The following is a 96970-nucleotide window of genomic DNA, read 5'->3' as shown; positions in this document are numbered from 1 at the left end:
ACGCTTCCTTTGTACTCACCCGAGAGACTCTCTCAGGCTTTCCTCCGGGCGCTTCCCTTCGGTCTTGCGTTTCCGACTCTATCAGATCTTTCCGATCCGATTTCCTCGGTGCTTTCCAGGTTCTCGCTCTCGCGTTTCCCTTTCCGGCGTTTCCGACTCTATCAGATCCTTTCGGGCCTGATTCCCAGTCAGAGTGGGGTGTCTTCCCGGCCGTTGGGCCGTTCCGACGAGTGAGACTTTAGCGGAATCCCGGCTCCCGACCTAATCGGGGGCCCGCGCCCTTTCGAACGCGGATTCCTCATTTCGCAAACACGCATGGAAACGAGCCGACGACGAATCGTCGTTCGTTTGAATGGTTCCTGCGGAATGGCTGTCCGGGGCCGACCGGAGTCGGTGCTCACGTCGGACAACTCGGAGAACACTACGTATGCCAGCCAGGCATGTCAACTCAGCGCCTCAGGGCGTACCCTTGTGGACATGTCCAAGCATGCGTTCACCCAGCAGTGGTGGGCCGCCTGACCGGCGGCCGTACTTACGCATGCACTCAACGGCCGCCGCCTCGGCGGCCGTTCGCGTATCTCCCTCCTGGAGCAACCGGAGCCGGCCGGCGGGCAGCGGCGGCCGACGATCAGGAGGTGGAGAGATGACGCGGATCTTCAGCGGGGTCAAGCCGACGGGGCATCTGACGCTGGGGAACTATCTGGGGGCCGTCCGGCAGTGGGCGGAAGTCGACCAGCACCGGGCCGATGCGCTGTTCTGCATCGTCGATCTGCACGCCCTCACGGTGGAGCACGATCCAGGCCGGGTGCGCAGGCTCAGTCGGCAGGCGGCGACGCTGCTGCTGGCGGCCGGGCTGGATCCGGAGCGGTGCACCGTGTTCGTGCAGAGTCATGTGGACGAGCACGCGCGCCTGTCGTATCTGCTCGAGTGCGTCGCGACCGACGGTGAGATGCGGCGCATGATCCAGTACAAGGAGAAGGTCGCGCGGGAGCAGGCACGTGGCAGGAGTGTGCGGCTGTCGCTGCTGACGTATCCCGTGCTGATGGCGGCGGACATCCTGGCGTACGGGGCCGATGAGGTGCCGGTCGGGGACGACCAGCGGCAGCACGTCGAGCTGACGCGGGACCTGGCGATGCGGTTCAACCAGCGGTACGGCCATACGTTCGTGACGCCTCGCGCGACGTATCCCGTGGTGGCGGCGCGGGTCATGGATCTGCAGGAGCCGACGTCGAAGATGGGCAAGTCCCACGACGCGGGGGCCGGGATCGTCTATCTGCTCGACGAGCCGGACGTGGTGCGGAAGAAGATCATGCGGGCGGTGACCGACAGCGGGCAGGAGGTCGCCTACGACCGGGAGTCCAAACCCGGTGTCTCCAATCTGCTGGAGATCCTGGCGGCTTGTGCGGGCGGGGAGCCCGAGGAGCTGGGCAGTGCGTACACGTCGTACGGGGCCCTGAAGAAGGACACCGCCGATGCCGTCGTCGAGCTGCTCAGGCCGCTGCAGAAGCGGCACCGGGAGCTGGTCGCGGATCGTGCGTATCTGGAGGGCGTGCTGAAGGGCGGGGCGGAGAAGGCCAGGGGGATGGCCCGGCCGACGGTGGACGCGGCCTATCGGGCGATCGGGCTGCTGCCGCCTTCCTGACCGGCAGGGCCGGCCGTCCCCCTGGGGTCGGCCGGCCCTGCCGCCGGTAGGCGAAGCAGTTGCCCGACGCGGTGGCGGGCAGCGCGTCAGCTGTTGCCGGAGGCGAGTTCGCGGCTGCGGTCGCGGGCCGCCTCGAGGGCGGCGATGAGGGCTGCGCGTACGCCGTGGTTCTCGAGCTCGCGGATGGCGCTGATGGTGGTGCCGGCCGGGGAGGTCACGTTCTCACGCAGCTTGACCGGGTGTTCCCCGCTGTCGCGGAGCATCGTGGCGGCGCCGATCGCGGACTGGACGATCAGGTCGTGGGCCTTGTCGCGGGGCAGGCCGAGGAGGATGCCGGCATCGGTCATGGCTTCGACCAGGTAGAAGAAGTACGCCGGGCCGGAGCCGGAGAGGGCGGTGCAGGCGTCCTGCTGGGACTCGGGGACGCGGAGCGTCTTGCCGACCGCGCCGAAGATCTCCTCGGCGTGGGCGAGGTGCTCGGCGGTCGCGTGGGTGCCCGCCGAGATGACGGACATGGCTTCGTCGACCAGGGCGGGGGTGTTCGTCATGACGCGGACGACCGGGGTGCCCGCGGGCAGCCGGTCCTCGAAGTACGTGGTGGGGATGCCCGCCGCGCCGCTGATGATCAGCCGGTCGGCGGGGACGTGCGGGGCGAGCTCGTCGAGGAGGGTGCCCATGTCCTGCGGCTTGACCGTGAGGATCAGGGTGTCGGCCATCTTGGCCGCCTCGGTGTTCGTGACGGGCGTGACGCCGTAGCGGCTCCGGAGATCTTCGGCGCGCTCGCGGCGGCGGGCGGTGATCAGGAGGTCGGCCGGGGCCCAGCCGGCTCGGATCATTCCGCTGAGCAGGGCTTCGCCGATCTTGCCGGTGCCGAGGACTGCGACTTTCTGGGTCATGGCTGGGGTGCCCTCCGGGGGGTTGCGTCGTCCGTGTTCATCCTCGCACCGGGGGCGTGGGGGTGGCTTGGGTGTCCGGTGGGCGGACGTCGGGTGGCGGGTTCTGCCTGGAGGTTTTCGCCCCAGCCTCCCCTTCCCTTCCCGTCCCTGGGGGCTGCGCCCCCAGACCCCCGCTTCGGCCTTGACGGCCTCGTCCTCAAACGCCGGACGGGCTGAGACGTCACGTTGTCCGGCGTCGTAGTGTCGCCGCGCCCAAGGTCAGTACCAGCAGCGCGCAGCCGGCCACGACCAGCGCATCCCGTACGAAGTTCGCCGTCATGTCCGTGTGCTTGAGGACCTCGTTCATGCCGTCGACGGCGTACGACATGGGGAGGACGTTGGAGATCCCTTCGAGGACCGGGTGCATGGTGGAGCGGTCGGTGAAGAGGCCGCAGAGGAGGAGCTGCGGGAAGATCACCGCGGGCATGAACTGCACCGCCTGGAACTCGGAGGCCGCGAAGGCCGAGACGAAGAGTCCGAGTGCCGTGCCGAGCAGGGCGTCGAGCAGGGCGACGAGGAGCAGCAGCCAGGGCGAGCCGGTCACGTCGAGCCCGAGGGCCCACAGGGCGAGGCCGGTGGCGAGGGCGGACTGGACGATGGCCAGGGCGCCGAAGGCGAGCGCGTAACCCGCGATCAGGTCGGCCTTGCCGAGCGGCATGGCGAGGAGGCGTTCGAGGGTGCCGGAGGTGCGTTCGCGCAGGGTGGCGATGGAGGTCACCAGGAACATCGTGATCAGCGGGAAGATGCCGAGCAGCGAGGCGCCGATCGAGTCGAAGGTCCGCGGGCTGCCGTCGAAGACGTAGCGGAGCAGGAAGAGCATCACGCACGGGACGAGGATCATCAGCGCGATGGACCGTGGGTCGTGGCGGAGCTGGCGCAGGACGCGGGCGGCGGTGGCGAGGGTGCGGGACACGTTCATCACGGATGCCCGGGATGCGCGGGGCGCTGTGGGCGGCGCGGGCGAGGAGGGCGTGAGGTGCGTGCTCGTCGTGGTCATCGGGCCGTCTCCTTGCGGGCGTCGGCATGGGTTGCGGCCGCGACGGCCTCGTCGACCAGGTGGAGGAACGCTGCTTCGACGGTCTCCGTGTGCGTGCTCTCACGCAGGGCGTCGGGGGTGTCGTCCGCGAGGATCTCGCCCTCGCGCATGAGGAGCAGGCGGTGGCAGCGTTCCGCCTCGTCCATGACGTGCGAGGAGACGAGGAGGGTCGCGCCGCGCTCGGCGGCGATGGAGTGGAAGAGGTTCCACAGGTCGCGGCGGAGTACGGGGTCGAGGCCGACGGTGGGTTCGTCGAGTACGAGGAGTTCGGGGGCGCCCAGCAGGGCCACGGCGAGCGAGACGCGGCTGCGCTGGCCGCCGGAGAGGTTGCCGGCCAGGGCGTCGCCGTGCGAGGTGAGGTCGACGTCGGCGATGACCCGGCTGACGTTCTCGTGGCGGCGCTCGGCGGCCGCTCGGCCCGGGTCCAGGACGGCGGCGAAGTAGTCGAGGTTCTGGCGGACCGTCAGGTCGTCGTAGACGGAGGGTGCCTGGGTGACGTACCCGACGCGGGAGCGGAGAGAGGGGTCGCCGGCGGGGCGCCCGAGGACCTCCAGGGTGCCGGTGACCTTGGCCTGCGTACCGACGATCGCGCGCATGAGCGTCGATTTGCCGCAGCCGGACGGGCCGAGCAGGCCGGTGATCTGGCCGCGCGGGACGGTGAAGTCGAGGCCGTGGAGCACGGTGTGTGCGCCTCGTACGACGGTGAGGGCGGCGGCGCGGACGGCGGGTGGGGGCTCGGTGGGGGTTCCCTCCCGGGCGGGGTGTCCGGAAGTAAAATTCATCATGCGGTGAATAATGGGTGCGGGGTGAGGTGCCGTCAAGGCGTCGCGGGGGCGGCTGTCACTCCTGCTGCTGGCTGCTGCGTGGGGTCCCGGCGTTGCGTACGACCGTCAGGTCCACGGCGTACGCCTCCTCGACGATGCCGTCGGGGAAGTGCCGCAGCAGATGGCGGCGCTCGTCGGCCAGTACGGGTGCGGACCTCTCGGGGCCGAGGGTCGCGAAGTACGAGCGGCTGCCGAGGTGGGCGAGATGGACGTCGACGGGGACGCGGCGGGTCCAGTGCAGACGGCGGTGGACGGGGCCGAGGCCCGGGACCAGCCGGTCGATGATCTGCGGGGCCTCGCCGGTGATGCCGTGTGCGTGGTAGCCGGGGAGGCGGGCCTGCAGGCGCTGCTCCTGTTCGGCAGTCCATGGCACGTCCGGGTCGGGGACGTTCCACCACAGGGCCAGGGCTCCGCCAGGGCGCAGCACGCGCAGTGCTTCGGGGACGGAGCGCCGGGGATCCGTCCAGTGCCAGGCCTGTGCGTAGGTGATCAGGTCGGCGCAGGCGTCCCTGAAGGGGAGGGAGTCGCCGAGGGCGCGGACGAGGGGGACGTCCGGGAGGTGCGCCTTCAGTTCGGCTCCCATGCCCGGGCCGGGTTCGACCGCGATGACGCGAGCGCCTCGGTCGGCCAGCAGTGCGGTGGCGATGCCGGTGCCGGCGCCCACGTCGACGACGCGGGCGCCACGGAGGGGCCGGCCCGCCAGTTCCTCGATGGTGTCGAAGAGTTCGGGCGGGTAGCCGGGGCGGGCCGTCGCGTACTGGCCGGCGACGGAGTCGAAGGACAGCGCGAAGGGGGAGGAGGGACCTGGGACGTGGGACGGGGTGTCAGAGGGGCTGGAGGGGTCTGGGAGGCCGGAAGGTTCTGAATGCATGCAGCCAAGCAAGCGGATCCGCCGCCGAACCGCCAGGCCGCGGGCCGGTGGCTGCCCGCCGGGGCGGCAGGCGCAGGCGCCAGGCGCCAGGCGACGGCCTCAGCCGTTGCGGCCCTTCCCCTGCCGCTTCGACGGGTTGCCCGCGCGGCGGGCCGCACGGCGTTCGTACTGCTCGCGTGCCGTTTCGTACTCCGCGCGGTGCAGCTTCTCGCCCGGGGCCTCGATGAGCGTGCGGAAGAAATACGCGAGGAGGGAGCCGACGAAGCCGATGGCGAGGAGACCGCGGAGGGACGCCTGGCGGTCGAAGTCGGGGCGCTTGCTGAAGCCGTCCCAGGTGTGTCGGAAGGCGAGCGCGCTGCAGACCACGAACATCACGACGACCAGGACGGTCGCCAGTGCGCCGATGGCGGCGATCTCCAGGCCCTCGTATGCGAAGCGCAGGACCAGGCACGCCACCGCCGCCGCGGCGAGCGAGCCGACGGCTACGGCTGCGCGGCGTGCCGCATAGCCGCCGTCGTGGTCGACCCAGGTGGTGCCGAAGAAGCGAATGGGTTCGGGGCGGGGGCCGCCCGGCGTGCCGGCCGCGTCGGCACCGGTTTCGTCGCTCATACGTTGATTATCGCGCCGGAGTCCATCGCCTCCGGCCCGAGGTGGTCGGCCAGCCCAGGGCGCGGCAAGCAGCACGAACAGTGCCGAAGGCCGCACAGACAAGCCGAAGGCCGCACGGGCGGGCCGAAAGCCGAACCCTCAGCCGCAGCGCGAGGCGACGTACCCGTCGCTGCCCGTGTTCACGTATGCGTCCGACACGTACTGCCCGCTGGCGATGCTGTCCCAGATGTGCGAGGTTCCGTACGGACCGCTGACCGTCTGGCCGACGGTCTGGCAGGCGATGGTCACCCACGAGCCGGGCGACAGAACCCGGACTAGGCGGTAGTTCGTGCCAGGGCCGCTGCGAACATTGACGCTGTAGCCGGGCGCTATGGGATAGCTCGACGCTGCGGCCGTGAGAGCCTCCGCGCCGTCCCCCGGAGTCTCTGTTTTCTCGATGGCCATTCTGGGCCTCCCCCGTTGCATGGTTCCTGGTGTGTTCCCGCCGCCACGAGCCACTGCCACATCACGGCGCGCAGAGGCTAGCAAGCCGCAGCGGGTTCGCAAGAATCATCGACTAGGCTCTGCGAGTCGCGCTGTCGACGGACACACGGGGGTGAGTGATGTCGCAGCAGCCCCGCCCAGATACGGACACGGAAGCGGAACATCCGCAGTACGCCGGGCATTACCGGCTGGAGACACGGCTCGGTTCCGGTGGCATGGGTGTCGTCCATCTGGCGCGCTCGACGTCCGGGCTCCGCCTCGCAGTGAAGGTCGTCCACACCGAGCTCGCCCAAGACTCGGAGTTTCGCGGGCGGTTCCGTCAGGAGGTGGGTGCTGCACGGCGGGTGAGCGGGGCGTTCACGGCGCCTGTGGTGGACGCGGACCCTGAGGCGGAACGCCCTTGGATGGCAACGCTCTTCATTCCCGGCCCGACGCTCGCCGAATACGTCAAGGAAGACGGGCCGCTGCCGCCCGCACATCTGCGGCACTTGATGGCCGGGCTTGCCGAGGCGTTGCGCGACATCCACCGGGCCGGCGTCGTTCACCGTGATCTGAAGCCGAGCAACGTGCTGCTGGCCGACGACGGACCGAAGGTCATCGACTTCGGCATCTCGCGACCGTCGGACAGCGAACTGCGCACGGAGACGGGCAAGCTGATCGGCACTCCGCCCTTCATGGCCCCCGAGCAGTTCCGGACTCCGCGCGACGTCGGGCCGGCCGCCGACGTCTTCGCCCTGGGCTCGGTGATCGTGCACGCGGCGACCGGGCGTGGTCCCTTCGACTCCGACAGCCCGTATATCGTCGCCTACCAAGTCGTACACGATGAACCCGACTTGACGGGATTGCCCGAGGAGCTGACGCCGGTCGTCAGCCGCTGCCTGGCCAAGGAGCCGGAAGACCGCCCGACGGCGGAAGAGCTGATGGTGGCGCTGCGCGCCGTGTCGGCTTCACACGACACCCAGAGCTTTTCCGCTGATCAGTGGCACAGCGGCGAATGGCGACTCGCCCGGACAGCGGGGAAAGCGGACGGGGTCGAGGACGGCGGCAGTGAGCCGCGCGATGCGTCTGCATACGGCGACGAGGAAGCCTCGCAGCGCGCCCCCGGCAAGGCGACGGGCGACACGATCGAAGGCCGCCTGCCTGCACGCCGCCGGTTCCCGAGGATGTCCACCGCTGCCGTGGTCGCGACCACGCTGCTCGCCGTCGGCGCTGTCCTCGCTCTCGCTCTCTACGGTTCCAGTGGTGGCGGCCGGGCCCATCCCGCCGGAGAGAGTTCCGACAAGCAGCAGACCGGCTACTTCGCTCCCTGGGAGACCCACCTGAAGAACGCGGGCAGCGCCAGGGCCAAGGGGATGCCCGAGTGCACGTACGGCCTGGGAGAGCTGTACTGCGCACAACCCGGGGTCATGGCCGCCGCCGTCGATCCGGCAGACGGCAAAGTCCTGTGGTCGCGAAACGGCACGTCGGAGTCCGATGACGCCGCCCCGGCCTGGCCGCCCGTTCTTGCGGGCGGCCTCCTGCACGTCGCCTTCGATGACGGGAAGAAGCTGGCCGCGCTGGAACCGTCGACGGGACGGACTCGTTGGACCCTCGATATCGCGAGGTACAGCGGCCGCATCGCCCACGTCGGTGACCAAGTCCTCCTCACCGCTCCGGACTCGAAGGTGACCGCCGTCGACGGTGCGACCGGCCACGAGCTGTGGAGCCACCCGATCGCGGGCCAGACTCAGCCGATCTTCTCCTCCTACGGTGGCGGCACCGCGTACGCCGTGAGCCTCACCCCGGACGGCAAGGGCACGGTCGTGAGCGGGGTGAACCCGAGGACGGGCGACGTGCGCTGGCGGCAGCGGTTCAACGGATCGCTGACTCCGTTGGGAGAGGGCAAGGGCGTGGTGTGGTTGCTCTCGTACAACACCTATACCGCTGCGGATGCCGTCGTCCGCTATGAGGTGGCGAGCCACACGGTCCGCCGTGTCCCCCTGGTCTTTCCGCTTCAAGGGGCGCAGGCCACGGTCCACGGAGACACGGTCTACGTACTCGCTGACGGGGGAAGCCTCGTCGCCATGAACACCAAGGGAGACAGGGCAGGTCAGCTCTGGCGCCTGGAGACGTCCGTCAGCCGGACCTCGCCGCCCGTCGCGGTCGACCGCCGCCTCTACTTCACGGCGGCTGACGGGCGGCTCTATGCAGTCGACACCGCGCGGGGAGCACTGCTCGGCCAGACGGAACCTCGCATCGGCGGTGACCGCGGGGCACTTCTCGGCTCACTGCCCGGCCCGGTCGTCGCCGACACGCACGTGTATTCCGCTGCCCCCGACGGATCGCTCTTCGCGGTCGAGGGCCAGCATCCGTCGCGGTGGTGACAGGAGCGCCCCTACGTCAGCAGCGGGGTGCCACGTAGCCGTCGCTACCGGTGCGGACATACGTGTCCGTCACGTAGCGGTCACTGCCGATCCTGTCCCAGATGTTCGAGGTGCCGAGGGGGCCGGTGATGGTCTCCCCCGGGGTCTGACAGGAGATGGCGACCTGGGCGCCGGACGCGAGCTTCGCCACGATGGGGTACGAAGTGCTCGGACCGGATCGCACATTCACGTCTGCCACAACCGAGTAGGTCGCAGCCGAGGCGGTGGATGCCGCCCCGAGCACGAGCCCGAAGGCTCCCACCGCTCCCGCCATCGCGGTGGCCACGCGTCTACGGTCCCAACCCTTGACTGTCATGTCCCCTCCAGTGCCGTTTGAAGACCCGGTGATCATAGAGGGACACCGCGTGCCGCAGGGGCCGCTCCGGGAAATCCCGGGCGGCCCCTGATCGTCTCAACTCAGCCGGAGTCAGCCCAACTTGCTGACGTCCCGCACCGCTCCCTTGTCCGCGCTCGTCGCCATCGCCGCGTACGCCCGCAGTGCCGCCGACACCTTGCGGTCGCGGGACTTCGGGGCGTAGACGCCGGCGAGGGCCTCGCGGCGGGACGCCAGGGTGGCGTCGTCGACGAGGAGTTCGATGGTGCGATTGGGGATGTCGATGCGGATGCGGTCGCCGTCCTCGACGAGGGCGATCGTGCCGCCGGAGGCCGCCTCGGGGGAGGCGTGGCCGATGGAGAGGCCGGACGTGCCGCCGGAGAAGCGGCCGTCGGTCACCAGGGCGCAGGCCTTGCCGAGGCCCCGGCCCTTGAGGAACGAGGTCGGGTAGAGCATCTCCTGCATGCCGGGGCCGCCCTTGGGGCCCTCGTAGCGGATGACGACGACGTCGCCCTCCTTGACCTGCTTGTTCAGGATCTTCTCGACGGCCTCTTCCTGCGACTCGCAGACGACGGCCGGGCCTTCGAAGGTCCAGATCGAGGCGTCGACGCCGGCCGTCTTCACGACGCAGCCGTCCACGGCGAGGTTGCCCTTGAGGACCGCCAGGCCGCCGTCCTTGGAGTAGGCGTGGGCGACGTCGCGGATGCAGCCGTTCGCCGCGTCCGTGTCCAGCTCCTCCCAGCGCTCGGACTGGGAGAAGGCCTCGGCGGAGCGCTTGCAGCCGGGGGCCGCGTGCCACAGCTCGACGGCCTCGTCGGTCGCGGAACCGCTGCGGATGTCCCAGTCGTCCAGCCATTCCTTGATGGAGGGGCTGTGGACGGTGTGCACGTCCTCGTTGAGCAGACCGCCGCGGTACAGCTCGCCGAGGATCGCGGGGATGCCGCCCGCGCGGTGCACATCCTCCATGTAGTACGTCTGCGTGGGCGCGACGTTGGGCGCGACCTTCGCGAGGCACGGCACGCGGCGCGAGACGGCGTCGATGTCGGACAGGTCATAGCCGGCCTCGGCCTCCTGGGCGGCGGCCAGCAGATGCAGGATCGTGTTCGTGGAGCCGCCCATCGCGATGTCGAGCGCCATGGCGTTCTCGAAGGCGGCGTGGGTGGCGATGGAGCGCGGCAGGACGCTGTCGTCGTCCTGCTCGTAGTAACGCTTGGCCAGCTCGACGACCGTCGTGCCCGCGTTCTCGTAGAGGGCCTTGCGGGCGGTGTGCGTGGCGAGCACCGAGCCGTTGCCGGGGAGGGAGAGACCGATGGCCTCCGTCAGGCAGTTCATCGAGTTGGCGGTGAACATGCCGGAACACGAGCCGCAGGTCGGACAGGCGTTCTCCTCGATACGGAGGATGTCCTCGTCCGAGATCTTGTCGTTCACGGCGTCGGAGATCGCGTCGATCAGGTCGAGTGTGCGGACCGTGCCGTCGACGAGGGTCGCGCGGCCGGCCTCCATCGGGCCGCCGGAGACGAAGACCGTCGGGATGTTGAGGCGCAGGGCCGCCATCAGCATGCCCGGGGTGATCTTGTCGCAGTTGGAGATGCAGATCAGGGCGTCGGCGCAGTGGGCCTCGACCATGTACTCCACGCTGTCCGCGATCAGGTCGCGGGACGGGAGGGAGTACAGCATGCCGCCGTGGCCCATCGCGATGCCGTCGTCGACGGCGATCGTGTTGAACTCGCGCGGGATGCCGCCGGCCTCCCGGACGGCCTCGCTGACGATCCGGCCGACCGGTTGCAGGTGGGTGTGGCCGGGCACGAACTCCGTGAACGAGTTGGCGACGGCGATGATCGGCTTCCGCCCGATGTCGGCGCCCGGTACACCGGAGGCGCGCATAAGGGCGCGGGCGCCCGCCATGTTGCGGCCGTGGGTGACAGTGCGGGACCTCAGCTCGGGCATCGTCGCTCGCTCCTTAAGGCAGATGCCTACGGCTGCCTACGGCACGGTGCGTTCGGGACGGCGACTGCGCGCTGTCCGTTCGGCCGGGACGATAGGCAGGATGACTTGCGTCGAGCCTACGCCGGGACTCCAGGGGCTGGACAGCTTGTCCGGATAACGGGACAGCCGTCTCGCTCCCCGGCACCTGTTCGGGGGTACTGGCGGTGTTCGGGGGCACGGGCGGTACGGGCGGCCCGTCACTCCCCCGTCAGATGCCCCTGCACCACCGGCGCCACCCGCGCGATGATCTGCTCGACGTCCGCCGAGGCCAGCGGCTCCAGCTTGATCACGTATCGCAGCATGGCCACGCCGACCAGCTGGGCCGCCGCCAGCTCGGCGCGCAGTTCGGCGTCCGGCCGGCCCACATGGCCCGCGACCTTGCGCAGCAGCTGGCCGGCGACGAGCCGGCGGAAGACCGCGGCGGCCGCCTCGTTGTTCATCGCGGAGCGGACCACGGCGAGCAGCGGGGTACGGGTGGCCGGGTTCTCCCAGATCCCGAAGAGGAACCGGGCGAACCGCTCGCCGACCCCGTCGAGCGGGCCCTCGGTGATCGCGTCCGGGGCCTTCAGGGCAGGCGCGAAGACGACCTCGATGGCGGCCTCGAAGACCTGTTCCTTGGTGCCGAAGTAGTGGTGGACGAGCGCGGAGTCGACCCCGGCCGCCTTGGCGATGCCGCGCACCGACGTCTTCTCGTACCCCCGCTCGGAGAACTCCTCGCGGGCGGCCCGCAGGATGCGCTCCCTGGTGTCCGGCCCCTCCGTCGCCTGCGTGCGGGAGGGCCGTCCCCGGCGCCTGGGGGCGGTGTCCGTCATGACCTCGGCACCTTCGCGGCCGACGCGAGATACAGCCGGGTGAAGGCCAGGGCCTCCGACAGATCGGCCTCGCGCTCGGCGCTGGACATGGCCCGCCGCGTGTTGACCTCCAGGACGACATGGCCGTCGAAGCCGTTCAGGGCCAGGCGCTCCAGGATCTCGGCGCAGGGCTGGGTACCGCGGCCGGGGACCATGTGCTCGTCCTTGCCGGAGCCGGCGCCGTCGGCGAGGTGTACGTGGCCGAGCCGGTCGCCCATGCGGTCGATCATCTGCAGGGCGTCGGTGCGGGCGGTCGCCGTGTGCGAGAGGTCGATCGTGAAGTGCCGGTAGTCCTCCTTGGTGACGTCCCAGTCCGGGGCGTACGCGGCCATCTCCCGGTCCCGGTAGCGCCAGGGGTACATGTTCTCGACGGCGAACCGCACATCCGTCTCGTCGGCCATGCGCCAGATGCCGCGGACGAAGTCCCGGGCGTACTGGCGCTGCCAGCGGAACGGCGGGTGCACGACGACGGTGGAGGCGCCCAGCCGCTCGGCGGCGGACCGCGCGCGCTGGAGCTTGACCCAGGGGTCGGTGGACCACACGCGCTGCGTGATCAGCAGACAGGGGGCGTGGACGGCGAGGATCGGGATGCGGTGGTAGTCGCTCAGCCTGCGCAGCGCGTCGATGTCCTGGCTGACGGGGTCGTTCCAGACCATGATCTCGAGGCCGTCGTACCCGAGGCGCGCGGCGATCTCGAAGGCCGTTGCCGTCGACTCCGGATAGACCGAGGCCGTCGACAGGGCGACCTTCGCATCCGGGATGCGCACCACTGGTTCTGCCACGAGGGACAGGGTACGGGGCGGGGATGGTGGGGGGCGCGTCTGCCGGCCGCCCCCCACCTACGTACGACGTGGTTGCTGCCCGGAGGAGGGGTTACCCGCCGTCGGGGTTCCGCTGTGCCCACCCGTTCCGCCCCAGCGGAACGACTGCCCACAGCGGGGGGGGCAGCCGGTCGGCTAGCTCGGCATGTGGTCCAGGCGGCGGAGGATTACGCCCTCGCGGAGGGCCCAGGGACAGATCTCCACCGACTCCACGCCGAAGAGGTCCATCGCGCCCTCTGCGACGAGTGCGCCGGCGAGCAGCTGGCCGGAGCGGCCCTCGGAGACGCCGGGCAGCTGTGCGCGCTCGTCTTCGGTCATCTCGGTGAGCCGCGGCACCCAGTCCTCCAGGTCCCTGCGCTTGAGCTCCCGCTGGACGTAGAGGCCGTCGGCCGAGCGGGCGGCGCCCGCGATCCGGGCGAGCTGCCGGAAGGTCTTGGAGGTGGCGACCACATGGTCCGGGGTGCCGAGGCGGCTGAACTCCCCGACGGTCCGGGCGATCTCCGCCCGCACGTGCCGGCGCAGCGCCCGCACGTCCGCCGGGGCCGGCGAATCGCCCGGCAGCCAGCCCGCGGTCAGCCGGCCGGCGCCCAGCGGCAGCGAGACGGCGGCATCCGGCTCCTCGTCCATGCCGTACGCGATCTCGAGCGAGCCGCCGCCGATGTCCAGCACCAGCAGCTTCCCGGCCGACCAGCCGAACCAGCGGCGGGCCGCGAGGAAGGTGAGACGGGCCTCCTCCTCACCGCTCAGGACCTGCAGTTCGACACCGGTCTCGTCCTTGACCCGGGCCAGCACCTCGTCGGCGTTGCTGGCCTCGCGGACCGCGGAGGTCGCGAACGGCAGCAGGTCCTCGACGCCCTTGTCCTCGGCGGCCTGCAGCGCTTCGTGGACGACGCCGATCAGTTTGCCGACACCGTCGGGGCCGATGGCTCCGTCGCCGTCGAGGAGTTGGGCAAGGCGCAGCTCCGCCTTGTGCGAGTGCGCGGGCAGCGGGCGCGCGCCCGGATGCGCATCCACCACCAGCAGATGCACCGTGTTCGAACCCACGTCGAGGACACCGAGTCTCATATACGGAACGCTACTGCGCGTGGGCCGGGCGGAACTCCCTGGGCGGGCTTCCGCCCGCATACCCTGGAGGCGTGCCAAAGACGAAAAAGGCGAAGACCGACAAATCCGCCAGCTCTGCCACGGTGTCCTCGAAGGCGACGGCGCCGGAGCAGGAGCAGCCGGAGGAGAAGCGGTCGAAACCGCCGAAGCAGTCGAAGCGGTCGGACGGGCCGGGGCGGGGGCAGCAGCCGGTCCCCGACGAGAAGGGCCTGGACTTCGCCCGCGCATGGGTCGAATTCCCTGATCCGGCGGACGACGAGCAGGTATTCCGCTGCGATCTGACATGGCTGACCTCCCGTTGGAACTGCATCTTCGGAAGCGGCTGCCAGGGCATCCAGGCAGGCCGCGCGGACGACGGGTGCTGCACGCTGGGCGCGCACTTCTCGGAGGAGGACGACGAGAAGCGCGTCGCCGAACATGTGGCGAGGCTCACACCCGAGATCTGGCAGCACCACGACGTGGGCGTGGAGACGGGCTGGGTCCAGGAGGACGAGGACGGCGAGCGCCAGACCCGCCGGTTCGAGGGCTCCTGCATCTTCCAGAACCGGACCGGATTCGCGGGCGGCGCGGGCTGCTCGCTGCACATCCTGGCGCTGCGCGAGGGCCGCGAACCGCTGGAGACCAAGCCGGACGTCTGCTGGCAGCTGCCGATCCGCCGGACGTACGAGTGGATCGACCGGCCCGACGACACCCGCGTCCTGCAGGTGTCGATCGGCGAGTACGACCGCCGGGGCTGGGGTCCGGGCGGCCACGATCTGCACTGGTGGTGCACGTCGGCGACCTCGGCACACGGCGCGGGCGAGCCGGTGTACGTCTCGTACCGGCCGGAGCTCACCGAGCTCATGGGCAAGGCGGGATACGACCGGCTGGTCGAGCTGTGCGAGGCCCGGCTGGCGTCCGAACTGCCGCTGGTGGCGCCGCACCCCGCCGATCCGACGACCTGACCGTGCCGCGGAGGGCTGCCCGGGCGGGCTCCATACCCCTTCTGCCCCTTATGACCCTTCGCTTGGGCTCCCCTCTCCCCCGTCACTCGGTGGCGGGGACGAGTCCCCGGGGTCGGACGGGGCGGGCGAGTCGGTGGGGGCGGCGGTGTCGCTGGGGCTCGGGTCGGAGGGCGACGGGTCGTCCGGGGCCGGATCGTCACTGGACGGGGGCGGATCCGACGACGGCGGCGGATCCGAGGACGGCGGCGGATCCGACGAGGGCGGGTCGCTCGGCGTGGCCGGGTCGGACGGCGGCGGGGATCCGGGCGACGACGGCGGGGGGCCGGAGGACGGCGGAGACGATTCTCCATAGCCCTCGAGCCCGATCACCGCACCCGACGGATCGATCACGATCTGCGCGCGCCAGTGCCCGGGGGGCTCGCGATGGTGATCGACGTACACCTCGATGGTGATCGACTCGCCCGGCGCGAGCGTTCCCGAGGACTGACTGAGGTAGAGCCACGGGGCGTCCGCGTGCGCCGACCAGTGCACCGGTGCGCCCCCGGACGCCCGCAGCGTGATCAGTGTCGTGTGGCCGCTGCTCGGCTGCGCCTCGACCGTGAGCCTGCCGGGGCCCACCGCACTGCGGGACGGCGGCGCTCCCGGGCTGATCACCTCCACGGACACATCGGGCGTACGGCTGCCCGCGGTGAACCGCGCGTCGGGCTCGGCGCTGGCGTTGCCGGCGTTCTCGTAGCCGCCCGCATGGTCGCCGCCGAGACCGCCGGGGCCGTCGGCCTCGCTGACGGAGACGGAGCGGCCGTCCTGGCCCTCGCCGGTGAGAGGCGCGCTGCGGTAGGCGGCCCAGAGGGCGAGCACGGGGGCCGCGACGACCGTTGCCACGACGGTTGTCGCGACGGCACGCGCGCGTAGCCGTCCGCGGCGGGCGGCACGGTCACGGGGGTCCGTCGGGAAACCACGCCGGTCGAAGCGCGGGGCGCGGTCCCGCGCGCGCGGGGCCTGCGTCATCGCGGTGTGCAGGGCCGGGCGCGGGGCCTCGACCACGGGCAGCGACACGGTGGTGACGCCGGTGCCGGGCCAGGCGGTGCCCGCACGCTCGGCGGTGCGGCGGCAGCGCGGGCAGTCGTCGACGTGCCGGACGAGCTCGGTACGCAGGGCCGCGCCGAGCAACAGCTGGTTGTCGCCGGTGAGGCGGGCGACGGCGGGGCAGGTGCCGGTCTCCACGACGGCGAGCGCGGTACGGGTGCGCTCCACCTCGCAGGCCGCTGTGGCCAGGAGCTCCCGGGCCGAGGCGAGGTCCATGCCGAGGACCGCGGCGACCTCCTTGGCGGCGAGCTGATGGCGTACGGCGAGTTCGAGCGCCTCGCGCTGCTCGGGCGTCGTCCCGGCGGCCTCCGGCCAGGCGAGCAGTGCGAGCTCCCGCCGGCGCTCCTGCTCCGTCTCCGCGGAGACGGTACGGCCGGAGGTCCGGGCGGTCTCCGCGGAGCCCGAGGCGGCCGTCGCCCGGTCGGCGCGCCGGCCGGCGCCGCGCGAGCTCTGCCTCTTCCGCTTGGCCTCGGCGAGTTCGCGCAGACACGACCAGCGTGCGAGCGCGTACAGCCAGGCCTTGCGTTCGCCGTCGGCGTCCGGCCTGCGCGAGCCGCGGCGCTCGGCACACGCGAGGGCTTCTCCGAGGGCGGCGGTCGCCGCGTCGTGGTCGCACAGCACGGACAGGCAGTACGTGAACAGGCCGTCCAGATAGGGCTCGTAGCGCGCGGGCGGCCGCTGGGCCTGGGTGCGGTGCGCGGCCCCGCGGTGCCGCGCGTCGCGATGCGACCGGCGGGCTCCGGGGGTCTGCGGGGAGGGCTGCGGCCTACTGCTCGTCACCCGTGCGACCGTAGGCCGGTGGTGGTGGGGCCCTCCTCACCGTCGCGGACATTTAATCCTTACGGGTGAACAGATCCCTCAAAAGGGGACAGGAACCCGTCATTCCGGGGTCTGGGCGTTACAGGGGGCCCGTCGGGCTCGAGCGCGGACCGAGCGCCCCACCGACAATTCCGACCGGGGACCGGGACTGTCGGTGCCTCCCGCTACGGTTTCGTCCATGGCTGCCCGTACGAAAACCGCCAAGGACCGGCCGTCCTACCGCTGCACCGAGTGCGGCTGGCAGACGGCCAAGTGGCTCGGCCGCTGCCCCGAGTGCCAGGCATGGGGCACGGTCGAGGAGTACGGCGCGCCCGCGGTCCGTACGACGGCGCCCGGCCGCGTCACCACCACGGCCGTGCCGATCGGCCAGGTCGACGGCCGCCAGGCCACCGCCCGCTCGACCGGCGTGCCCGAGCTGGACCGCGTGCTCGGCGGCGGGCTGGTCCCCGGCGCCGTGGTCCTCGTCGCGGGCGAGCCGGGCGTCGGCAAGTCGACGCTCCTGCTGGACGTGGCGGCCAAGTCGGCCAGCGACGAGCACCGCACGCTGTATGTCACGGGCGAGGAGTCCGCGAGCCAGGTGCGGTTGCGCGCGGACCGCATCAAGGCGATCGACGACCATCTGTATCTGGCCGCGGAGACGGATCTCGCGGCCATCCTCGGTCATCTGGACGCGGTCAAGCCGTCACTGCTGATCCTCGACTCCGTACAGACCGTGGCCTCGCCGGAGATCGACGGGGCGCCCGGCGGCATGGCCCAGGTCCGGGAGGTGGCCGGGGCCCTCATCCGTGCCTCCAAGGAGCGCGGCATGGCGACGCTTCTGGTGGGCCATGTCACCAAGGACGGCGCGATCGCGGGCCCGCGGCTCCTCGAGCATCTCGTGGACGTCGTGCTGCACTTCGAGGGCGACCGGCACGCGCGCCTGCGGCTGGTCCGCGGCGTCAAGAACCGGTACGGGACGACGGACGAGGTCGGCTGCTTCGAGCTGCACGACGAGGGCATCACGGGCCTCGCCGACCCCAGCGGCCTCTTCCTCACCCGCCGTGCCGAGCCGGTTCCGGGCACCTGCCTCACCGTGACGCTGGAGGGCCGGCGCCCGCTGGTGGCGGAGGTGCAGGCCCTCACGGTCGACTCGCAGATCCCCTCGCCCCGGCGCACCACCTCCGGCCTGGAGACATCGCGCGTCTCGATGATGCTGGCCGTCCTCGAGCAGCGCGGCCGCATCACCGCGCTCGGCAAGCGCGACATCTACTCCGCGACGGTCGGCGGCGTGAAGCTCTCCGAGCCCGCCGCGGACCTGGCCGTCGCGCTCGCGCTCGCCAGCGCCGCGAGCGACACCCCGCTGCCGAAGAACCTCGTCGCGATCGGCGAGGTGGGCCTCGCGGGCGAGGTCAGACGGGTCACGGGGGTCCAGCGCAGGCTCGCGGAGGCCCACCGCCTCGGCTTCACACACGCCCTCGTGCCGACGGATCCGGGCAAGGTCCCGCCCGGTATGAAGGTCCTGGAAGTCGCCGACATAGGGGACGCTCTGCGGGTGCTGCCGCGGTCGCGTCGGCGAGAGGCCCCACGGGAGGAGGAGGACCGCCGGTAGACTTTGCCCCGGTCTCGCCCATCCGTACGAACCGAGGGCGCCCCAGAACCTGCGACCGGAGGAGTGCAGTGGCAGCCAACGACCGGGCAGCAGCTCCCGGCAAGTCCGGTGGGAGCTCCGGTGCCGATGGGCTCATGCGCGCCTCTCTGAGCGCTGTCGCGCCCGGTACGGCATTGCGCGACGGCCTCGAGCGCGTCCTCCGCGGCAACACGGGAGGGCTGATCGTTCTCGGCACCGACAAGACCGTCGAAGCCATGTGCACGGGCGGATTCGTCCTGGATGTCGAGTTCACGGCGACGCGGCTGCGCGAGCTGTGCAAGCTCGACGGCGGCATCGTCCTCGACAAGGACCTCACCAAGATCCTCCGCGCCGGCGTCCAGCTCGTGCCGGACCCGACGATCCCGACCGAGGAGACCGGCACGCGGCACCGCACCGCGGACCGGGTGAGCAAGCAGGTCGGCTTCCCGGTCGTGTCGGTGTCCCAGTCCATGCGGCTCATCGCGCTGTACGTGGACGGGCAGCGGCGGGTTCTGGAGGACTCGGCCGCGATCCTCTCCCGGGCCAACCAGGCCCTGGCCACCCTCGAGCGGTACAAGCTGCGGCTCGACGAGGTCGCGGGCACGCTGTCCGCGCTCGAGATCGAGGACCTGGTGACCGTCCGGGACGTCTCGGCCGTGTCGCAGCGCCTGGAGATGGTGCGGCGCATCGCCACCGAGATCGCCGAGTACGTGGTGGAGCTCGGCACCGACGGGCGGCTCCTCGCGCTCCAGCTCGAGGAGTTGATCGCGGGCGTCGAGCCCGAGCGGGAGCTCGTCGTCCGGGACTATGTGCCGGAGCCGACCGCGAAGCGGTCCCGTACGGTCGAGGAGGCGCTGTCCGAGCTGGGCGCGCTCTCGCAGACCGAGCTGCTGGAACTTCCCGTGGTGGCGCGGGCGTTGGGTTACACGGGGTCGCCGGAGACGCTGGACTCGGCCGTCTCGCCGCGCGGGTTCCGGCTGCTGGCGAAGGTGCCGCGGCTGCCGGGGGCCATCATCGACCGCCTCGTGGAGCACTTCGGCGGTCTGCAGAAGCTGCTCGCCGCGAGCGTCGACGATCTGCAGACGGTGGACGGCGTCGGGGAGGCCCGGGCGCGGAGCGTCCGGGAGGGGCTTTCGCGGCTGGCGGAGTCTTCGATCCTCGAGCGCTACGTCTAGCCTCCGGCGGGCCGCGGGTCTTGGGCGCCGTCGTTGTCGGGTGCGGTGCGCCACCTGTCGGTGGGTGGTCGGAACGTGGGCGACTTCCGGGCGGTGGGTGGTTCGCCAGCTGCCGGTGGGTGCGTCGGGGCCGCGCCGGGGTGTACGTCCTCGGTCTGGCACTGAGCCGTCGTTGTTGGAGCGAGCCGTACGTTTGCGCCGGCCGCTGCGGGCGCACACCCCTCCCCCACTCTCGGCTTCGCTCGAGCGGGGGGACCCCCATCGTCCCCTTCGGCACGCTCGCGGGTTCCGGCCGGTGGCCCGTTCCAACAGCACCACGACGGCGGTGCCGTAAACCGTAGCTCCGCCCCGGTACGGGGACGTCAGTCGTTCTTGAGGACGAAGGACGTCTGGGCCTTCGCAAGGCCCGGAGCCTTCGCCTCGACAAGGTACGTACCGGCTTTTGCCGAACCGGCGGCCGGCGTCGCACACTGAGCCGCACTCGCATGCCGGTCCCACACCACGGTCTGCGTGACGCGCCCGTCCGCCGGCACCCGCAGCAACAGACTCCCGGTGCCCTTCGGGCAGTCCGACGACGTCCAGAAGGCGTCGGCGCTTCCGGTCAGCGTGATCGTCAGTACGGCTTCCTTCGGCCCGAGGTCCACCTTGCAGGCCGTCCCCGACGTGTTCTGCGCGATCAGCTCGAACTCCGGCTTCTCACCGGACTCGTACGTGTTGTGGACACTGCGCACCGTCAACGTGACCGCAGCGGCAGTGCAGTTGGGCAGGCTGGATCCGGCCGGAACCCGGTCGCCCGAGCCGCCCCCGCCCGTGGCGCCCTCCGAGGAGTCCGTGGAGCCGGTCCCGTCCGAACCGCCGGAGCCGCCCGTATCGCCGGAGCCCTCGCTCTCCCCGGAGCCGTCACCGCTGCCGCTCGACTCGTCGCGTCCGCCCGGGTGTTCGCTGATCGCAGGCCCGGAGCCGGAGGGGCCCGGCGTGATCGACGGCGCGGGGTTCTTGCCGTCGGCGCCGCCGGCGGTGTTGCCACTGCCGCCTCCGCCGCCGGAATTGACGGCCCATACGACGAGCAGTGCCAGCAGGGCGACCACGGACAGCAGAACGGCCCTCCGTCGCCAGTAGATGGTGGAGGGAAGCGGCCCGACCGGATTGCGCAGAGATCCCACGGCGCAAACTGTACGAGAGATCAGCGGGTTATCCTGCCCCACCCGCCGCCCGGCGTCCCAACTTTTGCGGATCATCATCCTGGCCGCGCACCCCGTACACATCCTGTCCCCGCTCCAGGTCCCTGCCTTTCGTCACATACGAGACTGAACCGTCGCATCGCGTGATGTGCGGGCTCATTGCGTATGTCCACGGTCATGAACGACATCGGCTCCGGTGCTTGGACCACCGCAGCCTGGGGACAGGCGAGTTGGTCGAGTCAGCGGTGGTGGTACGCATCGGCCGGCAGCCGATGACGCGTATGACCGGGGTGGTGCGGGGCCGTCCTCCCCGGGACCGGTCCGGTGGTTCGCCGGACCCGGGTCCGCCCCCCCGGGACACCGGCCGCTGCCGGGCGCCCGTCCTGGGAACCGCACACCCACGGCCGCACACCCGTGCAGCGGCCCCCGCGGCGCGCTCCGCCGATCGCCCGGAGACGGTCCGTACCGGGCCCCGAACCGTCCCCGGCACGACCGGAACTGCCTCCTCCGGCGTGTCACTCCCGCCTCTCACCTGGCCTTCTGCCCCGGCATGGCCGCGGATGCCCGCTCGGCGTGCGGCACCGTGGCAGGATCGTGCGTGCCATGACTGCTCCCACGAAAACCATGCAAGCAACCCCGTCCACGGCTCCCATGCCGTCCTGCCGCACCGAATCCGGCACCCCGGGGGCTACCCCGGGCAGCCCGGAAGGTGCCGCCCTGCACACGCCCGTCATCGCATGGTTCGAGGAGAACGCGCGCGACCTGCCGTGGCGCCGGCCCGAGGCGGGCCCCTGGGGCGTGATGGTCAGCGAGTTCATGCTGCAGCAGACTCCGGTCAACCGTGTACTGCCCGTGTACGAGCAGTGGATGGCCCGCTGGCCGCGCCCCGCCGACCTGTCCGAGGAGGCGCCCGGAGAAGCCGTCCGCGCCTGGGGCAGGCTCGGTTATCCGCGGCGCGCGCTGCGGCTGCACGGTGCCGCAGTCGCCATAACGGAGCGGCACGGCGGCGACGTGCCGACGCAGCACTCGCAGCTGCTCGCGCTCCCCGGCATCGGCGAGTACACCGCCGCCGCCGTGGCGTCCTTCGCCTACGGACAGCGGCACGCCGTACTCGACACGAACGTGCGGAGGGTCCTCGCGCGCGCCGTCACCGGCACGCAGTACCCGCCGAACGCCACCACCGCGGCCGAGCGCAAGCTCGCCCGCGAGCTGCTCCCCGAGGACGAGAGCACGGCATCGCGCTGGGCCGCCGCGTCCATGGAGCTGGGGGCGCTGATCTGCACGGCCAAGAACGAGAGCTGTGTCCGCTGCCCCATCGCCGCGCAGTGCGCGTGGCGGCTGGCCGGGAAGCCGGCGCACGAGGGGCCGCCGCGTCGCGGCCAGACGTACGCGGGGACCGACCGCCAGGTGCGCGGCCGGCTGCTGGCAGTGCTGCGGGAGGCCGTCGCGCCCGTTCCGCAGGCGGTACTCGACCGCGTGTGGGACGAGCCCGTGCAGCGCGCCCGGGCCCTGGACGGACTCGTCGCCGACGGGCTCGTCGAACCTCTCCAGGGCGGCCTGTACCGCCTTCCGCTCGCCTGACCGAACGCCCTTTCAGGACCCGTTACGCGCGTCCGGCTCTGTTACACAACCGCCGGACAGCCGTGCGTCCGCCGCAGGCTGCCTCGGACAGCCTCGTGACAACCGATCCGTAGCTTCATGCCGTACCGCACAGCGGCGCGCACCAGCGCGAACACGGGGTCGGAAAACGGAGGCGGTTGGCGATGGCGCATGGCGAGGTGCTCGAATTCGAGGAGTACGTACGCAGCAGGCAGGACGCCCTGCTGCGCAGCGCCAGGCGCCTGGTCCCCGACCCGGTCGAGGCGCAGGACCTGCTGCAGACCGCGCTCGTGCGGACGTACGGCCACTGGGCGGATATAGCCGACAAGCGGCTGGCGGACGCGTATCTGCGCCGCGTCATGATCAACACGCGCACGGAGTGGTGGCGGGCCCGGAAGCTGGAGGAGGTGCCCACCGAGCAGCTGCCCGACGCGAGGATCGAGGACTCCACCGAGCAGCACGCCGACCGCGCCCTGCTGATGGACGCCATGAAGGTGCTGGCACCCAAGCAGCGCAGCGTCGTCGTGCTGCGACACTGGGAACAGATGTCCACGGAGGAGACGGCCGCCGCCCTCGGCATGTCGGCCGGCACGGTCAAGAGCACGCTGCACCGGGCGCTCGCCCGGCTCCGTCAGGAGTTGGAGAGCCGCGACGTCGATGCGCGCGCGCTCGAACGTGAGGAGCGGGAGCGTTGCGCGGCCGCCTAGGCGCTCGGATACGAGGCATACGGCTCATACGACGGATACGGGCGACACGACGGACGCGGGTCGTACGAGGCCACGCTTCCGCCGCCGGACGCGGCGACGGCCGCACCGGAAAGAGAGCCCTGACGGCGGGGGGCGCGGCGACGGCCGCGCTCACCGCCCTCGGTCTTTGCCTCGCCGGGTGCGGCGCCGGCGGCACCGGCGCCCGCGACGAGGGCCCGGCACGGGGCGCCTCGGTCGCCCAGCCCGCCCCCTCCTCACCCTCCGCGCCCACGGTCGAGCGCGTCGACGCGGTCGCCCTGGTCAAGAACGACCCGAAGGTGAGTGCCGAGGTCAAGCGGGATCTGAAGCCGTGCGTCGCCGACGAGTACCCGGTCGACGTGTCCTATGGCAAGCTGACCGGCGGTTCCTCGAACGACATCGTCGTCAATGTCATGACCTGCGGTGATGCGGTCGGCGTCGGCACTTATGTGTACCGGGCGGCCGGCCGGAGGTATCAGAATGTCTTCCGGGTCGAGGAGCCGCCGGTCTACGGGGAGATCGACCGGGGCGACCTCGTCGTGACCATGCAGGTGTACGAGAAGGGCGATCCGGTGGAGTACCCGTCCAGCGAGAACGTGATCACCTACCACTGGTCCGCGAACAGGTTCGTCGAGCAGTCCCGTACGCACAACGACTACAGCAACGCGGTCGGCGGGGGCTCGCCCTCGGCCTCGGAGAACTGACACAGAAGGCAGCACATTCGGATGGCAGAGCAGACCCACGTCCTGTTCGTCGAGGACGACGACGTCATCCGCGAGGCCACCCAGCTGGCGCTGGAGCGCGACGGCTTCGCGGTCACCGCCATGCCCGACGGCCTGTCGGGGCTCGAGGCGTTCCGCGCCGACCGGCCCGACATCGCGCTGCTCGATGTGATGGTCCCGGGCCTGGACGGCGTCTCGCTGTGCCGGCGCATCCGTGACGAGTCCACCGTGCCGGTGATCATGCTGTCGGCGCGTGCCGACCCGATCGACGTCGTCCTGGGGCTGGAAGCGGGCGCCGACGACTATGTGACCAAGCCGTTCGACGGTGCCGTGCTGATGGCCAGGATCCGCGCCGTGCTGCGCCGTTTCGGACACGCGAGCGGGGCGGCCTCGGGTGCCGGGAGTGCCGGCGGCGCGGGGCAGGCGGCCGGCGGCGTGCTCAGCTTCGGCGATCTGGAGATCGACACGGAGGGCATGGAGGTACGGCGAGGTGGCGCGCTGGTGGGGCTGACGCCGACCGAGATGCGGCTGCTGCTCGAGTTCTCCTCCTCGCCCGGCACGGTGCTCTCCCGCGACAAGCTGCTGGAGCGCGTGTGGGACTACGGCTGGGGCGGTGACACCCGCGTCGTCGACGTCCATGTGCAGCGGCTGCGTACCAAGATCGGCCAGGACCGGATCGAGACGGTCCGCGGCTTCGGCTACAAGCTCAGGGCCTGAGGAGCACGGCGTGGACCTGGGGGGCTTCAGCGGTGGGCGGCCGCGCGTGGGCAGGCGGCTGCGTACCGGGGTGCGGTGGAAGATCAGCGTCGCGATCACGCTGGTCGGCGCGTTGGTGGCGCTCGCGCTGAGTCTGGTCGTGCACAACGCGGCGCGGGTCTCGATGCTCGACAACGCACGTGACGTACAGGACGAGCGCATCCAGGTCGCCGAGCGCATGTACGAGACGACCGGCCGGCTGAATTTCATGGGCCTCAAGATCGACGATCCGGCCATACCGAAGGATCTGCGGGCGAAGGCCATGGCCGGGCGCCGGGCCACCTATGTGTCGGCGCAGTCCAACGGCGTACCCGACATCTGGGCCGCCGTCCCGCTCAGCGACGGCCGCGTCCTGTCGCTGCACACCCGTTTCACGGACCGCAGCGCCGAGGTGATGAAGGACCTGGACCAGGCGCTGATCGTGGGTTCGATCGCGGTGGTCTTCGGCGGCTGCGCGCTCGGTGTGCTCATCGGCGGCCAGATCTCGCGGCGGCTGCGCAAGGCCGCGGCAGCCGCGGGCGAGGTCGCCCAGGGACAGACGGACGTACGGGTGCGCGACGCCATCGGCGGTGTCGTACGCGACGAGACCGACGACCTCGCGCGGGCCGTGGACGCGATGGCGGACGCGCTCAAGCAGCGCCTGGAGGCCGAGCGCCGGGTGACCGCCGACATCGCCCATGAGCTGCGCACACCCGTGACGGGCCTGCTGACGGCGGCCGAGCTGCTGCCGCCGGGCCGCCCGACCGAACTCGTACGCGACCGGGCGCAGGCCATGCGCACACTCGTCGAGGACGTGCTGGAGGTGGCGCGGCTCGACAGCGCGTCGGAGCGGGCCGAGTTGCAGGACATCATGCTGGGCGAGTTCGTGGCCCGGCGCGTTGCCGTGCGGGACGCGGACATAGCGGTGCGCGTGGTGCACGAGTCGGAGGTCACAACCGACCCGCGGCGCCTGGAGCGCGTGCTCGGCAATCTGCTGGCCAACGCCGCCCGGCACGGCAAGCCGCCGATCGAGGTCACCGTGGAGGGCCGGGTGATCCGCGTGCGCGACCACGGGCCCGGCTTCCCGGAGGAACTCCTCGCCGAGGGCCCGAGCCGGTTCCGCACCGGAAGCCGGGACCGCTCAGGGCAGGGCCACGGTCTCGGCCTGACGATCGCGGCGGGCCAGGCGCGCGTGCTCGGCGCACGCCTGACCTTCCGCAACGTACGCCCTCCCGGGGGGCCCGAGCACATACCGGCGGAGGGCGCGGTCGCGGTGCTGTGGCTGCCGGAGCACGCGCCGACCAGCACCGGGAGTTTCCCGATGCTGGACGACTGACGTGGCCCGACCGGTGAAGGCCCGCCAGGAGGCCCGTCCTTTAGGAAGCCCATTCCTTGTCCAGGAGGCCCATTCCTTGTCGAAGTCGAGGCCGCCCTCCCTGCGCTGCGTGCAGGAACTCCACTCCGCGCGCCTTCAGCTTTTCGTAGTTTCCCCACATCAGCGATGCCGGCAAGGCCCACTGACAACGACGCCCGCCGACAGCGGCACCGTCAACGGCCTCGGACCGGCGGCCGCAAGCTCTGCCCCCCACCACACGCCGATGGCCTCCGGCACGCCGCGCGCGCCGGAGGCCATCAACCCCGAAAACAGAACCGGAAAACAGAACCGGATCACACGGCCTCTGCCGCCGCCTTCCCGGGCTGCGCGGCCTCGTCGTCCGCACCCCCGGCCGGCTTCTGCGCTCCCGCGCCGCGCAGCGGGACCTCCTTGACGAACACCGCCGCCACCAGGGCGACCACGGCGACGACCGAGCCGAGCAGGAACGCCGAGTGCGTGCCGGCCGACACCGCGTGTTGGTAGGCCTCGCGGGCCGCCGCGGGCAGCTTGGCCAGGCTCGCCGCGTCGAGCTGCGCGGACTTCTCGGTGATCTGGCTGCCGAGGGCCCCGGCGCGCTCGGCCATCACGTCCTGCACCCGGTTGTTGAACAGGGCACCCATGATCGCGACACCGAAGGAGGAGCCGAGCGTACGGAAGAGGGTGGTCGAGGAGGAGGCGACGCCCATGTCCTTCATCTCGACGCTGTTCTGCGCGACCAGCATGGTGGTCTGCATCAGGCAGCCCATGCCCGCGCCGAGCACCGCCATGTACAGACCCGAGGTGAGACGGGTCGTCCCGGTGTCCATCTGGGCCAGCAGGAACAGCCCGGCGATCGTCAGCACGGTCCCCGACACGGGGAAGATCTTGTACTTGCCGCTGTTGGTGGTGACCCGTCCCGCGACCAGCGAGAGGACCATCATCGACATCAGCATGGGCAGCAGGAGCAGACCGGAGTTGGTGGCGGACGCGCCCTGTACGGACTGCTGGTACAGCGGCAGGAAGAGGACCGCGCCGAACATCACGAAGCCGGTGACGAAACCGATCACGGACATGAGCGTGAAGTTGCGGCTGCGGAAGATGTGCAGCGGCAGGATCGGTTCGGCGGCCTTCATCTGGACGAAGACGAAGCCGACGAGCGAGGCGACCCCGATGGCGATGAGCTCCATGATCATGGCAGAGCCCCACGCGTACTGCGTGCCGCCCCAGGTGGTGACCAGCACGATCGCGGTGATGCCGACGGTGAGCAGGGCGGCACCCAGGTAGTCGATCCGGCTCTGCGTCCGCTTCTTCGGCAGGTGCAGCACCGTGCCGATGGCGGCGAGGGCGACCACGCCGAGCGGCAGGTTGATGTAGAAGGACCAGCGCCAGCCGAGGTGGTCGGTGATCGTGCCGCCGACCAGCGGCCCGCCGATCATGGCGAGCGCCATCACGCCGGCCATCATGCCCTGGTACTTGCCGCGCTCCCGGGGCGGAATCAGATCACCGATGACCGCCATCACGCCGACCATGAGCCCGCCGGCGCCCAGCCCCTGGATGGCGCGGAAACCGATCAGTTGCGTCATGTCCTGGGCCATGCCGCTCAGTGCGGAGCCGATCAGGAAGATGACGATGGACGTCAGGAAGACGCCCTTCCGTCCGTACATGTCGCCGAGCTTGCCCCAGATGGGGGTGGAGGCGGCGGTCGCGAGCGTATAGGCGGTGACGACCCATGAGAGGTGCTCGAGGCCGCCGAGTTCGCCCACGATGGTGGGCATCGCGGTGCCGATGATCATGTTGTCGAGCATCGCGAGCAGCATGGCGATCATGAGGGCGAGCAGCACGACGCGCACGCTGCGCGGCTGCCTGCCCTCTTCGGGCGCCTCGTCGGCGGGGCCGGCCGGTACGGCGTCGACCGGTGGCTGGGTCTGGGACATCTCTGCACTCCCCCTGGGACGTCAAGGAAGCGAGGCGACCCGCACTACACACTTACTTGTCGCCCGGCTAGCTAACTACACTGAGGAAAGTAGAGCGGAAACTAGCCGGGCGTCAAGTAAGTTTTTGACAAGCGGTTTTGCGGAGTACGAGGAGCGGCCACCATGAGCAGCATGGGCAGCAGCAGGCAGCAGCGCCGGGGGAACACCCGCCAGCGCATCCAGGACGTGGCACTCGAGCTCTTCTCCGCACAGGGCTATGAGAAGACCTCGTTGCGCGAGATCGCCGAGCACCTGGAGGTCACGAAGGCGGCGCTCTACTACCACTTCAAGACCAAGGAAGACATCCTGATCAGCCTCTTCCAGGACCTGGTGAGCCCCATGGACGAGCTGATCGAGTGGGGCAGGACCCAGCCGCACACCCTGGAGACCAAGCAGGAGGTGCTGCGCCGCTACAGCGAGGCGCTGACCGGGGTCGCCCCCCTCTTCCGCTTCATGCAGGAGAACCAGGCGACGGTGCGCGAACTGAGCATCGGCGAGATGTTCAAGGACCGCATGCTCACCCTGCTCGACATCATCAAGGACCCCGACGCCCCGCTGACCGACCAGGTCCGCTGCGTCAGCGCCCTGTTCTCGATGCACGCCGGCATGTTCGCCCTCAAAGACGTCGAAGGCGACCCCGAGGAGAAGCGCAAGGCTGTCCTCGAGGTCGCCATCGATCTGGTGACACAGGCCCACTCGGGCGGCTGACCGCCGCCGCGGGCTGTCAGCTCCGTCAGACGCCGACGCCGTGTGCGCGCAGGAAGGTGACGGGGTTGACCGCGGAACCGTAGTTCGGGGTCGTACGGATCTCGAAGTGCAGGTGCGGGCCGCTGGAGTTGCCGGTGTTGCCGGACAGAGCGATGTTCTGCCCCGCCTTCACGGCCTGGCCTATCCGCACGTTGATCTTCGACAGGTGCGCGTACTGCGAGTACGTGCCGTTGCCGTGCTTGATCACGATGGCGTTGCCGTACGCGGGACCGTCACCGGCACCGTTCGAACCGGCCTTGACGACGGTGCCGCTCGACGCAGCGGCCACCGGGGTGCCCGACGGCACCGCGAAGTCCTGGCCGGAGTGCTTGTGCGCCCACATGCCACCAGCCTGGGCGAAGCTCGCGGAGAGCGAGTAGTGCTTGACCGGGAGGACCCAGCCGCCGGCCTTCTTGGCCTGGGCGTCGGCCTGCGCGGCGACGGAAGCGGCGGTGGTCTTGGACAGCGCGGTGGCGGTCACGCCGGTGTCCGCAGCGGCCGCGACCCCGGCACCGAGCAACGCCGACGCTCCCAGGCTGACGGCGACGACGGCCGCACGGGTACGAAGCAGGGACGAGCCGGGAACGCGGGACGTAGCGAACTTAGACATTCAGGGACCTCCGGGCGTAAAGCGAACCCAACACGTAAAAGCCATGTGCCGGGCGGGACAACACATTGGTAACCCGTCCTCCCGCTTACGCCCAAAAGCCCCTTCTACTAGTCAAGATCGTAGGAAAACGTCACATTCAGGACCTCTTGACACGAGTCACGAACGCCTTCGAACCGCCTGAAACCAGGACACAAACCCCCATCCAGGGCGAGGTTTAGCCGCACGTGACAGCTGGCGCCCCGTACTGAAACATGGATCGCCCCACCTCTTCGCGCCGAGTCATCCGCACCCCAAGCCCACCCCCTACCGAGAATCCGGGCCCATCACGCCCCATTGACCACTATTCAACCTAGTACCGGACAAAATGCCTGTGCGTCATGTCACTGAAGGGCGAGATCGATGCCCGGGAAATGTGACCTGGGCTACTCGCTGAATGTGACCTGGACTACTCGGAAATACGATCCCGGCTACGCGGGAAATGTGACCGGGGCTACTCGCATTCGCCCGACCGACCCCGCGACGTCGGCGATCGCTGTCGGCGGTTGCGCCGTCTCGTCCTCATGACGCCGAGCAGGCGAGTAAGCGGAATACGCGGCCCGTCCGGCATTCCAGGGCGGGCCCCACCGAAGGGCCGATTCCCGGGCCACATGGGGCCGGCCCTCAGAGTCCCGGGCGGGGATCCCCACAGAAACCGGGGCGGAGCCCCACAGAGCCTCGGGCGGAGCCCCACAGAGCCTCGGGCGGAGCCCCACAGAGCCGAAAAAGGGGCTGGCCCCGGAACCGAAGTTCCGGGGCCAGCCCCTTTCTGGCGTTGCGTTCAGCTCGGCGCGAGCGACGCGTCACGCCTCCTTGCTGAGGTTCGGGCCCGAGCCGCCGCCCGCCGCCGACTCGATCGGCGGCACGTCCGGCAGGGCCGACTTCTCCTCGCCGCGGAAGGTGAAGGTGCGCGCGTCACCCTCGCCCTCCGTGTCCACGACCACGATGTGGCCGGGGCGGAGGTCGCCGAAGAGGATCTTCTCGGAGAGGATGTCCTCGATCTCCCGCTGGATCGTCCGGCGCAGCGGCCGGGCGCCCAGAACGGGGTCGTAGCCCTTCTTCGCGAGGAGCGACTTGGCGGTCGGGCTGAGCTCGATGCCCATGTCCCGGTCCTTCAGGCGCTCGTCCACCTTGGCGATCATGAGATCGACGATCTGGATGATGTCTTCCTCGGTGAGCTGGTGGAAGACCACCGTGTCGTCGACACGGTTCAGGAACTCCGGGCGGAAGTGCTGCTTCAGCTCGTCGTTGACCTTGGCCTTCATGCGCTCGTAGCCGGTCTTGACGTCACCCGTGGCGGCGAAGCCGAGGTTGAAGCCCTTGGAGATGTCCCGGGTGCCGAGGTTGGTCGTCATGATGATGACCGTGTTCTTGAAGTCCACGACCCGGCCCTGGGAGTCGGTCAGGCGACCGTCCTCCAGGATCTGCAGCAGGCTGTTGAAGATGTCCGGGTGGGCCTTCTCCACCTCGTCGAACAGGACGACGGAGAACGGCTTGCGGCGCACCTTCTCGGTCAGCTGGCCGCCCTCTTCGTAGCCCACGTAGCCGGGGGGCGAACCGAAGAGACGCGACACCGTGTGCTTCTCGCTGAACTCCGACATGTCGAGGGAGATCAGCGCGTCCTCGTCACCGAAGAGGAACTCGGCGAGGGTCTTCGACAGCTCCGTCTTACCGACACCCGAGGGGCCGGCGAAGATGAACGAGCCGCCGGGACGCTTCGGGTCCTTCAGACCCGCACGCGTACGCCGGATGGCCTGCGAGAGCGCCTTGATGGCGTCCTTCTGGCCGATGACCCGCTTGTGGAGCTCGTCCTCCATGCGCAGCAGACGCGAGGACTCCTCCTCGGTCAGCTTGAAGACCGGGATGCCGGTGGCGGTGGCGAGGACCTCGGCGATCAGCTCGCCGTCGACCTCGGCGACGACGTCCATGTCGCCGGCCTTCCACTCCTTCTCCCGCTTGGTCTTCGCCGCGAGGAGCTGCTTCTCCTTGTCGCGGAGAGAGGCCGCCTTCTCGAAGTCCTGGGAGTCGATCGCCGACTCCTTGTCCCGGCGCACGGCCGCGATCTTCTCGTCGAACTCGCGGAGGTCCGGCGGAGCGGTCATCCGGCGGATACGCATCCGGGAACCGGCCTCGTCGATCAGGTCGATCGCCTTGTCCGGCAGGAAGCGGTCCGAGATGTACCGGTCGGCCAGCGTGGCGGCCTGGACCAGGGCCTCGTCCGTGATGGAGACGCGGTGGTGCGCCTCGTAACGGTCGCGCAGGCCCTTGAGGATCTCGATGGTGTGCGGCAGCGACGGCTCCGCGACCTGGATGGGCTGGAAGCGGCGCTCGAGCGCGGCGTCCTTCTCCAGGTGCTTGCGGTACTCGTCGAGCGTGGTCGCACCGATCGTCTGGAGCTCACCGCGGGCCAGCATCGGCTTCAGGATCGAAGCGGCGTCGATGGCGCCCTCGGCGGCACCCGCACCGACCAGCGTGTGCAGCTCGTCGATGAACAGGATGATGTCGCCGCGCGTGCGGATCTCCTTGAGCACCTTCTTCAGGCGCTCCTCGAAGTCACCGCGGTACCGGGAGCCGGCGACCAGGGCGCCCAGGTCGAGGGTGTAGAGGTGCTTGTCCTTGAGGGTCTCGGGCACCTCGCCCTTGACGATGGCCTGCGCCAGGCCCTCGACGACGGCGGTCTTGCCGACGCCGGGCTCGCCGATGAGCACGGGGTTGTTCTTGGTACGGCGGGACAGCACCTGCATGACCCGCTCGATCTCCTTCTCGCGCCCGATGACCGGGTCGAGCTTGGACTCGCGGGCGGCCTGGGTGAGGTTCCGGCCGAACTGGTCGAGCACCAGGGACGTCGAGGGGGTGCCCTCGGCAGGACCGCCGGCAGCGGCGGTCTCCTTGCCCTGGTAGCCGGAGAGCAGCTGGATGACCTGCTGCCGCACCCGGTTGAGGTCTGCGCCCAGCTTGACGAGGACCTGGGCGGCGACGCCCTCGCCCTCGCGGATCAGGCCGAGCAGGATGTGCTCCGTGCCGATGTAGTTGTGGCCCAGCTGAAGGGCCTCGCGGAGCGACAGCTCCAGGACCTTCTTGGCACGAGGGGTGAAGGGGATGTGCCCGGACGGGGCCTGCTGGCCCTGGCCGATGATCTCCTCCACCTGCTGGCGGACCGCCTCGAGCGAAATCCCGAGGCTCTCCAGGGCCTTAGCGGCGACACCCTCACCCTCGTGGATCAGGCCCAGGAGGATGTGTTCGGTGCCGATGTAGTTGTGGTTGAGCATCCGGGCTTCTTCCTGAGCCAGGACGACAACCCGCCGCGCGCGGTCGGTGAACCTCTCGAACATCGTTAATCGCTCCTCAGAGCGGTCAGGCAGTAAGGGGACGCTCCCCTCCCTGTCCTTCCGCAGCTTAGTCCCGCAAGCGGGGACCGCTCATTCCAACTGCCGACACCCGTCCTTGGCCTCCCAACCCGGAACGCCGACAACTGCTCCAACCCGATGGTGCGAGACGATGTTCCCGCAGGCCAGGTAGTTACCCCCGCCGCCAGTACGCCGATGGCGAACGTGAGACGCCCCAACCTTGCGTGTCGCCCCTCCCCACTAGGGATGTCTTACCCGTAACGACTGACACTCCATGCGGCGTGCGCCGGTTCCCTCCGCTACGGGCGAACAACCTTGCGCGCCCGCATGCGTCCACACGCCCCCTTGACGAATACTCTGCGCATCGATCACACCACCTTGCGTAACCCGGAGCCTCTGCCGGGTGTTGCCCTTGCATGGTTCCTACGGTCCCCCCTCCGTCGCGCCCGGTCCACCCGAGCCGACCGGCCGATCCGGTACGGCGGTGGTACGAGCGCGAGCTCGGCTGGGAGACGGCCGACGGGACGCCGGTGCAGCTGCTGACGGGGCTGCTCTTCGACGTACTGGAACTGCCCGCCGACGCGGGGCACGCGGTTCTGGGGCGGCTCGCGCCGCGGTGCCCGGTGGCTGTGCAGGGGCCGGTGATGCGGCTGCTGGTGGCCGCGGGAAGCGCCGAGGAGCTGCCGGGGCTGCTCGACTGGCTGGAGTGGGGCGCTCTGGCCCGGGATCTCACCGCGATCGGGGCGGGCGGGCGGATCGATGCGCCGGCGCCTCCGGGGTGGACGGGCTCGCCGGGGGCCGCCGTATGGGTGCGGCCCCCCGAGCCAGGATGCGATGCGGAACCGGCGCTACCGGCCCTGGCCTCGCTGGGGGGCGGTGGGGGCGCCCCCGCTCTCGATCTCGTACGACTCGTGGACGCGGCGGCGACGGAGTGCCACCGGGCCCGGCTGCGGCGTCTGAGCGCTCAGGCGTTGGCCTTCTCGTAGGCCTCGCGGATGGTCGCGGGGACACGGCCGCGGTCGTTGACCTCGTAGCCGTTCTCCTTCGCCCAGGCGCGGATCTGCGCGGTGTCCTGGCTGCCGCCGGACGCTGCTGCGCGTGCCTTGCCGCGGGCCCCGGCGCCGCGGCCTCCGGTACGACGACCGCCCTTGACGAAGGGCTCCAGCAGTCCGCGGAGCTTGTCGGCATTGGCGGTGGTGAGGTCGATCTCGTACGTCTTGCCGTCCAGCGCGAACGTCACGGTCTCGTCCGCCTCGCCGCCGTCGAGGTCATCGACAAGAAGGACCTGAACCTTCTGTGCCACCGGATTTCCTTTCATCGAAACTTCAGGACCGGGGCCTGCGGCTTCAGCCGCTGATTCGCCGGCCCCTGTTATATGCAGTGCTGCAGTACGTCGGAAAGCAAACCGCTTTTCCTGGAAAAACACAAACCCCTGACAGAGACCAGGCTCCCCAAGGGCGCCTGGAAACGTACGCGTTTCGGACATAGGGCACCCAGGAACGGGGGTCCGGCTAGGAATAGCGCCTGATGATCACAGATGCAGAAGCATCCGACTGTTGCCCAAGGTGTTCGGTTTCACTCGTTCGAGACCGAGGAACTCCGCGACGCCCTCGTCATAGGAACGCAGCAGCTCGCTGTAGACATCTGTGTCGACCGGCGTCTCACCGATCTCGACGAAGCCGTGCTTCGCGAAGAACTCGACTTCGAAGGTGAGGCAGAAAACCCGGCGAACACCGAGCCAGCGGGCGGTCTGCAGCAGCTTCCCCAGCAACTGATGTCCGACCCCGGCGCCTCTGACCACAGGGTTCACCGCGAGTGTGCGGACTTCCGCGAGGTCTTCCCACATCACATGCAGGGCACCGCAGCCGACGAGCTCCGCGTTGTCGTCGCGTTCCGCGACCCAGAACTCCTGGATGTCCTCGTAAAGCGTCACAGTCGCTTTGTCGAGCAGGATCCGCTGACGGACGTACGAGTCGAGGAGACGGCGTACGGCCGGCACATCCGAGGTGCGCGCTCTGCGTACGGTGACGGCTTTAGCGCTGACTTCTGGTGACTCTCCTGGCATGAGCGGACGCTATCGCCCGGCCTCGCCCTCCGCTGAACCGGGGCTCTCCCGGGCTTCCACGATCTCGGGGCCTTGCACGATGCGGATGGCCGCGCGCAGCGCTTCGCGCTGTTCCGGCGACATCATGCCGAAGAAGGCGACGAGAGCGGCGGCCGCGTTGTCGCTCTGCGACCAGGCTTCGTTCATGAGTGCGGCGGCGTACGCGGCGCGAGTGGAGACCGCCTCATATCTATAGGCACGGCCTTCCGCCTCGCGGCGCACCCAGCCCTTCTGATGGAGATTGTCCAAAACGGTCATCACGGTGGTGTAGGCGATCGACCGCTCCTGCTGGAGATCTTCCAGGACTTCTCGAACGGTCACCGGGCGGTTCCACTTCCACACCCGCGTCATGACCGCGTCTTCGAGTTCTCCCAATGGGCGAGGCACACCAGAACAATAGTGGGAGAAGTCACCAATGGCGCGCCAAACGTGCCTTTTCGACAACAAAAAGGGCGTATGACTCGAAAAGCTACGAGTCATACGCCACTTCGGGTCTCGGGACGCGGTCGGTCACCGATGGGTCGGGCGGTGGGTCACGCGTCGCGGACCTGGTGAGTTTCAGGCGTCGCGGGGCTCACCGGCCGGGCGGGCCGCCTCGGCGCGCGCGATGGCGGCGTCGACGGCCGCGTCCTCCTTGGACTTGTTGGCACCGCCCTGGGACTTCACGATCGTCACCACCAGACCGGTGAAGAACACGGCCATCACGACCGGGGGCAAGAGCGCGGAGACGTATTCCATGCCCCCAGGGTAGCTATACGGCGGCCAGCTTCTGCGGTGGGGCGGTCGGTGGCGCGGGCTTGCGCTTGGGAGGGAACACCTCCGCCGGGGTCGGCACGGGCCGCTGCGGGGCCGGGCGCTCGACCGGCGGCTGCTTGGGCTTCGGCTTGGCCGGCTCCTTGGCGGCGAGGCCGCCGGGGAGAGCGAGCAGGCGGATGCGGGAGGTGGCGACCAGGGAGGGGCGCGGGGGCTGCGCCGCGGCGGCCGCCGGCCGGTCTGTCCGCCAGTCCGGTCGGCGATCCGCCTGCCGATCTTCGCCGGGTACGGCGCGTACGGCGGCGCCGACCTCTGTGGCCTCGGCTGCGGCCTGGTCAGTGCAGTCGGAACGGTCGACGTGGCCGGGGCAGCGGTCCAGGAGGGCTGCGGCGACGGGGTTACCGTTGGCGCCCAGCGCGCGGAGGGCCGCGGTGTCGTCCGGGCCCGGTTGGTAGCCGCTGCTCAGGGCCTCTTCCAGCAGCGCGAGATAGCCGATCGCGCTGCCCGGGAGCGCGGCCCGGTAACGAGCGAGGTCCGCCACCAGGAAGGCGCAGAGCCGGTCGCCCTCGCGGACCGCCTCGTCGACGGACTCGGCGAGGCGCAGGCAGGCCTGGACGTCCTCGGCGGACACGGAGCTGGGGTGAAGGGCGAGGGCGAGGGCACGTCGGAGCACACGCAGCTCCTCCGCGCCGAACGCCATACCACCGCGGGATCCGTAAGGCGTGGGCATGTGCCGACGATACGCGCTAATCAGACAAAAGCCAGCTATCACTCATTCTTGGGCGTGGCTTCGCTGGGGGCACCTCCCAGCGGTAGCTGGGGAGGGTGGGCACAACCCACGACGGCGGGTGCCGTGGAACCCCGGGCCCCCGGAAGGGTCACGTACGGGACACGTTCCGCTCGTACACGAGGCGGAGCCCGATCAGCGTCAGCCACGGCTCGTGTTCGTCGATGGACGAGGCCTCGCCGAGAACCATCGGCGCCAACCCCCCGGTCGCGATGACCGTGACATCGTCCGGATCGGAGGCCAGTTCGCGCGCCATACGGTTCACCACGCCGTCGACCTGGCCCGCGAACCCGTAGATGATGCCCGACTGCATCGCTTCGACCGTGTTCTTGCCGATGACGCTGCGCGGCCTGGCGATCTCGATCTTGCGGAGCTGCGCGCCGCGCACGCCGAGGGCCTCGACCGAGATCTCGATGCCGGGCGCGATGACGCCGCCGGTGTACTCCCCGCGCGCGGAGACCGCGTCGAACGTCGTCGCCGTGCCGAAGTCGACCACGATCGCCGGGCCCCCGTAGAGCTCGACCGCGGCGACCGCGTTGATGATGCGGTCCGCGCCGACCTCCTTGGGGTTGTCCATGAGGATCGGCACGCCGGTCTTGATGCCCGGCTCGACCAGTACGGCGGGGACGTCGCCGTAGTACCGGCGGGTGACCTCGCGCAGCTCGTGCAGGACCGACGGGACGGTCGAGCAGATCGCGATGCCGTCGATGCCGTCGCCCAGTTCCTCGCCGAGGAGCGGGTGCATGCCCATGAGGCCGTTGAGCAGGACGGCGAGCTCGTCGGCGGTGCGGCGGGCGTCGGTGGAGATCCGCCAGTGCTCGACGATGTCGTCGCCGTCGAAGAGGCCCAGCACGGTGTGGGTGTTGCCCACGTCGATGGTGAGAAGCATGTGCGTCTACTCCGCCTCCGCCGCGGCCGGGGCCTCCCGCAGGTCCAGGCCGATGTCGAGGATCGGCGAGGAGTGCGTGAGGCCGCCCACCGCCAGGTAGTCGACGCCCGTCTCGGCGTACGCGCGGGCGTTCTCCACGGTGAGGCGGCCGGAGGACTCGAGGAACGCACGGCCGTGCACGAGGGACACAGCCTCCTCGGTCTCGCCGGGCGTGAAGTTGTCGAGCAGGATCAGGTCGGCGCCCGCGTCCACGGCCTCGCGCAGCTGGTGCAGGGTGTCCACCTCGACCTCGACCGGCAGGCCGGGGAACTCCTCGCGCACAGCCTTGAAGGCCTGCGCAACGCCGCCCGCCGCGACCACGTGGTTGTCCTTGACCAGCGCGGCGTCGGACAGCGACATGCGGTGGTTGACGCCGCCGCCGCAGCGCACCGCGTACTTCTCCAGGGACCTGAGGCCGGGCGTGGTCTTGCGGGTGTCGCGCACCTTCGCCTTCGTACCCTCCAGAACGTCGGCCCACGCGCGCGTGGCCGTCGCGATGCCGGAGAGGCGGCACAGCAGGTTGAGCGCGCTGCGCTCGGCGGTCAGCAGGTCACGGGTGCGGGTCGTGATGCTGAGCAGCTTCTGGCCGGCGGCGACCCGGTCGCCGTCCTCCACGTGTCGCTCCACCTCGAACTCGTCGGTGCAGACGACGGAGATGACGGCCTCGGCGACGCGCAGACCGGCGACGGTGCCCGCCTCGCGGGCGGTGAAGTCGCCGGTCGCGACGGCGTCCTCGGGGATGGTCGCGACGGACGTGACGTCCACGCCGCCGGCGAGGTCCTCCGCGACGGCCATGTGCGCGATGTCCTCGATCTCGATCGGGTCGAGTCCGGCGTCGGCCAGGAGCTGGGCGAGCGCGGGGTCGAGACCGCACTCCATGGGGTCGTGCTCGTCCTCGCCGCCGCAGCCGCAGCCGTCGCCGCAGCCACCGCTCGGGAAGACGGGAAGGTCGGGGGTGCTCACGTCGGTCACTGCTCCTGGGGACGGGACTGGGGATGGGTGTGGGTCTGGGGAAGGCCGCCGGACGGGGCCGCGGAGCCCTCGGTCGACGGCGCTGGGGGCCAGCCGGCCCGCGTGGGCGGGAACGCAGCGCTCTCGGTCGTGTGCACGTCGAGCGACCGGTCCGGGTTCAGCCGTACGACGATGTGGCGGTCCCACACCTCGTCGTTGCGGTCGGCGTGGTCCTCGCGCCAGTGGCAGCCGCGGGTCTCCTCACGCTGCCGGGCTGCCGCGACGAGCACGCGGGCGACGCACAACAGGTTGGTGGCCTCCCAGGTGTCGACGCCGGGCTCGGCGGTCTTGCCGTTCTCGGCGAGGGCGTCCCTCGCGTCGGAGTGCAGCCGCTGCAGCTCCTCGGCGGCGCGCGCCAGGGACTCCGCGGAGCGCAGGACCCCGGCGCCCTCGCTCATGATCCGCTGGATCGCGAACCGGGCCTCGGGCGCGAGCAGCGGGTACGCGGGCGTCTCGGGATGGTCCACGGGGGACGGCACGCGCGCGTGGAGGTTGTCCTCCCGGGCCGCCGCGGCGATGTCGGCCGCAATGCGCTCCGCGTAGACCAGACCCTCGAGGAGGGAGTTCGAGGCGAGCCGGTTGGCGCCGTGGACGCCGGTGCAGGCGACCTCGCCGCACGCGTACAGGCCGGACACCGTGGTGCGGCCGTGGTCGTCGGTGCGGACGCCGCCGGAGGCGTAGTGGGCGGCAGGGGCGACCGGGACGGGCTCGGTGACGGGGTCGATGCCGTGGGCGCGGCACGCGGCGAGGATCGTCGGGAAGCGCTGCTCCCACATCTCGGCGCCGAAGTGGCGGGCGTCCAGGTACATGTGCTCGGCGCCGAGTTCCTGCATGCGGCGCATGATGCCCTTGGCGACGATGTCCCGGGGCGCGAGCTCCGCGAGTTCGTGCTGTCCGGCCATGAAGCGCACGCCGTCCGCGTCGACGAGGTGCGCGCCCTCGCCGCGTACCGCCTCGGAGACCAGCGGCTGCTGGCCCTCCGCGTCGGCGCCGAGGAACAGCACGGTGGGGTGGAACTGGACGAACTCGAGGTCGCTGGCCTCGGCTCCGGCGCGCAGCGCGAGCGCGACGCCGTCACCCGTCGACACGGACGGATTGGTGGTCGCGGAGAAGACCTGGCCCATGCCGCCGGTCGCGAGCACCACGGCGGACGCGTGCACCGCGCCGACGCCGTCGTGCTGGCCCTCGCCCATGACGTGCAGCGTGACACCGGCCGCGCGGCCATCGGCGTCCGTCAGCAGGTCCAGGACCAGCGCGTTCTCGACGGTGCGCACGCCACGCGCGCGTACCGCCTCGACGAGCGTCCGGGAGATCTCGGCGCCGGTCGCGTCGCCGCCCGCGTGTGCGATACGGCGGCGGTGGTGGCCGCCCTCGCGGGTGAGCTCGATGTCGCCGGTCACCGGGGACGTGTCGAAGTGGGCGCCGGTGTCGATCAGGCGGCGGACCGCGTCGGGGCCCTCGGTGACGAGGATGCGGACGGCGTCCTCGTCGCACAGACCCGCGCCCGCGACGAGCGTGTCCTCAAGGTGCTGCTCGGGGGTGTCCCCCTCGCCGAGAGCGGCCGCGATGCCGCCCTGCGCCCAGCGCGTGGAACCGTCGTCCAGCCGGGCCTTGGTGACCACGACGGTCTCCAGGCCCGCCGCCTCGCAGCGCAGCGCCGTGGTCAGTCCGGCGACGCCGGAGCCGACGACCACGACGTCGGCGGCCAGGGACCAGCCGGGGGCGGGCGCGTGCAGCCGTATCCCGGTGGCGTGGCCCGGCGGCGTCGCCGGCCCCGTGCCGGTGCCGCCCGGAGGCGCTATCGCGGGTCCTGTCCCGGTGGATGACGTTCCTGTGCCGGTCACGAGGCGGCTCCGAAGGTGAGGGTGATGTTGTCGATCAACCGGGTCGTGCCGACCTTCGCGGCGACCGCGAGGACCGCGTCGCCCGTGAAGCCGTCGGGGACCTCCGTGAAGTCGGACGGGTCGATCAGTGCCAGGTAGTCCAGGTGGAGCGGCGGGTCGAAACGGGACGCCTCGTCGAGGATCAGCTGGGCGGCGGCGCGGACGGCGGCGGGGCCGCCCGGCACGGCGGTCGCGACGGCGTGGGCGTCCGCGGCGGCGCGGGACTCGCCGAGCGCGCTGAGCGCCTCGGCACGCGCGTGCGTGGACGGTGCGAGGGCGGCACGCGCGCGGAGCGCCTCCTGCGCGGCATGCCGGTCCTGGCCCGCGAAGAGGGCCTTGGACAGGGCCAGCGCGGTACGCCGCTCGGCGGGCGACAGGTAGCGGTTGCGGCTGGACAGGGCGAGCCCGTCCTCCTCGCGGACGGTCGGCACGCCCACGATCTCCACGCCGAAGTTGAGGTCGCGCACCATGCGGCGGATCAGGGCGAGCTGCTGGGCGTCCTTCTGCCCGTAGAGCGCCATGTCCGGTGCGGTGAGGTGGAGCAGCTTGCCGACGACGGTCAGCATGCCGTCGAAGTGGCCGGGGCGCGACGCACCTTCCAGACGCTCGCCCATGGGGCCCGCGGAGATACGCACCTGGGGCTCGCCGCCCGGGTAGACCTCGTCCACGGACGGCGCGAACACCACGTCCGCGCCCGCCTGTTCGGCGACCTTCACGTCCGCATCCAGGGTGCGCGGATAGCGGTCGAGGTCCTCTCCGGCGCCGAACTGCAGCGGGTTCACGAAGACCGTGACGACGACCTCGCCGTCGCGGCCCGCCAGCTTCCGGGCCTCGCGGATCAGGGTCGCGTGCCCCTCGTGCAGGGCGCCCATGGTCATGACGACGGTGCGGCGGCCGGCACGCGCGCGTGCGCGCAGTTCCTTCGCGGTGTGCAGCAGCGTGGTCATCGCACCTCTCCGTCCGCGCCGTCGATGTCCGCCCCATTGGCAAGTACCCCGAGCAGGTCCTCGGCGAGCTCGGGCTTGAGCAGTCCGTGGGCGAGCGCGCGATCGGCGGTGGCCCGCGCCATGGCCAGATACCCGGCGACGGTGCCCGGCGCGTGCTTGCGCAGCTCGGCGACGTGCGCGGCGACCGTACCGGCGTCCCCACGCGCGACGGGGCCGGTGAGCGCCGCGTCACCGGAGCGCAGCGCGTTGTCCAGGGCGGCGCCGAGCAGCGGCCCGAGCATGCGGTCCGGGGCCCCGACGCCCGCGGCGCGCAGCAGCTCCATGGCCTCGGCGACCAGCGTGACCAGGTGGTTCGCACCGAGGGCGAGCGCCGCGTGGTACAGCGGGCGGGCCTCCTCCTCGATCCACTCCGGCTCCCCGCCCATCTCGATGACCAGCGCCTCGGCGGCCAGGCGCAGCTCCTCCGGCGCGGTCACGCCGAAGGAGCATCCGGCCAGCCGCTGCACGTCGACGGGCGTGCCGGTGAACGTCATCGCGGGGTGCAGGGCGAGGGGCAGCGCACCGGCGCGCAGCGCGGGGTCCAGCACCTTGGTGCCGTACCGCCCGGAGGTGTGCACGATCAGCTGGCCCGGCCGGACGGCGCCCGTCTCGGCGAGGCCTTCGACGAGGCCCGGCAGCGCGTCGTCGGGCACGGTCAGCAGGACCAGCTCGGCGCGCTCCAGGACCTCGGCCGGGGACACCAGCGGGACGCCGGGCAGCATCGCGTCGGCCCGGCGCCTCGATGCGTCGGAAACCCCGGAGACGGCGACCGGGCGGTGCCCGGCGAGCTGGAGGGACGCGGCCAGCGCGGGTCCGACCCGGCCTGCTCCCACGACCCCGACGGAGAGCCGCGCGGGGCGGTCCTTCGGATCGGGCGGTTGAGGTGTGTTCACTCGACGGCGGCCTTTCCGTTCCAGTCCGCTCGGGGTACCGGACGATTTCTCGTCATGCTAACGCGATCGGTTCGAGGGGTTCTTCCTGCGTCGCGCACCGGTCCTGCCGACCGGTTGTCCACAGGCTGTGTGCATCCCCATGGCCGTGCGACATGATCTGTGGATGAGCGATGAGAAAGAGCAGGAGCGCAAGCGGCGGCTCGCCGCGCTGCGGGGCGCCGAGCGGACTCTCGCCCGTACGGCGATGGAAGGCACCCTCCGGGAACAGCTCGATCAGCTGGTGGACGCGGCCCCTGCCGTATACGACCTCGACGAGGCGACCGACATCTACGGGAACGGCCTAGTCGAGGAGGTCGAGCGCCGCGTCGCCGCTCTGCTCGGCAAGGACGCCGGCGCGTTCTTCCCGACCGGGACGATGGCGCAGCAGGTGGCCCTGCGCTGCTGGGCGGGGCGTACGGGCAACCCTGTCGTCGCCCTGCACCCGCTCGCGCACCCGGTGCAGCACGAGCGCGGCGCCCTCGAGACGCTCAGCGGGCTGCGCACCGTCCACCCGACCAGCGAGCGGCGGCTGCCGAACGCCGACGAGGTGCGGGACTTCGATGAGCCCTTCGGGACGCTGATGCTCGAACTGCCGCTCAGGGAGGCCGGTTTCGTCCTGCCGTCGTGGGAGGAGCTGGAAGCCGTCGTCGAGGCGGCGCGGGAGCGGGACGCGGTCGTGCACTTCGACGGGGCGCGTCTTTGGGAGTGCCCCACCCACTTCGGCCGCCCTCTGGAGGAGATAGCCGGTCTCGCGGACAGCGTGTACGTGTCGCTCTACAAGTCGCTCGGCGGTCTCGGGGGTTCCGTGCTGGCCGGCCCCCGGTCGCTGATCGACGAGGCCAAGGCCTGGCGCCACCGCTACGGCGGCCAGCTCTTCCAGCAGTTCCCGACCGCCCTGTCCGTCCTCGTCGGACTGGAGCACGAGCTGCCGCGGCTGCCGGAGTACGTGACGCACGCGCGCGTGGTCGCCGCGGCGCTGCGCGAGGGGTTCGCGGATGCGGAGGTTCCGTGGGCGCGCGTCCACCCCGAGGTGCCGCACACGCACCAGTTCCAGGTCTGGCTGCCGTACGCCGCCGAAGCGCTGAACGACGCGCTGGTGCGGCAGGCCGAGGAGACGAAGACGGCGCTGTTCCGGATCTTCTGGCACGAGGGCGGTGTGCCCGGAATGTCGCTCACCGAGGTCACGGTGACGGCGTCCGGTCTCGAGTGGACGGCCGACGACGTCCGCGCGGCCGTCGCGGACTTCGTCGAGCGGCTGCCCGGCCCGGTCAGCGGCTAGGCGCCGCCGGCCTCGGTCGGGGGCGCCGCACATGCAGTCGGCGGGCCAGCGCGGCGCGGAACCGGCCGCGGGCCGGGCGCTCCGCGACGACGGCCCGGAAACGGCGGTAGTCCCGCAGCTCGCGCACGACCTGCCAGTCCTTGCTGCCGAGGGCGGGCGGGCCGGGCTCACCGCGCTGCCGGGCACGGTAGGTGTCGAGCAGGTACTGCTGGGTCAGACTCATGGCGGCTCGCCTCTCGGAACGGGAACGGAAGGGGAACTGGAGGGGGAACGGAACCGGGCCTTCGACGGTGCTCCGAGAGTGCGCGCGTCGGGCAGCCCCCGTCGCGTCGATTGACGGCGGCCGTCAATGGAAGGCCGCACTGTCAGCGGCGGGGTGCACCATGAGGCCATGAGCGTGAGCATCGACATCTCGGGCCTGCCCCCGGAGCGGATCGTCTTCGACCCGTCTCCGCTGGCCGAGCTGGGCGTGGCCCTGCACGCCCTGGCCGAGCCGGGACATCACCCGGGGCTGCACGGGTGGGCGACCGCCACCGCCGCCTCGCTCAAGCCGGACCTCGCCGACCGGCTGCACGATGCGGACTTCCTGTGGCGCAGTACGTTCTCCGACATCTTCATGCCGTTCGCGGGCGTGCCCGGCGGACCTGGTCGGCCGGGCGCGACGCTCGCCGAGGACCTGGACATCCTGGACCGGCTGGACGACGAGCGGTTCGTCCTGGCGGCCCTGGAGTTCACCTGCGGCGCCTCGTATCAGGAGGGTGGCCCGTCACCGCTCGTGGACGCCGGTCGCGCGGCCCGCTCGCTGGAGCTGGCGGCCACCCGGGGCCCCCGGCAGGTGGACTTCGCCGAGCGGCTGCTGAAGGACCCGCCGGCCGTGCGGGCCTGGATCCGGCGTCTGCTGGAGGACTGCGACGAGGCGTTCTTCGCCGACACCTGGCGGCGCGTCGGCATCCAACTGGCCGCCGACGCCCGGCACAAGACCGAGATCCTGCGCCACAAAGGCCTCTCCGGCGCGCTGGCCGCCGTGTCGCCCGCGCTCGGTCTGAGCGAGGACGCCCGCCGGATCGAGGTCGACAAGCTCACGCTGGGCAGGACGACGGCCGTGGACCCGGCGGTCGGCGCGGGGGTCACCTTCGTGCCGTCGCACTTCGGCTGGCCCCATCTGCTGGTGCTGCACGCCCCCGGCTGGCGGCCCGTCATCCACTACCCGGTCAACTCGCCCGAACTGCCCGGTCCCGCTTCGGTCGAGACCCTGAAGCTGCGTCTCGAAGCCCTCTCCCACCCCCTACGTCTGCGGCTGTGCCGCAACATCGCCCGCGCGCCGTACACGACGGGCGAGCTGGCCGTTGCGAACGGTCTGAGCGCGCCGGAGGTCTCCCGTCACCTGGCCGTGCTGAAGAAGGCCGGCCTGATCACCACCCGGCGCCGTGGCCGCTACGTCCTGTACCAGCTGGACGTGACCGTGGTGGCCCGGCTGGGCAGCGACTTCCTGGAGGGCATCCTCCGCTGACCCGTCGCCGCACCGAACGGACCGAGTCAGGCCCCTCCTCCGGCCCGGACAAGCCCCGTCTCGTACGCGAGGACGACCACCTGCACCCGGTCGCGCAGCCCGAGTTTGGTGAGGATGCGGCCGACGTGCGTCTTCACCGTCGCCTCCGACAGGACCAGCCGCGCCGCGATCTCGCCGTTCGACATACCCTGCGCGACCAGCACCATCACCTCGCGCTCGCGGTCCGTCAGCCGCTCCAGCTCCTTGTGCCGCGGCTCCTTGCCGGCGGTCGGCAGCATCGGGGCGAAGCGGTCGAGCAGCCGCCGGGTCGTGGACGGCGCGACGACGGCGTCGCCGCTGTGCACGGCGCGTATCGCGGACAGCAGCTCCCCGGGCGGCACGTCCTTGAGCATGAATCCGGAAGCGCCCGCCTTCAGCGCCGAGAAGGCGTACTCGTCGAGGTCGAAGGTGGTGAGGATCAACACCTTCGGCGCGCCCTCCCGCTGCCCGTCCGCACAGACACGGCGGGTGGTCTCCACGCCGTCCAGCTTCGGCATGCGTACGTCCATCAGCACCACGTCGACCGCGGTCGACCGCAGCACCTGAAGCGCCTCGACGCCGTCGCCCGCCTCCGCGACGACCTCCATGTCCGGCTGGGCGGCGAGCACCATACGGAATCCGGTGCGCAGCAGCACCTGGTCGTCGACGAGCATCACGCGGATCGGCGCCATGGGGTGAGTCCTTTCGTGGACCTCGAAGACGTGAGCAGAAGACGTGAGAGAGCGGACGTGAGACGAGAAACGGGTCAGCCGTGCCAGGTGGCGGGCTTGAGCGGCAGCAGGGCGCTGATACGGAAGCCTCCCCCGGGTCGCGGCCCGGCGTCCAGCGTGCCGCCGACCATGCCGATGCGTTCGCGCATGCCGATGAGGCCGTGCCCCTTCCCGTCGGCGCCCCCTTCCTCGAACAGCTCGTGCGGGGCGCCGTCGCCGTCGTCCTCGACGAGCAGCCCGAGGCCGTCGTCGAAGTAGACGAGCCGCACGCTCGCCCCGGCGTTCGGGCCGCCGTGCTTGCGCGTGTTGGTGAGGGCCTCCTGCACGATGCGGTACGCGGTGAGCTCCACACCGCTGGGCAGGGGCCGCGGGGTGCCCTCGACCTTGAAGTCGACGGGCAGGCCGGCGGTGCGCACCTGCTCGATGAGATCGTCGATCTGCTCGACATCGGGCTGCGGAACGTACTCCCCGCCCTCCTCGTGCTCCCCGGTCCGCAGCACGCCGAGCAGCCGCCGCATCTCCGCGAGCGCCTGGCGGCCGGTGCCGGAGATCGTCTCCAGAGCCTTCCTGGCCTGGTCAGGGGCGGTGTCCATGACATACGCGGCACCGTCCGCCTGGACCACCATGACCGACACGTTGTGCGCGACGACGTCGTGCAGTTCACGGGCGATACGGGCCCGTTCGGCGGCGACCGCGACCTTGGCCTGGGCCTCGCGTTCCCGCTCCAGGCGGGCGGCGCGCTCCTCGAGCTGGGCGAAATAGGCGCGACGGGTGCGGAAGGAGTCGCCGAGCACCCAGGCGAGCACGAACGGCACGGTCTGGAAGATCGTGACGAGCACCTGCCCGGCGGTGCTGACGTTCTCCTGCGGCCAGCGCAGCTGGGCCAGCGGCGCCGCGCACAGGCCGCCGGCCAGCGCCAGGCGGGACGCCCGGCGCTCGCCGGTCGCGGCCACGGTGTATATCGCCACCAGCATCGCGAAGTCGGCGGGCATCACCTCGACGCCGAGCACCAGCTGGGCCGCGCCCGCAACGGCGGCGACCAGCAGCATCTTCTCAGGGCTTCGGCGGCGCAGGGCGACGACGAGGCAGAGCAGCAGCGCGATCGGCACGGACGCGAGGAGCGGGTCCTCCTCCTGCGGAGAGCTCAGCGCGCTCACGAAATGCACGCAGGCGATCCCGAGGAGCACGACGGCCCAGAAGCCGTCGACCCATGTCGGGTGCCTGCGGAAGAAGTCGTAGACGCGCTGCACGTCACCCAGCGTAGGGAAGCGTGCAGTGTGCAGAAGTCAACCGGAGGTTCGATCCGCACAACGGCCGTGTACTCCCCAAGGTGGAGGTGGCCGTGACCCCTGCGCATAGCCTGACGCCGTGACGGATGCGCAGTACGAGGACGGGCGCGGCTGGCGGGATGCCACAGCCGATGCGCTGTACGGGCCGACCGGTTTCTATCGCGGGCCGGAGGGTCCCGCGGGTCATTTCCGCACGTCAGTGCATGCGTCGCCGCTGTTCGCCGAGGCGGTGGCAGGGCTGCTGTACCGGGTCGACGAGGCGCTGGGGCACCCCTCGGAGCTCGCCTTCGTCGACATGGGTGCGGGCCGCGGTGAGCTCGTGGCGGGGGTCCTCGCGGCGCTGCCCGCCGTTGTGGCGGCCCGCACGCGCGCGTACGCGGTCGAACTGGCCGTGCCCAGGCCGGCCGGGCTCGACCACCGGATCGAGTGGCTGGCCGAGCCGCCCGCGGATGTGACGGGGCTCCTGTTCGCCAACGAGTGGCTCGACAACGTTCCGCTGGACGTCGCCGAGACGGACACCGCCGGTGTGCCGCGGCTGGTCCTCGTACGCGAGGACGGCTCCGAGAAGCTCGGGGCCCCGGTCGGCGGCCGCGACGCGGAGTGGCTCGCGCGGTGGTGGCCGTTGCCGCCGGAACCCGGCCTGCGCGCCGAGATCGGTCGGCCCCGGGACGACGCCTGGGGCGCCGCCGTCGGCACGCTCGCCCGCGGGCTCGCCGTGGCCGTCGACTACGCACACGTCCGGGGCGCGCGGCCGCCCTTCGGCACGCTGACCGGTTTCCGCGAGGGCCGGGAGACGACGCCGGTGCCGGACGGCTCCTGCGACATCACGGCGCACGTCGCGCTGGACGCGTGCGCGTTGCCGGGTGCCCGGATCGTCACCCAGCGCGCGGCCCTGCGGGCGCTGGGCGTGACAGGGACGAGGCCGCCGCTGTCCCTGGCCTCGTCCGACCCGGCGGCGTACGTGCGCGCCCTCGCGGACGCGGGGGCGGCCGCCGAGCTCACGGCGCCCGGCGGGCTCGGCGACTTCGGCTGGCTCCTGCAGCCGGTCGACGTGCCGGCGGGCCTGCTCGACGTACCGGACTTCCCGGACTTCCCGGACTTCCCGGACTTCGACGAGTAGACCGACCCGAGTGGACCGACCTGGCAGGGGGCTACTTGTCGATGTCCCCGACGACGAAGAACATCGACCCCAGGATCGCCACCATGTCCGCGACCAGCGTGCCCGGCAGCAGCTCGGTGAGCGCCTGGATGTTGTTGTACGAGGCGGAGCGGAGCTTCAGCCGGTAAGGGGTCTTCTCGCCCTTGCTGACCAGGTAGTAGCCGTTGATCCCGAGTGGGTTCTCGGTCCAGGCGTACGTGTGCCCCTCGGGCGCCTTCAGGACCTTCGGGAGGCGCTGGTTGATCGGGCCGGGGGGCAGCTCGGCCATGCGGGCGAGGCAGGCGTCGGCGAGGTCGAGGGAGTTGTGCGTCTGCTCGAGGAGGCACTCGAAGCGGGCCAGGCAGTCGCCCTCCTCGCGGTGGACGACCTTCAGAGTGTCCTGGAGCTCGCCGTACGCGAGGTAGGGCTCGTCCCGGCGCAGGTCGAAGTCGACGCCGGACGCGCGGGCGACGGGGCCGCTCACGCCGTACGCATGGACCGTCTCCGGCGTGAGGACGCCGACGCCGCGGGTGCGGCCGCGGAAGATCTCGTTGCCGAGGACCAGCCGGTCGTACACGTCCATGCGGGAGCGGACGTCGGCGACCGCGTGCCGGGCACGGCCGAGCCAGCCGGCGGGCAGGTCCTCCTTCAGGCCGCCGACCCGGTTGAACATGTAGTGCATCCGGCCGCCGGAGATCTCCTCCATCACGGCCTGCAGCTCCTCGCGCTCCCGGAACGCGTAGAAGACGGGGGTGATACCGCCGAGTTCGAGGGGGTACGAGCCGAGGAACATCAGGTGGTTCAGGACGCGGTTCAGCTCTGCGAGCAGCGTGCGCATCCAGACCGCGCGCTCCGGGACCTCCATGCCGAGCATGCGCTCGACGGCGAGCACGACGCCGAGCTCGTTCGAGAACGCGGAGAGCCAGTCGTGGCGGTTGGCCAGCATCACGATCTGCCGGTAGTCACGCGCCTCGAACAGCTTCTCGGCACCGCGGTGCATATAGCCGATGACCGGCTCCGCATGCCGGATCCGCTCGCCGTCCAGGACTAGCCGCAGCCGCAGCACACCGTGTGTGGAGGGGTGCTGGGGGCCGATGTTGAGCACCATGTCGGTGCTCTCGGCGGCGCCGCCGATGCCGATCGTGGTCTCCGTCGTAGGAGTCATGGGAACAGTCTCTCGTACGTACGCTTGCTGTATGGAGACGGGGAGTGGGGCGGGGAGCGGGGCCGAGGCCGGGGCCGGGGGCGTGCAGGCCGCGGGGACGGGGATGGCCGGGTCGGAGCCCGAGTGGACGGGGCTGCCGCCGGGTCTGCTGCGGATGCGGCGGTTGCTGCTGGTGGTGTGGCTGGTGCCGATCACGGTGGCCGCAGGTCTGGTGCCGGGGCTGCTCGCCGGGCCCGGCTGGGCGGCCTTCGCGCTGCTGCCGTTCGCACTGCTGGTGTGGGCCTGGTCGATGCTCGGACGCAACTGGCGCTCGTGGCGGTACGCGGAGCGCGCGGACGACCTGCTCATCAGCCGGGGCGTGATGTGGCGCGAGGAAACGATCGTGCCGTACGGCAGGATGCAGCTGGTCGAGGTCACCTCCGGCCCGGTCGAACGCCGCTTCGGCCTCGCAAGCGTGCAGCTGCACACAGCCGCCGCGGCCTCCGATGCACGCATCCCCGGCCTCCTCCCGACGGAGGCCGAACGCCTCCGCGACCGCCTCACGGAACTCGGCGAAGCAAGATCGGCCGGGCTGTGAACGGCGAGGGGCCTTCGAGCGGTGGGGAGCCTTCGAGTGGTGTTGGGCCTTTGAACGGCATGGGGGGCGCGGGCGGGACGCCTACAGCTGAGGGCGCGGGCATTGTCGAGCGGCGGTTGCATCCCGTCACGCCCCTGCGGCGTGCCTGGGCGCCGATCGCCGTCGTCGCGGGGTGGGCGGTGCACGACCCGGACCAGGCGCAGCGGCAGCTGACCGAGCTGACCACGTTCGCGCTGCTGCTCGGCCTGGCCGTACTGATCCCGGTCGCCGCCCTCTACGGCTTTCTGACCTGGTGGTACACCCACTTCGCCGTCACCGACACGGAACTGCGCATCCGCACCGGGCTGCTGTTCCGCCGTACCGCCCACATCCGTCTCGACCGGCTCCAGGCCGTGGACGTCACCCAGCCCCTGCTGGCCCGCCTCGCAGGCGTCGCGAAGCTCAGGCTCGACGTCATAGGCACGGACGCGAAAGACGAACTCGCCTATCTCGGCGAGAAGGAGGCGCGCACCCTCCGGGCCGAACTCCTCGCCCGCGCCGCCGGGTTCGCTCCCGAGACCGCGCAGGAGGTCGGCGAGGCTCCGGCACAGCGGCTGATGCGCGTGCCCCCGCGCATGCTCGCCGTGTCGGTGCTGCTCACGGGCGCGCCCTGGGCGATGCTGGCGGCCGCGCTCGTCGTACCGGCGCTGCTCTGGACGGTCGCCCACAACCTGTGGACGGTGCTGGCCACGGCACTGCCGCTGCTGGGCGCGGCCGGCACCAACAGCGCGGGCCGGTTCATCGGCGAGTACGACTGGACGGTCGCCGAGTCCCCGGACGGGCTCCGTATCGACCACGGGTTGCTGGACCGTACGCACGAGACGGTGCCGCCCGGACGGGTGCAGACCGTCCGCATCGTCGAACCTCTGCTGTGGCGGCGGCGCGGCTGGGTCCGCGTCGAGCTGGACGTGGCCGGTTCGTCCAACTCCGTACTGGTACCGGTGGCTCCGAGGAAGGCGGCCGAGGCGGTGATCGCGCGGATCCTGCCGGGTGTGACGGTGCCGGACGCGCTGTCCCGGCCGCCGGGCCGGGCACGCTGGTGCGCCCCGTTCTGGTGGCGCGGTTACGGTCTCGCGGTCACGGACGCGGTGTTCGCCTCGCGCCACGGTCTGCTGCGCCGCAGCCTGTCCCTGGTGCCGCACGCGAAGGTGCAGAGCGTACGGCTGACTCAGGGGCCCTGGCGGCGTGCCAGGTCGCTGGCCGACGTGCAGGTGGACACCGGCGCCAACAAGACGGTCACCGCCGGACTCCGGGACGCCGCCGAGGCGGCCGACCTGCTCCACGCCCAGGCGGACCGCTCACGGACGGGCCGCCGAGAGGCCCGTCCTGACCGGTGGATGGCCTGAGCCGCCGGGGGCTGCTCGCTGCGGGGCCGACACGGCCCCGCGCCGACCGCCCGCCACCGGCCCCGACGGCCGTCAGGCCTGCAGGGCCGTCCTCAGGTTCGCCACGTCGATCTGTTCCGTCTCGTCGTGCTCCGTCAGGTCGATGACCTGACCGACGGCCCGTCCGGTGTCGGCGGCCGGCCTGAACTTGGTCTCGGCCTGCTCGGCCTCGGCCTCCGCCTTGTGGAGAGCCAGGACCTCCTCGCCCACGACGTCGGCCAGGTCCTCGTTCTGGACGGCTTCAAGCGCGGCCGGTGCCGTGCTCTTGCCGGTGCCGAAGAAGTCGAAGCTTCCCTCGACCTCTCGGCGTCGCACCGGCGCGGGCGGGACGACCGCCGCTGCCGTCGGCACCAGATAGTGGCCCGGGGGCGTGGCGGCCGCGCGCGCGTGCTCGACGGCCGCCACGGACTTCCCCTGTGACTCGCCCTCCTCGGCAGCGCCTTCACTGGAAGCGGCGCTCGCTCCATCGGCAGCCGACTCCGTCACGGCGGCGGACTCCGCCGCGGTCGCGGCCTCCGTCACGGCTGCGTGCTGAGCCGGGACCGCCTGCGCCTGCGCCTGGTCCGCGTTCGCCGGCCCGCCGCCCCGCGCCAGGCGGTCCAGCGCGGAGTTGGCCCGCAGGAAGAGATCAGGGTTCAAAACCGCAGGGCCGGAACCCGCGGCCACGCTCTCGGTGGGCTCAGTTCGGGTGTCTGCGGACTCGTCGGACGCGGGTTCAGCAGGCACGGCGGGTGCAGCAGGCACAGCGGGTGCAGCAGGCACAGCAACGGAGGCCCTGGGAGCAGGAACCGCGGAGACGTGCTCCAGGCCGGCTCCCCCAGGCCCGCCGGCGGGCGGCAACGCCCGCGCCGGGGCCGCCGCCTCTATGGCGAGCAGCCGCCGCCCCTCCAACGCGGTGGCCCGCTCGGCCTCCGCGTTCGCGTACCGCCGCAGCAGCGCCGCGTGCTCCGTGCGCAGCGCGGCCAGTTCGGCGCGCTTGGCCCGCAGCTTGTGCTCCAGCTTGACGCGCAGCTCGCGCGACTCCTCGAGGTCGGATTCGAGCTCGGCCGTCCGCTCCTCGTAACGCCACTCGTCGCCCTTGCGCGCCCGGGTCAGCTCCGCGACACGTTTGCCCGCCAGCCGGTCCCAGCGGCGCATGACGACCGAACCCACGACGGCCACCGCCGCGGCGGCTCCGGCCAGCCCACGGAGCACCACGGGCTCCGTGAACAGCCAGGCGCCCGCAGCGCATACGAGCGAGGCGCCCGCGATGGTCGAGGGTGGCAACAGCCTGTGCAGAGGTGGTGAATGGCGGTGACGTCCACGTGGCATGGCCAGAAACTTACCGCGCGTAGGCGAATGATGGTGCCCCGGCAGGCAAAAACCTGGTGGGTCGACGGCGCCCGTTGTGCGCACCGTTCTCGGCCGGCCCGTGATCAGCCCTTGATCAACTGTTGACCGGCGAGGTTCGACTCCGGATATCGGCCGCCATGCGTGTTTCGGTCAACTCCCCCACTACGCCTGTTATCTCCTTGCCGCCCGCATCCACCCGCATCCACCCGGCATCCCCTCGTCCGGCGCCCATGGCCGCACCTCGCATTCCCCCGACCCTCCGGCCCCCGCCCCCAAGCCCCCCACCCGCGATCTTGACCCTCAGGCCCGACTTCGCCAGACCCGAAAGGGCCCACGGGTAGCGCAACTCGTAGCGCCTCCCGTATCGCCTCTCCACGAATTCGACGGTCACCGCGAACGTGTTCCGGATCTACCGCATCACCGACCGGAAGCGCCTCACCGCCACTCGGCGCGACGGCCTTCGCGTGCGCACCGTTCTCCTTCTCTCCTTCCGATTCAGGAATTCCGTGAGTATCGCGGCGTATTCGCGGACGAGCTCGACGGCCCCCCTTCTCCAACTCCCCAACTCCCGTTCGCAGATATCGCGATACGCACGGGACAGACCTGACTTTCGGATCCCGACTCCCCGGCGGAACCCCACCCCCTCCCGTCACCCCGCGCTGAGCCGTCCACTGAGCCACGCCAGCGCGGGCGGGATCTCGCGCCGCCAGGTATTGAAGTTGTGACCGCCTGTCCCGAGGGTGATCGACGAGATCCGCGTCGGCGGCCTCGATCGCGCCTCGTCGATGAACCGCATGGTGGCCGCGTAGTTGCCCTCTCCGTGTCTGCTGGTCGTGACCAGCAGGGACGTACGCGGTGCGGGCATGTGTGCGAGGTACCACAGCAGGTCCGCGCGCTCCCTCAACTCCTTGTCGCCCCGGAACAGATCACCCGTGGTGAGGTCGACCGGCGCCCTGTAGTGCGCGGACAGGCCCGCCCCCGCGGCGTACACGCCGGGATGGTGCATGGCGATCTTCAGCGCGCAGTAGCCGCCCGTGGAGTCCCCGATGATTCCCCAGGCGCCGGGCTTCCTGCCGATCCTGTACTGCGCCGACACGGCATGGGGGAGGTCGTCGGCGAAGAACGTCTCGGCCTGCGGGCCGCCGGGCACGTCCACGCACTCGGTGTCCCGCGGCGGCGCCACGGTCGGCCGCAGCATCACCAGGATCATCGGCTGCGTCCGGCCTTGCTCGGCCTCCTCGTGTGCCGTCTGCGGATAGCGCAGGGTCTTGATCAGCGACTCGGCGGTGCCCGGGTAGCCGGTGAGGACGACGACGGCCGGAAATGTGCGGTCCCGGTACCGCGGCTGGAAGTACTGGGGCGGCAGATAGACGTACGCGGGAGCGGCTATGTGCGACTCGCCGCCCACGATGCGGATCTTCTGGATCTGGCCGCCGACGGTGGGCCGGGAACGGCCGGGCACGTTCACGAGCTGTGTGCCCAGCACCTGGACCGGGCCGCCACGGGCCGCGGTGTGGTCGACGACCACACCCTGGTCCCGCTCCCTGCCCAGGAGATCCGCCCAGGACGCGTAGAACCCGCCCGCCCTGTTGGCCGCGAGCGCGACCGATACGAAGATCACGACCTGTGTGGCCAGCAGCAGCCCGACGCGGCCCGTGACGGCACGCCACGTGCGTCCGGCCAGCCGCGGCCACCACCAGACGGTGCCGGCGAACAGCACGACCGCCAGCAGCACCGCCAGCGCCATCACCTTGTGGCTCGTAAGTCCCATGAAGTGTCTAGATACCTTTGCTACATACCTTTGCCGTCGCTTTTCCGCCTGTTGTCCTTCCGTGGGTGAACCTGTCCGCTCGCTACCCCGTCATAGAGGGCGCGCCGCTACGGGGCATGGGTTCGGCTCCAGGCCTCGCGCCTGTTGGACTCGTCCGAAATCAGGTTGTTGGAAGAGCTACGGGATACGATGCCCGCTCAGGATAGATAGGGAAATATCGGGCATGACCCCTGACGGCACCGTGCACGGCGACACGATTCACGGCAACTCCGCTCCCTCAGACCCGGGCCGCCTCCGGCGTGTCGGGCCCCGGCACGTGCTGCGCGGCCCCCGCGCCGCCGCCGTGCCCGCCATCGTCGCCCGGGCCTGTACGTTCGTGGGCCTGGTGGACGTCGCGGCCGGCGTCTTCCCGCGCTTCCGGCACAGCCGCGTGCACGCCATGGCGGAGGTGCTGCCGGGCGCACTCGGGCCGTTCGCCGCCGCGCTGTCGCTCAGCGCGGGCATCCTGCTGCTGCTGCTCGCCCATGGACTGCGGCGCCACAAGCGACGCGCCTGGCGGGCCGCCGTGGGACTGCTGCCGGCCGGTGCCGTCGCGCAGTTCCTGTACCGGCACTCGCTGCTGGGCGCACTGATCTCGCTCGTGCTGCTGGCGCTGCTGCTGCGTCACCGGGACGAGTTCGCGGCACTGCCCGATCCGCGCAGCCGCTGGCTCGCGCTGGCGAACTTCGTCCTCATGGGGGCCGGTTCCCTCGGGCTGGGCCTGATCATCGTCAGCGTCCACCCGCGCGAGACGGTCGGCGATCCGAGCCTCGCGGCCCGTCTCGAGCACGTCCTGTACGGGCTGTTCGGCTTCGAAGGCCCCGTCGACTACACCGGCTATACGTCGTGGACCGTCGCGTACTCGCTCGGCGCCCTCGGCCTGCTCACCGCGATCACCACCGTCTACCTGGCGCTCCGCCCGGAACACCCGGTCGCGCGGCTCACCGCGGACGACGAGGAGCGGCTGCGCGACCTGCTCGCCCGGCACGGCGGCCGCGACTCGCTCGGCCACTTCGCGCTCCGCCGCGACAAGGGCGTCGTCTTCTCGCCCAGCGGGAAGGCCGCCGTCTGCTACCGCGTCGTGTCCGGCGTCATGCTCGCAAGCGGCGACCCGATCGGCGACGTCGAGGCCTGGCCGGGCGCGATCGAACAGTTCATGGACGAGGCCAAGCTCCACTCCTGGACGCCCGCGGTGATGGGCTGCTCCGAGACAGGCGGCGAGGTGTGGGCCCGTGAGACCGGCCTGGACGCCCTCGAACTGGGCGACGAGGCGGTGGTGGACGTCGCGGATTTCTCCCTCTCGGGGCGCGCGATGCGCAACGTGCGCCAGATGGTCAGGCGGATCGAGCGGGCCGGTTACGAGACCCGCGTACGACGCGTCCGTGACCTCGGCGAACAGGAGCTGGACCGGATCCTGTGCGCCGTCGACGACTGGCGCGGAACCGACACCGAACGCGGGTTCTCCATGGCTCTCGGCCGCCTCGGCGACGCGGCCGACGGCGATTGCCTGATCGCGACAGCGCACAAGGCGGACAGCGTGCAGGGGCCGTACGGCGATCTGAAGGCCGTACTCCACTTCGTGCCCTGGGGCACGGACGGCGTCTCGCTCGACCTCATGCGCCGCGACCGCGCCGCGGACCCCGGCATGAACGAACTGCTCATCGTGGCCGCGCTGCAGGCCGCCCCGAAGTTCGGCATCGAGCGCATGTCCCTGAACTTCGCCATGTTCCGCTCGGCCCTCTCACGGGGCGAGAAGCTCGGCGCGGGCCCGGTGCTGCGCGCCTGGCGCGGGCTGCTGGTCTTCCTCTCACGCTGGTTCCAGATCGAGTCGCTGTACAAGTTCAACGAGAAGTTCCAGCCGCGCTGGGAGCCGCGGTTCGTGGTGTTCCGCAGCACCCGGGACCTGCCGCGCATCGGCTTCGCCGCGCTGCAGGCGGAGGGCTTCGTGACGACGAGGCTGCCCCGGCTCGCACGCATCGGGTCGCAGGCGCGGCGGCAGTGCGCGCACGGGGCGGCGGTGGAGCGCAGGCGGAAGGTCGGGGCGGCTCATCAGTGACGGGTGGGGCGGGCCGCGGAGTGGCCGGATACGACCCGTCGGGGGCGGGCAAAACGGACGGGTGGGAGGGAAACGGCCGTGGAGCGGCCGAAAGCTCACCGCCGGAGGCGGCAAAAGCCGCGCCGAGGGCGCAACGGCGTGGAACCGAGCACCCCACCCCCGGGCCTAGTCTGGAAGCCATGAGTACGTTGCGTAGCCGCGGCCAGGTGACCGGTCTGCCCACGTGGGACCGCTGCGCGGTCATGGGCGTCGTCAATGTGACCCCCGACTCCTTCTCGGACGGCGGGCGCTGGTTCGACACGACGGCCGCCGTCAAGCACGGCCTCGACCTCGTCGCCCAGGGCGCGGACCTGATCGACGTCGGCGGCGAGTCCACCCGCCCCGGCGCGACCCGCGTCGACGCCGACGAGGAGCTGCGCCGCGTCATCCCCGTCGTCCGCGGCCTCGCCTCCGAGGGCGTCACGGTCTCCGTGGACACCATGCGGGCCTCCGTGGCCGAGCAGTCGCTGGCGGCCGGCGCCGCGCTCGTCAACGACGTCAGCGGCGGCCTCGCGGACCCCGCGATGGTCCCCGTCGTCGCCGACGCCGGCGCCCCCTTCGTGGTCATGCACTGGCGCGGTCTCCTGGAGGGCGGGAACATCCCCGGCACGTACGACGACGTGGTCGCCGAAGTGGTGTCGGAGCTCCACGCGCGCGTGGAGGCCGTCATCGGGGGCGGTATCGCCCCGGACCGCATCGTCCTCGACCCGGGCCTGGGCTTCTCCAAGGGGACCGAGCACGATCTGGCGCTCCTCGCGCACCTCGACCGCCTGCGCGCGCTCGGCTACCCGCTGCTGGTCGCCGCGTCCCGCAAGCGGTTCCTCGGCCAGCTGCTGAAGGGCCCCGACGGCGCCCCGCCGCCGGCCCGGGAGCGGGACGCCGCCACCGCCGCGGTCTCGGCCATCGCCGCCCACCAGGGCGCATGGGCGGTGCGCGTCCACGAGGTCCGGGCCACGGCAGACGCGGTCCGTGTCGCCCGGGCGGTAGAAGGAGCCTGGTGACCGGCCCCCGTACCGACGTCGAGCAGGTCGAACGCGCCAACACCGCCTTCTACGAGGCGTTGGAACGCGGCGACTTCGACGAGGTGTCGGACCTGTGGCTGACGGCATCGGACACCGAGGACGGAGCGGGTGCCGCGGTCACGACGGACGCTCTCGACGAGCCGGACGCCGCCGCCGACGCGGACACGGACGGCGCCGTGGTCTCGGCACGCCCCGAGATCTCCTGCGTCCATCCCGGCTGGCCGGTGCTGACGGGCCGCGGCGAGGTCCTCAGGTCGTACGCGCTGATCATGGCGAACACCGAGTACATCCAGTTCTTCCTGACCGATGTCCACGTGTCCGTCAGCGGGGACACCGCGCTGGTGACCTGCACCGAGAACATCCTCAGCGGCGGCCCCGCCCCGGACGGCGGCCCGGAACCAGGCCCGCTCGTCGGCCAGCTGGTGGTCGCCACGAACGTGTTCCGCCGCACGCCCGCCGGCTGGAAACTCTGGTCCCACCACGCCTCGCCCGTTCTGGCCGAAACCGGCGAGGACGAGGACGACGAGACCTCCGAGTAAGTGGGTAGGGGCCAGGCAGGGCCGAGAAGTGGTTGGAATCACGTCGGCCGGGGTATGGGCGGCTACCAGCCCCGGTAGCGGGCGCCTCCGACCGCCCGGAAAGCCCTCGATCCATGGCCGTCCCGACCCTCCGCGGGCCGGGGCTGTCGGTGCTCACGGGTAGATTCGACCGTGGCTGGTGTGCCGGCTGCTCTCGGACGAGGCGGCTCGGGTCATGGGCGTCCCGGTGGTCCGGGGCGTCTTCAGGCGGCTGCGAGGCCCCTGTGGCCGGGCGTGCCGGCCCGGGGACAGGTCATGTCCGCCAGCCGAAAACCGTCCGACGAGAGCAGGAGTGATTCGCGTGGATCGTGTCGCGCTGCGCGGCCTCAAGGCCCGCGGGTACCACGGCGTCTTCCCGAAGGAGCGCGAGGAGGGCCAGGTCTTCATCGTCGACCTGGTGCTCGGCCTCGACACCCGGCCCGCCGCGGCCGACGACGACCTGGCGAAGACCGTGCACTACGGCATCGTGGCGGAGGAGGTCGTCGCCGTCGTCGAGGGCGAGCCGGTCGATCTCATCGAGACGCTGGCCGAGCGCATCGCGCAGACCTGCCTGAAGCACGACGGGGTCCAGGAGGTCGAGGTGTGCGTCCACAAGCCGGACGCCCCGATCACCGTGCCCTTCGACGATGTGACCGTCACGATCACCCGGAGCCGAGTATGACTTCGTATGTCAGCTGGGGACAGAGCGACCCGACCGTACAGCCGGTTCCCGTTTCGGTGGTGGAGCAGGTGGACGCCGCCGACACGACCCTGAGCAATCCGAAACGGGCCGTGATCTCCCTGGGGTCGAACCTCGGCAACCGCCTGGAGACCCTGCAGGGCGCCATCGACGCCCTGGAGGACACGCCGGGCGTCCGCGTCAGGGCCGTCTCCCCCGTCTACGAGACCGAGCCCTGGGGCGTCGAGCCGGGCAGCCAGCCCGCCTACTTCAACGCCGTGGTCGTCGTGAAGACCACGCTCCCGCCCTCCTCCCTCCTGGAGCGCGCACACGCCATAGAGGAGGCCTTCAACCGCGTCCGCGACGAGCGCTGGGGCCCGCGCACGATCGACGTGGACATCGTGGCCTACGCCGAAGTGGTCTCGTCGGACCCGGTCCTGACGCTCCCCCACCCGCGCGCCCATGAGCGCGCCTTCGTCCTCGCCCCGTGGCACGACGTCGAGCCGGCGGCCCAGCTGCCCGGCCGCGGCCCCGTGGCGCAGCTGCTCGCCGACGTCACCCGCGCGGGTGTCACGCCGCGCGCCGATCTGGAACTCCGGCTGCCCGAATAGTCGTTAGGGTCTACCGGACCATGCTTTCGCCCGGGGCGGCGAAGCCCGGCGGCGGTGAAGGGACGACGTGAAACAGCTGCGCATCAGGGTGCTGGCCGGCCTTTTCGTGGTGGCTGGGGTGCTGTCCTGGGCGGGCGCCCAGCTGTGGGACTCGATCGGCACCCTGCCGCGGGTTCCGCTGGCCGCGCCCATCGTGCTGGCGCTGATCGCCGTCGTCCTGCTGGCGACGGCCCTCTCGATCCGCAACCGGCTCCGCGCCCAGCGCGAGCGCCGCCCGGGCGCCAAGGGCGTCGACCCGCTGATGGCGGCCCGCGCCGTCGTCTTCGGCCAGGCCAGCGCGCTCGTCGCGGCCCTCGTCTCGGGGATGTACGGCGGAACGGGCGTCTTCCTGCTGGCGTTCCTCGATGTCCCGGCCCGCCGGGACCAGGCGATCTATGCGGCCTTCTCGGTCCTCGCCGGAGTCGCGGTGATCGCGGCCGCGTTCTTCATGGAACGCGTCTGCAAGCTCCCCGAGGACGAGGACACCCCCGGCCAGGGCGCGACCCCGACGACGTGACCCGCCATCGGGGCACCGCACCGGGCGGGCCTCACTCCGCCATGATCAGGCTCATCACTTCGCCATGATCAGGCTCATCGCCTCAGCGCGCGTGGCCGGATCCCGCAGCTGGCCGCGGACAGCCGAGGTGATGGTCTTGGCCCCGGGCTTCCGCACCCCCCGCATGGTCATGCACATGTGCTCGCACTCGATCACCACGATCGCCCCGCGCGGCTCCAGGATGTCCATCAGCGAATCGGCGATCTGCGTCGTCAGACGCTCCTGCACCTGAGGGCGGCGGGCGAAGACGTCCACCAGCCGGGCCAGCTTCGACAGCCCGGTGATCTTGCCGTCGGTGGACGGGATGTACCCGATGTGAGCGAACCCCACGAACGGCACGAGATGGTGCTCACAGGAGCTCAGCACCTCGATGTCCTTCACCAGGACCATCTCGTCATGCCCCAGGTCGAACGTCGTCGTGAGGACGTCCTCGGGCTTCTGCCACAGGCCGGCGAATATCTCCTTGTACGCCCGCGCCACGCGCCCCGGAGTGTCGCGCAGGCCCTCCCGGTCCGGGTCCTCGCCGACCGCGATCAGCAGTTCCCGTACGGCGTTCTCGGCGCGCTTCTCGTCGAACTCGCCGATGGGGCCCTCGCCGTCCAGCGTCACGGGGTCGGTCATGGGTACCTCGTTCCTGTGGTTTCGCGTACCGGCATACGGCAATGCCGCGCCCCCCAAGGCTAGAACCATGGGGGGCGCGGCATCCATTCCGGTGCAGCTGTGACCTGCGCAACCGCCGAGGCGGTCAGCTGTCGGTGCGGTCCTCCGGGGCCGGAGCGATCTCGGTCGACGACACCGGAGCCGCCTCCGAGGCCGCGCCTGCCGTCACCGCGGGCGTGGAGCCGTTGGCACCGTTCGTCAGCGAGAGCTCCTTGGGGGAGAGCACCGGCGGACGGGTCGAGGGCGTACGCCGCGAGGAGCCGGTCCACGCGGGGCGGGTCGGGCGCTTGACGATGGGGGCGAAGATCTCGGCAATCTGCTCCTTGTTCAGCGTCTCCTTCTCAAGGAGCGCCAGAACCAGGTTGTCGAGGACGTCGCGGTTCTCGACGAGGATCTCCCACGCTTCGTTGTGCGCGTTCTCGATGAGCTTCTTGACCTCTTCGTCGACCAGCGCCGCGACCTCTTCCGAGTAGTCCCGCGGGTGCGACATCTCGCGGCCCAGGAACGGCTCGGTGTTGTCGCCGCCGAACTTGATCGCGCCGAGCCGCTCGGTCATGCCGTACTGCGTGACCATGGCCCGCGCGGTCGCGGTCGCCTTCTCGATGTCGTTGGCCGCACCCGTGGTCGGGTCGTGGAAGACCAGTTCCTCGGCCGCGCGCCCGCCCAGCATGTACGCAAGCTGGTCGAGCATCTCGTTCCGCGTGGTCGAGTACTTGTCCTCGTCCGGCAGGACCATCGTGTAGCCCAGTGCGCGGCCGCGGGACAGGATCGTGATCTTGTGGACCGGGTCGGAGTTCGGTGAGGCCGCCGCGACCAGGGCGTGACCGCCCTCGTGGTACGCGGTGATCTTCTTCTCCTTGTCCGACATGATCCGGGTCCGCTTCTGCGGGCCCGCCACGACGCGGTCGATCGCCTCGTCCAGCATCGAGTTGTCGATCAGCTTCCTGTCGCTGCGCGCGGTGAGCAGCGCCGCTTCGTTCAGCACGTTCGACAGGTCGGCGCCCGTGAAGCCCGGCGTACGCCGCGCGACGGCCGACAGGTCGACGTCCGGGGCGACCGGCTTGCCCTTCTGGTGGACCTTGAGGATCTCCAGACGGCCCTGCATGTCCGGCCGGTCGACGGCGATCTGCCGGTCGAAGCGGCCCGGGCGCAGCAGCGCCGGGTCGAGGATGTCGGGCCGGTTGGTGGCGGCGATCAGGATGACGCCGCCCTTCACGTCGAAGCCGTCCATCTCGACGAGCAGCTGGTTCAGCGTCTGCTCGCGCTCGTCGTGGCCACCGCCGAGACCCGCACCGCGGTGCCGGCCGACGGCGTCGATCTCGTCGACGAAGACGATCGCCGGAGCGTTCGCCTTGGCCTGCTCGAAGAGGTCGCGCACTCGGGAGGCGCCGACACCGACGAACATCTCGACGAAGTCGGAACCCGAGATCGAGTAGAAGGGGACGCCCGCCTCGCCCGCGACGGCGCGCGCGAGCAGCGTCTTGCCCGTACCGGGCGGGCCGTAGAGCAGCACGCCCTTGGGGATCTTGGCGCCGACGGCCTGGAACTTAGCCGGCTCCTGCAGGAACTCCTTGATCTCCTGGAGCTCCTCGACGGCCTCGTCCGAGCCCGCGACGTCGGAGAACGTCGTCTTCGGGGTGTCCTTGGTGATGAGCTTGGCCTTGGACTTCCCGAAGTTCATGACCCGGGAGCCGCCGCCCTGCATCTGGTTCATCAGGAACAGGAAGACGACCACGATGAGGACGAAGGGAAGCAGCGAGAGCAGGATCCCGAGGAACGGGTTCTGCTTCGAGGGCGCGACCGTGTAGCCCTCGGGGATCTGCTTGTCCTCGAACTTGGCCTGCAGGTCCTTGGCGAGGTCGACGCCCTGGTCGCCGATGTAGCTCGCCTGGATCTTGCTGCTGCCCTCGACCTTCTGGCCATCCTTCAGCTCGACCTTGACGGTCTGCTCGTCACCGGTGGTCAGCTTGGCCTGCTTGACCCGGTTGTCGTTGATGGCCTGGACCACCTGGCCGGTGTCCACTGTCTTGTAGCCGCCGGACGAGCCGACGACCTGCATCAACACGACCACGGCAAGGACGGCCAGCACGATCCACATGACCGGCCCACGGAAGTATCGCTTCACGTCCATCCATACGGAGCGGTGCCGCCCCGTCCCTCCTGCCATAGTGAGTTTGATAAAGACTGTTCTTCGGACGGTACCCCAGGATCGTCACCCGACGCTGCGGGGAAGACCGGCAATACCGTCGTTGCATCGTCCAACGGCGGGAAACGCCCAGTGGTTCCCGAATGTCCTGTGGGCCCGAGCACATCCGGGCCACCGGCCGAGGAACCCCCGTGGACGTTCAGTTACCGCCGTACACGTGGGGCGCGAGCGTACCGACGAACGGGAGGTTGCGGTACTTCTCGGCGTAGTCCAGGCCGTAGCCGATGACGAACTCGTTGGGGATGTCGAAGCCGACCCACTCCACGTCGATCGCGACCTTGGCCGCCTCCGGCTTGCGCAGCAGCGTGCACACCTTCAGCGACGCCGGCTCGCGCGAGCCGAGGTTGGAGATGAGCCAGGACAGCGTCAGCCCCGAGTCGATGATGTCCTCGACGATGAGGACGTGCTTGCCCTTGATGTCGGTGTCGAGGTCCTTGAGGATCCGCACGACACCGGACGACTGGGTGCCCGCGCCGTACGACGACACAGCCATCCAGTCCATGGTGACGGGGGTGGACAGCGCACGGGCCAGGTCGGCCATGACCATCACGGCGCCCTTGAGCACACCGATGATCAACAGGTCCTTGCCCGCGTACTCCGCGTCGATCTTCGCGGCCAGCTCGGCCAGCTTCGCGTCGATCTCTTCTTTGGTGATGAGCACCGACTTGAGGTCCGCACCCATGTCTTTCGCGTCCACCCGCATCACTTTCGGTCGTGTCCGCCGACGTCCCGGCCGTCTGCCGTACCAGGCGTGCCGGGGTCTTCGTCAGCCTTGCCGAATCACCAGTCTGCCACCCTGCCGCTGGGCGACGACCCGGCCGGGGAGATTGATGGCCCCCTGACCACGCCAGCCGGTGATCAGCCGGTCGACTTCCTCGATGTGGCGGGCGAACAGCGAACCGGCCGGGGAGCCGGCGGCGATGGCGGCGCGGCGCAGGACACGGCGGCGTACGGCGGGCGGCAGCGCGTAGAGCTTGGCGCACTCGAGCAGGCCCGCGGAGTCGCGGACGGAGCGCTCGGCCTCGGCGGCCCAGGCGTCCAGGGCGTCGGCGTCGTCGCGGGAGAGCTGGGCCGTACGGGCGAGGGCCTCCACGACGCCCTTGCCGAGCGCCTTCTCCAGGGCCGGCAGGCCTTCGTGGCGCAGGCGCGAGCGCGTGTACGAGGGGTCTGTGTTGTGCGGGTCGTCCCAGACGGGCAGCGACTGGACCATGCAGGCCTTGCGGGCGGTCTGCCGGTCGAGGTGCAGAAAGGGACGGCGGTAACGGCCGGCGGCCCCCGGACCCCCGGAGACAGCAGCCATTCCGGACAGGGAGCGGATGCCCGAGCCGCGGGCGAGGCCGAGGAGGACGGTTTCGGCTTGATCGTCGCGTGTGTGGCCGAGCAGGATCGCCGCGGCGCCGTGGCGCTCTGCGGCGGTGTCCAGCGCGGCATACCGGGCCTCGCGGGCGGCAGCCTCGGGACCGCCGTCACGGCCGACCGACACGGCGACGGAGTCGACGGGGTCCAGGCCGAGCGCGGTGAGCCGCGCGACGACTTCGGCGGCGCGGGTGTCCGAGCCGGGCTGCAGACCGTGGTCGACGGTGACGCCACCGGCGCGGATGCCGAGTTTGGGGGCCTCGAAGGCGACGGCGGAGGCGAGCGCCATGGAGTCGGCGCCGCCGGAGCAGGCCACGAGCACCAGGGCATGCCCGGGGGCGCGCCCGGCGCCGGCCTCGTGGGGCACGGCAGTGCGCTGGTCGCTCAGGTCGATGAGGACGTCGTGGAGGACGCGGCGAACCGCCAGGCGTATCGCCGCGACCGCAGGATGGGGACCCATGTCCGGTTCCCTTCGGGAGTTCGGGAGTGTGCCTCGGAATCTGTCACTCGGTCACCGAGTGGCTGCGTCGGCTGCCCGTCACGAACGGGCCCCTCAGTCACTCAGAGTGGTTCGATGGTGACAGAGCCGAGCCGTTACCCGAGCATTGCACGCCTTCTCAAGCCTCACGGTCCCTCGGACGGGTGATTACGGGCGTTCTTCGCCGTCGCGGTATCCGGCTCGTCACGCCCCGGCTCACGACTCGGCCTTGCGGTGCACCCGGGCGACCCAGTCCGCGGGTTTGGCGATCTCGGACTTGGTGGGGAGCGTGTTGGGGGATGTCCAGATGCGGTTGAAGCCGTCCATGCCGACCTCGTCGACGACGGATCGCACGAACCGCTCGCCGTCCTTGTACTGCCGCAGCTTCGCGTCGAGGCCCAGCAGCTTGCGCAGCGCCTGGTCCAGGCGGGAGGCGCCCCGGGCACGGCGCTGCTGGAACTTCTCGCGGATCTCGCTGACGGACGGGACGACCGCCGGTCCGACGCCGTCCATCACGTAGTCCGCGTGGCCTTCGAGGAGCGACATCACGGCGGTCAGCCGGGCGAGGATCTCCCGCTGGGCGGGCGTCTGCACCAGCTCGACGAGGGAGTGGCCGCCGTCCGCCTCCTCGCCTTCCGGGCGGCCGCCGGCCAGCGACTGCGCGGCCTCCCTGATCCGCTCGAGGACGGTCATGGGGTCGACGTCCGTCTCCGCGAGGAACGACTGGATCTCGCCCTCGAGGTGGTCGCGCAGCCAGGGCACGGCCGTGAACTGGGTGCGGTGCGTCTCCTCGTGCAGGCACACCCAGAGGCGGAAGTCGTGCGGGTCCACGTCGAGCTCGCGCTCCACATGGACGACGTTCGGCGCCACGAGCAGCAGCCTGCCACCGCCGTTGCTGCCGGCCGGGAGCTCGCGCGTCGCCGGGGCGAAGGTCTCGTACTGGCCGAGGACCCGCGAGGCGAGGAAGGACAGCAGCATGCCCAGCTCGACGCCGGTGACCTTGCCGCCGACGGCGCCGAGGACGGCGCCGCCCGGGCCGCCGCCGCGGCGCTGCTGCATCTTGTCCAGCAGGGGCTTGAGGATCTCCCGGAACCCGGCGACGTTGGCCCGGACCCAGCCGGGCCGGTCGACGACGAGCACGGGGGTGTCGTGGGCCGCGTCGGTGTCCAGCCGGGTGAAGCCCCGGACGTGCTCCTCCGACGCCTTGGCGTGCCGGCGCAGTTCCGCGACGACGGCTCGGGCCTCGTCGCGTGTCACCTCTGGGCCCGGTCGCACGAGCCGGGTCGCGGTTGCCACCGCGAGATTCCAGTCGACCATCTCGGTGCCACCGATGCTCGTCATGCGTCAACGGTACGTGGTCGTGTGCGGCTGCGGTGGGTGTTGGCTTGCCCGGCGTTGGCTGGGCCTCCGGGTGAAGGGTGCCGTGCGGCGTGGGCTGTGCCCACCCTCCCCCATTGCCTTGAGGGCATGGGAGGTACCCCCATCGCCTGGGGGCACCTCCCAGCGTCAGCTGGGGGAGGAACGATTGCCCACAGCGTTAGCATCCGCACCCCGCCAACGCCGACGCCGCTCTGTCCAACGTCGCCTGGGCCGCCTGTGGGTCCGTCGTGCCCGTCGTCATGAAAGCGAAGACCAGGAGGCGGCCGTCTGTGTCGGCCACCGTGCCCGCGAGGGTGTTCACGCCCGTCAGGGTGCCGGTCTTGGCGCGTACGAGGCCTGTGCCGGGGGCGTCCGCGGAGTCGGCGTAGCGATTGCGCAGTGTGCCGGTGAAGCCCGCGACCGGCAGGCCGGTCAGGATCGGGCGCAGTTCCGGGTGGTCCTGGTCACCGGCGAGGGCGAGGAGGGCGGTGAGCAGGCTCGCGCTGAGCCGGTCGGCGTGGTTCAGGCCGGAGCCGTCGGCGAACTGGGCGCCGTTCAGGGGAAGTCCGAGCTTCTTCAGCTGTGCCTTGATCGCCTTCGCTCCGCCGTCGAAGCTCGCGGGCCTGTCCGTCGCGAGCGCCGCCTGCCGGGCCAGGGCCTCCGCGATGTCGTTGTCGCTGTTCGTGAGCATGCGCTCGACCAGCGCGGACAGAGCCGGGGACTGCACGGAGGCCAGCGGCTCGGCACGGTCCGGCGCCTTGGCCGAGGCCGGGTCGGATGTCTCGGTCCTGATGCCGCGGTCCCGCAGCAGCTCCGCGAACGTGCCTGCCGCAGCCGCCGCCGGGTCCGCGCTGCGCGGCGCCGGACCGCTGGAGGAGTCGTCGAGGCGGCCCTCGTCGGCCATCAGCGCGCTGACGGGGGCGATGTTCGAGTTGAGGCCGATCGGGTGCACCAGCGGACCCGAGTAGAGCGACGTGTCGTATCCGAGGGAGATCTTGTCGACGCCCTTGGCCTTCAGCGCGCGTGCCGTGTCGTCGGCCAGGGTGCGCAGGCTCGCGCTGCCCTTCGCGTCCTTGCGGGCGGTGAGCGTCGGGTCGCCACCGCCGACCAGCACGACTTTCGCGGCTTTGGAGGCCTTGGCAGCTTTGGAGTTTTTTGCCGAGCTGGGCTCGATGACCGTACGTGTCGTGATGCGGTGGTCCGGGCCCGCCGCGCTCAGCACCGCCACCGCCGTCGCGATCTTGGTGGTCGAAGCCGGAGTGAGCGCCTGGCCCGCCCCCTTGCCGTACAGCTGTTTGCCCGTGGCGACGTCGACGACGGCGGCCGTGCGCTGAGGGCCCAGGGAGCCGCTGTTCAGCATCGGATCGAGGACCTTGGCGAGTGCGCTGCGCTCGGGGACCGGTGCGGAGCCCGTCGACGCCCCGAGGGCGGCCAGCACGGCAGGAGCACTCGGGGCGGCCGCCGGGGTCTTCCGGGCCCGCGACTTCGTCCCGCCGTCACGGGAGGCCGGGATGCCGTGATCTGCGCCACCCCCGTCCTCCAGGGCGGCGGCCCGGTCCCGCTCCGCCGTACGCTGGCCGGAGTCCCAGGGACCGGCCGCGGTGACCGAGCAGGCCGCGAGGGCCAGGCCGACCACGGCCGCGCCCGCCGTGAGCTGCCAGGTTGCGAGTTTCGCGAACCGTACCCCGCACCGCCTCGCGAACCGCCCAGCCGTCAGCTCTGGCACGAGCACCAGCCCCTTTCGCGATCACACAACTGCGTGAGGGACACTTAATCACTGCGTCTTGCCGCGGGACCGCACCCCGGCAGGCCCGGCCACACGTCCGGCCGGGTGATCCGGGGCCCGCGGCGGAGCCGTTTGACACATACGGCCCCGGGAGGATGCAGCACCACCCGATGTATGTGCATGAATGTGCTGATCATGGAGGAGCCACCGGTGGAGTTCGACGTCACGATCGAGATTCCGAAGGGTTCGCGTAACAAGTACGAGGTGGACCACGAGACCGGTCGGATCCGCCTGGACCGTCGGCTCTTCACCTCGACCGCCTACCCGACCGACTACGGCTTCGTCGAGAACACCCTCGGCGAGGACGGCGACCCGCTGGACGCGCTGGTCATCCTGGACGAGCCGACGTTCCCGGGCTGCCTCATCAAGTGCCGCGCCATCGGCATGTTCCGGATGACGGACGAGGCCGGCGGCGACGACAAGCTGCTGTGCGTGCCGGCGACGGACCCGCGTGTGGAGCACCTGCGTGACATCCACCACGTGTCGGAGTTCGACCGCCTGGAGATCCAGCACTTCTTCGAGGTCTACAAGGACCTGGAGCCCGGCAAGTCCGTCGAGGGCGCCAACTGGGTGGGCCGCACGGACGCCGAGGTCGAGATCGAGCGCTCCTACAAGCGCTTCAAGGAGCAGGGCGGTCACTGACCCCCGGTTCTTGAACGGGCCTATGTGAACGGGCCGCGTGATCCCTTACGGGACCGCGCGGCCCGTTCGTGCGTTCGCGCCCGTCCGAGGGTGCTCTTATCCGTGCGCATACTGGGGCGTACTGGATGTGCAGACGAGACGTACGAAAGGCGGGTAAGCAGTCCGTGGCTCACCCCGAGGCGGAGGATCGCAAGCCGCAGTCGGACGAGGCGAGGAGCGCCTTCACACAGCCGACCGGCGTGGTGTCCCAGGCACCGGCGGCCGAGGACGAGTCGCAGACGACGTCCGAGTTCGCCATCCCGGACGGGCTGGCGACGCCGTCGGCCGCCACGCAGGAGCCCGAGGGCTCGGCGTTCAGCACACCCAGCACCTTCAGCGCCCGCGACGCCCTGCCCACGTTCACTCCGCCGTCGGGCATCCCCATGGTCCGGCTGACCAAGGAGGCTCCCTGGCAGGACCGGATGCGCACGATGCTGCGCATGCCGGTGGCCGAGCGTCCAGCGCCGGAACCGGTGCAGAAGCACGACGACGATTCGGGGCCGGCTGTTCCGCGTGTGCTGGACCTGACCCTGCGTATCGGCGAGCTGCTGCTCGCGGGCGGTGAGGGCGCCGAGGACGTGGAGGCGGCGATGTTCGCCGTCTGCCGCAGTTACGGCCTGGACCGCTGCGAGCCGACCGTCACGTTCACCCAGCTGTCGATCACGCACCAGCCCTCGCTGGTGGACGATCCGGTGACGGCATCGAGGATCGTCCGCCGCCGCGGCACCGACTACACGCGGCTCGCGGCCGTCTTCCGGCTGGTCGACGACATCAGCGACCCGGAGACCGCGATCTCCCTGGAGGAGGCCTACCGGCGCCTCGCGGAGATCCGCCGCAACCGGCACCCGTATCCCGGCTGGGTGCTGACCGCGGCGGGCGGCCTCCTCGCGGGTGCGGCCTCGGTTCTGGTCGGCGGCGGCTTCATCGTGTTCGTGGCGGCGGCGGTCGGCGCGATGCTGGGCGACCGGCTCGCCTGGCTGTGCGCGGGGCGCGGGCTGCCGGAGTTCTACCAGTTCGTGGTGGCCGCCATGCCGCCCGCGGCGATCGGTATCGCGCTGACTCTGGCGCATGTCCCGGTGCCTGCGTCCGCGGTGGTCACCGGTGGGCTCTTCGCGCTGCTGCCGGGGCGGGCCCTCGTGGCGGGCGTGCAGGACGGGCTGACCGGCTACTACATCACCGCGTCCGCGCGGCTGCTGGAGGTTCTGTACCTGTTCGTCGGCATCGTCACCGGTGTCCTGGTGGTGCTCTACTTCGGCGTGAAGCTCGGCGCCAATCTCAATCCGGACGTGGCGCTGCTGACCGTCGAGCGCCCGGTGTGGCAGATCGCCGCATCGATGGTGCTGTCGCTGGCCTTCGCGGTGCTCCTCCAGCAGGAACGGTCCACCGTGCTGATGGTGACGCTGAACGGCGGCGTGGCCTGGGTGGTCTACGGCGCGCTGCACTACGCGGGCGGCCTCTCGCCGGTCGCCTCGACGGCGATCGCGGCGGGCCTGGTGGGTCTGTTCGGGCAGCTCATGTCGCGCTACCAGTTCGCGTCCGCGCTGCCGTACGTCACGGCCGCGATCGGCCCGCTGCTGCCCGGTTCCGCCACGTACTTCGGGCTGCTGGCGATCGCTCAGAACAACGCCGACAAAGGTCTCGTATCGCTCACCAAGGCGGCCGCGCTCGCGATGGCCATCGCGATCGGCGTGAACCTGGGGTCCGAGATCTCCCGGCTGTTCCTTCGGGTGCCGGGCGCCACCGCGGCGGGCCGCCGCGCGGCCAAGCGCACGAGAGGTTTCTGAGCCCGCAGGTCGCCTCAGCCATCAATTGAGGAACCACGACGGCGAGCAACCAGGTCCGCGAGTGGGGGTACCCCCGGACGGAGTCTGGGGGAGGCGCCGGTTCAGGCGCAAAGAGGGGTCAGCGCTTGGCGTGGCGGCCGCGCTGGCCCGCCGGAGTCACCGCGTCCCGGCCGGGCTCGGCGTCCGCCGCGGCGCCCTTCTTGGCCTTGCTGCGGGCGCGCAGGAACTCGATGGCGATCGGCACCACCGAGATGAGGACGATCAGGATCAGGATCGCCTCGATGTTCTTGTGGACGAAGTCGATGTTGCCGAGCCAGGAGCCGAGCAGTGTGACGCCCGCGCCCCAGAGAACGCCGCCGATGACGTTGAACGTGAGGAACGAGCGGTACCGCATGCCGCTGACACCGGCGATGATCGGCGTGAACGTGCGCACGATGGGCACGAAGCGGGCCAGGACCAGGGACTTGGGGCCGTACTTCTCGAAGAACTCGTGGGCCTTGACCACGTTCTCCTGCTTGAAGAGGCGGGAGTCCGGGCGGCTGAAGAGCGAGGGGCCGACCTTCTTGCCGAACATGTAGCCCGCCTGGTCGCCGAGGATCGCGGCGAGGCAGATCAGCGCGATGGCGCCCCACAGCGGGAAGTCCAGCTGGTCCGACGTGATCAGCAGACCACAGGTGAACAGCAGCGAGTCACCTGGCAGGAAGAAGCCGATGAGCAGGCCGGACTCGGCGAAGACGATGAGGAGCAGGCCCCAGATCCCGAAGGTGTTGAGCAGGTGGTCCGGATCCAGCCAGCTTGGTCCAAGCGCAAGCGTCATCACGGTTCCGGGCTCCTGAGGGGGTCATGGGCGGGCAAAGGGGCGGTCCTGGCCGCACAAAGTTACCAACGCCAGGTGACACGGCCAGGTTCCCCCGGCCTCCTCAGGATGCACTGTGCGCGAACTGGGGCAAAGCTGTGCGTGACGGAGCCGGGAGACGCCTACGGAGTCCCAGGAGGTGCACGGACATGGGCATCGACGAGTACGGCGGCGGCCCGAGTCCCGAGTCCGATGTGGTGGTCGTCACAACGAACGACGTACCCGGCCGCCACGTGGAGCGGGTCATCGGGGAGGTCTTCGGTCTCACCGTGCGGTCGCGGCACCTCGGCAGCCAGATCGGCGCCGGCCTGAAGTCGATGATCGGCGGCGAGCTGAAAGGGCTCACCAAGACGCTGGTGGAGACCCGCAACCAGGCGATGAACCGACTCGTGGAGCAGGCACGCGCGCGTGGCGCCAACGCGGTGCTGATGATGCGCTTCGACGTGACCGAGGCCCAGGACGTGGGCACGGAGGTGTGCGCCTACGGCACCGCGGTGGTCCTGGCCCGGGAGTGACCCCGGGCCAGGACCGGGTCACGCCTGGCGCCGCCCGGCGTTGGCCGCGATCGCGTCCCGCAGATGGACGGCGAGCCCGGGCCGCATGGAGTCGTAGAACTCCCGGAACCGCTCGTCCGACACGTACATCTCGCCGAGACCCTGGTGGATCTCCGGGGTGCACTCGTAGAACCACCTGGTGATGTGGAGCCGGTGCTCCTCCGCCATGTCCATGGCCCGCTCGCCCGACGCCGGCTCCCCGTCCGCCATCAGGGCGTCGTAGCGCGCGGCCCAGTCGGCCACCTCGTCCTGCATCCGCTTCCAGTCGGCCCTGGTGTAGCGGGCGGTGCGCCGCTGGGTCTCGGCGTACGTGTCCGTGCCGCCCCAGCGTGCCTCCGCCTCCTCCGCGTACGCCTCAGGGTCCTTGTCCCCGAAGACCTCGAACCTCTCCTCGGGCGTGAGATCGATGCCCAACTTCCTCGCCTCCATGGCGTGCTCCACGGCCTCGGCCATCCTCTGCAGCTCGGCGATCCGGGCGGTCAGCAGTTCGTGCTGGCGCCGCAGGTGCTCCCGCGGGTCCGCGCCGGGGTCGTCGAGCAGGGCCGCGACCTCGTCGAGCGGAAACCCGAGCTCCCGGTAGAAGAGGATCTGCTGCAACCGGTCGAGGTCCGCTTCGCCGTACCGGCGGTGGCCGGCACGGCTGCGCTCACTCGGTACGAGCAGCCCGATCTCGTCGTAGTGGTGCAGGGTGCGCACGGTGATCTTCGCGAACGCGGCCACCTGTCCCACGGAGTAGCTCATCGCTCCCGCTCCCTTCTCGGTACGCACGCCACGATGGGTCCTCACGCGACGTGAGGTGCAAGTCCACTCCCCCACTTACGCGGTATGAGATGCAGGCCCGTTTCCGCATACCTATGGTCGGATTCATGGCGCTGCATCGTGGTGACAGGGGACCGCGGGACGAGGTACACGACCGGCACCGGCGCAAGCTCGCAGTGAATCCGTTCTACGCGGCGGATCCGGTCGGCGGCATGGAACTGGCCCCGCCCACGCACCGGCTCCCCGACGGGCCGATGCCTCCCGACACCGCGTACCGACTGGTGCACGACGAGCTGATGCTCGACGGCAACGCGCGGCTCAACCTGGCCACCTTCGTCACCACCTGGATGGAGCCGCAGGCCGGGGCGCTGATGGGCGAGTGCCGGGACAAGAACATGATCGACAAGGACGAGTATCCGCGCACGGCCGAGCTGGAGCGGCGCTGCGTGGCCATGCTCGCCGATCTGTGGAACGCGCCCGACCCGTCCGCCGCGGTCGGCTGTTCGACGACCGGGTCGAGCGAGGCCTGCATGCTCGCCGGTATGGCGCTCAAGCGCCGCTGGGCGAACCGCAATTCCGACCGCTATCCGTCCCGGGACGCCCGGCCGAACCTCGTCATGGGCATCAACGTGCAGGTGTGCTGGGACAAGTTCTGCAATTTCTGGGAGGTCGAGCCCCGGACGGTGCCCATGGAGGGCGACCGCTACCACCTCGACCCCCGGGCCGCCGCCGAGCTGTGCGACGAGAACACCATCGGCGTGGTCGCCGTCCTCGGCTCGACCTTCGACGGCTCGTACGAACCGGTGGCAACGCTCTGCGCGGCCCTGGACGGTCTGCAGGAGCGCACCGGACTGGACATCCCCGTGCACGTCGACGGCGCTTCGGGCGCGATGGTCGCGCCGTTCCTGGACGCCGACCTGGTCTGGGACTTCCGGCTGCCGCGGGTGTCGTCCATCAACACGTCGGGGCACAAGTACGGGCTCGTCTATCCGGGCGTGGGCTGGGCCGTGTGGCGGTCGGACGCGGAGCTGCCCGAGGAGCTTGTCTTCCGGGTCAACTATCTGGGCGGCGACATGCCCACCTTCGCCCTGAACTTCTCCCGGCCCGGTGCCCAGGTCGTCGCGCAGTACTACACGTTTCTGCGGCTCGGCCGCGAGGGATACCGGGCCGTGCAGCAGACCGCCCGGGACGTCGCCCGGACCCTCGCCGAACGCATCGAGGCCCTGGGCGACTTCCAGCTGCTCACCCGCGGCGACCAGCTGCCCGTCTTCGCCTTCACGACCGCGCCGGACGTCACCGCGTACGACGTCTTCGACGTGTCCCGGCGGCTGCGCGAGCACGGCTGGCTGGTGCCCGCCTACACCTTCCCCGCCAAGCGGGAGGACCTCTCCGTGCTGCGGATCGTGGTCCGCAACGGCTTCTCGTCGGATCTCGCGACGCTCCTGCTGGAGGACCTGGAGCGGCTCCTGCCGGAACTGCGGCGCCAGCCGCACCCGTTGACGCGCGATCGCGAGGCGGCCACCGCGTTCCACCACTGAGCGCCGCCGGTCGGCGGCCCGGCTGCAAGGGCGCCAGTCGGCTACTGGTGGTCGCCCTTGTGCGGCACACCGGTCGCATAGGGGTTCTCCTCCCCGTCCGCGAGCACCCCCACGAACGGCTCCCCCTCCCCCGCGAACGTGTACGCCCCGCCCTTGATGCGGTCGATCAGCCCCCGGGTCCACTCGGCGCCGCGGTCCGCCGAGTACACCCAGAAGTTCATGATCTCGCCGATGTGGCCGAGCTGCCCGGGCCCGTCCGCCGGGGTGTAGTACTCCGTGACGGCCGCACGCCACTCGCCTATGCCGCGCACCCGCTCCTCGAGGAGTTCGAGCGCCTCCTCGCGCCCCAGGTCGACCATGAATCCGAGAGCCGCCGACAGGACGTCCGGCTTCTCGTCGTACGCCGTCAGGGACTCGCGCAGCAGCTTGAAGTACTCCCGGGTGCCCTTGTCGGTCACCTCGTACTCGGTGCGCGGCGGGCCGCCGGCCGTGGAGGGCGCGACCTCGTGGGCGCGCAGCAGGCCCTGCCTGGCCATCTGCTTGAGGGCGTGGTAGATCGAACCCGGCTTGGCGTTCGACCACTCGTGGGCGCCCCAGTACTCGAGGTCACCCCGCACCTGGTACCCGTGGGCCCGTCCGTGCTGGCGGACCGCACCGAGCACCAGCAACCGGATCGCCGACATCCCCACGCCCCTCGCTCACACGGCATACATACTGGTCAACTTTGACCAGCGTAGCCCTGCTCCATGGCCACCAGCTCGAAGGCCGTCTTGCCGTCGAGCGACTCACGGATGATGTCGGCGTGCCCGGCATGCCGGTCCATCTCGCTGATCAGCCGGAGCAGCAGCCAGCGCATCGAGACACGCTCCTTGGGGAACCAGGGCTGGTCCGGCAGCGAGAAGGTCTCGTCCAGGCTGGGCACCGCACGGATGAACTCCTCGGTCTCCCGCGCGATCTCCGCCCAGTGCGCGAACTGCTGCTCGACCGTCTCGTCGCCGATGAGCTGGAAGCACTCGTGCCAGTTCTCCTCGGTCCGCTCGACCGGCGGCTCCTCGCCCCCGGCCCGGGCCAGCCAGCTCTGCTCGACCTCGGCCACGTGCTTGAGCAGCCCGGACAGCGACAGCTCGCTCACACTGGGCTTCTTCGCCGCCTGCTCCTCGGTCAGGCCGAGCAGTGCCCGCCGGACGCCGCCGCGCGCCTCCTCGAGGAAGCCGAGAAGGGCTCCGCGCTCGTCACCGGGTGCCTCTGCGGGAACGTGCATGACCATGATCGGGCCGCCTTTCGTCGTGCGTTGCCGCTTTCGGTACGTACGAACCTAGGAGCCCTTGCGGTCAGGTTCTGTCCGCAACTCGGCGGCGCGCCGGAGAAAGGACGGCGAGCCTCAGAGCGGGAACTCGCTCCGCCCGTGCTGCACCGAGATCCACCGCTTCGTGGTGAAGGCGTCCACCGTGGACTCGCCGTTCAGCCGCCCGAGGCCCGAGTCCTTCTCGCCTCCGAAGGCGACCAGCGGATCGTCGTGCACCGTGCCGTCGTTGACGTGCACCATGCCGCTCTCGATACGACGTGCGAAGCGCACCGCGCGCTCGATGTCGGCGGCGTGCACGGCGCCGCTGAGCCCATACGGGGTGTCGTTGGCGATACGTATCGCCTCCTCCTCGCCGTCGAACGGGACGAGAAGGGCCACCGGGCCGAAGATCTCCTGCCGCAGTACGGGCGAGTCCGCCGGCAGGCCGGTGAGGATGGTCGGCTCCACCAGGTTGCCCACGGCCCGGCCGCGTACGAGCGCGGTGGCGCCGTCGGCGAGCGCCTGGTCGACCAGGGTCATGAGCGCCTCGGCCTGGAAGGCGTTGATGAGCGGGCCGATGTGGGTGTCCGGATCGCGCGGATCGCCGGTCTTCAGCGCCTTCACCCGGGCCGTGAACTTCTCCGTGAACTCCTGCTCGACGGAGCGGTCGACCAGGATGCGGTTGGCGGCCATGCAGACCTGCCCCTGGTACACGTACCGGCTGAAGACCGCGGCGTCCACGGCGTAGTCGACGTCCGCGTCGTCGAGGACGACCAGCGCGCTGTTCCCGCTCATCTGGAGGATGACGCGCTTGAGGTGGCCGGCCGCCACGGAGGCGATGTGCCGCCCCACGCGGTCCGATCCCGCGAACGAGATGACCTTCGCCTGCGGATGCTCGATGAGGGCGTCGCCGATCTCGGCTATGTCGGTGACGATGACGTTCAGCAGGCCGGCCGGCAGGCCCGCGTCCTCGAAGATCCGGGCGATGAGCCCGCCGCCGACGACAGGCGTGTTCTGGTTGGGCTTGACGACGACGGCGTTGCCCAGGGCCAGCGCCGGGGCGACGGACTTGAGCGTGATCAGGAACGGGAAGTTGAAGGGGCTGATCACCGTCACGACTCCGGCGGGCTGCCGGAAGACGCGGCTCTCCTTGCCGGGGATGGGCGAGGGCACGATCTGCGCCTCGGGCCACATCGCGATGTGCATCGCCTCGCGGATGAACTCCTTCGCGAGATGCACCTCGTACCGCGCCTTGGACCAGGTCCCGCCGAGCTCCTCGACGATGGCCTCGACGATCTCGTCCTCACGGGCCTCGGTGATCCGCAGCGCCCGCTCCAGCACCTGCCGTCTGTCGTAGGGGCCCGCCTGCTCCCAGGACTTCTGGGCCCGCGCGGCGGCGCGGAAGGCCTCGTCGACCTCGGAGACGGTCGCGACCGTCAGCGCGGCCAGCTTCTCACCGTTGTACGGATTGAAGTCGATGATGTCCCACGAGCCGCTGCCGGTCCGCCACTCGCCGTCGATGTACTGGTGGGCCAGGTCGGTGAAGAAGGACATGCGATCCCCAACTGCAAAGAGGCTGACGCCTGATGGGACGTCATCGTACTTGTGTCTTATATGAGTTGGAGCAGTCCTCGGAGGACGTCCCGTGATTGGGCCGGATCCGGACTCTCGCCCTGCAGCCGGTCCATCGCTTTTGCGTACTGTGTGACGTCTTCCCGCTTGTCCAGGTACAGCGCGCTGGTGAGCTGTTCGAGATAGACGACGTCGGACAGGTCCGACTCGGGGAAGCTGAGCACCGTGAAGGCGCCGCTCTCGCCGGAGTGCCCGCCGAAGCTGAACGGCATCACCTGGAGCCTGACGTTCGGCCGCTCGGACACGTCGATCAGATGCTGGAGCTGCCCGCGCATGACGTCCCTGCTCCCATAGGGCCGGCGCAGCGCGGCCTCGTCCAGAACGACATGGAAGTCCGGGGCGCGTTCGGAGACGAGCAGTTTCTGGCGCTCAAGGCGCAGTGCGACGCGGCGCTCGATGTCGGCAGGGCTCGCACCCTCTCCCATGCCGCGCTCGACGACCGCGTGCGCATACGCCTCGGTCTGCAACAGGCCGTGCACGAACTGGACTTCGTAGACGCGGATGAGCGACGCGGCACCTTCCAGGCCCACATACGTCTGGAACCAGCCAGGGAGCACGTCCGAGTAACTGTGCCACCAGCCCGCGACGTTGGCCTCCTTCGCCAGGGCGAGCAGTGCGTTGCGCTCAGCCTCGTCCGTGACGCCGTACAGCGTCAGCAGATCCTCCACGTCCCTCGCCTTGAAGCTCACCCGCCCCAACTCCATACGGCTGATCTTCGATTCGGACGCACGGATCGAATAACCGGCCTTCTCGCGCGTGACACCGCGCGCTTCCCGCAGCCGCCTGAGCTGTGAGCCCAGGAGGATGCGCCGCACCACGGAGCCCCCGCCAGGGCTCAGCGCCTGGGGGGACCCCCATGACTCGCCTGCGGTCACTTCGTCACCCTTCCCAACGTCTTCAGACGCCGAAGTCTGCCACTAAAACGCTCCAGCCCGTACTCGTCCGGTTACAGAAATGGAAAGGCTTTCCAGGAGTGACAGAAGTAGACGGAGGAAGAAATCCGTAAGAAGTGGTACCAGAACGCTCAACTCCGGCGCATGCACGTGCATCTGCCCTTGCATCTGCCGAACGCATTCGGAACCATGGTCTCGCACCACCGCAGTATCGCCGCGACCGCGAATCCCGGGAGTGCCTCGCATGGGGATGAATGGATCGACCATGCTCGAGCCGTTAAGGCAGGGGCTTCCCCCGATCGACCCCGCAGCCGTCTCCAGAGCAGCGTCCTGTGCGCTGCCCGCCCGCTACGAAGCGGTGCGCGAGGCGCGGCAGTTCACGGGTCGAACGCTCGCCCAGTGGGGCCTGGCGGACACATTCGACGACGTCGCACTGGTGGTCTCCGAACTCGTCACCAACGCACTGCGGCACGCACTGCCTTCGGACACCCCGCGCGACGATGAGCCGCCCGTACGGCTGCAGCTCATGCACTGGGCGTCGCGCCTGGTGTGCGCGGTGCGCGACCCCAGCCGCGAGAACCCCGTCGCCCGCGAGACGGAGGAGGACTGCGCGGCCGAGTCGGGGCGCGGGCTGCTGCTGGTGGAATCGTTCGCCGACAGCTGGGGCTGGCATCCGCTCGCCGGCGCACTCACCGGCAAGGTGGTCTGGGCACTGTTCCGCCTGCCGACGGAATAGGTCCGCCCGCCGGGTTTTCGATTGCCTTCTATCTACGCGCGTTGTTACGAACAGTTGCCGCCTGATCGCACTCAGCTTCCGGCAATCAGGTGGTCGAACTCGCCATCCTTGATCCCCAGCAGCATGGCCTCGATCTCTGCGCGCGTGTAGATGAGCGCGGGGCCGTCGGGGAACCGCGAGTTTCGTACGGCCACGTCTCCGCCCGGCAGTTTCGCAAACTCCACGCATGATCCTTGTGAGTTGCTGTGCCGGCTCTTCTGCCAGGCCACCTCGTGAAGCTCTGTGGCCGCCATGCCGTTGTACACGTCGTGCACAGATCGCTCCCCGTGAGGCTGGGCTAATACAGCGGTCAACTGTTCGGGATCATAGCTCTGTTCACGTGCTGATGCATGGGCAGATGCACGTGCACGACGGGTGTTCCTCTGGTTACAGCTGCGGCGCGTCTGCCCCCGTGTCCGCATTGCATGCGGGAACGGGGGGCTTCGCCCCGGCTTGCGCGTCCCGCCGTCGGATAAGTGCCGCACAAGGTAGAGACGTGTGTGGGGGCCTTCTTGTTCCGGCGGGAGTTACTGCTTGACGGCGACGGCTGTCGGGGCGCGCCCAAGGCCGGACTTTGCTGAGGCCATTCGCGGGGGCGCCGTACGTCGCAGGTTGTGCCCACCCTGCCCCATTGCCTCAAGGGCAAGGGAGGTGCCCCCATCGTCTGGGGGCACCTCCCAGCGTTGGCTGGGGGGAGGGACGACTGCCCACAACGGTGAGGGTCGCCCCCACCGGCCGGAGGCCGCGCACGTGCCCAACCGGCGCACCCACCCACCGGCCACAGGCGCGCCGAACGACCGCCGCCGGGCGGGCCTCGCGGAGGGGCCGTAGCGGCCGCGGCGGTCCCTGGTAGCTTGCTGCCGTCTGCTGAGCAAACACCAGTGCCACAGGGGAGACACCAGTGACCACCGCCTCTACTGCGTCTGCCGCGCTCGGGCGGCCGCGGGTACGGGTCGCCGCTGCCGCGGCCGGAGTCGCGGCTGCGCTCGTACTGACCGGCTGCAGCGGCGGCGGAGATGACGACGGCGCCACGGGCAAGAGCCCGGACACCGGCTCCTCCGCGTCCGCGGACTCCGGCGACAGCAGCGGTGGCGGTTCGGGGGCGTCCGGCGGAAGCCTGGGGGGCAGCTGGCTGGCCACCACCGACGGCAAGGCCGTCATACTGGTGATCACCGGCAAGCAGGCCGGCCTCTTCGCGACCGGCGGGACCATCTGCCACGGCACGGCCGGTGACCAGGCGGGCATGCAGATGATCGCGCTCAAGTGCACGGGCGGCAGCGACGACCGCAGCGAGGGCATGGTCGAGTCCGTCAGTGACACGACGCTGAAGGTCGACTGGGAGGGCCTCGGAGAGGAGACCTACCAGAAGGCCGAGGGCGGAAAGCTGCCGACGGGACTGCCGACCGCGTCGCTCCCGTCGTCCTGACGGCAGGCCCCCCGGGCGGCCGGTAGACCCGGCCTGCGGGATGTCCCAGGCGACCAACAGACCAAGGCAGCCAGCAGGCCAGAGCAGCCGACAGAGCCAGCCAGTCGACAGCCCGAGACACGCACCCAGCGCAAGCAACCGACAGGCCCCGACGGACCCCGGCACCCGACAGGCCCCGGCGCCCGAGAGGCCCGGCAGTCGGCAGACCCCAGCAGTGACAGGCCCCGGCAGTCAGCAGCAGCCCAAGCAGCCGACGGGCCCCAGCGGTCGGCAGCCCCGGCGGTCGGCAGCCCCGGCGGTCGGCAGGCCCGACGGCGAGAGGCCCCCGCAGCCGGCAGACCCCGGCCGCCGGCAGGCCCCGGCGGCGGGAGGCCCGGCGGCCGTCGAACCCCGGGCGGCGGCACCCCCGGCGGCCCGGAATCTCAATGCGCCGCGGGGCCCTTCGGGTTTCGTGGTGCCTCCGTGTCGCTGGAGTTGGTGGAGCCGGTGTCCGGGCCGATCCCGGTCTCCGTCGCTGCCCCCGTGCCTCGTGCATCCGTCCCGTCGAGCGACATGGGCGGCGTGGCCGTGTCGAGGGCGTCGGAGAGTTCGTCGAGGGTCTCCAGCAGCAGGCCCGCTCCCCTGCGTACGACCCGGTCGGGGACGCCCTCCCCGTCCCACTCTTCGAGCGCCGTACGGACGGTGTCCCACTTGGGTACGCGGCGTTCGCGTACCGCCTTGGCGCCCTGCTCCGTCGACGTGCGCAGGGCCTCGGCGAGGCGGGCGGCGGCGGGTACGGGCGTCGCGCCGTGCTCGGGGAGGTGGGCCTCCATCAGCATCGCGACCCGCGCCATCTGGGCCAGGGCCTCCTCGGCGTCGTCGGCCGCCGCACGGGACAGGCCCCGGTGGCGTACCGGCTCGGTCCTGGCCCGTGCCGCAGCCTGCTGCCAGGCGATACGGGCGTCGCGGGCCGCCAGCAGCGCCTCCCGTACATCGGGGGACGTGCGGCCCGCGGGTGCGGCGTAGCGCCCGGCGACCGCGGCGGCGTAGCGGCCGTTCTCCCGCAGCCAGTCGGCGAGGCGCGTGCGCAGCCGCGGGGTCTCCCAGGCCGGATAGACCGCGTACGAGAGCATCGCCAGGATTCCGCCGACGAGGGTCAGCAGCACGCGCTCGGGCACCGTCTGGGTCCATTCCTCGCCGCCCATGCCGAGCAGGAAGACGACGTACGCGGCGACGCACGCCTGCGCGGCGACCTGGCCGCTGCGCATCAGCAGGTACATCAGGCCCGCGCAGACGACGGCGAGTGCGCCCGACAGATACGGTCCCAGGCCCGTGATCTGCACGATCGCCGTGGCCACGGCCACGCCGACGAGGGTGCCGGCAAGCCGGCCGACGGCTCGGGAGTACGTCTGCGAGAAGTCCGGACGCATGATCATGACGGAGGTCAGAGGGGCCCAGTAGCCGTGGCCGAGGGGCAACGCCTCGCCGATCAGATAGCCGGCGCAGGCCACGACGGTCACGCGCAGCGCGTGGCGCAGGACGGGGGAGCCGCGGCGGAACTCCTTGCGTACGGACTTCACAGCCTCGGGGACGAGGCCGAGGAGGGTCGGCCGGACGAGGACGATCGGGCGGGTGTCGGACTGACTGCCGTCCGGGTGAACGCCTGTGGCGGCGGTGCCTTGGGGAGCATCAGGGGTTGCCGGAGCCGTCGGCGCGCCCGGCGTCGCCTGTTCTGTCGGCGCTCGCGCCACGGAGGGGGTGCGGACGCCGGCGGAACTCGCCGGGACCACCGCCGCATCCGCCGGCCTCCCAGCCGCGGCATCAGGCGTATCCGGTCCCGGCACTCCCGACCCCGACCCCGAGGCCGCGTCCGCCTCGTCGGGGGAAGCCGTAAGAGACTCGTCGGGGAGAGCCGTAAGAGATACGGGCGTGTGCGACGCGCCCGCCGTTTCGATCACGTCCTCCAGGAGCGCCGCCAGCCGCGTGGCGGCGCGCTTGGCGGGGCCCGACAGGACGGCGGCCGTGTCCGGATCCCTGAAGATGGCGGCCGCGGTGGGCGGGAGGTCGACGGGTTCGCCGTGCCGGATGGCATGGGCCGCGGCGTCCAGGATCGCGCCCGAGGCGGCGAGCAGTTGGCGCACCCGGGCCCGTTCGGGGCCCTCCTCGGGGACGCCCACCGCCGGATCGGCGAGGGACGCGAGCACCGGACGGACACGTTCCGCGAGGCCGCGGGTCCCGTGCAGCTCGGCGGGCCGGGTGCGGGCCTGGCGACGGGTGACGGCGGCCGCGTTGCGGGCCTCCATCAGCGGTGCCGGGTCGAACGGCGCGACCGGGTCGTAGCGGAGCCGCCGGGCGTAGTCGGCCTCGCCGGCCAGGGCGTCGGCGAGCGCGTCGCGGTGGGCGCCCCATCTGCGGATCGGGAAGAGCACGATCAGAGCCGCCTGCACCATGCCTCCGACGATCATGCTCAGGGCGTGGCCCGCGGCCTGGGCGACCGAGGTGGGAAGCGTGACGGTGACCACCATCATCGCGACGTTCGACGAGGCGATGAGGCCGATGGTCGGGCCCGCGGCCCAGGTCAGTCCGGCGAGGAACGCCCACAGGGCGAGCAGCGCCAGGAACAGGGCCTGATGGGAGATCGTGAGGTAGCCCAGGAAGGTGGTGACGGCGAGGGTCGTGCCGGAGGCGAGGGCGAGTTCGGGGCGGGGGCGCCAGCTGCGCTGGAACGTGGCGATGGCCGCCTGGAACGCGCCGAACGCGGAGCTCACGGCGGCGACGGGCCCGACGGCCCACGCGCTCACCGCGATCACGATGGCGAGCCCGGCGGCGCCGCGGAGCGCGACAAGGGGCTCGAGACGCGCCCGCTCGATCTTCAGCCCTGCACGGGAGGTCTCCGTCAGCGCCCGGAGCCAGCTCATTCCGCCAGCGTAAGGGAGGGTCCTGGACATCCGCGGCTCCAGAGCGGGACGGACGACGCCGTCGGGGATCGGCCGTCGGGGGATTGTCAGTCCTGGGTGCGAGACTCGCGAACATGACCGAACGGTGGGTCCTGGCGGCCACCGAGGACGGCGGGGCCGAGCTCGCCGCCCTCGGGCCCGGCGGGCTGCCCGCCGGGCCCGTGCGCCGGGAGCCCGACCTCGCCGAGTCCGTGCGGTCCCGGCCGGGCGTCACCCGCTGGGTCTGGCGGTCGACCGCCGAGGTCTATCCCCGTCTGCTCGCCGCGGGCGTGCGCGTGGACCGCTGCTACGACATCGAGGACGCCGAGATGCTGCTCCTCGGCCATGAGGGCCGGCTCGGCGAGCCCCACTCGGCGGCGGCCGCCTGGGCCAGGCTGCGCGGCCGTCCCGTACCGCCGGATCCGCCGCAGCGGGCCGCCGAGCCGCCCGGCTCCCCGTCGCCCCTCTTCGAGCCGCGCCAGACGGACATACCGCTGGACGCGCTCATCGAGGTGTACGCCGACCAGCAGCGCCGCCACGAGGCGGCCGCGCACCCGGGCCGGATGCGGCTGCTGACGGCCGGCGAGTCGGCCGGGATGATGGTCGCCGCGGAGATGAACGAGGCGGGGCTGCCGTGGCGGGCGGACGTGCACCGCGAGGTGCTGCACGAACTGCTCGGCGAGCGCTACGCGGGCGGCGGGGAGCCGCGGCGGCTGGCGGAGCTCGCGGACGAGGTCTCGGCCGCCTTCGGCCGCAGGGTCCGTCCCGATCTGCCCGCGGACGTGGTGAAGGCGTTCGCGGGGGCCGGGATCAAGGTGCGGTCGACCCGCCGCTGGGAGCTCGAGTCCCTCGACCACCCGGCCGTCGGGCCGCTCGTCGAGTACAAGAAGCTGTACCGGATCTGGGTCGCCCATGGCTGGTCGTGGCTGCAGGACTGGGTGCGGGACGGCCGTTTCCGGCCCGAGTACCTGCCGGGCGGGACGGTCACCGGGCGCTGGGTGACCAACGGCGGCGGAGCGCTGCAGATCCCCAAGGTGATCCGGCGCGCAGTGGTCGCCGATCCCGGCTGGCGGCTGGTCGTCGCCGACGCCGACCAGATGGAGCCGCGGGTCCTCGCCGCGATCTCCCGCGACCCCGGTCTGATGGAGGTCGCGGGCCGCGCCACGGACCTCTACCAGGCGGTGTCGGACCGGGCGTTCTCCGGCGACCGCGCCAAGGCCAAGATCGCCGTACTGGGCGCGATCTACGGTCAGACGTCCGGCGACGGCCTGAAGAACCTCGCCGCGCTGCGCCGCCGCTTCCCGAAGGCCGTCGCATACGTCGACGGGGCCGCCCGCGCGGGCGAGGAGGGCCGCCTCGTCCGTACCTGGCTGGGCCGGACCTGTCCCCCGGCCGTGGGCTCGGGCGATGCCGCGGAGGAGGCCGGCATCCCCCAGGACGATCCCACCGAGGCGGCCGGCGCGGGCGGATGGCGCACCGGCAGCACCCAGGAGCCCGGGGACCTGGACTTCACCCCCGGATACGCGTCGACGAACACCCGCGCGCGGGGCCGCTTCGCCCGCAACTTCGTCGTCCAGGGCAGCGCCGCGGACTGGGCCCTGCTGATGCTCGCGGCGCTCCGCCGCAGCTGCGCCGGTCTGGCGGCCGAGCTCGTCTTCTTCCAGCACGACGAGGTGATCGTGCACTGCCCGGCGGAGGAGGCCGAGGTCGTGACGGCGGCGATACGGGAGGCCGCGGAGCTGGCGGGCCGCATCACGTTCGGCGAGACGCCGGTCCGGTTTCCGTTCACGACGGCGGTGGTCGAGTGCTACGCGGACGCGAAGTGACCGCCCGAGCTCCTACCGGCCCAGCCAGGTGCCCCGGGCCTGGGGCACCTCTCAGGCGCACGGCGGCAAGAGGATCCGGGCGAAACAGGCGTTCCCGGCCAGGGGCCTGACGGGCCCGCCGCCGCCGGACGGGCCCGGCGACGGACTGCCCCGCCGTGCCCCGCCGGTCAGATGCCGCAGCTGGACGCCGACCAGTACTGGCTCGACCGGTAGTCGACGTGGGTGTGGTCGCTGTGTCCGGGGTAGCCGGGGCCCAGGATGCCGCGGAAACCGTGGTAGCGGGCGCGCTGCGCGAGGGTGCACAGGGAGTGCGGTCCTGCGGCGAGGTCCGCGGCGTCACCGTAGAGGTGGCGACTGTCGGACGCGCCGCCCACCGCGCTGTTGCAGGAGTAGGAGCGGAAGCCGCTGGTGACGGTGATCGGCTGGTCGCCGAGAGCGTGCCGCAGCGCCTCCAGCTTCCACATGGTGCGCAGGGCGTTGGACTTTGCGGTGGCCGCGCTGACGGCGCCGCCGGACCAGTCGCTGTTGCAGTCGTTCAGCTCGCTGTACGAGAAGTGGACGGGCGTGCAGTCGTCGTCCTGGAGAGCGTAGAGCTGGCTGTAGGTCTGCGGTCCCGCGATGCCGTCGGCGGTCAGTCCGTACGCCTGCTGGAAGCGGGTCACCGCGGCCTCGGTGGCCGGGCCGAAGTCGCCGTCCGTCGCCAGCACGGCGCCGTACCCCGCGTAGCCGCCGAGGCGGATCTGCAGCTGGGTGACATCGGCCCCGGATGTGCCCTCGGAGAGGGTTCTGGACCAGGTGTAGCAGCCGTCCGCGTGCGCGGTGCCGGTGGTCGCCACCGTCCCCACCAAGACGCCAGCCATGATCATGACAATAGACAGCAGAAGTCTTGCCGTACGCCGGAGCACGGGGCCTCCATACCGGGGACGGATGCGGGGAACGAGGTGGGACGGACGCACTGAGAAAGCCGTACGCAGCAGAGGGTGGCGGCCTGGTCGACGCGCGTCAACCCCGCGACGAGGGGCCGGGGACACCCGACGGGAGGTAGCCGCGAGCCGTCACCCGAGAGGCGCCCCCCGGCCGGGCCGGGGGGCGCGACGCACTCACTCAGGCCGGCCGTACCCCGAGGACCCGGTCACCAAGGGCCGAAACTCACCGGTCCGTCGCGCCCTGGACCCGCCCGCCGGGCCGCGCCAGCCCCCGGATCGACAGTCCGCTGTCGGCGGTGACCATGGTGCCGGTCATCGCGGCCGACTGCGACGGCGACGCGAGCAGTGTGAAGATGCCGCTGTACGCGTCGACGTCCGGTACCTCCTGCAGCGGCAGCACCTCCCGGGTGCCGTCGAGGACCGAGTCGGCGGCCGTCTGGCCGAGGGACGCCGTGCCGCGCAGCCGGGTCGGCGCCACACCCGGTGCCACGCCGTTGACCCGGACGTCCGGGGCGAGTTCGTACGCGAGCTGCCGGACGAGCCCCTGCACCGCGTGCTTGGACGCCGTGTACAGCACACCGCCGCCCGCCGCGTTGGAGCTTGCGAACGAGCCCGTCAGGATGATGGATCCCCGGGACTTCACGAGGTCGTCGAGGGTGGCCCGGACGCCGAGCATCGGGGCGAGGACGTTCACGCCGAAGAGCTCGGAGAAGGCGTCGGTGAGCCGCTCGCCGGGGATGTCCTCCAGGGGCCGGGCCGCGTCCGTGATGCCCGCGTTCCCGACGAACACGTCGATGCGCCCCCATGTCTCCCTGGCCGCGGTCGCCGCCCGGACGTTGCCCTCCCAGGACCGTACGTCCGTGACCACCGGGACCACGGCGTCCCCGAGCTCCTTCGCCAGCTGCTCGACGGTGTCGGCCACGTCCACGGCCACCACACGGGCGCCCTCCGCGACATAGCGGGTGACGACCGCCCGTCCGATGCCTGATCCGGCGCCGGTGAACACCACGACCTGCCCGTCCAGTGCACCCATGTGAGACCTCCTTGTTCTGCGTTTTCTTATGGAACCCCGTCTGGAATCCCGTCTGGAACCCTGTCCCGGGCGGCGCCCCCGCTGCGGGGCGCCGCCGGGGTGGGATCACGCGCGTCGTGCCTCGAAGAACGCCCCGTGCAGGGCATCGAAGACCCGTCCGTTGCGCGCGGCGCTGCCGAGCGTGACGACCTGCAGTTCGGGGGCGGCCTCGCGCAGCTCGTCCGCAAGCCCGGAGCAGCTGTCGTTGCCGACGGCGGCCAGGACCGTGGCGGCGGGTATGACCTTGCCGCCCGCGGTGCGGGCGCCGTCCTCACCGGCACCCGTCACCTCGGTGCCGGTGACGATCGAAACGCCCTTGTCGGCGAGGATCTGCGGCAGCACGCCCGCGTCGGTGAAGACCTCGCGGTTGCCGAGGATCGCCGGTCCCGCCTCGACCAGCGTGACCTCGTGTCCGGCGTCGGCCAGCCACAGCGCGGTGTCCGCTCCGGTCATCCCGCCGCCGACGACCACGACGGGCGAGACGACGTCCTTCGGGTCGGTGACGTCCCGGGCCAGGCCCATGCCCGGCAGGGCCCGGGGAACGGCGCCCGTGGCCACGTACACCAGGTCGAATCCCCTGCCCGCAAGCGTCTCGGCGTCGGCGCGCTCGGCGACGATCTCGACGGGCCGGGAACGCACCTGGTGGACGAGGTGATCGCGGAGGGCGGCCAGGTCCTGCTTGTACGGCGAGCGGGTCGCGGGCACGAGGGCGCCGCCGAGCTCCCCGGGCTCGTAGAGCGTCACGTCGTGGCCCCGGTCGGCGAGCACGGCGGCGGCGCGCAGCCCGGCGGGACCGCCGCCGGCCACCGCGACGCGGCGCCGGACGGCCGCCGGCTCGACGGGGTGGCGGTACTCCTCGCCCATCGACGGGTTCACCGTGCAGCCCGTGCTGCGGCCCGCGTTGAGCCCCCGGTCGAGGCAGCCGTCGTTGCAGCGGATGCAGGGGACGATGTCGAGGAGGCGCCCCTCCTGGGCCTTGCGGGTCCAGTCCGGGTCGGCCAGCATCGCCCGGCCGAGGGAGACGAAGTCCGCGCCGTTCTCCAGCACGTCGGCCGCGACCTCGGGGGTGACCAGGGAGCCGGAGCCGATGACCGGGATCGTCACCTCGGGCTTGATCTTCTCCCAGCCCCAGCGGTGCAGGGCGCGCGGCATGTACCAGGGGCTGACCTCGTACTCCATCAGCGCGTGGTGACCGCCGGAGGCGTGGATGACGTCCACGCCCGCGGCTTCGAGGCGTCGCGCCAGCTCGATGCTCTCCTCGATCGGGATGCCGTCCTTCTCGTAGTCCGTGACCGAGAGGCGGACGCTGAGCGGGAAGTCACGCGGGACGCGTTCCCGGATGGCGGTCACGACCTCCATGGTCAGGCGGGCCCGGTTCTCGAAGGAGCCGCCGTAGCGGTCGGTGCGCTTGTTGGTGTGCGGGGAGAGGAAGTTGGTGAGCAGGTAGCCGTGGCCCGCGTGCACCTCGACCAGGTCGAACCGGGCCAGATAGGCGCGCTCGGCGGCGTCCGCGAAGGACGCGACGACTCCCTGGATCTCCTCCTCGGTCAGGATCTGGGGCCGCTCGCCGTACTGCGACTCGACGTAGTCCCAGGAGACCTCGGACGCGGTCTTGATCGGCTGGGTGCCGAGGAACTTCTGCCGGCCGCAGTGCTCGAGCTGGATGCCGATCTTCGCGCCCGCGGCGTGGACCTCGTCGACGAGCCAGCCGAGGCCGGGGATGTGCTCGCGGCGGGAGATCCCGAGCTGGGCGTGGATGGACTTGCTGGCGTCGTCGTCGACGTAGCTGTACTCGACGATGATCAGGCCGGGGCCGCCCTCGGCGAGCCGCTTGTAGTGGTTGACCAGCCGCTGCGTGACCGTGCCGTCCTGGTTGGCCAGGGCGGTGGTCTGGGGCGACTTGATGACGCGGTTCTTCAGTTCGAGCGAGCCGATACGGCCGGGGCGGAACAGGGTGTGCAGTGCCATGGCATCCATCTCCTGGTTCGGTTCCTCAGCGGTTCCGGACGGCTCCGGCCTGGTCGGGGCGGGAGGGTCCGGGCTCGTGCAGTGGTGCGAAGCGGGCTCCTGCCCGCGTCTGGGTCCCCCGGCCCCCTCGCCACTGGTGCATGCAGAAGTGCATGCACCAGTGGCGCCAAAAGAAGATCAGCCGCGATCGGCCAGCAGCCACCCGGCGCGCGGCACGACCGGGTCGAGTCCGAGTTCCCGCAGGGTCTTCCAGACCGTGGCCACCGAGGCGGTCACCACCGGGATGTCGAAGGCGTTCTGGATCTGCTCCACCACCGGCAGCGAGGGCATCTGCACGCACGCGCTGAGCACCAGGGCGTCCACGCCCGAGGTGTCGACCTTCGCGGCGATGTCGACGAGCTGCGCCGGGTCGAGCCGTCCGACCTCCAGGTTGTCCGGGACCTCCAGGCTGATCGAGTCGTGGACCTCCACGCCCTCGGCCTCGATGTAGTTGCAGACGGTCTGGGTGAGCGGCTTCATGTACGGCGCGATCACGGAGATCTTCTTCGCGCCGAGGTGCTCGAGGCCCTCGACCAGCGCGCCCGCGGACGAGACGACGGGAGTGCCCTCCGCGATCTCGGCCAGGCGCCGCTGGCTCTCGCGGTGGTAGCCCGTGGCCCGCGCCATGATGGCGACGAGGCAGGCGTACGCCATGACGTCGACCTCGGCGTCCGCGAGTTCGCGGGCGCAGCGCAGCGACTGGTCGTCCATGTCCCGCAGCTGCTCCGGCGTCACCTGCTGCATCCGCATACGCGAGGAGTGGAAGGTGAACCGCTCGGGGCGTATCTCCTCGCGGGCACGGAGCATCGCGGGGATCTCCGTCTCCATCGTGGTGTTCGAGCTCGGCACGATGAGGCCGACCCGGGTGGCGGTCATGAGCTGTCTCCTTCGGTGCGCGGCAGGCGCAGGTTGGACGTGTGCAGTTCGAGGTCGGCGCATGCGCCGAGGCGGCGCCAGCGCAGCACCGCAGGACGGTCCACCCGGTTGTCGGGGGTGGTGCCGAGCTCGATGCCGAGCCCTCGGGTCGCGACGATCAGCGCGTCGAAGCGGTGGTCCGGGTCGCTGTCCAGGACCAGGCCGAGCGCGGCGTCGATGAGGTGGAACTCCAGGACCTGACGGGCGAGTTCGGTGTCGCGGTCGCGGACGGCCTCCAGGAACCGGCGGTCGACGCTGGTGAAGTGCTCCGGGGCGTGCGGGTGCGACAGATAGAGGCGCTGGTGACGGTAGATCTTCAGGGTCAGCGACTCGGTGAGCTCGGCCAGCGCCTTCGGATAGCGGCGCAGCGCGTTCTGGTGGAAACGGTGGTGCGCCTCCTGGAAGTCGCGGATGCGGTGGCGGGCCACCTCCATCGCCTCCAGGTCCTCGGTCATCCGCGCCAGGTCGTCCTCGGTGAGCTGGTCGATGATGCCCGAGATCGTCGGCGGCTCCACCAGCAGCCGCAGCACATAGTGCTGTTCGACATCGGCCGGGCTGGTGGGCGCCACCTCCATGCCGCGGTTGGCCTCGGCCACCACCAGGCCGTCGGCCTCCAGGCGGTGCAGCGCTTCACGCAGCGGCGTACGGGAGGTCTCCAGCTCGGCGGCGAGCGCGCCCTGCGACATGCGGAACCCGGGCATGTACTGCCCCTCTATGATCCGCTCCCGCAGTGTCCGGTAGATCTCCTCGACCGTCGTCCCCGGACGGGTTACCGCTGCCATCAGACGCCGTCCTCTCCCGCCACGGGTTCCTCGGCTCCGAACGAGATGGCGAACAGCTTGCTGAAGCGCTCGGGTTCCTGGGCGGCGATGATCTCCAGCTGCATGGCGTCGAGCAGGATGCGGTAGTCCCGCTTGGGCACGTAGAGCTCCAGCCGCTCGCCCTGTCGCGTCCACACCTTGCGCACGCGCACGCCGGTGAACTCGTTGCCGATGCCGAAGCTCTCGCCGGCGCGGACGATGCCCTCACCCAGTGGCGGTTCGGTGCTCATGTTCCCTCCCTCGCGTCTGCCTCAATGATCTCAGGAGAGACCCCGTAGACGCCGGACTTCACACCGTTCAGCACCGGCAGGGACTGGCGGCGCGCCGCCACCTCGGACAGGTCCAGGTCGACGACGTGCCAGGCGTCCTCGTGCTCCCCGAGGTCGGCGAGCACCTCGCCCCAGGGCCCGACCGCGAGGGCGTGCCCGTAGGTGGGGAAGGCGTCGTCGGCGTCGTCGTTCTGGCCCCGGACCGTCGCCGATGCCACCACGTACGCGGCGTTCTCGATGGCGCGGGCGCGCAGCAGCACCTCCCAGTGGGCCTCGCCGGTCCGCTGCGTGAACGCCGCCGGGACCAGCAGGACTTCGGCGCCGGACAGGGCGAGCGCCCGGTAGAGCTCGGGGAAGCGCACGTCGTAGCAGATCGTCAGGCCCACGGTGGTGCCGCCGACGCGGAGCAGCGCCGGGCGGTCGCCCGCGGTCTCGACGCCGGACGCCTCGAACGACTGGCCGTCGACGCGGGCGTCGAACAGGTGGATCTTGTCGTACCCGCCGGCGATCTCGCCCTGGGCGTCGATCACCAGGGCGGTGTTGCGGATGTCGTCCGGGCCGCGCCGCTTGAAGCCGCCGAGGACGACCACCACGCCCGCCTCCTCGGCGGCCTCCCGCAGGCTGGTGATCTCGGGTGAGTCCACCGTCAGGGCGGCCTCGCGCATCTCGGTGTTGGTGCCGAGCATCAGGCCGTTCTCGGGCAGCAGCACCAGATCGGCTCCGGCGGCGGCGCACTCGTGCACCATCCGCACGGCGGTGGCCGTGTTGGCGGCCAGGTCCCGGGTGGCGTGCCACTGGGTGAGGCCGACCCGCAGCTTCCGGTCAGTCACGGCCGCCCGCCTCCGCGGGCTCCCGCTCCGGCAGGAGCATGTCCACGACGGTCCAGCCGCCGCCGGACGCCTCCATGGGCTCGTACGCGAGCACCTCGCCGCGTACGCCGGGGCCGGTGAGGCCGAGCATGATCAGCCAGTTGGGGAACTCGTACTGGCCGTGGTCGAGCAGTGCGTACGGCTCGAGGTTCGCCAGGTCGTTGCCCCGTCCGGCCTGCAGCATCTCCAGGATGTAGGTGTCGAACTCGACGTCCACACCGCCGAACTTGCCCGGGTCGAGCCAGTGCGACAGACCGCCCGTGGCCAGCATCGCCACCTTCAGGTCGCGCCCGTCGACCACGCAGCGCAGTACCTCGCCGAAGGCGCGGGCGCCGAACGGCGAGAAGGAGCGGGCCGGCTGCGTGATGATCGGTATCACCGGCAGGTCCGGGCGGGGCAGCAGCTGCCGCAGCGGGACGATCAGGCCGTGGTCGAGGTCGATCTGCTCGGACTCCTCGACCTCCAGGCCCTCGGCGCGGATCGCGTTGGCCATGGCGCGGGCGTACTCGGGCGCACCGGTCAGCGTGAGGTCCAGGTCGGGGCGCTTGAAGAACTCCATCGACCCGACGTGCTCCTTGCCGGTGCCGATGACGAAGGCGCCCGTCCGGAACGACTGGAAGTGGCAGTCGGCCGTCACGATCAGCACGTCGGGGTCGGCGGCGGCGATCCGCTCGGCCAGCTGCTGGTATCCCTCGGTCAGCCGGGCCACCGCGTCCGCGGGGTCCACCTCGGGCCGGGCCAGCAGGTCCGGCACGTGCGAGCAGCCGCCGGCGAACACCAGGTTCTGCGGTACGTCCGGGTCGGGCAGCGGCGTCGACGTCTCGACGTGGAAGCGGCCGGAGCTCGTCGAGTCGCTGAGGTCGTCGGCGAACCAGCGGCTGACCAGGATGGTGATGCCGTCCACGACCCCGGCCGAGCGCAGCCGGTCGCGGTCGCCTCCGGCGATCACGGCGGCCCATTCGGCGTCCAGGCCGAGCTCGGCGGCGCCCACACCGGCCGGGTCGGCGCGGAACCGGTCGAGCAGACCGGTGTCCTTGCCGAGCGCGAGGATCGCGCGCTCGAGTGTCCGGGTGTCCATCTACGCTCCCTCGCCGGTCAGCTTGCCGTCCCGGACGACCGCCGTGCCGTCGATCTCGACGGTGCAGCCACGCATCGGGATGTCGAGGTGCGCGGGGGTCTCGCGGTTCGCGAAGCGGTTCGGGCCGGTGGACCACATGAAGTTGCCCGCCGTGGAACGCAGTTCCTGCCCGTAGAGGGAGCGCGGCTCGTACACCTCGAAGGCCGACCAGCGGGCGATCGGGTGCACGCCCCAGCCCATGTGGGAGACCGCGAACACCTCCGGGTCCTCCCAGGCGTCGAAGTAGTCCTGCAGGACGAACGCGTCGTTGCCCTTGCCCTCGACGCCGGTGATGAAGCCCTTCTCGACGGTGAGGGTGACGGTGTCGCGCACCGCGCGCTGCCACGGGATCAGCACGTCGCCCGGCTGCAGCACGATGGTGCCCTCGGCCGTACGGTCGCGCGGGAAGCAGGCGACGAAGCCGCTCGGCCAGTGGTCCCAGCGGCCCGGCTCGTCGACGTAGCCCCACTGGTGGGTGATCGGGAGGTCCTCGCCGGAGATGTCGGCGGTCAGGTCGGTGCCCGCGGCGCTGGTGACGCGCAGCGTGCTGCCCGCCTTGAGCAGGCGGCCGCCGGCCTCGACGGTCTTGCGGAGGTCCTCGTCGCCCATCAGGCGCTCGAGCACGTCGGCGGGCTCGGCGACGAACAGCATCCGCTTGCCGTTGCCGGTGATGCGGGTGCGCACGTCGGAGTGGATGAGGCCGCCGACGGTCACGTCGATCACCAGGTCGCACTCGGCGGCCGCGGCAAGCAGCGCGGCGACCTCGCGGCCGTCGGCCTCGTACGGCGGCAGCATCGGGTTGGACAGGCTGGAGGCGGTGAGCACCAGGGCACCCGCGCCGATGTCCCGGGCGGCGGCCACGGCGGCCTCGGAGTACTCGGTCTTCTGGCCGAGCTCGGAGATGATGGCGACCGTCTCGTTCGGCGCGAGCTTGCACAGCCGGTACTGGTCGACGAACAGTTCACGCAGGGTCTTCGGCATGACTTGCTACCAATCTTGTCGGTCGGTCAGAGGGTGGAGCGGAGGGCGCCGCCGTCGACGGCGAGCGTCTCGCCCGTGACGAACGCGGCGGCCGGCGAGACCAGATAGGCGGCGGCCCGGGCGATCTCCTCCGGCTCGGCCCAGCGGCCCAGCGGAATGGCGGAGACGACCTTGCCGATCTCCTCTTCGCGGGTCGTCCCGTTGGCCGCCGACTTGGCCGCCACGATGTTCTCCATCCGGTCGGTGCCGGTGGCGCCGGGCATCAACTGGTTGACGCGCACGCCGTGCTCCGCGAGTTCGAGCGACATCTGCTTGGCCAGGGCCGACAGCATCGAGCGCATCGACGCCGACAAGGCGCCGCCGACAGCGGGCTGCTTCACCCAGGTCGAGGTGATGAAGAGGATCGAGCCGCCACCGTTCTCCGCCATCACCCGTGCCGCGCCGGCCGCCAACTGCACGGCGGGACGCACCAGTTGGGCGTAGGCCGCGTCCCAGTCCGCCAGCGTCGGCTCGAGCACCGGCATGATCTTCGGTCCTGGTGTGTTGACGATCAGGACGTCCAGGGAGCCGTGCGCGGCGATCACATCGGGGATCAGCCTCTCGACGGCTGCGGGGTCCAGCAGGTCCGTGGGATACGAGGTCTGGCCTTCCGCCTCGACCGGCGTACGGGCGCTGACGGCCACGACCGCGTCCTCCGCGACGAGCTGTCGCGCGATCGCCTGGCCGATGCCCTTGCTTGCGGCGGTGACCAGCGCCACCTTGCCCTTGAGTCCGAGATCCATGACGCCCCCGCTCAGTCGTGAAGGGTGATGGCGCGCTCGGGGCAGCCTGCGGCGGCGCGGCAGGCGGCGTCCTTGTCGGTCACCGTGCCGTCGCCGATGACGCCGGCGTAGCCCCACTCGTCGAGCTGGAAGACGGTGGGCGCGTCGTCCGCACAGGTGCCGTATCCATTGCACTTGGTCGAGTCGACGGTTGCCTTCATCGGGGCTCTCCTTCGGTGTTGCTGTTGGTGCTGTCGTTCTTGTCGATGTGCTGTGGGAACTCCGCCAGGACGGTGCGCGCCCAGGTCGCCGCGCCGTCGAGGAACGCGCAGGCGCCCCGGCCGGGCAGGGTCTGCCCCCAGCGGGCGAGGTTGTCCCGGTCCCGGTCGGTCGCCGTGCCCGCGTCGAGCGAGGCGAAGGCGTCCCGGATGGACGCCGTGCCCTTGACGCACACCCCGCACTGCTGCGCGGACTCCGCCGCGTACCAGGCGGAGACCTCGGCCGCGACGGCGATCGGATCCTCGTGGGATCCGAGTGCGGTGATCGCCGCGCAGCCGAGTCCCGATCCTGCGGTCCGGACGTCCTCGTACGTGCAGCAGGTCTCCGCGTGCGCCGGTCCGAGCAGGCCGCCGAACCAGCCGCCCATCAGGAACCCGGTGGGAGGCGAGGTGAACCCGCCTGCCAGCTCGAAGAGTTCGGTGACGGTCAGGCCGTAGGGGACCTCGTAGACGCCGGGGCGGGCGCACGCGCCGCTGAGCGTGACGAGGGTGGTGCCGGGCGAGTCCGTGCTTCCGTGGGCGCGGTAGGCCGTCGCACCGTGGCGGGCGATCCAGGCGGCGTGGGCCAGCGTCTCGACGTTCGACACGAGCGTCGGCAGGCCGTCCACCCCCTTCTCGCCGACCCGGGGCGGGCGGGCCGTCGGCAGTGCCGGGCCGCCGCTGATCGACCGGCAGACCGCCGTCTCGTCGCCCGCCACATACGTCGGCTCCACGACGTGCACGTCCAGGCGCACCCCCGCCGCCGGAGTCACCGGTTCGAGCTCGGCGATCGCGGCGCGGACGGACGCCTCCGTCTCGGGGTGCGAGAGGTAGACGACCGCGCGGTCGGCGCCGACGGTGCGGGCGGCGAGCAGCAGCCCGTCAAGGACCAGGTGCGGCCGGTGCGTCAGCAGCCAGCGGTCCTTGTACGAACTCGGCTCGCCCTCCTCGCCGTTGGCCACGACCACGCACGGCCCGTCGGCTTCCGCGACCCCGCGCCACTTGATGTGCGCGGGGAACCCGGCACCGCCGCGGCCGCGCAGTCCGGCGGCCTGAAGTTCGGCGATCACGTCGGGGCAGGTCTGGATTCCGTACGTACCGCGCTCCAGTTCGGCGCCGAGGTCGAGGGGACGGTCGGTGACCAGGCGGGGCTCGATGCCGGGGGCGTGCCCGGCGGTCGCCGCGAGCGCGGGACTCGCGTCGAGTACGGGGCTGGTGGTCGGCGTCATCGGGCCATCACCACGCCCGGCAGCTCGTCCAGTACCTCGTCCAGGCCCACCACATCCGCGTACTTGGCGTCGATGTCGAAGAGGTTCGCCTCGTGCGGCCCTTCGGCCCGGTCACCCACGCACTCGCGGGGCACGCGCACCGTGAAGTTCTCCGCGCACGCGTCGATGACGGTGGCCCGGATGCATCCGGAGGTGGTGGCGCCACAGACGATCAGGGTGTCCACCTCGGCGGCCGCCAGCCGCTGCGCGAGGTCCGTGCCGTGGAACGCCGAGGCCGCCTTCTTGGCGATCACCGGTTCCGTGTCCCGGGGCGCGAGCCGCTCGTCCACCTCGACCCACCGCGAACCCGCGGTGAGCGCACGAAGCGCGGGCATCTTGCGCAGCCAGACGAGTTCGTCCAGGTCGCGGGGCTCGTACGAGATCGTGGTGAAGAAGACCGGCAGCCCGGCCGCGCGGGCCCGGTCCAGCAGCTCGGCCGTACGGTCGACGACCGCGTCCAGGTCGGAGCCGGGCGGACAGGCGGGGTCGGTGAAGCCGTTGATGAGGTCCACGACCACCACGCCCGGCTTCCGGCCGCCTGCCAGCCGCTCGCCCACTCCCCGGCCGCGGTACTGCTCCCGCACCGCCTCCATCCACTCACTCATCGAAGGTCGGCTTCGGCCAGGTGCCGGGCTCGGCACGCATCATGTCGGCGTAGTGGCGGTAGAGGTTGCGCTGCACGCCCTCCTCGTACCGGGTCCAGTAGGCGATGCCCGGTCCCTGCCAGTCCTCCACCGGCTTGGCGATACCGACGCCCTCCATGCCCATCTGGTAGTTGAGCTTGAAGTCCAGCAGGTCGGCGGCGACGGACCGGCCCGTGCGGCTGACGGTGATCCACGGCTCGGTGTCGTCCATCTCGAACGCGCCGCCCATGGAGAACGTGCCGAGCCCGGCCCGGTAGGCCCGGTCCTTCTGCTCGGGCGTCATGTTCTTGTAGACGCAGAACCAGTTCCAGATCTCGACCTGGCCGACTCCGTGCGGCTGCCACATACGGATGGTCACGACGCCGGTCGGCGCGTGGTGGGCGCCGTCCTCGGTCATCGGCAGCGCCAGCATCGAGAAGTTGGGGAAGACGTTGGCGACCATCACGCGGGAACGCCGCGCGATCTCGAGCTGGTGGTCGCTGATGCGGCTCGTGTCGAAGGTCTCGGCGAGCTCGTCGGGG

The 96970-nt window shown here is 71.0% G+C and carries 89 protein-coding genes and 1 pseudogene (1 of these 90 cut by a window edge); 30 read left to right on the top strand and 60 right to left on the bottom strand.

Features of this window, described 5'->3' with window-relative positions; genetic code table 11:
• Positions 1 to 643 precede the first annotated feature (643 nt).
• Complete coding sequence (gene trpS, locus ACWD4J_RS16100) at positions 644 to 1642, top strand: tryptophan--tRNA ligase (RefSeq protein ID WP_451395981.1); 999 nt, start codon at positions 644 to 646, stop codon at positions 1640 to 1642.
• An 86-nt stretch (positions 1643 to 1728) separates the two neighbouring features.
• On the opposite strand, the gene proC is transcribed toward trpS, so the two are convergent.
• The 6 genes from proC to ACWD4J_RS16070 all read right to left on the bottom strand — a co-directional run bounded on the left by proC (position 1729) and on the right by ACWD4J_RS16070 (position 6361).
• Positions 1729 to 2538 (bottom strand): pyrroline-5-carboxylate reductase, encoded by an 810-nt coding sequence (gene proC / locus ACWD4J_RS16095; protein ID WP_451395980.1) that lies wholly within the window; start codon positions 2536 to 2538, stop codon positions 1729 to 1731.
• 220 nt (positions 2539 to 2758) lie between these two features.
• Positions 2759 to 3574 (bottom strand): ABC transporter permease, encoded by an 816-nt coding sequence (locus ACWD4J_RS16090; RefSeq protein ID WP_451395979.1) that lies wholly within the window; start codon positions 3572 to 3574, stop codon positions 2759 to 2761.
• On the bottom strand, positions 3571 to 4398 hold the full coding sequence (locus ACWD4J_RS16085; protein WP_451395978.1) for an ABC transporter ATP-binding protein: 828 nt from the start codon (positions 4396 to 4398) through the stop codon (positions 3571 to 3573). Before ACWD4J_RS16085 ends, ACWD4J_RS16090 begins: the two co-directional genes overlap by 4 nt.
• 55 nt (positions 4399 to 4453) lie before the next feature.
• The gene (locus tag ACWD4J_RS16080; protein WP_451395977.1) at positions 4454 to 5308 is read right to left on the bottom strand and encodes a class I SAM-dependent methyltransferase; all 855 of its coding nucleotides are present in this window, start codon (positions 5306 to 5308) and stop codon (positions 4454 to 4456) included.
• Positions 5309 to 5407: 99 nt separating this feature from the next.
• Positions 5408 to 5917: an EamA/RhaT family transporter gene (locus ACWD4J_RS16075; RefSeq protein ID WP_451395976.1), complete on the bottom strand. Its 510-nt coding sequence runs from the start codon at positions 5915 to 5917 to the stop codon at positions 5408 to 5410.
• Positions 5918 to 6055: 138 nt separating this feature from the next.
• Complete coding sequence (locus ACWD4J_RS16070) at positions 6056 to 6361, bottom strand: hypothetical protein (protein ID WP_451395975.1); 306 nt, start codon at positions 6359 to 6361, stop codon at positions 6056 to 6058.
• A 158-nt stretch (positions 6362 to 6519) separates the two neighbouring features.
• Here ACWD4J_RS16070 and ACWD4J_RS16065 point away from each other — a divergent pair, with 158 nt between their 5' ends.
• A complete protein-coding gene (locus tag ACWD4J_RS16065) occupies positions 6520 to 8763 on the top strand; it encodes a serine/threonine-protein kinase (protein WP_451395974.1) in 2244 nt (747 codons plus the stop codon).
• Between the two features lie 16 nt (positions 8764 to 8779).
• Here ACWD4J_RS16065 and ACWD4J_RS16060 read toward each other — a convergent pair whose 3' ends face one another.
• The 5 genes from ACWD4J_RS16060 to ACWD4J_RS16040 all read right to left on the bottom strand — a co-directional run bounded on the left by ACWD4J_RS16060 (position 8780) and on the right by ACWD4J_RS16040 (position 13859).
• Positions 8780 to 9076 (bottom strand): SH3 domain-containing protein, encoded by a 297-nt coding sequence (locus ACWD4J_RS16060; protein WP_451395995.1) that lies wholly within the window; start codon positions 9074 to 9076, stop codon positions 8780 to 8782.
• Between the two features lie 153 nt (positions 9077 to 9229).
• Entirely contained in the window at positions 9230 to 11083 is a 1854-nt protein-coding gene (gene ilvD, locus ACWD4J_RS16055) for a dihydroxy-acid dehydratase (protein ID WP_451395973.1), read from the bottom strand.
• A gap of 236 nt (positions 11084 to 11319) precedes the next feature.
• The gene (locus ACWD4J_RS16050) at positions 11320 to 11934 is read right to left on the bottom strand and encodes a TetR/AcrR family transcriptional regulator (protein WP_451395972.1); all 615 of its coding nucleotides are present in this window, start codon (positions 11932 to 11934) and stop codon (positions 11320 to 11322) included.
• Complete coding sequence (locus ACWD4J_RS16045) at positions 11931 to 12755, bottom strand: sugar phosphate isomerase/epimerase family protein (protein WP_451395971.1); 825 nt, start codon at positions 12753 to 12755, stop codon at positions 11931 to 11933. Before ACWD4J_RS16045 ends, ACWD4J_RS16050 begins: the two co-directional genes overlap by 4 nt.
• Before the next feature lie 174 nt (positions 12756 to 12929).
• Positions 12930 to 13859, bottom strand: coding sequence for a Ppx/GppA phosphatase family protein (locus tag ACWD4J_RS16040; protein ID WP_451395970.1), 930 nt, complete (start codon positions 13857 to 13859; stop codon positions 12930 to 12932).
• Between the two features lie 71 nt (positions 13860 to 13930).
• Here ACWD4J_RS16040 and ACWD4J_RS16035 point away from each other — a divergent pair, with 71 nt between their 5' ends.
• The gene (locus ACWD4J_RS16035; protein ID WP_451395969.1) at positions 13931 to 14842 is read left to right on the top strand and encodes a hypothetical protein; all 912 of its coding nucleotides are present in this window, start codon (positions 13931 to 13933) and stop codon (positions 14840 to 14842) included.
• A 48-nt stretch (positions 14843 to 14890) separates the two neighbouring features.
• Here ACWD4J_RS16035 and ACWD4J_RS16030 read toward each other — a convergent pair whose 3' ends face one another.
• The gene (locus ACWD4J_RS16030) at positions 14891 to 16708 is read right to left on the bottom strand and encodes a BACON domain-containing protein (RefSeq protein WP_451395968.1); all 1818 of its coding nucleotides are present in this window, start codon (positions 16706 to 16708) and stop codon (positions 14891 to 14893) included.
• 217 nt (positions 16709 to 16925) lie between these two features.
• Here ACWD4J_RS16030 and radA point away from each other — a divergent pair, with 217 nt between their 5' ends.
• Positions 16926 to 18335, top strand: coding sequence for a DNA repair protein RadA (gene radA / locus ACWD4J_RS16025; RefSeq protein ID WP_451395967.1), 1410 nt, complete (start codon positions 16926 to 16928; stop codon positions 18333 to 18335).
• A gap of 68 nt (positions 18336 to 18403) precedes the next feature.
• Positions 18404 to 19528 (top strand): DNA integrity scanning diadenylate cyclase DisA, encoded by a 1125-nt coding sequence (gene disA, locus ACWD4J_RS16020; protein WP_451395966.1) that lies wholly within the window; start codon positions 18404 to 18406, stop codon positions 19526 to 19528.
• Between the two features lie 362 nt (positions 19529 to 19890).
• Here the strand turns inward: disA and ACWD4J_RS16015 are convergent, their stop codons facing one another.
• A complete protein-coding gene (locus ACWD4J_RS16015; RefSeq protein ID WP_451395965.1) occupies positions 19891 to 20691 on the bottom strand; it encodes a hypothetical protein in 801 nt (266 codons plus the stop codon).
• 621 nt (positions 20692 to 21312) lie between these two features.
• Here ACWD4J_RS16015 and ACWD4J_RS16010 point away from each other — a divergent pair.
• From ACWD4J_RS16010 to cseC, 5 genes are all read left to right on the top strand, one after another.
• Positions 21313 to 22290 carry an A/G-specific adenine glycosylase gene (locus ACWD4J_RS16010; protein ID WP_451395964.1) on the top strand — a complete coding sequence of 326 codons (978 nt, stop codon included), beginning with the start codon at positions 21313 to 21315 and terminating at the stop codon, positions 22288 to 22290.
• 182 nt (positions 22291 to 22472) lie between these two features.
• Positions 22473 to 23015 (top strand): SigE family RNA polymerase sigma factor, encoded by a 543-nt coding sequence (locus ACWD4J_RS16005; protein ID WP_451395963.1) that lies wholly within the window; start codon positions 22473 to 22475, stop codon positions 23013 to 23015.
• A 119-nt stretch (positions 23016 to 23134) separates the two neighbouring features.
• Positions 23135 to 23737 carry a hypothetical protein gene (locus ACWD4J_RS16000; protein ID WP_451395994.1) on the top strand — a complete coding sequence of 201 codons (603 nt, stop codon included), beginning with the start codon at positions 23135 to 23137 and terminating at the stop codon, positions 23735 to 23737.
• 21 nt (positions 23738 to 23758) lie between these two features.
• The gene (cseB, locus tag ACWD4J_RS15995; RefSeq protein ID WP_451395962.1) at positions 23759 to 24472 is read left to right on the top strand and encodes a two-component system response regulator CseB; all 714 of its coding nucleotides are present in this window, start codon (positions 23759 to 23761) and stop codon (positions 24470 to 24472) included.
• Positions 24393 to 25826: a two-component system sensor histidine kinase CseC gene (gene cseC, locus ACWD4J_RS15990; protein WP_451395993.1), complete on the top strand. Its 1434-nt coding sequence runs from the start codon at positions 24393 to 24395 to the stop codon at positions 25824 to 25826. Before cseB ends, cseC begins: the two co-directional genes overlap by 80 nt.
• Before the next feature lie 332 nt (positions 25827 to 26158).
• Here the strand turns inward: cseC and ACWD4J_RS15985 are convergent, their stop codons facing one another.
• Positions 26159 to 27778 carry an MDR family MFS transporter gene (locus ACWD4J_RS15985; protein ID WP_451395961.1) on the bottom strand — a complete coding sequence of 540 codons (1620 nt, stop codon included), beginning with the start codon at positions 27776 to 27778 and terminating at the stop codon, positions 26159 to 26161.
• 162 nt (positions 27779 to 27940) lie between these two features.
• Between ACWD4J_RS15985 and ACWD4J_RS15980 the strand changes: the two genes are divergently transcribed.
• On the top strand, positions 27941 to 28525 hold the full coding sequence (locus tag ACWD4J_RS15980; protein WP_451395960.1) for a TetR/AcrR family transcriptional regulator: 585 nt from the start codon (positions 27941 to 27943) through the stop codon (positions 28523 to 28525).
• A 25-nt stretch (positions 28526 to 28550) separates the two neighbouring features.
• Here ACWD4J_RS15980 and ACWD4J_RS15975 read toward each other — a convergent pair whose 3' ends face one another.
• Both ACWD4J_RS15975 and ACWD4J_RS15970 read right to left on the bottom strand, forming a co-directional pair.
• Entirely contained in the window at positions 28551 to 29174 is a 624-nt protein-coding gene (locus ACWD4J_RS15975; RefSeq protein ID WP_451395959.1) for a M23 family metallopeptidase, read from the bottom strand.
• 839 nt (positions 29175 to 30013) lie between these two features.
• Complete coding sequence (locus ACWD4J_RS15970; RefSeq protein ID WP_451395958.1) at positions 30014 to 32542, bottom strand: ATP-dependent Clp protease ATP-binding subunit; 2529 nt, start codon at positions 32540 to 32542, stop codon at positions 30014 to 30016.
• A gap of 431 nt (positions 32543 to 32973) precedes the next feature.
• Here ACWD4J_RS15970 and ACWD4J_RS15965 point away from each other — a divergent pair, with 431 nt between their 5' ends.
• Positions 32974 to 33543 (top strand): SCO3374 family protein, encoded by a 570-nt coding sequence (locus ACWD4J_RS15965; RefSeq protein ID WP_451395957.1) that lies wholly within the window; start codon positions 32974 to 32976, stop codon positions 33541 to 33543.
• Here the strand turns inward: ACWD4J_RS15965 and ACWD4J_RS15960 are convergent.
• The 10 genes from ACWD4J_RS15960 to ACWD4J_RS15915 form a co-directional block, all read right to left on the bottom strand.
• Complete coding sequence (locus ACWD4J_RS15960; RefSeq protein WP_451395956.1) at positions 33522 to 33860, bottom strand: histone-like nucleoid-structuring protein Lsr2; 339 nt, start codon at positions 33858 to 33860, stop codon at positions 33522 to 33524. The two genes, ACWD4J_RS15965 and ACWD4J_RS15960, sit on opposite strands and share 22 nt — an antisense overlap.
• Before the next feature lie 228 nt (positions 33861 to 34088).
• Positions 34089 to 34622, bottom strand: a complete 534-nt coding sequence (locus ACWD4J_RS15955) for an amino-acid N-acetyltransferase (protein WP_451395955.1) — start codon at positions 34620 to 34622, stop codon at positions 34089 to 34091.
• A 9-nt stretch (positions 34623 to 34631) separates the two neighbouring features.
• Positions 34632 to 35048: a BlaI/MecI/CopY family transcriptional regulator gene (locus tag ACWD4J_RS15950; RefSeq protein ID WP_451395954.1), complete on the bottom strand. Its 417-nt coding sequence runs from the start codon at positions 35046 to 35048 to the stop codon at positions 34632 to 34634.
• A 171-nt stretch (positions 35049 to 35219) separates the two neighbouring features.
• On the bottom strand, positions 35220 to 35399 hold the full coding sequence (locus ACWD4J_RS15945; RefSeq protein ID WP_451395953.1) for a hypothetical protein: 180 nt from the start codon (positions 35397 to 35399) through the stop codon (positions 35220 to 35222).
• Positions 35400 to 35412: 13 nt separating this feature from the next.
• A complete protein-coding gene (locus ACWD4J_RS15940; RefSeq protein ID WP_451395952.1) occupies positions 35413 to 36144 on the bottom strand; it encodes a hypothetical protein in 732 nt (243 codons plus the stop codon).
• Positions 36145 to 36292: 148 nt separating this feature from the next.
• On the bottom strand, positions 36293 to 37090 hold the full coding sequence (locus tag ACWD4J_RS15935; RefSeq protein WP_451395951.1) for a type III pantothenate kinase: 798 nt from the start codon (positions 37088 to 37090) through the stop codon (positions 36293 to 36295).
• A gap of 6 nt (positions 37091 to 37096) precedes the next feature.
• Positions 37097 to 38092 carry a carboxylating nicotinate-nucleotide diphosphorylase gene (nadC, locus tag ACWD4J_RS15930; RefSeq protein ID WP_451395950.1) on the bottom strand — a complete coding sequence of 332 codons (996 nt, stop codon included), beginning with the start codon at positions 38090 to 38092 and terminating at the stop codon, positions 37097 to 37099.
• Between the two features lie 5 nt (positions 38093 to 38097).
• Complete coding sequence (locus tag ACWD4J_RS15925; protein WP_451395992.1) at positions 38098 to 39942, bottom strand: L-aspartate oxidase; 1845 nt, start codon at positions 39940 to 39942, stop codon at positions 38098 to 38100.
• A 38-nt stretch (positions 39943 to 39980) separates the two neighbouring features.
• Positions 39981 to 40970 (bottom strand): pantoate--beta-alanine ligase, encoded by a 990-nt coding sequence (panC, locus tag ACWD4J_RS15920; protein WP_451395949.1) that lies wholly within the window; start codon positions 40968 to 40970, stop codon positions 39981 to 39983.
• Positions 40967 to 41902, bottom strand: coding sequence for a Rossmann-like and DUF2520 domain-containing protein (locus tag ACWD4J_RS15915; RefSeq protein WP_451395948.1), 936 nt, complete (start codon positions 41900 to 41902; stop codon positions 40967 to 40969). Before ACWD4J_RS15915 ends, panC begins: the two co-directional genes overlap by 4 nt.
• Positions 41903 to 42065: 163 nt before the next feature.
• Between ACWD4J_RS15915 and ACWD4J_RS15910 the strand changes: the two genes are divergently transcribed.
• Entirely contained in the window at positions 42066 to 43220 is a 1155-nt protein-coding gene (locus tag ACWD4J_RS15910) for a threonine aldolase family protein (RefSeq protein WP_451395947.1), read from the top strand.
• Here ACWD4J_RS15910 and ACWD4J_RS15905 read toward each other — a convergent pair.
• On the bottom strand, positions 43210 to 43443 hold the full coding sequence (locus ACWD4J_RS15905; protein ID WP_451395946.1) for a hypothetical protein: 234 nt from the start codon (positions 43441 to 43443) through the stop codon (positions 43210 to 43212). The two genes, ACWD4J_RS15910 and ACWD4J_RS15905, sit on opposite strands and share 11 nt — an antisense overlap.
• A gap of 174 nt (positions 43444 to 43617) precedes the next feature.
• Between ACWD4J_RS15905 and ACWD4J_RS15900 the strand changes: the two genes are divergently transcribed.
• Positions 43618 to 44730 carry a DUF5937 family protein gene (locus ACWD4J_RS15900; protein ID WP_451395991.1) on the top strand — a complete coding sequence of 371 codons (1113 nt, stop codon included), beginning with the start codon at positions 43618 to 43620 and terminating at the stop codon, positions 44728 to 44730.
• A gap of 26 nt (positions 44731 to 44756) precedes the next feature.
• Here the strand turns inward: ACWD4J_RS15900 and ACWD4J_RS15895 are convergent, their stop codons facing one another.
• Both ACWD4J_RS15895 and ACWD4J_RS15890 read right to left on the bottom strand, forming a co-directional pair.
• Complete coding sequence (locus ACWD4J_RS15895; protein ID WP_451395945.1) at positions 44757 to 45440, bottom strand: response regulator; 684 nt, start codon at positions 45438 to 45440, stop codon at positions 44757 to 44759.
• Positions 45441 to 45514: 74 nt separating this feature from the next.
• Positions 45515 to 46729, bottom strand: coding sequence for a sensor histidine kinase (locus tag ACWD4J_RS15890; protein ID WP_451395944.1), 1215 nt, complete (start codon positions 46727 to 46729; stop codon positions 45515 to 45517).
• Positions 46730 to 46847: 118 nt separating this feature from the next.
• On the opposite strand from ACWD4J_RS15890, the gene ACWD4J_RS15885 reads away from it, so the two are divergent.
• A complete protein-coding gene (locus tag ACWD4J_RS15885) occupies positions 46848 to 47888 on the top strand; it encodes an SAM-dependent methyltransferase (protein WP_451395943.1) in 1041 nt (346 codons plus the stop codon).
• Positions 47889 to 47919: 31 nt separating this feature from the next.
• Here the strand turns inward: ACWD4J_RS15885 and ACWD4J_RS15880 are convergent, their stop codons facing one another.
• The gene (locus tag ACWD4J_RS15880) at positions 47920 to 49071 is read right to left on the bottom strand and encodes an NADH-quinone oxidoreductase subunit D (RefSeq protein ID WP_451395942.1); all 1152 of its coding nucleotides are present in this window, start codon (positions 49069 to 49071) and stop codon (positions 47920 to 47922) included.
• A 31-nt stretch (positions 49072 to 49102) separates the two neighbouring features.
• Between ACWD4J_RS15880 and ACWD4J_RS15875 the strand changes: the two genes are divergently transcribed.
• Positions 49103 to 49648 (top strand): PH domain-containing protein, encoded by a 546-nt coding sequence (locus ACWD4J_RS15875; protein WP_451395941.1) that lies wholly within the window; start codon positions 49103 to 49105, stop codon positions 49646 to 49648.
• Positions 49649 to 49707: 59 nt separating this feature from the next.
• Positions 49708 to 51033: a PH domain-containing protein gene (locus ACWD4J_RS15870; RefSeq protein WP_451395990.1), complete on the top strand. Its 1326-nt coding sequence runs from the start codon at positions 49708 to 49710 to the stop codon at positions 51031 to 51033.
• A 72-nt stretch (positions 51034 to 51105) separates the two neighbouring features.
• Here ACWD4J_RS15870 and ACWD4J_RS15865 read toward each other — a convergent pair whose 3' ends face one another.
• Together ACWD4J_RS15865 and ACWD4J_RS15860 are read right to left on the bottom strand one after the other, a co-directional pair.
• Complete coding sequence (locus ACWD4J_RS15865) at positions 51106 to 52383, bottom strand: hypothetical protein (RefSeq protein WP_451395940.1); 1278 nt, start codon at positions 52381 to 52383, stop codon at positions 51106 to 51108.
• Between the two features lie 670 nt (positions 52384 to 53053).
• A complete protein-coding gene (locus ACWD4J_RS15860; RefSeq protein ID WP_451395939.1) occupies positions 53054 to 54175 on the bottom strand; it encodes an alpha/beta hydrolase in 1122 nt (373 codons plus the stop codon).
• A 223-nt stretch (positions 54176 to 54398) separates the two neighbouring features.
• On the opposite strand from ACWD4J_RS15860, the gene ACWD4J_RS15855 reads away from it, so the two are divergent.
• The 6 genes from ACWD4J_RS15855 to ACWD4J_RS15830 all read left to right on the top strand — a co-directional run bounded on the left by ACWD4J_RS15855 (position 54399) and on the right by ACWD4J_RS15830 (position 59734).
• Entirely contained in the window at positions 54399 to 56270 is a 1872-nt protein-coding gene (locus ACWD4J_RS15855) for a phosphatidylglycerol lysyltransferase domain-containing protein (RefSeq protein WP_451395938.1), read from the top strand.
• 179 nt (positions 56271 to 56449) lie between these two features.
• A complete protein-coding gene (gene folP / locus ACWD4J_RS15850) occupies positions 56450 to 57310 on the top strand; it encodes a dihydropteroate synthase (RefSeq protein WP_451395937.1) in 861 nt (286 codons plus the stop codon).
• Positions 57307 to 57870 (top strand): nuclear transport factor 2 family protein, encoded by a 564-nt coding sequence (locus tag ACWD4J_RS15845; protein WP_451395936.1) that lies wholly within the window; start codon positions 57307 to 57309, stop codon positions 57868 to 57870. The genes folP and ACWD4J_RS15845 overlap by 4 nt, the downstream gene beginning before the upstream one ends.
• 340 nt (positions 57871 to 58210) lie before the next feature.
• The gene (gene folB / locus ACWD4J_RS15840) at positions 58211 to 58570 is read left to right on the top strand and encodes a dihydroneopterin aldolase (protein ID WP_451395935.1); all 360 of its coding nucleotides are present in this window, start codon (positions 58211 to 58213) and stop codon (positions 58568 to 58570) included.
• Positions 58567 to 59178 (top strand): 2-amino-4-hydroxy-6-hydroxymethyldihydropteridine diphosphokinase, encoded by a 612-nt coding sequence (gene folK, locus ACWD4J_RS15835; RefSeq protein WP_451395934.1) that lies wholly within the window; start codon positions 58567 to 58569, stop codon positions 59176 to 59178. The genes folB and folK overlap by 4 nt, the downstream gene beginning before the upstream one ends.
• Before the next feature lie 67 nt (positions 59179 to 59245).
• Positions 59246 to 59734, top strand: a complete 489-nt coding sequence (locus tag ACWD4J_RS15830) for a DUF3180 domain-containing protein (protein ID WP_451395933.1) — start codon at positions 59246 to 59248, stop codon at positions 59732 to 59734.
• 54 nt (positions 59735 to 59788) lie between these two features.
• Here ACWD4J_RS15830 and folE read toward each other — a convergent pair whose 3' ends face one another.
• The 6 genes from folE to dacB all read right to left on the bottom strand — a co-directional run bounded on the left by folE (position 59789) and on the right by dacB (position 67558).
• Positions 59789 to 60394, bottom strand: coding sequence for a GTP cyclohydrolase I FolE (folE, locus tag ACWD4J_RS15825; RefSeq protein WP_451395932.1), 606 nt, complete (start codon positions 60392 to 60394; stop codon positions 59789 to 59791).
• A 124-nt stretch (positions 60395 to 60518) separates the two neighbouring features.
• Positions 60519 to 62564 (bottom strand): ATP-dependent zinc metalloprotease FtsH, encoded by a 2046-nt coding sequence (gene ftsH, locus ACWD4J_RS15820; protein WP_451395989.1) that lies wholly within the window; start codon positions 62562 to 62564, stop codon positions 60519 to 60521.
• Positions 62565 to 62778: 214 nt separating this feature from the next.
• On the bottom strand, positions 62779 to 63342 hold the full coding sequence (hpt, locus tag ACWD4J_RS15815) for a hypoxanthine phosphoribosyltransferase (protein WP_451395931.1): 564 nt from the start codon (positions 63340 to 63342) through the stop codon (positions 62779 to 62781).
• 63 nt (positions 63343 to 63405) lie between these two features.
• On the bottom strand, positions 63406 to 64455 hold the full coding sequence (gene tilS / locus ACWD4J_RS15810) for a tRNA lysidine(34) synthetase TilS (RefSeq protein WP_451395930.1): 1050 nt from the start codon (positions 64453 to 64455) through the stop codon (positions 63406 to 63408).
• 234 nt (positions 64456 to 64689) lie between these two features.
• The gene (locus ACWD4J_RS15805; protein WP_451395929.1) at positions 64690 to 65814 is read right to left on the bottom strand and encodes a zinc-dependent metalloprotease; all 1125 of its coding nucleotides are present in this window, start codon (positions 65812 to 65814) and stop codon (positions 64690 to 64692) included.
• A 196-nt stretch (positions 65815 to 66010) separates the two neighbouring features.
• Positions 66011 to 67558, bottom strand: coding sequence for a D-alanyl-D-alanine carboxypeptidase/D-alanyl-D-alanine endopeptidase (gene dacB / locus ACWD4J_RS15800; RefSeq protein WP_451395928.1), 1548 nt, complete (start codon positions 67556 to 67558; stop codon positions 66011 to 66013).
• A 210-nt stretch (positions 67559 to 67768) separates the two neighbouring features.
• Between dacB and ACWD4J_RS15795 the strand changes: the two genes are divergently transcribed.
• Both ACWD4J_RS15795 and ACWD4J_RS15790 read left to right on the top strand, forming a co-directional pair.
• Positions 67769 to 68260, top strand: a complete 492-nt coding sequence (locus tag ACWD4J_RS15795; RefSeq protein ID WP_046730908.1) for an inorganic diphosphatase — start codon at positions 67769 to 67771, stop codon at positions 68258 to 68260.
• A gap of 164 nt (positions 68261 to 68424) precedes the next feature.
• Positions 68425 to 70083, top strand: a complete 1659-nt coding sequence (locus tag ACWD4J_RS15790; protein WP_451395927.1) for a threonine/serine ThrE exporter family protein — start codon at positions 68425 to 68427, stop codon at positions 70081 to 70083.
• A gap of 166 nt (positions 70084 to 70249) precedes the next feature.
• Here the strand turns inward: ACWD4J_RS15790 and ACWD4J_RS15785 are convergent.
• Positions 70250 to 70903: pseudogene (locus ACWD4J_RS15785) on the bottom strand (DedA family protein); the annotation flags it as partial.
• 185 nt (positions 70904 to 71088) lie between these two features.
• On the opposite strand from ACWD4J_RS15785, the gene ACWD4J_RS15780 reads away from it, so the two are divergent.
• Positions 71089 to 71454 (top strand): YbjQ family protein, encoded by a 366-nt coding sequence (locus tag ACWD4J_RS15780; RefSeq protein WP_451395926.1) that lies wholly within the window; start codon positions 71089 to 71091, stop codon positions 71452 to 71454.
• 18 nt (positions 71455 to 71472) lie between these two features.
• Here ACWD4J_RS15780 and ACWD4J_RS15775 read toward each other — a convergent pair whose 3' ends face one another.
• Positions 71473 to 72234 (bottom strand): MerR family transcriptional regulator, encoded by a 762-nt coding sequence (locus ACWD4J_RS15775; protein ID WP_451395925.1) that lies wholly within the window; start codon positions 72232 to 72234, stop codon positions 71473 to 71475.
• 125 nt (positions 72235 to 72359) lie between these two features.
• On the opposite strand from ACWD4J_RS15775, the gene ACWD4J_RS15770 reads away from it, so the two are divergent.
• Positions 72360 to 73790 (top strand): glutamate decarboxylase, encoded by a 1431-nt coding sequence (locus tag ACWD4J_RS15770; protein ID WP_451395924.1) that lies wholly within the window; start codon positions 72360 to 72362, stop codon positions 73788 to 73790.
• Positions 73791 to 73831: 41 nt separating this feature from the next.
• On the opposite strand, the gene ACWD4J_RS15765 is transcribed toward ACWD4J_RS15770, so the two are convergent.
• The 4 genes from ACWD4J_RS15765 to ACWD4J_RS15750 form a co-directional block, all read right to left on the bottom strand.
• On the bottom strand, positions 73832 to 74473 hold the full coding sequence (locus ACWD4J_RS15765) for a PadR family transcriptional regulator (protein WP_451395923.1): 642 nt from the start codon (positions 74471 to 74473) through the stop codon (positions 73832 to 73834).
• 35 nt (positions 74474 to 74508) lie between these two features.
• Entirely contained in the window at positions 74509 to 75057 is a 549-nt protein-coding gene (locus ACWD4J_RS15760) for a DinB family protein (RefSeq protein WP_451395922.1), read from the bottom strand.
• Positions 75058 to 75171: 114 nt separating this feature from the next.
• A complete protein-coding gene (locus ACWD4J_RS15755) occupies positions 75172 to 76629 on the bottom strand; it encodes an aldehyde dehydrogenase family protein (protein WP_451395921.1) in 1458 nt (485 codons plus the stop codon).
• A 56-nt stretch (positions 76630 to 76685) separates the two neighbouring features.
• Positions 76686 to 77582, bottom strand: coding sequence for a helix-turn-helix domain-containing protein (locus tag ACWD4J_RS15750; protein ID WP_451395920.1), 897 nt, complete (start codon positions 77580 to 77582; stop codon positions 76686 to 76688).
• A 262-nt stretch (positions 77583 to 77844) separates the two neighbouring features.
• On the opposite strand from ACWD4J_RS15750, the gene ACWD4J_RS15745 reads away from it, so the two are divergent.
• On the top strand, positions 77845 to 78336 hold the full coding sequence (locus tag ACWD4J_RS15745) for an ATP-binding protein (protein WP_451395919.1): 492 nt from the start codon (positions 77845 to 77847) through the stop codon (positions 78334 to 78336).
• A 71-nt stretch (positions 78337 to 78407) separates the two neighbouring features.
• Here the strand turns inward: ACWD4J_RS15745 and ACWD4J_RS15740 are convergent, their stop codons facing one another.
• On the bottom strand, positions 78408 to 78629 hold the full coding sequence (locus ACWD4J_RS15740; RefSeq protein WP_451395988.1) for a DUF397 domain-containing protein: 222 nt from the start codon (positions 78627 to 78629) through the stop codon (positions 78408 to 78410).
• A gap of 647 nt (positions 78630 to 79276) precedes the next feature.
• Between ACWD4J_RS15740 and ACWD4J_RS15735 the strand changes: the two genes are divergently transcribed.
• Positions 79277 to 79801 (top strand): hypothetical protein, encoded by a 525-nt coding sequence (locus tag ACWD4J_RS15735; protein ID WP_451395918.1) that lies wholly within the window; start codon positions 79277 to 79279, stop codon positions 79799 to 79801.
• Positions 79802 to 80223: 422 nt separating this feature from the next.
• Here ACWD4J_RS15735 and ACWD4J_RS15730 read toward each other — a convergent pair whose 3' ends face one another.
• Positions 80224 to 82698, bottom strand: coding sequence for an FUSC family protein (locus ACWD4J_RS15730; protein ID WP_451395917.1), 2475 nt, complete (start codon positions 82696 to 82698; stop codon positions 80224 to 80226).
• A gap of 113 nt (positions 82699 to 82811) precedes the next feature.
• Here ACWD4J_RS15730 and ACWD4J_RS15725 point away from each other — a divergent pair, with 113 nt between their 5' ends.
• Entirely contained in the window at positions 82812 to 84542 is a 1731-nt protein-coding gene (locus ACWD4J_RS15725; RefSeq protein ID WP_451395916.1) for a bifunctional 3'-5' exonuclease/DNA polymerase, read from the top strand.
• Between the two features lie 167 nt (positions 84543 to 84709).
• Here the strand turns inward: ACWD4J_RS15725 and ACWD4J_RS15720 are convergent, their stop codons facing one another.
• From ACWD4J_RS15720 to ACWD4J_RS15655, 14 genes are all read right to left on the bottom strand, one after another.
• Positions 84710 to 85447, bottom strand: a complete 738-nt coding sequence (locus ACWD4J_RS15720) for a D-Ala-D-Ala carboxypeptidase family metallohydrolase (RefSeq protein ID WP_451395915.1) — start codon at positions 85445 to 85447, stop codon at positions 84710 to 84712.
• Positions 85448 to 85691: 244 nt separating this feature from the next.
• Positions 85692 to 86501: an SDR family NAD(P)-dependent oxidoreductase gene (locus tag ACWD4J_RS15715; RefSeq protein ID WP_451395914.1), complete on the bottom strand. Its 810-nt coding sequence runs from the start codon at positions 86499 to 86501 to the stop codon at positions 85692 to 85694.
• 105 nt (positions 86502 to 86606) lie between these two features.
• Positions 86607 to 88508: an FAD-dependent oxidoreductase gene (locus ACWD4J_RS15710; RefSeq protein WP_451395913.1), complete on the bottom strand. Its 1902-nt coding sequence runs from the start codon at positions 88506 to 88508 to the stop codon at positions 86607 to 86609.
• 177 nt (positions 88509 to 88685) lie between these two features.
• Positions 88686 to 89423 (bottom strand): maleate cis-trans isomerase family protein, encoded by a 738-nt coding sequence (locus ACWD4J_RS15705; protein WP_451395912.1) that lies wholly within the window; start codon positions 89421 to 89423, stop codon positions 88686 to 88688.
• Positions 89420 to 90244, bottom strand: coding sequence for a GntR family transcriptional regulator (locus tag ACWD4J_RS15700; protein WP_451395911.1), 825 nt, complete (start codon positions 90242 to 90244; stop codon positions 89420 to 89422). Before ACWD4J_RS15700 ends, ACWD4J_RS15705 begins: the two co-directional genes overlap by 4 nt.
• Complete coding sequence (locus ACWD4J_RS15695; RefSeq protein WP_451395910.1) at positions 90244 to 90513, bottom strand: hypothetical protein; 270 nt, start codon at positions 90511 to 90513, stop codon at positions 90244 to 90246. The genes ACWD4J_RS15700 and ACWD4J_RS15695 overlap by 1 nt, the downstream gene beginning before the upstream one ends.
• Positions 90510 to 91382, bottom strand: coding sequence for a nitrilase-related carbon-nitrogen hydrolase (locus ACWD4J_RS15690; protein ID WP_451395909.1), 873 nt, complete (start codon positions 91380 to 91382; stop codon positions 90510 to 90512). Before ACWD4J_RS15690 ends, ACWD4J_RS15695 begins: the two co-directional genes overlap by 4 nt.
• Entirely contained in the window at positions 91375 to 92499 is a 1125-nt protein-coding gene (locus ACWD4J_RS15685; RefSeq protein WP_451395908.1) for a DODA-type extradiol aromatic ring-opening family dioxygenase, read from the bottom strand. The genes ACWD4J_RS15690 and ACWD4J_RS15685 overlap by 8 nt, the downstream gene beginning before the upstream one ends.
• The gene (locus ACWD4J_RS15680; RefSeq protein WP_451395907.1) at positions 92500 to 93519 is read right to left on the bottom strand and encodes a hypothetical protein; all 1020 of its coding nucleotides are present in this window, start codon (positions 93517 to 93519) and stop codon (positions 92500 to 92502) included.
• Between the two features lie 26 nt (positions 93520 to 93545).
• The gene (locus tag ACWD4J_RS15675) at positions 93546 to 94301 is read right to left on the bottom strand and encodes an SDR family oxidoreductase (RefSeq protein WP_451395906.1); all 756 of its coding nucleotides are present in this window, start codon (positions 94299 to 94301) and stop codon (positions 93546 to 93548) included.
• Between the two features lie 11 nt (positions 94302 to 94312).
• Positions 94313 to 94501: a ferredoxin gene (locus ACWD4J_RS15670; protein WP_351291995.1), complete on the bottom strand. Its 189-nt coding sequence runs from the start codon at positions 94499 to 94501 to the stop codon at positions 94313 to 94315.
• Positions 94498 to 95766, bottom strand: coding sequence for an NADH-ubiquinone oxidoreductase-F iron-sulfur binding region domain-containing protein (locus tag ACWD4J_RS15665; protein ID WP_451395905.1), 1269 nt, complete (start codon positions 95764 to 95766; stop codon positions 94498 to 94500). Before ACWD4J_RS15665 ends, ACWD4J_RS15670 begins: the two co-directional genes overlap by 4 nt.
• Positions 95763 to 96410 carry an isochorismatase family protein gene (locus tag ACWD4J_RS15660; protein WP_451395904.1) on the bottom strand — a complete coding sequence of 216 codons (648 nt, stop codon included), beginning with the start codon at positions 96408 to 96410 and terminating at the stop codon, positions 95763 to 95765. The genes ACWD4J_RS15665 and ACWD4J_RS15660 overlap by 4 nt, the downstream gene beginning before the upstream one ends.
• Positions 96403 to 96970 carry the end of an aromatic ring-hydroxylating oxygenase subunit alpha gene (locus tag ACWD4J_RS15655; protein WP_451395903.1) on the bottom strand. Its footprint extends 809 nt past the window's final position, so only the last 568 of its 1377 coding nucleotides appear in the window; its start codon lies off the right edge, out of view; the stop codon is at positions 96403 to 96405. Before ACWD4J_RS15655 ends, ACWD4J_RS15660 begins: the two co-directional genes overlap by 8 nt.

It is taken from the genome of Streptomyces sp. NPDC002577 (assembly GCF_053594815.1).
The sequence above is the reverse complement of the archived record's forward strand: the minus strand, read 5'-3'. Positions and strand labels throughout refer to the sequence as shown.

What these genes read in the sequence shown, in the direction of transcription:
- trpS (WP_451395981.1), top strand. Translation starts at nt 644, where the DNA reads ATGACGCGGATCTTCAGCGGGGTCAAGCCGACGGGGCATCTGACGCTG.
- proC (WP_451395980.1), bottom strand. Translation starts at nt 2,538, where the DNA reads ATGACCCAGAAAGTCGCAGTCCTCGGCACCGGCAAGATCGGCGAAGCC.
- ACWD4J_RS16090 (WP_451395979.1), bottom strand. Translation starts at nt 3,574, where the DNA reads ATGACCACGACGAGCACGCACCTCACGCCCTCCTCGCCCGCGCCGCCC.
- ACWD4J_RS16085 (WP_451395978.1), bottom strand. Translation starts at nt 4,398, where the DNA reads ATGATGAATTTTACTTCCGGACACCCCGCCCGGGAGGGAACCCCCACC.
- ACWD4J_RS16080 (WP_451395977.1), bottom strand. Translation starts at nt 5,308, where the DNA reads ATGCATTCAGAACCTTCCGGCCTCCCAGACCCCTCCAGCCCCTCTGAC.
- ACWD4J_RS16075 (WP_451395976.1), bottom strand. Translation starts at nt 5,917, where the DNA reads ATGAGCGACGAAACCGGTGCCGACGCGGCCGGCACGCCGGGCGGCCCC.
- ACWD4J_RS16070 (WP_451395975.1), bottom strand. Translation starts at nt 6,361, where the DNA reads ATGGCCATCGAGAAAACAGAGACTCCGGGGGACGGCGCGGAGGCTCTC.
- ACWD4J_RS16065 (WP_451395974.1), top strand. Translation starts at nt 6,520, where the DNA reads ATGTCGCAGCAGCCCCGCCCAGATACGGACACGGAAGCGGAACATCCG.
- ACWD4J_RS16060 (WP_451395995.1), bottom strand. Translation starts at nt 9,076, where the DNA reads ATGGCGGGAGCGGTGGGAGCCTTCGGGCTCGTGCTCGGGGCGGCATCC.
- ilvD (WP_451395973.1), bottom strand. Translation starts at nt 11,083, where the DNA reads ATGCCCGAGCTGAGGTCCCGCACTGTCACCCACGGCCGCAACATGGCG.
- ACWD4J_RS16050 (WP_451395972.1), bottom strand. Translation starts at nt 11,934, where the DNA reads ATGACGGACACCGCCCCCAGGCGCCGGGGACGGCCCTCCCGCACGCAG.
- ACWD4J_RS16040 (WP_451395970.1), bottom strand. Translation starts at nt 13,859, where the DNA reads ATGAGACTCGGTGTCCTCGACGTGGGTTCGAACACGGTGCATCTGCTG.
- radA (WP_451395967.1), top strand. Translation starts at nt 16,926, where the DNA reads ATGGCTGCCCGTACGAAAACCGCCAAGGACCGGCCGTCCTACCGCTGC.
- ACWD4J_RS16010 (WP_451395964.1), top strand. Translation starts at nt 21,313, where the DNA reads ATGACTGCTCCCACGAAAACCATGCAAGCAACCCCGTCCACGGCTCCC.
- ACWD4J_RS16005 (WP_451395963.1), top strand. Translation starts at nt 22,473, where the DNA reads ATGGCGCATGGCGAGGTGCTCGAATTCGAGGAGTACGTACGCAGCAGG.
- cseB (WP_451395962.1), top strand. Translation starts at nt 23,759, where the DNA reads ATGGCAGAGCAGACCCACGTCCTGTTCGTCGAGGACGACGACGTCATC.
- cseC (WP_451395993.1), top strand. Translation starts at nt 24,393, where the DNA reads ATGTGCAGCGGCTGCGTACCAAGATCGGCCAGGACCGGATCGAGACGG.
- ACWD4J_RS15985 (WP_451395961.1), bottom strand. Translation starts at nt 27,778, where the DNA reads ATGTCCCAGACCCAGCCACCGGTCGACGCCGTACCGGCCGGCCCCGCC.
- ACWD4J_RS15980 (WP_451395960.1), top strand. Translation starts at nt 27,941, where the DNA reads ATGAGCAGCATGGGCAGCAGCAGGCAGCAGCGCCGGGGGAACACCCGC.
- ACWD4J_RS15975 (WP_451395959.1), bottom strand. Translation starts at nt 29,174, where the DNA reads ATGTCTAAGTTCGCTACGTCCCGCGTTCCCGGCTCGTCCCTGCTTCGT.
- ACWD4J_RS15970 (WP_451395958.1), bottom strand. Translation starts at nt 32,542, where the DNA reads ATGTTCGAGAGGTTCACCGACCGCGCGCGGCGGGTTGTCGTCCTGGCT.
- ACWD4J_RS15965 (WP_451395957.1), top strand. Translation starts at nt 32,974, where the DNA reads ATGGTTCCTACGGTCCCCCCTCCGTCGCGCCCGGTCCACCCGAGCCGA.
- ACWD4J_RS15955 (WP_451395955.1), bottom strand. Translation starts at nt 34,622, where the DNA reads ATGCCAGGAGAGTCACCAGAAGTCAGCGCTAAAGCCGTCACCGTACGC.
- ACWD4J_RS15945 (WP_451395953.1), bottom strand. Translation starts at nt 35,399, where the DNA reads ATGGAATACGTCTCCGCGCTCTTGCCCCCGGTCGTGATGGCCGTGTTC.
- ACWD4J_RS15940 (WP_451395952.1), bottom strand. Translation starts at nt 36,144, where the DNA reads ATGCCCACGCCTTACGGATCCCGCGGTGGTATGGCGTTCGGCGCGGAG.
- ACWD4J_RS15935 (WP_451395951.1), bottom strand. Translation starts at nt 37,090, where the DNA reads ATGCTTCTCACCATCGACGTGGGCAACACCCACACCGTGCTGGGCCTC.
- panC (WP_451395949.1), bottom strand. Translation starts at nt 40,970, where the DNA reads ATGACCACGCTGCTGCACACCGCGAAGGAACTGCGCGCACGCGCGCGT.
- ACWD4J_RS15910 (WP_451395947.1), top strand. Translation starts at nt 42,066, where the DNA reads ATGAGCGATGAGAAAGAGCAGGAGCGCAAGCGGCGGCTCGCCGCGCTG.
- ACWD4J_RS15905 (WP_451395946.1), bottom strand. Translation starts at nt 43,443, where the DNA reads ATGAGTCTGACCCAGCAGTACCTGCTCGACACCTACCGTGCCCGGCAG.
- ACWD4J_RS15895 (WP_451395945.1), bottom strand. Translation starts at nt 45,440, where the DNA reads ATGGCGCCGATCCGCGTGATGCTCGTCGACGACCAGGTGCTGCTGCGC.
- ACWD4J_RS15880 (WP_451395942.1), bottom strand. Translation starts at nt 49,071, where the DNA reads ATGACTCCTACGACGGAGACCACGATCGGCATCGGCGGCGCCGCCGAG.
- ACWD4J_RS15875 (WP_451395941.1), top strand. Translation starts at nt 49,103, where the DNA reads ATGGAGACGGGGAGTGGGGCGGGGAGCGGGGCCGAGGCCGGGGCCGGG.
- ACWD4J_RS15870 (WP_451395990.1), top strand. Translation starts at nt 49,708, where the DNA reads ATGGGGGGCGCGGGCGGGACGCCTACAGCTGAGGGCGCGGGCATTGTC.
- ACWD4J_RS15865 (WP_451395940.1), bottom strand. Translation starts at nt 52,383, where the DNA reads ATGCCACGTGGACGTCACCGCCATTCACCACCTCTGCACAGGCTGTTG.
- ACWD4J_RS15860 (WP_451395939.1), bottom strand. Translation starts at nt 54,175, where the DNA reads ATGGGACTTACGAGCCACAAGGTGATGGCGCTGGCGGTGCTGCTGGCG.
- ACWD4J_RS15855 (WP_451395938.1), top strand. Translation starts at nt 54,399, where the DNA reads ATGACCCCTGACGGCACCGTGCACGGCGACACGATTCACGGCAACTCC.
- folP (WP_451395937.1), top strand. Translation starts at nt 56,450, where the DNA reads ATGAGTACGTTGCGTAGCCGCGGCCAGGTGACCGGTCTGCCCACGTGG.
- folK (WP_451395934.1), top strand. Translation starts at nt 58,567, where the DNA reads ATGACTTCGTATGTCAGCTGGGGACAGAGCGACCCGACCGTACAGCCG.
- folE (WP_451395932.1), bottom strand. Translation starts at nt 60,394, where the DNA reads ATGACCGACCCCGTGACGCTGGACGGCGAGGGCCCCATCGGCGAGTTC.
- ftsH (WP_451395989.1), bottom strand. Translation starts at nt 62,564, where the DNA reads ATGGACGTGAAGCGATACTTCCGTGGGCCGGTCATGTGGATCGTGCTG.
- hpt (WP_451395931.1), bottom strand. Translation starts at nt 63,342, where the DNA reads ATGCGGGTGGACGCGAAAGACATGGGTGCGGACCTCAAGTCGGTGCTC.
- tilS (WP_451395930.1), bottom strand. Translation starts at nt 64,455, where the DNA reads ATGGGTCCCCATCCTGCGGTCGCGGCGATACGCCTGGCGGTTCGCCGC.
- ACWD4J_RS15805 (WP_451395929.1), bottom strand. Translation starts at nt 65,814, where the DNA reads ATGACGAGCATCGGTGGCACCGAGATGGTCGACTGGAATCTCGCGGTG.
- ACWD4J_RS15780 (WP_451395926.1), top strand. Translation starts at nt 71,089, where the DNA reads ATGGGCATCGACGAGTACGGCGGCGGCCCGAGTCCCGAGTCCGATGTG.
- ACWD4J_RS15775 (WP_451395925.1), bottom strand. Translation starts at nt 72,234, where the DNA reads ATGAGCTACTCCGTGGGACAGGTGGCCGCGTTCGCGAAGATCACCGTG.
- ACWD4J_RS15770 (WP_451395924.1), top strand. Translation starts at nt 72,360, where the DNA reads ATGGCGCTGCATCGTGGTGACAGGGGACCGCGGGACGAGGTACACGAC.
- ACWD4J_RS15765 (WP_451395923.1), bottom strand. Translation starts at nt 74,473, where the DNA reads ATGTCGGCGATCCGGTTGCTGGTGCTCGGTGCGGTCCGCCAGCACGGA.
- ACWD4J_RS15760 (WP_451395922.1), bottom strand. Translation starts at nt 75,057, where the DNA reads ATGGTCATGCACGTTCCCGCAGAGGCACCCGGTGACGAGCGCGGAGCC.
- ACWD4J_RS15755 (WP_451395921.1), bottom strand. Translation starts at nt 76,629, where the DNA reads ATGTCCTTCTTCACCGACCTGGCCCACCAGTACATCGACGGCGAGTGG.
- ACWD4J_RS15745 (WP_451395919.1), top strand. Translation starts at nt 77,845, where the DNA reads ATGGGGATGAATGGATCGACCATGCTCGAGCCGTTAAGGCAGGGGCTT.
- ACWD4J_RS15740 (WP_451395988.1), bottom strand. Translation starts at nt 78,629, where the DNA reads ATGGCGGCCACAGAGCTTCACGAGGTGGCCTGGCAGAAGAGCCGGCAC.
- ACWD4J_RS15730 (WP_451395917.1), bottom strand. Translation starts at nt 82,698, where the DNA reads ATGAGCTGGCTCCGGGCGCTGACGGAGACCTCCCGTGCAGGGCTGAAG.
- ACWD4J_RS15725 (WP_451395916.1), top strand. Translation starts at nt 82,812, where the DNA reads ATGACCGAACGGTGGGTCCTGGCGGCCACCGAGGACGGCGGGGCCGAG.
- ACWD4J_RS15715 (WP_451395914.1), bottom strand. Translation starts at nt 86,501, where the DNA reads ATGGGTGCACTGGACGGGCAGGTCGTGGTGTTCACCGGCGCCGGATCA.
- ACWD4J_RS15710 (WP_451395913.1), bottom strand. Translation starts at nt 88,508, where the DNA reads ATGGCACTGCACACCCTGTTCCGCCCCGGCCGTATCGGCTCGCTCGAA.
- ACWD4J_RS15705 (WP_451395912.1), bottom strand. Translation starts at nt 89,423, where the DNA reads ATGACCGCCACCCGGGTCGGCCTCATCGTGCCGAGCTCGAACACCACG.
- ACWD4J_RS15700 (WP_451395911.1), bottom strand. Translation starts at nt 90,244, where the DNA reads ATGGCAGCGGTAACCCGTCCGGGGACGACGGTCGAGGAGATCTACCGG.
- ACWD4J_RS15695 (WP_451395910.1), bottom strand. Translation starts at nt 90,513, where the DNA reads ATGAGCACCGAACCGCCACTGGGTGAGGGCATCGTCCGCGCCGGCGAG.
- ACWD4J_RS15685 (WP_451395908.1), bottom strand. Translation starts at nt 92,499, where the DNA reads ATGGACACCCGGACACTCGAGCGCGCGATCCTCGCGCTCGGCAAGGAC.
- ACWD4J_RS15680 (WP_451395907.1), bottom strand. Translation starts at nt 93,519, where the DNA reads ATGCCGAAGACCCTGCGTGAACTGTTCGTCGACCAGTACCGGCTGTGC.
- ACWD4J_RS15675 (WP_451395906.1), bottom strand. Translation starts at nt 94,301, where the DNA reads ATGGATCTCGGACTCAAGGGCAAGGTGGCGCTGGTCACCGCCGCAAGC.
- ACWD4J_RS15670 (WP_351291995.1), bottom strand. Translation starts at nt 94,501, where the DNA reads ATGAAGGCAACCGTCGACTCGACCAAGTGCAATGGATACGGCACCTGT.
- ACWD4J_RS15665 (WP_451395905.1), bottom strand. Translation starts at nt 95,766, where the DNA reads ATGACGCCGACCACCAGCCCCGTACTCGACGCGAGTCCCGCGCTCGCG.
- ACWD4J_RS15660 (WP_451395904.1), bottom strand. Translation starts at nt 96,410, where the DNA reads ATGAGTGAGTGGATGGAGGCGGTGCGGGAGCAGTACCGCGGCCGGGGA.